Here is a 113,948-nt window from a genome sequence, read left to right as displayed (position 1 = left end):
AACGGGCAATCATCCCGATTTCACGCAACTGGTCTCTCATACAATCCTCCTGATTGTTGTATTTACAATATGTTACGTTTAGTATAATCCATTTAGTTGCATTTGCAACAAAAAGTATTTTAGATATGAGCTTAGATTATGTGAGAAAATAAAGGTATCATTCCACGAAACGAGGGGATCTCATGGCACACCGCATCTACACGACGAGCTTCGCGAGCGTCTATCCGCTCTATGTCGCGAAAGCCGAACGGAAAGGCCGGACGAAAGACGAAGTCGATACGATCATCCGCTGGTTGACCGGTTATGACGAGGCCGGGCTTGAAAGTCAACTTGAAGCCGAGGTCGACTTCGACACATTCTTCGCCACCGCACCCAAGATGAACGAGGACCGCGCCTTGATTAAAGGTGTCGTCTGTGGCGTCCGCGTCGAGAACGTCGAGGAGCCGCTCATGCGCGAAATCCGTTACTTGGACAAACTCGTCGATGAACTCGCCAAAGGCAAGGCGATGGCGAAAATCTTACGGGGAGGCGATGTCTGATGGATTATACGACGCTCGTCGACGACAAACGGCTCGACGCCTTCATCCGTTTGATTGATGTCATCGATACGAACTTACCGGCCGGGTTCGAGAAGACGACCGACGGGAACGGCATCCATTATGTCGTCCCGCTGTCGACGTATCCATCCGGGTATCACGTCACGCCGGGCACTCCGCTCCCGTTCTTGAGCGTCATCGCCCAGAAGAACCATGTCGCCGTGTATCATAGGGGCGTCTATAGCGACCCGGAACTGCTCCGCTGGTTCGAGGAATCCTACGCCGCCCAAGTGCCGACGAAATTGAACATGGGCAAGAGCTGTATCCGCTTCGGCAACGTCAAGCATATCCCGTACGACTTGATCGGCGAGCTCGTCTCGAAGATGACGCCGGAGCAATGGATTACGGCTTACGAATCACGCTAAAAAAGGCAGGTCGAATTGTTTCGACCTGCCTTTCGTCTGTCAGACGATAAATTTATTTGTCATTTGACGCATCTCGTCTGCCATGTTCGACAGTTCTTGGGCCGAAGCCGTGATCTCTTCCATCGACGCCATCTGTTCTTCCGTCGCCGCCGAGGTGTTCTCGGTTTCGGTCGCGGTCGTCTCCGTGATGCCTTGGATCTCGTTCACGGACGTCAAAATCTCGGTTGCCCCGGCTGCCATCTCTTGAACGGCGCCCGACACTTCCTCGACTTTTTGTCCGACCTCTTCGATCGCCCGCTTGATATCCTCGAATGCGTCGCCCGCTTGTTGGACGTTCGTGACGCTATGGCCCATCTCGCTCTCGACGATGTGCATCGTTTGGACGGCTTGTTTCGTCTCCGTCTGCGTATCCCCAATCAAACCGGAGATGCGTTTCGTCGCGACGGCCGACTCTTCGGCAAGTTTCCGCACTTCTGACGCTACGACGGCGAATCCGCGTCCTTGGTCACCGGCCCGCGCCGCTTCGATGGCCGCGTTCAAGGCGAGCAAGTTCGTCTGTTCGGCGATACCGGAAATCGTGCCGGTGATGCTGCCGATTTCTTGCGAGCGGACGTCGAGTTGACCGACGACCGTCTGCAACGCCTTCACTTTCTCGTTCATCGCCTCGAGCTGGGACTCGAGCGTCTCAATCAATTCATTGCCGGTCCCGACTTTTTGGAGTGCCCCGTCTGACAACTCGGTCATATGTTGGGCGCTATTCGAGACGTGATGAATCCCGTTCGTCAGTTCGGTCAATGTGCTGTTCGATTCCTTCACCCGCGTCAATTGACGGAGCGATCCCGACGCAATCTCTTCCATCGTGACGGCGACCATCTCCGTCGCTTTCGTTGTCTCTTCGACGTTCGATTTCAAATCGTCCGATGACGTGGCGACCCGTCCCGCCGTCGACGTGACGTTACTAATCAAGTCACGCAAGTTGTCTTTCATCTGATTGAACGACACGACGAGCGACCCGATCTCGTCACGTGACGTGTAGGTGCTGTCGACCGTCAAGTCTCCTTCACCGGCTCGGCTCATGAGCCCATTCAACTCACGAACCGGTCGCACGATGAGACGCGTAATGTAGATTCCGAGCCCGATTGATACGAGCGCCCCGATGGCGACGAGCACCCAGAAGACGAGCACTGACTGGGCACGATTTTCCTGCATCGTCTGACTGGCCGTCTCGGCTTCTTGATTGATTCCATCCATGACGACCGTGGCTGTTTCGACGAGCGCGAGGCGGATTGGGCGTAGCTCGCTGACATATTGGCGATAGGCTGCCGTATTCTCGTTTCTGATTGCCGGTTGCAAGACGATATCAACCCGTTCCAAATACGTCGTAATCAACGTATTCAAATCTGCGACCTGTTGTTGCATGTCAACATTTGTCGAAGCGAAGTTCTCATTGAACAACCTTAAATTCTCGACCATGCTGTCTCGTCGCTCCGTAATATTTTCTTGGAGTTCCGCGTTACGACTTTCTTCGGTTGCCAACATCAACTCGAGTACATAACCTTCAAGCGCACGGTTGTCCGTCCGTATCTGACCGAGCGCCCGAATCGGCAGCAACCGCTCTTCGTATAATTCTTCCCCCGCGTCGGCCATCCGTCCCATTAGGACATGACTGAGCGCCGCGATGATGACGAGCGTTGCAATGAACACGGTGATAAGTACCGTAAATTTTTTAGACATATTTAAATTCTTCATGATCATCCCCCCTATCTGCTTTATCGTAGGAAAGCAGGTTCACGTGAAGCGTGATCGCACATGCGTTGACCTAAGTTTCCATTTTCAGCGCCGTTACCTGCTTATCAGCACATTCAGCACCCATTTGTAAGCTGGCTCACCTTCATTCAGACGAAAAATGCGCTACGATAAATAAAAGAATGATCGATACGAAAGGAATGATTCCCGTGCCACGCTGGCTCAAACTCAGTCTCATGCTCGCCGTGTTCGGGAGCATCTTCTATATCACGCACTTCCATTATGAGCTTCGCCCGTCTGACGTCCGTGACGTCGTCTTGTCGTTCGGCTGGTGGGGTCCGGTCGTCTTCTTCCTCATCTATGCGATTGGCCCAATCATCTTCTTGCCGACATCCGTGCTGTCACTCGGGGCCGGTCTCGCCTTCGGGGTGTGGCCCGGTGTCCTCTATATCTTGTTCGGGGCGACGGCGGCGGCCGTGACCGGGTACGTCATGGCCCGACTGTTCGGCCGTTCCGTGCTCAAGGTCGAGAGCTATCCGTGGTCGGAGAAGCTGTTCACGCAGATGGAGCAACGTGGCTTCCTATACGTGTTCGTCTTGCGGCTCATCCCGCTCGTCAGCTTCGATTTACTCAGTTACGCCGGCGGCATTGCCAAAGTCAAATTCAAGTCGTTTATCCTGGCGACCGTGCTCGGCATGATTCCAGGGACGCTCGCCTACAGTTTTCTCGGGGCGAGTCTAGCCTCGGGAAGCATCACCTTGATCGTCATCGCCGCCCTCGTCTTCGTCACGTTGATCGGCGTCACCTACTATTTCCGCGAACCCGTCAAACGGTGGCTCGGGCTCACGTCAGACTAGAGAAGCGCATCCGCTTCTCTTTTTTTGTGTCGGCGTGTAAAAACGATAAACATTCGTGCCAATCGGACGATACTCTAGTAGCAATATCGACCTATTATCAGGAGGAATCTGCATGAGTTCTGAAAAACGCAATCAATTGATGCTCGTCACCACGTTCGTCATCGTCTTGACGTCTGTTATCGTCCATCTGCTCCACCGCTTCACGGATTTTGCCTATACGTACACCGTGCTCCGAAACGGTGCCGTCGGCTACGCATATCCCATCGCGACATGGGTCCTGTTTGCAGTCCCAATCGTACTATTGATCGCCATGGTCGTCAGCCAGCGCGTAAAACCACATCTTTTCCCGTACTTGATGATGCTGACGCTCACGTTTTCGAGCATCTCGACCGTCGCCGGCGGGCAAGGGCTCGTCGAGTATCACTTCTCGATTTTCGTCGTCTTGGCGATTCTGTCGTTCATGCGTCGCATCGACTTAATCGTCTACAGTACCGTCATCTTCGCCGTGCAGCATCTGGCCGGCTATTTCTTGGTCCCCGAGATCATCTGTGGGACGGCCGACTATCCGTTCAGCTTGTTGCTCGTCCATGCGGTCTATCTCATCTTACTGAGTGCCGTGCTCATCGCGCAGATTCACTTCCGTAACCTTGAGTCGTCGCGTGTCAAAGCACAGGAAGACGAGACCCGTCGTTTGCTGAAGCAAGCCGTCACCGATGCGAGTCAACTCGTCATGACACTCAAAAACCATGCGACCGAGCTCGAGACGGCCGCCAACCAGTCGCTCGAGTCTGGAGAACAAATCGCCGTCACCGTCGATCCGATCGTCGCCCACGCGACCGAGCAAGAGACGTCGATGAACCACGGGGCCGAGGAGATTCAATCGATTCGCTCCCTCACGGCGCTCATCCAAGAACGGATGGCCCAAACAGCTGCCGCTTCGTCACGGATTGCGGCCGACGCCATCGCTGGGAACAGTGACATGCGACGGATGGAGGCGAAAGTCGAAGAAATCATCAGTGAATCGGAACGACTCGAACGCGTTGTCACGACGATGTCGAACCGATCGACCGAAATTCAAGCCATCCTGCAGCACGTCGAGACAATCAGCGACCAGACGAACATGCTCGCCTTGAACGCCTCGATTGAAGCCGCACGGGCGGGTGACGCCGGTCGTGGTTTCGCCGTCGTCGCTTCTGAGGTCGGCAAGCTCGCCGTCCAGTCCCGAGATTATGCAGCCGAGATGACCCGCGTTCTCGGTGGACTGATGGACGATACGATCGTCGTCCGCGATTCGGCACAGTTATTCAAACGCGCGACCGAGAACTGTCAAACCGTCTCGGCCGATGTGACGGCCGTGTTCCATCGTTTGACCGAAGACGTCTCTGAAATCGACGGTCAAATCAGTTCGATTCAAGAGACACGTCAACGCGTGACGTCGCAGATGGAGACGCTCGAGGCGCGCCTTGCGACGACGAAACGAGCGGCGAGCGAACTGCAGCAACAAATTCAGCACGTCGCCGCCGCGACCGAGGAACAAGTCGCCATCCAAAAAGAGTTGAGCCACATGTCGGACCGCCTCGCCTCGACCGCGAGCACGTTAGAAGACGTGACCGGTCAGCTCGAAGCCCGAGCGAACTAAAAAACAGACCGTGAATGTGGATTCGCGGTCTGTTTTTATGAATGGCTGAAGAATGAAATTTTTGCAGTCGACCGAATGACGAGTACCGATACGAGCATAAGGATGGCCGCGATTCTAAAGCCCATATCCCCGATGACATTGAATTCATATCTCAACCCGAAAAGTATTGCTAATCCGAGGACAACGGCCATTAGAAACATCATGTTTTTCATGTGATTGATCCTTCCTATGTACATCTATGATTATCCATTTATTGTTAGTATACCGGATGGGGATGACGTGTGCACAAATATGTGAAGACAAATCACTAATATTCATCAAAAAACGTCACGTTCTCGATGTTCGAAAACGTGACGTCACTATTATCGTTTATAACGTTGATACGAGCTTTTGAAGCGCCTCTTTGAGCGGCGTCACCGGACGACCGAGCACCAACTCGAAATCGTTCGACTCGACCTCGAGCGAGCCGTTGCGGATGCTGTCTTGAATGCCGACGACGATCGGAATCGCTCCTTCCGGCACCCCGGCGCCGCGCATGACGCCAGCGTAAGCGTCAGTACTCACTTCTTGGAGGGCCACTTCACGCCCGAGCACTTCACTGAGCGCCTCGACGAGTTCGGCTTGCGTATGGAGCGGACCTGACAATTCAAAGATGTCTTGTTCGAAATCGTCTGCCATCAGGACGTTCGCGATCGCTTCAGCGTAATCTTCTTGTAGCACCCAACCAACCTTCCCGTCACGGGCAGCCGTCACCCAAGGTGCACCGGCGAGCACGCCTTGGATGCTGCCAAGTTCGTTTTCTAAGTACCAGTTGTTGCGCAAAAACGCATGCGGGATCCCCGTCCGCTCGATTGCGCCTTCCGTCTCGACATGTGGCGGTGCCATCAAGTTTTGGCTCTCTGTCGCGTCGGCGAGACTCGTATAGGCGATGAACGATACGCCTGCGCGCTCGGCCGCTTCGACAGCGTTCGCATGTTGACGGATGCGCGTGTCGTTGTCCCCGTCCGCCGAGATGATGAGCAGTCGTTCGACACCTTTGAACGCTTCATCGAGCGTCTCGGGCTTGTCGAAGTCCCCATGTCGCACATCGACACCTTTCGCTTTCAGTGCTTCCGCTTTCTCCGGATTGCGGACGCTGACCGCGAGTTCACTTGCGGGTACCGACTTGAGTAACACATCGACAATTTTCGAACCGAGTTTCCCGGTTGCACCTGTGACTAAGTATTTCATAAATCATTTCCTCCTTTTAACCTGTAATTAAATCAGTTACATGTAATCATCATAGTTACAGCATCTTCGTTTGTCAATTGTTTGTTCCCTGTTATACTGAAGATGTAACCAATTCACTTACATGACTTGTGCAGAAAGGTGGTAGCCTATGTCCATCAGTAGCCGTTTCGCGGTCGGCATTCATATCTTGACGTTGATCGAGGTCAATCAGGACGGCGTCACCTCGTCTGACTTTTTGGCCGGCAGTGTGAACACGAACCCGGCTTTGATCCGAAAAATCATGGCCATGTTGAAGAAGGCCGACTTGATTGAAGTGAAGCCTGGCGTCGCCGGAGCCAAACTGACGAAAGACTTGACCGAGATTTCGCTCTATGACGTCTATCGCGCCGTCAGTGTCGTCGAGGAGAACGAACTGTTCAGTATCCATGACAACCCGAACCCTGCGTGCCCCGTCGGCCAACATATCCAAGCGACGATCGAACCGATTTTCATCCACGCCCAATCGGCGATGGAGTCTGTGTTGAAGCATGTGACCCTCGCCGATGTCGTGAACGATGTCGCCACGAAAAGCCAAGCCACCTGAAGAGAGGTTGCTTGGCTTTTTTTCAGATGAGTCGATATTTTTTGAAGCTATTCGCGAGCCCGTCTTGATCACACGCATCCGTCACGTCGTCCGCGACACGCTTGACCTCGGGTTTGGCGTTGCCCATGGCGACACCGACCTCGACGTATTCGAGCATCTCGATGTCGTTCAACCCGTCTCCGTAGGCGAACGTCTGCGCTCGCTCCAACCCTAGATGTTCGAGCAACGTCGCAATCGCCGTCGCTTTATTGACGCCCGGGATGGACAGCTCCCCACTGTTGGCCCCGAATACGGCGACCGTGCTCGGGATGACGGTGAAGCGGGATGCGAACTCTTGCTCGATGACGTCGAGCGGGACGGATGAGCCGAGGAACGAGATTTTGTTCACATCGGGACGGACGAGGTCGACCCCTTCCATCATCGCGTCATGAAACGGCTTTAAACCGCGCTCGATCGTCGCGCTTGCCTCCGGATTGTTCGCCATCAACTCGTCAATCATCGTCGCCACCCGTGCCTTGGCGTTGCCGCCGGCGAACAGGCCGTCGTTCGACTCGAGATAGAAGTCGATGCCGTGTTCCGTGAAGAAGGAGATCAGGTGACTCAAATCATCGACGGAGACTTGTTGATGATACAACACTTCTTCCTCGAGCTCGATGTAGCCCCCGGCTGCCCCGATGATGCCGTCAAAGCCGACGTCGAGAATATCCGAGAACAGTTCCGCCTTCGAGCGCCCGGTCGACAAGAAGACGAGATGGCCGTTCTGTCGCGCCTGTCGGACGGCCTCCTTGGCCGATGCCGGGATGTTGCCGTGGTCATCGACGAGCGTGCCGTCGACGTCTAGAAAGATGATGTGTTGCATAATGTCCTCCTTTTTGTCCTGAACACAAGAAAAACCTAAACCAGACGCAACGTGTGCGCCCAGTTTAGGTTTTGCCTGGTCATCCAGTAACAATCCTGATGTATGTCGTTTTCCCCTCAAGCATACCGCTCGCACATTTCCTTTGTCAAAGCTGTCGTTGTTGCCGCACGTCGGCCCGTGGCGACAGCCCGAACAACCGGGCATACTCGCGGCTGAACTGCGATTGACTCTCGTAGCCGACCTGGAACGCCGCCTCGCCCACGTCCGTCGCCTGCATGAGCAACAGCCGTCTCGCCTCTTGGAGCCGTAACTGTTTTTGGAATTGGAGCGGGCTCATCGCCGTCACTTCCTTGAAATGACGGTGGAGCGTCGAGACGCTCATATTGGCGACGCGGGCCAACTCTTCACTCCGAATCGTCTCGTTGAAGTTCGCGATGATGTGGTCGATGACGCGCTTGATCCGGAACGCCTGACTCCCCTCGAACGCCAACTGCCGCAGCATCTCCCCGTTCGACCCTTGCGCCACCCAATACAGGAGCTCGCGCTTATAGAGCGGTGCGAGTGCCACATGATCCGGTGTGTCGACGAGACGGGCGAGACGGAGCGCGACATCGAACAACGCCTCGTCGGCATCGGCGATATACATGCCCCGCCTCACGTCACGCGGTTCGGTCAGCTCGACGTGCCCGACGGCATCGATCAAGTCGTCAATCGTCAACTCGAGTTTCAGCGCCACGTATGGGACGTCTGCGCTCGCTTTCGTCACTTGGCCCGTCACAGGCAAGTCGACCGAGGCGACGAGGTAATGCCCGCCTTCGTAGACGAGCCGCTCGTCGCCGAACAACATCTCTTTCCCACCCTGCAGGATTAGGCAAAATGACGGTTCATTGACGCGAGTGATCGGCTCGGTCACCATCGATTCATGGATGAACGTCATCGCCGGGACAATCGTCGGATGCACCCCGTCCCCCGGTATGTGTCGTGTGATGACGTCAATCAGTTGCAGTCGTGTCTCGATGTCGTTCACCCTCCCTCTGGATTCTCCCCTTCAGTATACGGTAGATCATTTTATTGGACGAGGCCTATCCAACCTGTTGAGAGGATTAGGCAAAAACACGACATGAACGCGCTAACGCTCGCCCCAAATCTCGCGTCATACTGGTGGCAAAGGAGGGGGAATCGACATGGAAAAGACGTATCACGTGACGGTCGAACGCGGCTTCGCGACATTGCTCACCCGTTGCGCGTATTTCGCACTTGCCCATAACGTGGTGATTCGGCTCGATTCATTCCGACTCGAACCGACGCCGGAGGCACTTGTCGAGGCGCTAGCGCTTCCGATCGGCACCCATACCGAATTACGATTGACCGTCAACGACGACAGCGCCGTGGATGAGTTCGAACGATTCCTCTCCACGTATCAACTTTGAAGGAGGCATTTTCATGGAATACGTAAAAATTGGCAATACGGGACTCGATGTCTCAAGGCTCTGTCTTGGTTGTATGGGCTTTGGCGACGCGAACCGATGGATTCACGACTGGGTACTCGATGAGGCGGCGACTCGCCCAATCATCAAACAAGCGCTCGACCTCGGTATCAACTTTTTTGACACGGCGAACATCTACTCGAAAGGCACGAGCGAGGAATACGTCGGACGTGCGCTTCGGGATTATGCGAACCGGGACGAGATCGTACTCGCAACAAAAGTTCACGGTCGAATGCACGACGGTCCGAACGGCGGCGGCTTGTCGAGGAAGGCGATTCTGTCGGAAATCGACCATAGCCTGAAACGGCTCGGCACCGATTACGTCGATCTGTATATCATCCACCGCTGGGACTATGACACACCGATCGAAGAGACGATGGAGGCGCTCCATGACGTCGTCAAATCCGGGAAGGCCCGCTATATCGGTGCATCGGCGATGTACGCCTGGCAGTTCCAAAAAGCGCTCCACGTGGCGGAACGGAACAACTGGACCCGGTTCGTGTCGATGCAAAATCACTTGAACTTGATTTATCGGGAAGAAGAACGTGAAATGTTGCCGCTTTGTCGGGAAGAGAAAATTGGGGTCACACCGTACAGTCCGCTCGCCTCAGGACGTCTGACCCGCGACCTATCGACCGTGACCCACCGCTCCGAGACGGACGTGATTCAACGTTCGAAGTATGACGCGACGATGGACGCCGACCGGCTCATCATCGAGCGGGTCGCCGCCATCGCTGAGACGCGGGGGATCACTCGTACCCAAGTCGCCCTCGCCTGGCTCCTTCAAAAAGACACGGTCACGTCTCCAATCATCGGCGCCACGAAGGCACATCATTTGGACGAAGCCGTCGGTGCATTGACCGTCACGCTAACGGCGGACGAGATTGCTTCACTCGAAGAACCGTACGTGCCGCATGCGGTCGTCGGTGCGTTATGATCAATATCACTTTGATTTTTTCCGAGCTAACAATATGTGAAAATAAGTTCTTTCGACCTTGAAAGTTTATCCTTCTTGAAAATTGGTTAACCCTTTACTAAAGACCTGTTACGAGGAGGAATTAGACTTATGTCTGATCACAAACAAAACGGTAAGTATGACCACATCATTGACCACGTTGCAGCCAAGGCGAAAGAAATAACCGGGAAAATGAATGATGACAAATCGACTCATCAACGCAACGACGGCCATTCCGACTCTTTAGCGGACAAAGTCAAAGGCGTTCTGAATCAATTCCAAAAGCCTAAAAAGTGAGGAATCGGGACTGGAACAAAGCGATCCGTTTTCAAGAGCACTAATTATGGACAGACGAGACCACCTTGAGCGAATCGCTAAGGAGACGCGCTAACCTCTCAGGTGAATCACATCTCGAATGTAGATGAACCGGTCGTCTAGCCAACAAACTAAACCGAGGCGCTCGCCTCGGTTTTTTTCTTATGTATACTGGAGGAAAATGCTTTAGGAAGACTCATGGAATATTCCACACTTGAATTAACCGAAGCGAAACGTCAAATCGATTCAATCCTCCACAAACTGAACGAGACGGTAAAAACGCTCGAAGCAAAAGACGAACCCGCCCGTTACAAGGCGCAACTGACGCTCGCCAAACGTCGCATTCAGGCGTTGACGATTGCCGTCGACTTGATTGAGACACAACTCCCTACCGACACATGACAAAAGCGGCCGATCATTCGGCCGCTGTTGTTTGCGCTTCGGCTTCTTCAGCCGCCTTCGCTTCCTCTTCTTCTTGTTCTAGCTCTTCGATCAATCGCTTCATCTCGGCGATTTCTCGTTCTTGCGCTTTGATGATCTCTTCTGACAACTGTTTCACGCGCGGGTCTTCGATTTCCGCTCGTTCGCTCGTCAAAATGGCGATGGAGTGGTGCGGAATCATCGCTCGCATCCAACTGACGTCATCGACCGTCGTCTGGCTCCGGACGAGCCATAACGACAAGCCGAAGACGAGCGCGCTCACGCCTAAGATGACGGCGTTCAACTTCTTGTTCTTGTACATGCCCCACATGAACAGCAACATGACGAACGCCATGACCGAGCCCATGATGAGCGCCATGTACAGACGCGTCTGACTGAAGAAGATGTGGTCGAGTTGGAACACGTTCAAATACATGAGCCAGTACATGAGGAACGTCGACACAAGAATCATCACTCCGAATTTCGCATAAGGTTTCATTGTTCTCTCCTGCCTTTCTATTTATTTGCTTCTACGTATTCCTTTGCCTATTCTTTTTTCGTTAAAACCCCATGATTCATCTAGTCGAGCGAGCGTTCCTACCATTTCACTTCTTTTTCACAAACAGGGGCTATACTGTCAAAATGGACTTTGCCGACAAAGGAGACATCAAGACGTGTTAAAAAACCTGCAAGACCTGTTGACAGAGCTGAAACAGCTTGTGACATGGACGTATTTAGACAATCCTGCCGAAACGATGATTGAAGGCATTTCCTTCTCCTCCAAAGAAATTAAACAAAATTTTTTATTCGTCTGTATATCAGGGTATCGACGTGACGGTCATGACTACGTGAACGAGGCAATCCACAACGGGGCCGTGGCCATCATCGCCGAACGTCCGATCGAGGCCCGGGTGCCTGTCATCTACTGTAAAGATACGAAACATGCATTAGCTGAACTCGCCAGTGCGTTCTATGACCATCCATCGACGCGACTCCGTCTTCATGGCGTCACCGGGATGAACGGAAAAACGACGACGACCGCCCTGGCACATCAACTGTTCGACCAACTCGGCATATCCGCCGGCTTGATTGGCACACTCGGTATCACCTATTCCGGTCAGACGTTCGAGACACCGAACACGACACCCGATTCGCTAACCATCCACCGCCACCTCCACACCATGATCGAGGCCGGCGTGACGGATTGTCTGATCGAGGTATCTTCCCAATCCATCGCGGAGAGACGTATCGCGAACTTGTCATTCGAGACGACCTCGTTTCTCAATCTGTCGCACGACCATTTGGATTACCACGGCACGATGGAGACGTATGCGTACACGAAAGCCCAATTGTTCGCGCAATTATCGGATGTGGGTTGCGGCATCGTCAATGGTGACGACCCGTATCATGAGCTCATGCGGTCCGTCGCACCACCTCACGCGAGGCGGTTCAGGTTCAGCCGTCATTCGTCTGTAGCCGATTTAACCGGTCAGACGGAAGCTGACCGTTTTATCGTTCGTATGGACGGAGAGACGGCGTTGTCTGCGCCCCCGTTCCTAGAAGACTATAACCTCGACAACACGTTATGTGCGATCAGTATCGTCCTTCAAACGGGTGTCTCTTTAAAAGAGATTGTCCCTCACCTCTCGAACTTGAGCTTGCCGAGCGGGCGACTCGAGAAAGTGTCGGGCATCACGACACCCGTCTATATCGACTACGGACATACTCCGGATGCCATTGAAAAAGTCGTGACATCGCTAACGGCCCGTCATTCTCGTGTGCTCGTGTTACTCAGCGCCGCCGGTGAGCGAGACCGGATGAAACGTCGGATGATGACCGACGTGGTCGCTGTTTCAGGCGCCGACTTCATCTTGACCGTCCATGACCCGCGCCATGAAAATCCCCAGCAAATCCTCGACGATTTAGCGGATGGACAGTCTGCCGAACTCGCCCATTTCGACAAGCGCGAAGAAGCCATCCGTTTCTTCTGTGAGCGGATGGTAGACTATGACTGTGGGGTCCTGTTCGGGAAAGGACATGACCACGTCGAGCGCATCGAAGACCTCCTCGTGCCGTTCGACGAATCGGAGCTTGTCCGACAGTTCTTTACAAGGAGAACGTAGCACGACTCTCGAAATTGGTAGGAACGATGGACGAAAACAAAAGGAGGACAACAGATGAACATCTTGATTGTCGATGACGAAGTAAAAATGAGACGGCTCCTTCGCTTATTCCTCGAAGGGGACGGCTACACTTGCATCGAGGCCGCGGACGGACGAGAAGCCATGGAGCTGCTATCTGAACGTCCGGACTTGGTCATGTTGGATATCATGATGCCCGGTGTCGACGGGATCACGTTGTGTCGCCAAATCAAAGCACTCGACGCCGAACTACCTGTCGTCTTATTGACGGCCCGCTCGGATAGCGAGACGACGATCCGCGGATTGGACGCCGGGGCTGACGACTATGTCACGAAACCGTTCGAAGGCAACGTGTTGTTGGCCCGGATTCGCGCAGTGTTACGACGGAGCCGCGTCACGAATGTGAATTATGGACAATTGCGCTATGAAGAAGCGAGCGGACGCATCCTGTATCAAGAACAAGAAGTCGTCATGACGCCGAAAGCGACGGCCATCTTAAAGTTGTTTCTGCAACATCCGAACCGGTTGTACAACCGGATGGATTTATATGACTTGGTATGGCCTTATTCGTCCGAATCGGACCCGCGCACGGTCGACGCCCATATCCGTATGATTCGCGACAAACTCGGCGAGGCCGGCTTCCCGATTGACGATTATTTGAAGACGGTGTGGGGACGCGGCTATCGCTGGACCGAGGAGCGGTCGGACTCATGACATTCCGACGCAATAGCCTCCCGTTCCGAATCAGTCTGATTTTTTTATTGACGACGTTATTGATTGAAGGTGTCTTGTTCTTATTGCTCTACCATACGCTCCTCGGTGAACGTGTTGTCGAAGAAATCGACCGGCTCGAATCGAGAGCGGAAAGCCATGCGAGCGTACTGGCGATGAGTTTTGATGAAGAGACGATTGGCCACGTCGCGACGATGGAGAGCGAGACCGATACGAAAGTCGCCATCACCGCTCCCGACCACTCGATTCTACAGACATCCAACCGCTTCCCCGACCCGCTCTCGGTGCTCGTCCAAACGGAAGCGGACCGAGGGGATGCCGATGTGACGACCATCCTCGAAGACGATTGGGAGAACGAACCGTATCTCGCAGTACGGACCCCGATTGATGCGATGGAAAATGCCACCCGTTACGGGTATGTGTATATGTTTCTACCGACCGAGATCATTCATGGCATCAGCCATCGGCTCCAACTCCGGTTTCTTTATATCACCGGCATCGCCCTCGTCATCACCATCATGACGTTCGTCTTGCTGAGCCGGTTGATTTCAAACCCGATTCAGCTGTTGCGCCGAGCGACCGAGGATGTCTTGACGAATCCCGAAACGTTGACCCTGCCGACGTCTCGAGAAGATGAGATCGGCGAGTTGGCCCGTTCAATTGAAGCGATGTCGCTTGAACTGGATCGTCTCCGGAAAGAACGAAATCAGTTCTTGTCGGACCTCGCCCACGAGATTAAAACGCCGCTCACGTATCTGCAAGGATATGCCGAAATCGCATCCAAACCGCAGACGCCAGAGTCGTTAAAAGAACAGTCGATTCAGACGATTCTCGAAGAGAGCCAAGCGTTGACCGAGCTCGTCGAGAACGCGTTCCAGCTCGCCCAGTTGGACGAGAACACGTTCACGTTGCATCGCGAACCCGTGGCCGTCGATGCGCTCTGCGACGATTTGCAACGCGTGCTCACCACGATGTTCCGAGTGACACCGATCGCGTTTGCTAGTAGCACCGATTGCTCCTCCAAGGACGTCGTCTTACAGTTAGATCGACATCGCATCTTACAAGTGTTCCGCTCCATCGCCCACAACGCGATTCAACATAGCGAGGCACGCCACGTCCGATTCGATATGCAACTTACGGATGAAGCACTTCACTTCACGATTCAAGACGATGGGAAAGGTATCCCTCAAGAAGATCTGCCTCACATCTTCGATCGCCTGTACCGGGTCGAAAAATCACGTTCCCGTCGTACGGGTGGCAGTGGACTCGGGCTTGCCATCGCCCATCAAATCATCCGGTTGCATGATGGTACGTTGACCGTCGCCTCTGATTCATCTGGGACGATGTTCACCATCACTCTTCCGCCCCACTAAAAAAATCCGGCACCTGAGCTCAGGCGCCGGATTTTTTTCATTTCACTTTCCCTGCTTGCAACAGTTGCGTCCATTCCTCGTCTTCAAAGACGTACACACTGTTATCCGATGTCGCTAGCAACAATCGTTCTGCTTCCATCACGAGTTCAATCGGGACGTTGTCACCGTTCATCGACGGCAAGTCGACGGACGTCTCCGTCTCGTCGGTCAAATCAGAGACGACCAATTCAAACGAAGCGTCCTGTTCAGTGATGTACGCCAGTCGTCCTTTTGCCGTGGCCATGGTGACGATATTCCCTTGATCATTGAACGGTTCGAACGTATCTCCCCCGTCGTCTGAAACGAGGATGCCATCCGGTCCATAGACGAAGACACGTTTCGCTTCGCTCGCATCGGCCGTGATACCGGCGATGCCACGACCTTCGATCCCGTCCATCTTCATCGGCTCAAACGAGACACCGCCGTCGAGCGAACGATAAAAACCTGGCGCGAGCTCTTTTGTCGCTTGTTCTAAATACACGTAAAGGCTCTCGGATTCGAAGCCCGCACTCATATAGTGAAAATCGGCCTCGCCCTCTAGCGAACGAATTTCGAGCGTCTCGCCTTTCTCGGTTCCACGGACGACGCCGAGCGGATTCTTATACGGCGAATCCTGCGCCGGGTGACCGCTCGCGTAAAAGCCGTCCGCGACGAGCTCAAAGCCCATATAGTCATGCCGGTTCGACGACAACTCGTACCAGCCGTCTTCCCTGAATTCCATCAGTCCCGTATGCGTCGCGATGACCGGGCGTCCGTCTTGCCAAAAACCGGCACCGTGAATATGGGAGACTTCGGTGCCTGCTGCTGTCGCTTCCCAGCGGTCTGTCGTCTGTTCCGTTGTCGATTTCTCTTTCTCAACAACCGGTGCAGTGGTCTGATCCTCTGTCGGATCCGCACCGCACGAGGCAAGTAATACGGTCGTCACGAACATCGGTACGAATAGCTTTCGTTTCATTCTAGTTCCCTCCATCTTTAGCATCCTACTCATTATAGAGACTAAAGATGAAAGAATTGTTAAAACTTGAGCTTCCGGGCATTGAGCGCGACGATGACCGTACTGAGGCTCATGAGCACCGCACCGACGGCCGGTGACAAGATGAGGCCGAGCGGTGCCAACACGCCCGCTGCGAGCGGGATGGCGACGATGTTATAGCCGGCGGCCCACCACAGATTCTGAATCATCTTGTTGTACGTGTTGCGAGACAAGTCGAGAATCGATAGCACGTCTTTCGGGTTGCTCCGGACAAGGACGATATCGGCCGTCTCGACAGCGACGTCGGTCCCGCTCCCGATGGCGATCCCGACATCCGCTTGGGCCAAGGCCGGTGCGTCGTTGATGCCGTCCCCGACCATCGCCACTTTGCTGCCATCGGCTTGGACGGTTTGGACTTGCCGTGATTTATCATCCGGTAGCACTTCTGCGTACACTTCATCGATGTGAAGTTGCGAGGCGACCCAGTTCGCCACTTTCCGGTTATCCCCGGTGAGCATAATCGAGCGGACACCGCGCTCTCTCAACGCTCGGACCGTCTCTTTCGCCTCATCGCGAACCATGTCCGCCAAGGCGATCATGCCGACCAATTCCCCGTCGCGAATCGTGAAGACGACGGTCTTCCCGGCGGCCGATAACTGATCAAATGCCGTTTCATCGATCGATAGCTCGTGCTCGCGAATAAAACGAGGACTGACGACTTGAACGTGTGCCCCATTCACGCGACCTTCTAGACCGACGCCCGTGATGGAGGCGAAATCGACGACCTCAGGTAACGTCAAACCTCGCTCTTCCGCTTCACGAAGAATCCCTCGTGCGAGCGGATGTTGCGAGGCCGTCTCGACGGCGGCAGCCAGACGCAACACTTCATCGTTCGTATACGAGGATGCGGCTTCAATGTCCGTCACCCCAAAATCACCTTGCGTCAGTGTGCCCGTCTTATCGAAGATGACCGCATCGAGATGACGTGCCTCCTCGAACTGGGTCCGGTTCCGAATCAACAGCCCTCGTTTCGCGGATAGCGACGTCGAGACCGCCACGACAAGCGGGGACGCAAGGCCGAGCGCATGCGGACATGAGATGACCATGACGGTGACCATTCGCTCGACGGCCATACTGACCGAGTAGCCGAGAGCGAGCCAAATGACGAACGTCAGCACCCCCGCCCCGACGGCGACATAGAACAAAAGCTTGGCGGCCCGATTGGCCAGATTTTGCGTTTTCGATTTGGACTCCTGTGCTTCTTTGACCAAGTCGATGACTTTCGACAAGTATGTGCTCTCTCCCGTGCTCGTCGTTGAAATCGTCATACTTCCTTCTTGGTTGATTGACCCGGCGATGACGACATCTCCCGTTTCTTTCTCAACGGGCATCGACTCCCCGGTCAACATCGACTCATCGACCGTCGTCCGCCCTTTCAGCAGTTCCCCGTCGACAGGGATCTGCTCGCCCGGTTTGACGAGAATCAAATCCCCCGCAGCGAGCGCCGAGACGGGAACGTCTTCGATATCACTCCCGTTGATGCGGTGCGCCACACTCGGTAATAGACGAACGAGCTGTTGCAACGCGTTCGAGGCACCCATGATGGAGCGCATCTCAATCCAATGCCCGAGCAACATGATCACGATCAACGTCGCCAACTCCCAAAAGAAGTCATGTCCATGCCCATACCCGAACACGATAGCGACACTATAGAAGTACGCGACGCTGATGGCCAGTCCAATCAGCATCATCATCCCCGGGTTTCGTTGACGCAATTCGTCGATGCTCCCTTTCAAAAACGGCCACCCTCCATAGACGTACACGATCGTCGCCAACACGAATAGCGTCTGCTTTTCATAAGTAAACGTAAGTTCGAAACCGGCCCACTCTTGAATCATGTCCGACAAGATGAGGATTGGAATCGTCAGTCCTAACGAGACGAAAAATCGACGCTTATACTCTTCAATCATCCCTTCATGTCCGCCGGCGTGCGAGTCATGCGCTTCTCCGTGTTCATGATGAGATGACGCGTGGTGTGAATGTTCCACGTTGACCACCTCCTATGTATACCATATACCCCTATGCAGTATATAAAAACTAAATTTCCCGTTTAACAAAAATTTCATAAGTTGTTGGTATAACTAAATAGGTTCTCGCTTTAACTAGAAAGGATGATGCCTTATGAACCGCGTCATGAAATGGATTATCGGGATGGTTATCGTAAGTATCGTGATTGGACTGCTCCTCCTGTTGTTCACGTTCGCTCCTGGAGGCTGGATGATGGGAAACGGATCATTCATGGGAGATCGGGACAATGGCGGCATGATGCACGGCAATGGTGGGATGGGACGTGGGAACACGATTGACCTCATCACCTCCGACGAACCAGCTCAACCGCTTCCGATTCCGAAACGGCTACAACCTGACCGCGTCACAGACGAGGCGCTTTATTATACGGTCCGCACTGAACGTGGCGAGCATCGCTTCTTCGACGAAGGCGTCAACACCGAGACGCTTGGCTATAACGGGACTTTACTCGGCCCAATGATTGAGTTGCCAGCTGGGAAGACCGTGTATATCGACACGATCAATCAGCTCGCCGAACCGACCTCTTTCCATTGGCACGGTCTCGTCATCCCTGGAGAAGAAGACGGCGGACCGCACCAACTGATTGGCCCCGGTGAGCAAAAACAAGTTCGTCTCGAGATTGACCAAGAACCGGGCACGCTTTGGTTCCATCCGCATCCGATGGGCGCAACGGCCGAACAAGTATACCTTGGTCTGGCCGGACTCTTGTACGTAACGGACCAAGCGGAGAACGGGTTGCCAAACGAGTACGGTGTCGATGACATTCCGCTCATCGTCCAAGACCGTCTCTTCACAGACGACGGACAACTCGATTACGATCGCCAGATGAACGTCGATGGGACGGTCGGCGATACGTTGATTGCGAACGGTGCCATCAATACGACGTTCGACGTGACCACGAACACGTTACGCGTCCGTCTCGTTAACGGCTCTAACGCTCGGAACATCGACTTCTCATTATCGAACGGATCGTCATTCACTCAAATCGCGACCGACGGCGGGTTGCTCGACAAACCCGTACCACTCAAAACGTTGACGCTCACACCTAGCGAACGTGCCGAGATATTAATCGACTTCTCAGACTTGTCGCTCGGAGACGATCTCGCTCTTCAAGCGGATGGGATTCCGTTCACGACGTTCACGGTGCGTGACGAGGTCGATCAAGACGGCGAATGGAGCGATGCCTTTGACGGAACGTCTGCGTCTAACGAATCAAGCGTTGCCGACCGACGCCTCACGTTGTTCGGGATGGGCAACATGGTGTCGATTGACGGCAAACAATTCGATCCCGATCGAATCGACATCAATGTCCAACAAGGTTCGACCGAGATATGGGAAATTTATAATCGAGAAGACATGATGGGCGGGATGACCCACCCGTTCCACGTCCACGGCGTCCAATTCCGGATACTTGAACGGGACGGCCAACCCCCGCCTGACAACGAACGCGGTTGGAAAGATACGGTCGCTGTCGCACCGGGCGAAAAAGTAAAAATTGAAATGACGTTTCGGGAGACAGGGACGTTCATGTATCACTGCCACATCCTGGAACATGAAGAAAACGGGATGATGGGACAGTTGAAAGTAAACTAATCACACGTTAATTGGAGGGAATAGGAATGAAGATAAACAAAAAACTTGGAATGATGACGATGGCACTCTCACTGAGCGGTTTGCTCGTTGCTTGCGGCGAAGATGAAACGACGAACAATGACACGAACATGAATGACCAGATGGAAGAGACGATGGACGGAAACGACCATTCAGGAATGGATATGTCCGGGTCTGGTGACGTCCCCGAAGGCTTGAAGTCAGCGGAGAACCCGACGTTCGCGGTCGGTGACACGGCCATCATCACAGAAGCCCATATGCCAGGTATGGAAGGAGCCGAAGCGACGATTGTCGGTGCTTACGACACGGTCGTATACAGCATCTCGTATGATCCGACGCATGGGGGTGAACGTATCGAAGACCATAAATGGATTATCCATGAAGAAGTCAAAAACGCCACGACCGAACCATATGAGGTCGGCGATGAGATCGATGTCGAGGCTGAACATATGGAAGGAATGGGCGGCACGACGGCAACCGTCGATTCGGCTGAAAAGACGACCGTCTATATGGTCGACTTCACGTTAGAATCAGGTGAAGAAGTGACCAATCATAAATGGGTCACCGAGGAAGAACTGTCGGCACCATAATCGAAATATTCATCTGAACGTGATCACGCCTTCTCCGTAAGGGCAGACACGCTAAACCGGGGCGCATGCCTCGGTTTTTCTTATGTATAGAGGAAGCACTTCAAGGAAAGGACTGACAAAAGCGGCTGATTCTCATCGGTCTTTTTTATTTAGGCCAAACTAATTAAAATTACCCTGTTTTTCAAAAGCTAAACTATGAGAAATCGGAGTTTTTTTGAATATTAGGCATATATTCTTTTACCAACAAAACGTTGTATGTCTCAATTACGTTGGTACAACTCGACTTTTCCCACTACACTGTCGTTTTCATAACGATTATACTTTTTTGAAATATAAATGACATATTAGAATCTATTTTTTGATGGTAAAATTTTTTTGTAAGGTAATTATCATTGTTCTGTCGCATTGTTACATAATTGAAAGGATTTACCATACTATGAAAAAACAACTGATGACGATTACATTAGGCGCCCTTCTTGTTTCCGGCTTGACACTTCCCGCTTCGACACCGGTAGAGGCAGCTACATCGTATAAAGTCAAAGTCACGACGAATGTCCTGAACGTGCGGAGCGGCCCATCGACGTCTTACCAAAAAGTCGGCAGTGCCAAACTCGGCCAAACGTTCACCTATCTCGGCGCGACCGGTTCATGGACGAAAATCAATTATAACGGCAGTACAAAATACGTCTCGAGTACATATGTAAAAAAATATAGCAGCACATCACTCCAAACGGCGACAGCGGGCAAGCTCCTCATGCCGACAAAAGGTACGTTGACGCAAGGGTACGGCCCGGCGAGCGGAAAATATGGCTACACGTTCCATAACGGCATCGATTTGGCGGCCGCCAAAGGCACGACGGTTCAGTCGGCAGCATACGGCCAAGTCATCGTCGCCCGGAACTACGGCGCCTACGGCAACCACGTCATGGTTTCACACACGATCAACGGTCAAGCCTATACGACCGTCTACGCCCACTTGGACCGCTTGAACGTCGTCAAAGGACAGAAGGTCGCCAAGGGTGGGAAAATCGGTACGGTCGGCAACACCGGCAACTCGTTCGGGAACCATCTCCACTTCGAGGTCCATAAAAACAAATACGTCTATAGCAGCTCAACGGCTGCCAATAGCGTCAACCCATACACGTTCTTCTAAGCCTGACGCCTTCCTCGCATCCTCGAGGGAGGCGTTTTTTCCTAGAATCGAGACCGAATCGTCCAAGTGTCCCGATCATGACCGGTTTTTAGCTAGGCCCATGGGTGGTATAGGGAATTAAGCCGGAATATCGTATAATGAATGGGAATGCTACGCACTTACTTACTTTCATAATATAACCTTTGATGGAAAGGAGGTTCTCTCATGAATCGAAAGTCATTTTATCCGGCACGGCGAAATCATGGACGGTCCGCGAGCAGTCGATCCGTCGTGACGAAGCGCGCCCGCTCCCCTCACGCCTTCCCGATCGCCTCGCTCGTCGAAGAGGTGCAGGACGCCGTCTGCTATATCGACTTCACACGGAACCATCTGTATTCGAATGAACAGCTCCGCGTCATCTGTCCATCGATGGAGACCCGTCGCTTTCCAAGCATGGACGATATGACCCGTTTCTTTTATGAGACGTTCGAGCGGAACGGGGCCGACATGACCGATGTGACGTTGTTTTGGGACGAGCTGTTGACGAACCGGTTCGGCTGCTGCCCAAGCATGGAGGCGAAGTCGCTCCGGATCGGCGAGCGGACGATGCAACTCATTTCGAACTTCACGCACACCCCGCGTGGCGTGTTCATCATGTGGCGGGACGTCACCGACGCCATTCGGTTCGAGGAGCAGAAGGATGCTTTCCTCGCCGAGCTGTCCCACGAGTTCCGCTCGCCGCTCACAGCCATTAACGGCTATGCCGAACTGCTCATGTACCAGCATAGCGATAACGACAAGACGCATGGGATGTTGACGCTCGTCAAACGAGAAGCCGAACGGCTCGAGCGACTCGTCGACAACTTCCTCGACTATCAGCGGGTGAACTATTCCGAAGAGCTGTTATCGATGTCGACGTTCGCCTTGCGACCGGTGCTCGAGGACGTCGTCGCCCACTACAAGGCGACGTCTCCCCAGCACGACGTCATCTTGTCAGCCGACGACGTGACGATCGAGGCCGACGAGGAAAAACTGTTGCAGTTGCTTCACAACTTGATTGGCAACGCCATCAAGTACTCTCCGGACGGCGGCACGGTCTATGTCGAGATGACGACCGAGGGCGACACGTACGTCCTGTCGGTTCGGGATACGGGTATCGGCATCCCGAGCGACGCCATCCCGTACGTGTTCGACGAATACTACCGAGTCGACTCGGACGCCCACCGTCCGATCAAAGGGACCGGGCTCGGTCTCCGCATCTGCAAACGGATCGCCGAGGCACACGGTTGGGGCATTCACGCCGACTCGGTGTACGGAGAAGGGACGACGTTCTCCCTCTATCTGTATTCCCACAGCACAACGAGTACGACGCTACTCACGGAACAAGAGACAACCGACTAAAAAGGGTTTGGCCGAGGCCAAACCCTTTCGTCATGCTGCTTGATCGCTTGACATGTCGCACTCGAGCCCTTGTTCGCGCATCGCTTTCGCGTGGCGGAAGAACAAGCCGAACAGTGTGACCGTGCCGATTGTGGCCAAAATATACGGGAGCACCCCGTCCATCTTGAAGCCGATCGGAGCCGTCAAAATGTAGAACCAGACGACATACAACATGAACGTCCCGGGCAACAAGGCGATCCAGTAGTTCCGTCCTTTGATATACAAGTACGTCGCACCGACGAACAAAGCGATGACCGCCGTCGTCTGGTTGGCCCAGTTGAAGTATTGCCACAACAGACGGAAGTCGACTTTCGTCAAGATGAACGACAGGACGAAGAGCGGGAGCGCGATCCACAACCGTGACGTGAACTTCTTCTGGACGATGTTCAAGTAGTCGGCGATGATCATGCGGGCACTCCGGAACGCCGTGTCGCCCGACGTGATCGGCAAGACGATGACGCCGAGGATGGCGAGCGTGCCGCCGATGCTACCGAGCATGAGCGTCGCCACTTCTTGGACGACGAGCGCCGGCGTACCGGCATTGATCATGGCGAGCAGTTCACCCGGTTCGAAGATGGCCATGGCGGCAGCCGCCCAGATCATGGCGATGACCGCTTCGACGATCATCATGCCGTAAAAAATACTGCGACCGTTGCTCTCTTTCATCGTCGTCCGCGAGATGATCGGTGACTGCGTAGCATGGAAGCCTGACAGTGCCCCGCACGAGATCGTGAAGAAGATGAGCGGCCAGAGCGGCAAGCCGTCCGGATGCATGTTCGTCAACGTCATCTCCGGGATTTGATAGCCTTGCGTGAATAGACTGACGGCGATGCCGACGGCGCTCAACAACAGAAGCGCCCCGAAGAACGGGTAGATGCGGCCGATGATTTTATCGACCGGGAGCAGTGTCGCCAAGATGTAGTAGGCAAAGATGCCGAACGTGACGATGGCGAGCGTCGAGCCGGTGCCGTCGAACAAGTTGTTGATCATATTGGCCGGTGACGTGACGAACACGGTCCCAACTAAGAGCAGCAAGAGCAACGCGAAGCCGTTGACGACGTGGCGGAGCGACCGGCCGAGGAACTTCTCGGCGAGCTGCGGCAAGTGCGCCCCGTTGTTGCGAAGCGAGATCATCCCGGTCAAATAGTCATGCACCGCGCCGGCGAAAATCGAACCGAGCACGATCCAAAGGAACGCGACAGGGCCATACAAGGCACCCATGATCGGACCGAAGATCGGACCGACACCGGCGATGTTCAACAGCTGAATCATCGAGTTTCGCTTCGTCCCCATCGGCACGTAGTCGACGCCGTCCTGTGACGCATAGGCGGGCGTCGTCCGCTCTTCTTTGATACCGAACGTCTTCTCGACGTAACGGCCGTAGATGATATAACCGAGCAATAACAGTCCTAACGCTAAGAAAAATGTAACCATGGGATGGTCCTCCTATATATAAGTGATTTACGATTTCTTCATGTGAAATATATCACATGATTAATATAGCAGGGTCCTCGGCTGTTGAATAGATGATTTTGCTCACAATTTCACATGAAAATATAACTGTTCATCTTTTAGACAAACGTTGGCGTTGAGCCGTTTTTATGAAAACGCTTGCTTTTAGAATGAAATGATTCGAAACCGGGAACAGTCGAACAGAGAGAAGCAGAAAGGATGATTTTTGTGAAACGTCAACGTGGATTTTTAGCACTCCCGGTCGCCGTCGCCTTTGTCCTCATCTTCGGTCTGTTGTTCGATAACTGGTGGCTCGGACTCGGGGTCGGCATCGCGATGTTCTTCGCGTTCCAAGGGACGAAGAAGAAGGCTTGAAACTTTTTGAGGCGGCGCCCGTAGTTATTGGACAAAGGAGGCATTCTCCATGTCCAACAAACAGACGACCGGCAGCTACGCTTTTCCGCTCGCACTCGCAATCGGTATCTCGTTAGCCATCGCCCTCGACAACTACTTGATCGGGCTCGCGATTGGCGTCGGGATATATTTTGCTTTTAGTGATTCGCCGAAGAAAACATAACAAAGCCCGCTTCATCGAGCGGGCTTTGTCATGTATACCCGCGCCTCGTGCGGCAACAGTTGATTAGTGTCATTGATGAGGTTATGCAACACGAGGTCGTATCCCTCTGTCGTAATCGGAAGTGCATGGGAATCATCCGAATGATTCAGGACGATAACGAACCGTTCGTCCCCTAATGTACGTTCATACAGATGCAACGACTCGTCTTGCGGGAGCAAGTCTGTAAAGTCGCCATACACGAGTGCCTCATGCGATTTTCGCAGTTGAATCAGCTGTTGATAGTAACGGAAGACGGAATCTTCTCGCGCTAAGTCCGCCTCGACGTTCAGTTCGACATAGTTCGGGTTAACCGTCATCCATGGGGTGCCGTCTGTGAAACCGGATTCGGACTGGGCGTTCCACTGCATCGGTGTCCGGGAGTTATCACGGCTGAGCAGTTGCAGGCTCGCCAACACCTCTTTTGCCTCTCTTCCTTTACTTACTTCTTCCACATAACGATTCTTCATGGCGATATCTTGGTAATCGTCAATCGATTCGAACGTGACGCCGGTCATCCCGATCTCTTCCCCTTGATAAATGTACGGCATGCCCGGGAGTGTATGCGTGAGCGTGGCAAGTAGCTTGGCCGAGGCGACACGATGCTCCCCGTCATTCCCGTAACGCGTTACTTGCCGCGTGTGATCGTGGTTGTTCAAGAACTGCGAGTTCCAGCCCCGCCCTTTCAACCCTTCATACCAATCGCGTTGAATCGCTTTGAACCGCAACATATCCCATGTCGGCATTTCGTCGGCGATTTGGAAATGGAACAGTGTATCGAGTTCATGGCGAGCCTCGTCGACATAGAGTGCTCCTTCTGCTGGCGTCACGAATGGAATTTCACCAACTGTCATGCAGTCATAGTGCCGCAACACTTCCTCATGCATCTCTTGAAGGTACTCGTGGATGCCCGGATTATTCGCCAAGTAACTCAAGTCATATGGATTAGCGACATCCGACAAATCTTTCCGTTTCGCGAGCAAGTTGATGACGTCCATCCGGAACCCATCGATGCCTTGATCGAGCCAAAAGCGCATCATCTTATAAATCTCGTGTCGCAACTCCGCGTTTTCCCAGTTCAAATCCGGTTGTTCGACGGCGAATGAATGGTAATAATATTGCCCGCTCTCCGCATGATACTCCCAGCACGACGGCGCAAAGTACGAGCGCCAGTTGTTTGGTGCTTTTCCGTCTACAGGGTCATGCCAGATGTAATAGTCTCGTTTTGGTGAGTCGACCGATGCTTTCGCCTCTAAAAACCATGCATGCTGATCAGATGTATGATTGACGACGAGATCTAGAATGACCTTGAGCCCGATGGCGTGTGCTTCCTGAAGCAAAAGCTCGAAGTCCTTCATCGTGCCCGCCTTGTTCATGACTTGGTAGTAGTCGGCGATATCATAGCCGTTGTCTTTATCCGGTGAGACATAGAATGGGTTCAGCCACACGACGTCTGCCCCGAGTTCTTTGATGTACGGCAACTTTCGGCGCACCCCTTCTAAATCACCGTATCCATCCCCGTTCGTGTCGAGGAAACTACGCCAGTACACTTGATACACGACGGCCTCTTTCCACCATGTTCGCTTCATTCGATCTCCTCCTCATCAAAAATGCCTCGAGCATCACCACTCGAGGCTTTGTTTTTTTAAATCCGTGTCAAGACGTTGTCGAGCGTGAGACCGGTCGTGTCTGTGAAAACGAGATCGGCCTCGGTCAACACGGCCGGATCTCCGATGCCGACGGCAAACATCCCAGCCGCATGGATCGCTTCAACCCCCGCGACCGCATCTTCCACACCGACACAGTCCTTCGGCTCGACAGCTAGCGCTTCGGCTGCTTTCAAGAACACTTCTGGATGTGGTTTCGAGTCCACGACGGTTGCCGCATCGACGATATGATCAAACGCATGGAGCAAACCGAGTTGGCGTGTCACCATGTGAGCGTTCTTTGACGCCGACGCCATCCCAATCTTATAGCCTGCCTCTTTTAGTTCGCTTAAAAACGCCTCGACTCCTGGCAGAATATCATCGCTCGTAATCTTCGAGATGAGCGAGACATAATGTTCATTCTTTTTCGTAGCGAGTCGCTCCTTCTCTTCGGGTGAAAAATCGTTCTCTCGGCCTCCATGGCGAAGGATCCGTTCGAGCGATTCGGTCCGGCTGACGCCTTTGAGCGTCTCATTGAACTCACGGTCAAATGGGATGCCGAGGTCTTCGCCGAGTGCCTTCCAAGCCAAATAATGATATTCGGCACTATCGGTGATCACACCGTCTAAATCAAAAATAAAAGCTTTCATTGTAACTCTCCTTATTTGTCCCCACCGATTCGCAACCCTTGCATGAAGTACTTATTCAGTAGGATATACAAAATGATGATTGGAATGATACTGACGACTGAAGCCGCCATGATGTAGTTCCACTGTGTCGCGTTTTGACTTTGGAACGACTGTAGTCCGAGCGTAAGCGTGTATTTCTCGGGCGACGTGATGTAGAGGAGCGGTTTTAAGAACTCGTTCCAGAAGCCAAGGAATACGAAGACGGCTTGCGTCGCGACCGAGGCTTTCGCCATCGGGAAAACGATGCGCCAAAACGTCTGAAACCGGTTAAGGCCATCGACTTGTGCCGCTTCTTCGACTTCGCGCGGGAAGTTGATGAAGAACTGTCGCATCAAGAAGATGTACGCGAAGTTGATTGCCCCGGGAATAATCAAGGCAGAATACGTATCGAGAATCCCGAGCGAGCGCATAATCAAATAGTTCGGGATGAGCAAAATCTGTCCCGGTACCATCATGACTGCGAGAATCAAGAGGAATAAGTAGTTCCGTCCCGGGAACCGAAGCCGCGCGAGTGAATAACCCGCCATCGTGTTGAAGATGACGTTCACGATTGTCCCGACCGTCGCAATTAAAAACGAGTTTAGGATCCATCGCGGGAACAGTGGATCTTTCGTAAAGATATGTTCAAAATTGGCGAGTGTCGGGTTTTCCGGCCAAAGCGTCAGTCCCCCGGCCACAATCTCACTATACGGTTTGAACGATGCGAGCACTGCCCATAGGAATGGATACAGTGTGACGAGCGCGTAGGAAATGAGAATGACGTACATCACGATACGCGGCCATTTTTTCTTTTTCATATCCATTCCTCCTTAATAGTTGGATTCTTCCTTGTTCAACTTACGGGCAAGCATCGACACTGTGAAGATGATGACCGTCAAGATGATTGCGAGCGCTGACGCATAGCCCATCGTCCCAATCGTCTTGAACGCATATTGATAGATGATGAGCGAGAAGGTGAGCGTCGCATTGTTCGGTCCCCCGGTCCCTCCGGAGATGATATATGCCTGGTCGAACAACTGGAAGCAACCGATAATCCCCATCAATAAGACGTAGTTTGTGACCGGCGTCAAGTTCGGCACCGTGATCTTCATCAATTTCTGCCATGCGTTCGCCCCGTCAAGTGACGCCGCTTCATAGAGTGACGATGGAATATCTTGCAGTCCCGCCAAATAAATGGTCATGAAGAATGGGACCGTCGACCAGATGTTCATGACCATGATGGTCGTGAGCGCAAAGTCGGTCTCGTTGATGAAGTTGACGGGTGCCTCGAGAAACCCAAGGCTGACGAGGACGTTGTTGATTGGACCGTTCAAACTGAATAAGAACATAAAAATCATCGTGAGCGCCGAACTCGATGTGAGTGTCGGCAAAAAGTAAATCGTCCGGAACGTGTTTTGGAACCGAATCCCTGAATTAAGGACGGCAGCCATCAACAGGGCAATCGCCGTTTGAATCGGGACGACGAACAACGCATATCGGAACGTGTTCTTTAACGCTGTCCAGACCCGGTCATCGTTCCACGCGTTGACGTAGTTATCAAAGCCGACCCATTGGAAATCGATGCCGCCAAATAAATTGACGCGCGTAAACGACAAGAACAGCGAGTACGCAATCGGAAGTAACGTGAATGTCACTAAGATGATCAGCGTCGGCAACATGAACGTGATGCCCTGCATCGATTCACGACGGTTGCGCTCACTACCTTTTTTCTTTTTAGGCGGTGGTGCTTGCGATGCCGCATCCGTACGCCGATTGATTTCGAGCTGTGTGCCCATATGATCCTCCCTCTCCGAACACAACGAGGCTCGCGCGGTTACGCGAGCCCAATTGTTTCTTTATTGCAATTGCGTCTCGATGTCTTTATTCGCTGTCTCTTCTGCTTTTTTCATCGCTTCTTCAAGCGTCATGTCGCCTTTTAGAGCTGCCGGCAACAAGTTGTTGTATTCACGGGCAACGATTGAGAGGGAGTCCCCTTTTTGCCAAGGAGTCGCATACGCTCCAGCTGCAACGAACGGTGCTTTCAACTCATCGTCTTGAAGGTTAAGCTCTTCTGCAATTGATTTGAGTGACGGAAGGACGCCTGCCCCTTCAGACCAGATTTTCATACCATCTTTCGATGTTGCGTAATCAATGAACTCCCAACCCGCGGCTTTCTCTTCCGAATCGCTATTGAGTGAGTACGATACAGTGAACATCATTGAACCGCTATCGCCACCGATTGTCGGGACTTCTTTCGTTCCCATTTCGACATCCGGGAAGTTTTGCTGGATATGTGAAATCGCCCAGTTCCCTTCAATCATGATGGCAGCTTTTTCAGCCCCGAACGAGTCACCGGCCCAACCTTGACCAAGGTCAGCTGGACGTTGAACAAGTTTATCTTGGTAGGCATCCACAAGTGGCTGCAAGGCAGCAATTTGATCTTGTTGCGACAAGACCGCTTTCCCATCTCCATCGACGATATCTGTGCCACCTGACTGAAGTACGAACATATGACGCGCTAACTCAGATGATGTGATGGCTGGCGTCACACCAGATGGGAGCTCCCCCTGTAACTCTTTCAAGAACCCAGGAAGTTCTTCCATCTCCGTCGGAATATCGTCCGCTGTGAATCCGGCATCCTCAATCATCTTCTTGTTATAATAGAGACCGAGCGTTGAATAGTCTTTCGGTAGCCCGAACAACTGATCTTCTGATTTAAAAGCATTGATGGCCGGCTCATAAAAGTCGCCCAAATCTTTTTCAGTTTGGTCTACATATTGATCGAGTGGCTCGAGCACGCCTTGCTTCGAAAGTTCAGGGGCAAGAAAAGCATCGACATAAAAGACATCTGGTGCCGTTCCCCCGACAAGGTCAGTTTGAAGTTGTGTTTGATAATCGTTATACACTTTCTTCTTCACTTTGATGCCTGTCTCGTCCGTGAAAGCCGCTAGCAATTCATCGAACGCTTTGACTTCAGCGTCTGTCCCTTTCCACGTCCCGACCGTGATTTCTTTCCCTTCAAGCTCAGACGGGTCTGAAGCAACTTGCGCCTCCTCTTCTCCGCCGCACGCGGCAGTGAACACAAGACCTGATAGCATGAAAACAGATAATGGCTTTGATACTTTTTTATTCATGTGTAATTTCCTCCTTATGGATGATCAAACTCGAATTAAAGTAACCGCTTTCAACTCACAACCTGATTTTATACCCGAAACGTTTCGGAAATCAAGTGTTATTTTTAAACAGGCTTAAAACCCTTATTTTTAGAGGTTTACAGACATTACACTCTCCGTCTAGACTATAGATATCAAATCATAAATCGAACATTACCCATAACGTTTTCATAGAGAAGGAGTTTACCACCATGGCCACTTTGAAAGATGTCTCCAAAGCGTCAGGTTTTTCCGTCACGACCGTGTCCCGGGCGTTGAACGGGTATGACGATGTGAACAAAGAGACGCGGGACAAAATTATGAGCGTCGCGAAAGAGCTCGGCTACAGCCCAAACATCCTGGCCCGTAGCTTAGTTAAGAAACAATCGAAGACGATCGGTTTTCTCGTCACCGACTTAAAACGAGAGAGTGTGAAAGATAATTTTCTGTTCGAGACGCTCTGTGGCGTATCGGACGAGCTGTCCATGCTCGATTACGAGTTCGTCCTCCTCTCGACGACGACTTCTAAACAAAAAAATAAGACATACGGTCAGATGTGCGCCGAACGCCAGCTTGACGGTGTCGTCATCCAAGGGTTGAAACGCGATGATCCGTACTTGCTTGAAGCCATCGAGAGCACAGTTCCTTGCGTATTAGTCGACATTCCCGTCGAAGGTGTGAACACCGGATACGTGACTTCAAACCAACTCGAAAGCGCCAAGCAGGCCGTCCGCTATTTGATTCGACTCGGACACCGTCACATCGCCTTCATGAACGGTGCGGCCCACGCGTATGTCTCGACGGTCCGATATGACGCATATCGTCAAGTGCTTCAAGAGAACGGGATCGAGTTTCGTGACGATTACGTATTGAACGGTGATTTCGAAGAACTCGCCTCAAAAAGCGCGGCCTTGCCGTTTTTGCTGAACCATCCCGAGGTGACCGCGTTCTTCTGCGCTTCCGACGTGATGGCGCTCGGTGTCCTTCAGGCCACACGCGAACTCGGCTTGAATGTGCCGGAAGACCTGTCGATTATCGGGTTCGATAACATCTTATTGTCTCAATATGTGTCCCCGCCCCTCACCACTGTGGGCCAACAGCCGTATGAGATGGGCCGTAAGGCAGCTTCGATGGTCGTCCATATCGTCGAGGGACAAGACGTGCCGCACGAGGCGTTCGTCAATAACGAGCTGATTCTAAGAGAATCGGTCGCGAAAAATCGGCGATGATCATTCATCGCCGATTTTTCGTATCGTCATAAACGCAAAGATGCCGACGGCCGCCCAATATAGAACAGCTAGCATCGGCACGGTGACCGGCAATAAAGCGATGACCGTTCGCACTAACAGAGGTGCTGTGATGCCATAAGCCGTAATCGTCCACGCCTCTTTATAGCGAATCGGCACGAAGCGACGGAATCCGAGTCCTGCGAGCGCGAGGAAGGAAATGACGACGAGATGAATCAATACGTCTACCACGATCGCCCCATAAATGTAGAGCGGATAGAACCATTCCAAATCGTCGAGAATCCGTGCGACATCTCGTTCCGTTAATTCCGTCTCGCCTAAAAATTCGAGTAAGCTACTGTATTCCTTCAACTCAGTCGAGACACCGCTACGTTTGAATACCCAGCCCGAATCATCCAACAAGAGCGTCTGCAACGCATCCGTTTCACGTTCCTCTCCTACCATCACTGCCAAATCCAGCACTTCCATGTTGAATAGGAATGGCTCTTCGTATTGAATTCCGTCCTCTGTGACTGTAAACGCCGGCAAATTCGTTGGCGTTTCGTTTGATTGGTTCACCCACTTTAAACCAAATACGAACGCATTCGCCAACATCACCGCGATGATCACATAGAAGATTGACTTCCAGATTGATTGTTTTCTCCACGCTTGTACCTTTTCGAATTGAAACCCCAGACTAGCAATCACCTGCTCCATGTCAAACCTCTTTTCTAAAACGTTTCTGACCCCATTTAATCACGTTTTCGAAGCTAAGGAAAGAAATTAAAGGAAAATTGGTATTGAATATCCGAAACGTTTCGGATAGAATGGGGTCGAATCAAGAAAGCGCTTTATTATACAGGAGGTTACAAGGTGACGAATACACTGATGAACTATACGACTGGTACTGGAGAGTTAGAACATTGGCTCGTCTCAGAGGACGGGTTCCGCACAAAATGGCTCGGTAAAGGAGAAGCCGTCTTTTCACTTGGAAACGGCTATATGGGACTTCGTTCGGTTACGGAGGAACACTATGCCAACGAGCAACGAAATTTATTCGTCGCTGGAACATTCAATAAATTTGCTAATAACGAAGTGACGGAACTTCCGAACGCGGCGGATGTGTTGTGGATGGAGTTTACATTGAACGGGATTCGGTTTGACCTCACCCAAGGTACAATTCTCACGTATCGGCGTACACTCAACTTGAAACAGGCTGAACTGGTACGTGAAGTGACGTGGCAAAGTCCTGACGGTGACGTCTATGACCTCGTCTTCCGTCGTTTCGTGTCGATGGCCAACTTGCATGTCATTGCCCAACGCGTCACTGTCACACCAAAGCAAGAGAGCGTGTTGACGATGACATCCGGCATTAATGGACAAATGACCAACAGTGGCGTTCAACACTTTTTAGAAGGCGACAAACGTCTCTATGACGGCCGTTTCATGCAACAGCTCCAAACGACGACAGAATCCGGCATCGACTTTGCTTTCCATAGCGTCCACCGATTCAGTCAACATGAATTATTCGAACCGAAATCCATCATCAAGATGGACCGTCGCCAAATTTTCTTCGACTATTCAAACATCGTCATCCCGGCTAACGAGACGCTGACAATCGAGAAATACTCGACTGTTTTCACTTCTCGTGATCAAGAATTGCCAGTGGACACAACAGCAGAACTTGCAAACTATGCGTTGAGCGTGACGCGCGAAGTCGAAGCACGTGGCTATGACCGTTTGTTTATCGATCACGTCAATGCTTGGGACAATCTCGTCTGGTCGCACGCACCGATCACCATCGAATCAGAAGAAATGTTCGATCAGTTGGCCGTTCGGTTTGCCCAATATCATTTGGCAGTCATGACACCGAAACATGACAATCGGATGAACGTCGCGGCGAAAGGTTTATCAGGTGAAGGTTATAAAGGGCATACATTCTGGGACACAGAAATCTTTATCTTGCCTTACTACACGTACACAAACCCAAAAATCGCACGTAGTTTGCTCGAATATCGTTATCTCTCGTTGCCAGGAGCGCACCGAAAAGCGAAAGAGAACGGATATGAAGGCGCGATGTTCCCTTGGGAATCGGCATGGCTCGACGACGGTGAAGTGACACCGGTCTGGGGTGCAGCCGACATCGTGACCGGGGAAGCCACAAAAATATGGTCTGGCTTTATCGAGCAACATATCACGTCCGACATCGCGTTCGCGGCTTGGCAATACTATCATGTCACGGGTGACCAAGACTTCATGGACAGTTACGGCTATGAATTGCTCATCGATACGGCCAAGTTCTGGGCGAGCCGACTTGAGTGGGATGAAGCAGAGGGTCGTTATGAAATCAATCAAGTCGTCGGTCCCGATGAATATAAGGAACATGTCGACAACAACGCGTTCACGAACTATACGGCGCACTGGAACATCCAAACAGCGATTGAATACGTGGAACTGCTCCGCAATGAGAAACCAGAACTATACGAGCGGTTGAACGAAAAACTAGATCTTAGGACAGCCGACGAACGGTTCCGCCACGTCCTCGATTTGATTTACTTGCCACAAGTCCGTGAAGACGGTGTCTTGCCACAAGATGATACGTATTTGCAGAAAGAAATCATCGATTTGACGAAATACAAAAATCAAGAAAACGTCGGCTCGATGTTCTACGACTACAACCTTGAGCAAGTGAACGAGATTCAAGTATCGAAACAAGCAGACGTCATGATTTTGATGTACCTGCTCGAAGACTTGTTCCCAGCAGACGTCAAACGTGCCAACTGGGAGTACTATGAGCCGAAGACACTACATGACTCGTCGCTCTCTCTCTCAACACATAGCGTCCTCGCCTCTGATCTCGGCGATCAAGAACTCGCCTACGACTTGTTCCGTCGCGCATCTGAAATCGATCTCGGGCCGAACATGAAGACATCCGACGCAGGCATCCACGCAGCGTCGCTCGGTGGGATTTGGCAAGCGGTCGTCAACGGTTTCGGCGGCGTCCGGATGACAGGCGGAAACTTGCGCATCTCGCCAATGCTCCCGAAAGCATGGAACGCCCTCGCGTATTCGATCGATTGGAAAGGTGAGACGCTTGACGTTCACGCGTCACAAGAGCAAGTCACCATCACGCGTCGAACACCATCGACCGAACCGCTCATCATCGAAGTATATGGCGAACAACGAGAAATCACGGATACGTTCACAAGTGAAGTGTTGTCCGTATGAGCTATCGTCCCTGTTACCATTTCGCTCCGCCCTTCGGTTGGATGAACGACCCGAACGGACTCTGTCAGTTCAACGGTGTCTATCATTTGTTTTATCAGTATCATCCGTTCGGTGTGGAGTGGGACGATATGCACTGGGGACACGCCACATCGACCGACCTCCTTCATTGGGAACATAAACCGATTGCACTTCGGCCAGATCATGACTATGACCGCGACGGCGTCTTCTCCGGAAGCGCCTTAGTGAAAGATGGGGTACTTCATCTCTACTACACGGGCAACACATGGCTCGACGAGAAACGGGAGACATTGCGTCAAGTCCAGTGTCTCGCCACTTCCGCCGATGGAGTGACATTCGTGAAGTCCGCACAGAATCCTATCATCTCTGAAATCCCGCAACAGGGAAACGCCCATGTCCGGGACCCAAAGGTAGGGGAAGCGGACGGCCGTTTCTACATGGTACTCGGCACGCGTGACGCGACGGACGGGAAAGTCGTCTTGTATGGATCGGACGACGCCATCCATTGGTCCGAGCGTGGCGTCATTGCCGGAGAAACCGGACGCCACGGTTGGATGTGGGAATGCCCGGACGTCTTCTCGCTTGACGGTCAAGACGTATTGCTCCTATCACCCCAAGGAATGGAGCCAGACGGTGACCGGTATCATAACCTACATCAATGTGGGTATTTCGTGGGTACACTCGATCTCGAACTCCCGCATTTTACGCATGGTGCCTTCACTGAACTCGATTATGGTCATGACTTTTACGCGGCTCAAACGTTCCTCGACGAGCGCGGCCGGCGTATTTTAATCGGATGGAATGCGATGTGGGAATGCGAGTGGCCTGAACAAGCCGAGGGATGGACGAACCAGATGACGATTCCACGTGAAGTGTCGCTTCGGGATAATCGTTTATACATGACACCGATTGAAGAGATAATTTCGCTTCGACAACAAAGTCATGTGTTGGCTGGTCCGAAGTTTGAAGGAGATGCGTTCGAATTGTCCTTCGAGACGCAAAACGATTTTCAATTCGACTGTTTCGGGAACGCCGCTACTTTCTCGAAAACAGGCGATTGGCTCGAATTGACACGAGGCACAGATGTCCGCCGGCTACAGGCAACAGGCACGACGTTCCGGGTTTTCGTCGACGCGTCTTCTATGGAGGTATTCGTGAACGATGGCGAGTTCGTCTTCTCGAGCCGCGTCTATCCAACGTCTTCACGCACCCATCAACTACGTGGTGACTTAGAAGCAATCTTACACCGTTTTTAACCGACAACACCCGAGACACTGGTCTCGGGTGTTGTTTAATGACGCGACATCGATTGAAACCGCTCGACCTCGTCCGTCATGATGGCGTCGACACCAGTCATGTCCGGCAACTCGCTCGGGTCATTGATCGTGTAGAGACGAAGTGACCGATTTTGTTCGCGGAGCGTCATCCAGTCTCTTGTCCCCATAAACTCCGGCTGGGCGTGGACGGCCTCGGCTCCGACTCGTTCCACAAATTCAACCAGATTCGGATGCCCATCAGTTGTCAGGACGGCAATCCTCGCCTCGCGGGCGATATCCCGCAACCGGACGAGCGTGTCCGGGTTGAACGAGGAGAAAACGACGCGCTCTTCTAACTTGAACTCGGTGACGGCGAGCCACGTCAGATACTCGATCCCGTCATAGTCGAACCGGTCCGTCTTCAGCTCGATGTTGAGCGTGACGTCGGTCGGTTCGAGCAAGACGAGCACTTCCTCGAGTGTCGGGATTCGTTCCCCGCTCTCGGTCCGGAGCAAGCGGAGCTGCCGGAGCGTCATATCTTTGACGAAACCGCTGCCGTTCGTCGTCCGGTCGACCGTCTCGTCATGGATGACGACGAGGCGGCCGTCGCGCGTCAATTGGACGTCGAGCTCAATGCCGTCGACGTGAGGCAACGCCGCCTTGAACGCGCTTATTGTGTTCTCTGGATACTTGGCGCTATAGCCGCGGTGTCCGTAAATCAACATATCACTGCCCCAAGGTGGAAGTCGTCTCATCGGCCGCGCGCTTCAACGCGTCCTCGACCGATACGCCTTGGTACAGGCTCTCCATGGCGTTGACGACGCTTTGACGGGACTGCGGGAACGTCGAGATGAGCGCGCCTTGTGTCGCTGGTGAGGCTGTCGTCTCGCTCAATTGATCGACCGTCACTTTCAGTTGTGGATACTCGGCCCACATCTCTTTGACGATCGGCTCGTCATACGCCTCCGGGTTGATGGCGAAGTAGCCCGTCTCGACGTGCCATTTGGCCTGTGCTTCTTTCGACGCCGCATATTTCATGAACTCCCATGCACCTTGCTTCGTCTCGTCGGCGATGCCGTCACCCATCCAGAGCGAGGCTCCACCGATGATGACGCCTTCCCGCTCCGCTTCGTTCGGCACCGGCAAGTACGACGCCCCGACCTCGAAGTCGGCGTTATCCGCGACGGTGCGAATCCCGGCCGACGAGTCGAGATACATGGCGACTTTCCCTGATTGGAAGGCGGCACGCATGTCGTCCCAGTTTTGGCCGACGTTCATGAACGTCTTCTCGTCATACATCTCTTTGATCAAGTTGAAGGCGTTCTGTCCTTCTTCCCCATCGAAGACCGCTTTCGTCGGCGCACCGCTGCGCCCGTTGTCGTTGTCGACGTATAACCCGCCTTGCGCGGCGACGAGCTGTTCGAAGAACCAGCCGTAGTTGAGCATCGTGAAGCCGGTCTGGCCGTCGGTCGTCAGCGCCTTCGCCGCCTGCTTCAGTTCGTCATACGTGCGTGGCGCTTTCTCCGGGTCGAGTCCCGCTTTTTCGAACGCATCCTTGTTGTAGATGAGCACCGGTGTCGACGAGTTGAACGGCATCGAGTACTGCTTGCCGTCGACTTGATAGTAGCTCAAGATGTTCTCTTCCCAGACGCCCGTGTCGAAGTCTTCTTTGTCGATGAACTCCTGGACCGGCGTGATTTTGTTCGTGTCGATCATATATTTCGTGCCGACCTCGAACGTCTGCATGATGGCCGGTGCGTCCGGTGACCCCGCGACGGCGTTGAACTTCGTGAGCGCCTCTTCATACGTGCCTTGGAACACCGGTTTCACTTCATACTCTTCTTGCGACTCGTTGAAGGCATCGACTTGGTTGTTGAGCGCGGTCTCTAAGTCCCCGCTCATCGCGTGCCAAAATACGACTTCCGTCTTCCCGTCCTCCGTCGCCGAAGCGGCCGGTTCCGCCTCTTCGCTACCACATGCCCCGAGCAACAATACCGAACTAGCCAACCCTGCGAATAACGCTTTCTTTTTCATCATGTATTCCCCCTATTATTTGATCGCACCTTGCGTCAGACCTTCTTGTAACTGCTTTTGTCCTGCGAATAACAACATCAGCGTCGGGATGATGATCAAGATGACCGCCGCCATGACGACACCCCAATCCGAGGCGACCTCGTTCGACTGCATCTGTTTAATCCCGATTTGCACCGTGCGTGCCTGCTCCGTGTTCGTGACGAGGAGCGGCCATAAGTACATGTTCCATGTCGTCAAGAAGCTATATACCGACAGTGTGACGAGCGGTGTCTTCGACACCGGCAAGACGACGTTCCAAAAGAAACGGAAGCGGCTGATGCCGGCGATTTGTGATGCCTCGTACATCTCGTACGGAATCGTCTTGAACTGTTGTCTTAGCAAAAACGTTCCGAACGCGAGCGCGAAGAACGGCACCGACAGCCCCCACACCGAGTTGAGCCAGCCGAGCGACTGGATCGTCAAGAAGTTCGGCACCATCGTCGCTTCCCACGGCACCATCATCGTCGCGAGGAAGAGCATGAAGATGAGCCCTTTCCCTTTGAAGTCGATGAAGACGAACGCGAAGGCGGCAAGACTCGACAAGACGACTTGTCCGACCATGACGAGGAGTGCGACGACGAGACTGTTCCATAAGTACGTCATGAGCGGGATCCGCTCAAAGGCCGCAATATAGTTGTCGAACGTGACGTCGCGCGGGATGAGGTTCCCTTTCAACACTTCGCTCCCGTCCATCAGGCTGATCGAGAACGCGTAGGCAATCGGGAACAGCATGACGACGGCGCTCAAGACGAGGAGCGTATACGTGACTACTTTCCGGAGCGTCATTGGTAATGCACCTTCCTTTCGACGAGCTTGAACTGGAGCCACGTCAACAGGAGGACCGTCAAGAACAAGAGCACGGCCTGCGCACTCGCCCCGCCGACGTTATAGTTGATGAACGCGTCCTTATAGATGGCGTAGACGATGACGTTGGTCGAGTTCGTCGGGCCGCCTTTCGTCAGCAAATCGATTTGCCCGAACGTCTGGAACGCATTGATGAGCGAGATGATGCCGACGAAGAAGAGCGTCGGGGACAGCATCGGGATTGTGATGGCCCGGAGCTGGGTCCAATATCCGGTTCCGGCGATGTCCGCACTCTCATACAGTGTCCGGTCGATGTTTTGCAGCCCGCCGAGGAGAATCAAGAACGTGAAGCCGATATTCATCCAGACGGTCGCGAGCGACACGGATAAGAGCGCGTACTGCGGGTCAAGGAGCCACTGCACCCCGCTTGCCCCAACCGCTTCCAAGAAGCGATTGAAGATACCGATGGACGGGTTGTACATGAACATCCAAATGACCGACGAGGCTGCGACGCTCATCCCCATCGTCGCCGAGAATGCCGTCCGGAAGATGCCAATCCCGCGCAGCTTCTCGTTGGCGAGGAGCGCGAGCCCGAGCGCGATGATGATTGTGAGCGGGACGGTCAACAGGACGAAGCCGACCGTCGCCTGGATGCTCTGCCAAAACGAGGCGCTCGTGAACAGTTTGGCGTAATGCTCGCCGCCGACGTAACTGAGCGGCGTCCCTTGCGTGTCCGTTTGAAAGAAGCTCAAGTAAATCGTCCGGAACAACGGATAGACGAGGAAGATCCCAAATAACGCGATCGACGGGGACAAGTAGAGGAGTCCGCTCGTCGCGTCTGATAATCGGGTCCGGACGCGTTGTCTCGGAAGGGCGACCGTCATTGGAACACCTCCAACGCCTCGAACAGTTTCGGTTGCCGCGGTTCGATGCGATTCCCCGTCGCGTCAAACAGTGACATCTGTTTCGGGTCGACGTAACAGGCAATCTTCTCCCCAATCGCGAGCGGCCATTGTCCGGGCCATTTGGCGAGCCACTCGACGCCGCCCATGTCAAAGGCGAGAATCGTCTCCGTGCCGAGCACTTCGATATTTTTCAGTTCGGCGTAGAACGTGATCTCGTCTTTCGCCGGCGTGATTTGTTCCGGCCGGATGCCGAGCGTCGCCGTATCTTCTCGCGTCAGCGTGTTCGGGTGGAATAGACGCCCGTCCGAGGCGACCCAGCCCTTGTCACTCCGTTGCACCGACGTCAAATTCATCGGCGGTGACCCGATGAACGAGGCGACGAACGTGTTCGCCGGCTTATTGTACAAATCGAGCGGTTGACCGACTTGTTGGACCTGGCCATCGTTCAACAGCATCATCCGGTCGGCCATCGTCATCGCCTCGACTTGGTCGTGCGTGACGTAAATCATCGTCAGTTTGAGCTTGCGTTGCAGCTGCCGGATCTCCGAGCGCATCTTGGCCCGAAGTTTCGCGTCCAAGTTCGAGAGCGGCTCGTCCATGAGGCAAATCGGCGACTCGGTCACGATGGCCCGGGCCAGTGCGACCCGTTGCCGTTGCCCGCCCGACAGTTCGCGCGGCTTCCGCTTCAAATAGTCCGTCAGTCCGAGCGTCTCGGCCGCTTCCAAGCAACGTTCGCGCTGCTCGAGCTTCGTCAGTCCTTTCGTATGTAACCCGAACGTGATGTTTTTCTCGACGGTCATGTGCGGATAGAGCGCATAGTTTTGGAATACCATCGATAGTTGCCGCTCGCTCGGTTTCAGTTCGTTCGCGGCGACGCCGTCGATGCGGAGCGTCCCGCTCGTGATCGATTCGAGCCCGGCGATCATCCGGAGCATCGTGCTCTTGCCACAGCCCGACGGTCCGACGAGGGCGAAGAACTCACCCGCCTCGATCGTCACGTCGATGCCACGGATGACTTCCGTCTCGTCGTATGACTTTTTGATATTCTGTAGTTGAATCGATTTCATATGATGTCCTCCTTCATTCCTTGCGACGCCCAAAGCCGCTCGTCCCCGGTCGAGACGGCGAACGCCCCGTGGGACAGGGCTTCATGCACGTGAATCGGTTTCCGGATCATCCCGCCTGTCACAATCGGCAACGAGACGTGTTCCGCGACGTGCTCGATGACACTCGGGATGAGACCCGGCATCAGTTCGAGCGCGTCCGGCTGTTGGTCTTTCGCCATCTTGATGCCTGACGAGATAGCGTCCGAGTCGACGAGGAACAGGCGCTGCACCGTCATCAGGCCGGCCCGTTTGGCGTGTTGGATGACAGACGCCTTCGTCGTCACAATCCCGTCGGCGCCGACCCGTTTCGCCAAATAGTCGATGCCGTCCCGGTCGAGGCTGATGCCGTTGATGCGTTCGGCGTGCAGGAACACGGTCCGATTCTCACGCTTCAAATGGGCGACGTAGCGGTCGAGCGTGCTGAGCGTCCCCATCATGAGGAACGTCGTCGTCACGTCCGACTGCAGGAACTTCTCGAGTTGTTTCGGTGATTTGATGGAGGCGATCATCTTCTCTTGTCCGATCGTGCGAAGTGTTTCATTCACTTGAATCATCCTTCCCTAGAAAAAAGGACCAACAGAAACAGGACGTCATCGACGTACGGGCTTCTGTTGGTCTCTCGAATGTTCTACCAGTTGCTATTCACTTGGCATGAGGGGTCTCACAAGTCATATCGTACCGGATGAATGTAAAGCGTCCGTGAAGCTCGTGCAAAAGTTTGTGAAGCCGACGTAAAAAAAACGACTCATAATGAGTCGGTGTCGTCGAGCGTCTGTCTCGCTTTCGCCAAGATGTCGGCTTTGACGGCATCATCCCGGCCTTGCCAGTTACGGACCATCATCTTCATGCGCTGATTCTTCGCGAACCGGTCCTCGTGCTTGTCGATGAAGTTCCAATACAAAGCGTTGAACGGACAGGCGTCGTCCTCGGTCGTATGTTTCGGGTTATACTTGCAGCCTTTGCAGTAGTCGCTCATCTTGTCGATATATTTCCCCGAGGCGATATACGGCTTCGTCGCCAATCTCCCGCCGTCGGCATGGAGCGCCATCCCGAGTACGTTCGGCAGGACGACCCAGTCGTAGGCGTCGATATACATCTCGTTGAACCAGTCGCTCGTCTGTTGCGGCGACACTTCGAACAGCGTCGCGAAGTTGCCGAGCACCATGAGCCGCTGGATGTGGTGGTTGTGCGCCCGCTCGATGACCGGCTTCACACTTTGATGGACACAGTGCAGGTCTGTCTTAGCGTCCCAGAAGTAGCTCGGCAAATCGCGCTCATGCTTGAACGTGTTGACCGATTCATAACCCGGCATCGACGCCACATAGACGGCGCGCATATATTCGCGCCAGCCGAGGAGTTGACGGACGAATCCTTCGACCGAGGCGAGCGGCGCGTCCGACGCCACCGCCGCCTGGACGACCTCGTCCGGTGTCAGGAGCCCGATGTTGATGGCCGCGGACAACAGGCTATGCGACATGTCTTGATTGTCCGACAGCATCGCGTCCTGATACGGACCGAACGTCTCGAGACGCGCTTCGACGAAACGAGCGAGCGCACGGCGTGCCTCACTGCGCGTCACCGGCCAGACGAACGGAGTGATGTCTCCGGGGTGGTCGGCGAAGCCCGTCTCGACTTTTTGGATGACCTCTTTCGTGATCGCGTCCGGTCGAAAATGGATTGGTGGCGGGAACGTGAGTCCTGCTTTCGGCGGCTGGCGGTTGTCCGCATCGAACGACCACTTGCCACCCCGTGGCTTCCCGTCCTCGAGCAACACATCGAACCGTTTCCGCATCTGGCGATAGAAGCGGTCCATCCGCCACGGCGTGCTGCCGATTGTGTCGACGGCTTCCTTCTTCGTTAAATAGAAGAGCGGCACGTCCGTATGTTCGACTAGCTTGTACTGCTGACCGAACTGTTGCAACTTCTTCTCCATCGCGGCATCGGTGACGGCCGTGTAATGGACCTCTTCCGGTTCATACCGTTGGAAGTGGTCGTCCCATGCGTCCTGGAACGAGTCGGACTCATGATAGTCGACGGTATAGCCCTTTTCCCTTAGCTCCTCAGCGAAGTGACGCATCGCCGAGAAGATGAGGACGAGTTTCTGTTTATGGTACGGCCGCCATGTCGCCCGTGATGTCGCCTCGATCATGACGATGACGTCATCCTCCTCGATGTGATTGAACAGCTCGAGCTCATGCGACAGTTGATTGCCGAAGATCCAAAAGGAACGCATCGATTCAACTCCCCTCCCAAAATGGTTATGCTACACTCAATCTACCTCGACTTTATTTGGAAAGGAATGGTTCGATGCGCTTCACGCGTCTCCAAACATGGATTGACAGTCAATACGAGAATCCACGCGGCATCGTCGGCACGTATATCGGTGAGAAGATGGTCAGGCAACACCGGGTCGAAGTCGATTGGACGATTGAGCAACTTCATATTCAGCCCGATAATCGCGTTCTCGACCTCGGTTGCGGGGCCGGCGACGCACTGGCGCAGATGCTACGTGGCTATAATCACGTGCATGTGACCGGACTCGATCGTTCCCCGACCATCGTCCGCTCGGCGCTTCGACGAAATCGAATGGACGTGCAAGCTGGGCGAGCCGAAGTCGTCCAAGGCGACCTCGGGACGCTCCCGTTTCCGGACGCGCGGTTTGACCGCGTCTTCAGCATCCACACACTCTACTTTTGGGAAGACGTGCCGGCGGTGCTTGCCGAGATTGATCGCGTTCTCGCACCAGGTGGGTCATTCGTCATCACGTACTGCGATGGGAAAGCTGACGTGACGTGGGATGGCATCGCGTCTATCGTGCGGGAACAGTTCATCCCCGCCGCTTCCGCTCTTAATTTGACCGATCTCGTTGAGACACGTGGACCTGACTCACGCGACTATCATACGGTCGCCGTGTCCGGACGAAAGCCCATCTAACGTCAACTCCGGCTCTTCCGTGTGACCGCTACCCCACCAAAGCCGCTGATGATGGCGATGTAGAAGCCCAAATCGTAGAACCAACCGGTGTTGTTCACTTCATAGACGCGATACGTGTCATTGAACAATCCTAAAACGAGTGACACTGGTGCGATCCAACCATGCCAGACGCCCCAAAAGAATCCAGCCGGGTCGGTCGTGTACGTCCCGTCGCCCGGCACACAGCCGCCGAGGACGACAATCAAACTGAGCATGATGGCCAATAATCCGATTCGTTTCATCATAAATCCCTCCTGCTATGAGTATTCCCGGTTTTACAGAAAACAGTACGTGCTAACGTGCGTTAGACGAACGAAAACAAGCAGCGACTCATTATGAGCCGCTGCTTGTTTTTCGTTACCGCCAAAGTTGGACCGTGTTCGCGAACTCGATATCGGTCGCGATTTCCCCGTCGAGGGCATGTAAATCGAAATCCTTGCCGTCGAGCCACTCCTGAAAATCGAAAATGACCGGGTCGCGGTCGCCACCGAGGGCGAACCACGTCTCGAGCGTCTCCGGGAAGTAAGCGGCCGTATGGATCGTGCCGGCCCAGCTCTTGTACAGCTCCGAGAAGACGCCCTTGTCCGAGTCGTTCATGAGCCGGAACGCGCTCTCGGCGTCCTGGACGATATGTTGATACATCTTGATTTCCATCATCCGGCGTGTTGAATCGTCGAGATGGTAACGGTTCTCGTGTTGTAGCAGCTCGAAATGGTTCGTACAGATATTCGACTCGCGGACACGAATATCGCGTGGTGTCGCTTCGATCACGCGTGTCTTCGACGACTTGTCGTGGACGACATACGTGAACGAGCCGCGGTGCGGAATCTCTTGAAGCAGATCGACCGCTTCCTCGACCGTGGCGCACGTCTCGAGAATCATTCGGCCGATCATCTGGCAGACGAACCCATCTCCAGGCCGCCGGCGGTTGATGAAGTTATAACCCATGGCGAGCCCTTTCTCGTTCATCCCATCCATCCGGCCGGTGACACGCGAGACGGGACCGATGACGGCGTAGCCCTCATCTGGCTGGAACACGTTATAGCGTCCATCGTACGTCATCGGGTGATAGTCATAGTTGCGGACGAGGAAGTTGTCCCCCGTCAAAATCGAACAGCCGCTGACCGGGTTATTGACCCGGAAATGACCGAAGTGAAGGAGCGTGTCGGCGAGCGTCAACTCGAGCTCGTCCTGCAGACCGAGCAGTTCTTCCCAAATCTTTGGGGCGAATCGATCGAACGCTTGCTTCGCCTCGCGCTCATCAATCTCAAAGCGCGGGACGCGGAGCTTCCATTGGTCGGTCCGATTCTCGAGCAGCTTGCTGCGCTTGATGTATTGTCCTTGAAAGCGGCCAAAGTCATAGTGACTGCCGCGGAATTGTGTGAGTTCACTTGAGACACGTTGCATGAAAAAACCTCCCTTGCGCCTAGTATAACGGACGCAACGGAGGTATGTCTGACTTGAGACTGTTCACAACTTGAACTGGCGGCTCATGCGTTGCATGTCCTCGGCCGTGTGCGACAAATCTTTGACGAGCCGGTTCATCGTCTCGCTCGTCGCCGACATCTGTTCGGTCGAGGCGGCCACTTCCTCGTTGCCGGCCGTACTCTCTTCAGAAATCGACGCGATGTCAGAGAGACCACGTTTGATGTCGTCTTGGTTCGTCTTGACGCGTCCGAGCTGCCCTTGCATCGAGTTCGTCAGGCGTTGCATCTCCCGCACGCTCTGTTCAATCTCATTGAAGGCGCGCTTCGTCTCCTCGAGCGTCCGCTTGCCGTCCTCGGCAGCGTGCATGCTGTCCGTGAACGTCTCACCGAGCGCAATCGAGTTTCGTTTGACGCTACCAACGATTTCCGAAATCTCACTGACCGACCGGGCGACGCTATCGGATAACTTGCGAATCTCGGAAGCGACGACGGCGAAGCCTTTTCCATGCTCCCCGGCACGAGCCGCCTCGATAGCCGCGTTCAAGGCGAGCAAGTTCGTCTGCTCCGAGATTTGACGGATCATCGTGACGAGCGCCGTCACTTCGTCCGCCTGTTGTTCGAAGTCCTTCACTTGGCCTTGCGACTCGCGCACTTGCAGATGGATGTTCGTCATCTTGCCGACGGCATCCTCCATCAGTTCGAGCCCTTCTGCCGTCACCCGACTGACGACTTCCGCTTGTTCGCTCACGCCGTTCCCGTCGTGCGCCGTCTGGTCGACGAGTCCCGAAAACTCATTCATGTGTCCGTACAGTTTCATCGTGAGCACGCTCTGATTCTCGACACCGCCCGCGATTTCTTCCATCGTGAACGCGATTTGACGCGAGGCATCGTTCACTTCTTCCGAGATACTCGCCACGTTGCCGCTCTCATCGCGCACCGTCTGAGCGGACGTCTGCAATCCCGAGATCAAGTCGCGGAGCATTTTCGTCATCTGATCCATCGAGGCGGTGAGCCGCTTGATCTCATCGTTCGCTTTCAACTGGATGTTGTCCATCTCCCTGGCCGCTGTCGCCAAGTCGCCGCTCGCGATATGGGTCGCGACACGTTCGAGCTCACGGAGCGGTCGGAGTTTCCAGCCAAGATAGCGCCAGATGATGACCGAGGCGATCCCAAGCAAGATGACGAGTCCGATGAGAATCGGCGGCAAGCTCTCTTGCAACACGTCTTCCGTCACCGCGGCGACGTCACTCGCCCCTTTATCGATTCCAAGGACACCGATGACGTCACCACCTTGTTTGATTGGGACGAGCACGGTCATATAGTCCCCGTACTCTGGATCCTCGACAATCGGTGTCGTGACGGTCCCACCTTCAAACGCCGCTCTCGCATCTGCAAACGACGTCGCTGTCGTCGGCGTTCCGATATCAACCGCGTCGGAAGCGCTCATCCCATCGACGATGATTTGAAGCTCTTCGCCGTCGGCTGCGAGTGTGTACACATACATGGCCCCGATTTGCGTCCGATACGTGTCGAGCTGTTCCCGAAACTGCTCGAACCGTTCATCTTTCGTCGGGTTCTGTAAAAAGGCCGCATACGCTTCCGTGTCGATTGCCTCGCTGATGCGGGCCCCATCCGCCAACAGGACCGCTTGCATCGAGCTCTGTACCGTATGCTTCGTGCTGACGTACTGCAGCACGCCGAACATGACGATGAGCAGCGTGATGAATGCCAACATCATCGCCAAAATCCGTGTCTGCAGTGACTGTGGTTTATTACGTTTCATGTGATTCCCTCCATTCGTCCTTACTCCTTATATCGGACGACTGTCGCGAAGAGTCCACAAAAAAACGGATGATTTTCGACAAAAATCATCCGTTCGTTCATTCATTTGTCGAATCTACAACCTCGAGCGGCATCGACACCTCGGCCTCGCCTTCTTCTCCGATATGGAAGAGCGGGAGGGTCTCGGTAACGAATAGGTCAGGGTTCAAATCCGCTTGATAGACGTACGTCCGGACGTCCCCTTCGCGTTCCGCGACGAGTTCACCGAACGGGATTGGGACACGGGTGCCATCGACTTCATAACTGATGATCGTCGTCGGATCGAGGCGACGGTCTTCGAGCATCCGAATCGTGAACAGCATCGTCGAGCTGTTCGTCCGCTCGAGCGAGACCGCAATCGATTCCGATTGACCGGCCCGTTTTTCAATCATCGCATCTTCGACGTCCTGCTCGAACACGACGTTCTCTTCGGCCGGATCATCTTGCACTTGTTGGCAACCGACGATGGTCGCCAATCCGAGAATCAAGGCAATCACCAATACGCGCATCTCGTTCTCTCCTCACTTCAAGGCGAAAGTGAGTTCCGCTTCACAAGCAACTTCTCCATCGACCGTCGCCACGGCGCGCCCTTTACCGATTGGTCCGCGCACTTTCAAAATCTCGACCTCGAGGCGCAATTGATCGCCCGGGACGACTTGACGTTTGAAGCGACATCCATCGATACCTGCGAAGAACGCGAGCTTGCCGCGGTTCGACTCCTGCTTGAGCATCGCGAACGCGCCGACTTGCGCAAGCGCCTCGACGATCAACACGCCAGGCATGACGTTATAGTCTGGGAAATGTCCATTGAAGAACTCTTCGTTCGCCGTCACATTCTTTAATCCAACGGCCCGTTTGCCTTCTTCGACCTCAAGAATCCGGTCGATGAGCAAAAACGGGTACCGATGCGGAATCACTTCTTTAATCTGTTCAATCGTGTACATGGTTCCACCACCCTTATGATGTTAGCCAAAAATCGGTGATATGGCGCCACGTGTCGATGTTGAACACGTCCTTCCACTCGCCTCCGCCAATCACGCTGTACCCGATGACGGCTCCAATCGCAAGCATCACGAAAGCCAACAACAGGACAACGATGACGCGTAACAAGATTGGGAAACGTCGATGGTTCGATAATCGTTTCCGCTGCGTCCGCTCTTTAGACTCGGTCTGTTCCGAGCCGTTTTGTTCTTCCTTCGCCACGTCCATACATCCTTTCAGCTGAATTAATTATAACATATTAGTACCAGGTAATAAAACTGTTGCATGAGTTCTATATAAGTGTAACGTATCTACCATACGTCGAACAAGCGCCCGGCCTAGGGCAAGGGCGACGCTTCTGTGAAAAATACTGCCCGCTTCCACCTATGCTGTGCTACCGTAAGAGTATTCATCATTTAGGAGGGTTTATTTTTATGTGGAAAGAATTCAAAGAGTTTGCAATCAAAGGCAATGTAATTGACCTCGCCGTCGCCTTCATCCTCGGGGCCGCCTTCACGGCCATCGTCACGTCGCTCGTCAATGACATCTTCATGCCGTTCCTCGGCATCCTTATCGGCGGGATCGACTTCTCGACGCTCGCGGTGTCGGTGCTCGGCGTGAACGTGACGTACGGCAACTTCTTACAAGAAATCGTCAAGTTTTTCCTCATCGCCTTCGCCTTGTTCATGATGGTCAAAGTGTTGAACCGTCTGAAACGTGAGAAAGCGGTCGAAGAGACACCAGAACCGGAACTGTCGCGTGAAGAGCAGCTCCTATCTGAAATCCGTGACTTGTTAAAAGAGCGTCCATAACGTAGTAACGCCTGAACCGAAGTCGGTTCAGGCGTTTTTGTCGAGAATCGACATCACTCGGCTGACGGCGTCCGTGAGAAGCGGTTCTGCCTGGTGCATCGCCTCGGCGAGCGTCATTACCCGGGAAATGATCGGGAAGACGGCCTGAATCCCGACGTCCGGGACGGCAATCAGTTCTGATTGTCCGGCGAAGACGAGCGTCGGTACGTCGTACGCATGGGCAAGACGTGCCAACCCGTACGGCGCTTTCCCGTGAAGCGACTGCTCATCGAAGCGACCTTCCCCCGTGATCAACCAGTCAGCCGTCCGTAACGTCTCCTCTAGATTCGACCAGCGCACGACTTCTTCAATGCCGCTCACGTACCGGGCACCGAGCTGATAGAGCGCGAAACCGATGCCTCCGGCTGCGCCCGCCCCAGGCCGCGTGGTCAAATCACGTTCGAAACAACGGGCGTACGTGGCAAGCAGTTCGTCATAGCGCACGACGTCCTCTGGCGCCACCCCTTTCTGCGGACCGAACACGGCGGCCGCTCCCATTGGTCCGAGCAACGGGTTCGTCACGTCCGAGGCGATCCGCCACTCGACTTGACGTGCTTCCAGGAGGAGCCCTGACCAGTCGATCCGACTGACGCGCTCGATGTGATGCGGGAACGGTCCAATGACATGTCCAAACTCATCGAAGAAGCGGACACCGATCGCCTCGAGCAAACCTTTTCCCCCGTCGACGGTCGCACTCCCGCCGAGGCCGACGGTGATGCGTGTCGCCCCGCGCTCGAGCGCATGCCGAATTTGCAGCCCCGTCCCATAGGAGCTGTAGCGCCACGGGTCGAGTGTATCGACGAGTGTGAGCCCAGACGCCTCGGCGACTTCGATGACCGCTTCTCGTCCCGCCTCGAGCCACCCGTAACGCGTTGTTCGTAACGTCCCGTCGAGCGACATGACGTCCTGCGTGACGATTTCGGCATCCGGATGTGTCAGCAACCACGCATCTAAAAAGCCTTCCCCGCCGTCTGAGATCGGTACCTCGACGACGTCGTGCCCAGCGAGCACCCGACCAACCGCTCGGTTCGCCTCCACACTCGTCATCGACCCTTTGAACGAATCCATCGCCACGACAATTCGCATGTCCATCCCTCCTCCTATTCAGTGTAACGCAAAAACCGCCCTTCCGAGGAAGAACGGTCTGTGATTAACGAAGTGACGTGACGAGTCCCATCATCTGGTCACTCATCGACAACGCCCGTGAGTTCATCTGATACGCGCGCTGTGTGATCGTCATATCGGTCATCTCTTTCGTCAAATCGACGTTCGACGATTCGAGCGTGCCTTCAATCAACAGATTGCCGAGCGGACGATCGACGTCCACCGCCAAGTCGGCCGCATAGACGTTGTCACCGAGTGGGCGGAGCGCCGACGTGTTACGCACCTCGACGATATCGAGACGGCCGAACTCTTGCTCGACCCCGTTCACGCTGGCGACGACCATCCCGTCTTGACGGACGCGGTGCGCCGTCGCCTCGTTCGGCATGACGATCGGATTGCCGTCCGCACCAAGGAGGGCATTCCCGTTCACGTCGACGAGCGTCGTCGTATCACCGACCGACAGCTGCATGTTCCCGCTCCGGGTCAATCCGACACCGTTCTCTGTCTCGACGGCGAAGAACTGGCGGCTCGCTTTCAAGAACACATCAAGGCCACGGTCCGTCTTCCGGATTTGGCCGATATTGAACTGTTGACTGATGTCAGCGACGTGGCCGCCAACGCCGATGCGAATCCCATTCGGGGTGTCACGTCCGACTTCAAGCTCGGCACGCGGTTGATTGTCATACGCCTGCGACAAGAGCGAGGCGAAGTGGGTCTGTTCCCGCTTATAGCCGGCCGTGTCGACGTTGGCGATGTTGTGACCGGTCACATCGAGCTGGCGCTGAAGCTGCGTGAGCGACGAGACCGAGTTATAGATCGATTGCATGGGCTTCCTCCTTAACGAATCCGAGCGATCTCAATGGCCCGCTCGGCACTCTTGTCATACGCTTGGACGACCTTTTGGTTCGCCTCGAACTGACGGTACGTCGTCATCAAATCGGCCATCGTCCGATCGAGGTCGACGTTCGCCTCTTCGATGAATCCTTGTTGGAACTGGACGTTCGCTGCTGGCGGTGCGTCTCCGTTGACCCGGTAATCGTTCCCGACCTGTTCGAGCGTCGCTAAGTCATTAACTTGGACGGCACCGAGTGTCGCCACATTCTCACCGAGCGACGTGATTTGACCATCGACCGACAACGTGAACTCACTTGACGGCAGCTGGATGCGCTCGCCTGCGTCAGAGAGGATATAACCGCCATCCGCCGAGCGTAAGAAACGCTCCTCATCGACCGCGAAGCGTCCGTTCGTCGTATAGAGCGTCTCGCCGTTCTGTTCGACGGCGAACATGGCCGCTCCGGTAAAGTCAGCCGGCACCTTCATATATACGTCGGTCGGGCTGCCCGTCTCCGAGATGCTCCCGCTCGAGAACCGAGGCATCGTCTCTTGAAGGTAGACACCTGTCGACAACGTGCCGACCTCGCCTCCGACGCGCGAACGCGCATTCCCAGGGTGGCTCACCTGGGCGAGCAACATTTCCGGGAACGAGCGGACGACGCCGTTCGACGCCTTGAATCCTGGTGTCCGGACGTTACCGAGGTTATTGCTCAAAATCTCTTGTTGGCGCTGGAGCGCGTTCATCGCGCCCGCCGCCGTATATAATCCGCGTAGCATGGTCGTCTTCCTTTCATCGTTCAAAGTCTTCACTCTGTATATCGTACCAAATGAATGTTTCATTCACCGTTTTTTGAAAAAAAGTAAAAAAACCACTTCACGATGATGAAGTGGTTTTACATCAAGCGACGATCGGGAGTTCGACCATCATCGTCGTCCCGTTCCCAAGTTCCGAACGGACACTGATTGTCCCGCCGTGCGATTCGATGATCTCTTTACAGATCGCGAGTCCGAGGCCGGTGCCTCCAATATTGCGACTCTGCTCGTTCTGGACACGGTAAAACTTCTCAAACAATCGTTCGGCATCTGCGGGTGCCACACCCATGCCTTCGTCTTCGATGGCGATCCGGATGACATCGTCCTCGCACGAGACATTAACGGCAATATTGCCGCCGTCGGGTGAATACTTAATGGCGTTATTCAAGATGTTCGAGAACACTTGGCGCAGTTGCGCCGGGTCCCCGGAGACGCGAATCGTTTCATCACAATCGAAATGGAACGCATGCAACTCGGTCGAACCGGCATGAATCTCAAGAATATCGGACAATAGTTCGAACAAACTCTCGACTTTGAAGTCTTGCTGTGCGTTACCGGACTCTATCTTCTGCACGTCGAGCAAATTGCTGACGAGCCGCTCGAGCCGGGTCGTCTCACTGTGTATCATGCTCAAGTAGCGTTTCCGCTTCTCTTCGTCGACGTGACGATGTTCAAGCAGTTCGGTAAAACCGAGAATCGATGTGAGCGGGGTCCGAAGTTCGTGAGACACCGTCGCGACGAGTTCCGTCTTCAAGCGGTCAATCTCAATCTCTTTCGTAATGTCCCGTGACACAAACATCACGCCGAAACGTTCGTCCTGCAGTTCAATCGGTTCGGCGTACATCCGTATGATACGTCTTCCCCCTTGCATCGAATACGTAAACGTTTCATCGAAGATTCCGCAATTTTTGGCCCGGTGCGTGAACCGGTTGAGACCGTCTTGATCATCGATTTGATCCATGAACGGCTTATAGAACGCATCAATCGGATACAGACTTTGGCGGTCCCCGAACGGAAACGGTTGGTCATATAAATCGAACAGCGCCTCATTGGCGAAGCGTTGATTCGTGCCCGTCTCGACGAAGACGATGGCGTCACGCATCGTGTGCAAGATCCGGGCTGTCTTCTCCCGCTCTTTTTCGAGTTCATCGTGCTGATGAATCAACGAGCTCGACATCTCCGTGAATGAATTCGACAGTTGACCGACCTCGTTTTGGAGCGGTTTGATTGGAATGAGCGTGGCGTGCGGGTCGACCGCGAGCCGTTCACTGTTCGTGATGAGCGCCTCGAGCTGTCTCGTTAAGCGTACGATATACGGTTGTAAGCTGATGAACAGAACAAACAAAGCTCCGAGTAGAATGAGCAGCCACATCCATTGGGCTTTCGCGAGCTGTTCGGATAGTTGCTCACGCAGGCCCGTCTCTTGATAATCGAGCTCAGACCGATAGTCCGTGAACACCGATTCCATATCGACGATGCTCGCGCTCATATCGGCCGCACTATTCGAATTAAATTTGAATCGCGTCTGATTCGATGATGCGTTGCTCGGCATGAGTTCACCGACGGTCGCCATCTGTAAGAACGGCTCATCGACTTCCCCGTTTGCTTTGGCGACAACGTAACGCTCAAGTCCGGGCATGACGCGAGATGTATAGATTGTGAACAATAGGCGTGCCTCTTCCGCGAACGTCGTCTCTTCGTTCGTCGCAGCGTTTTGTTCGAACCACATCGTCTGGTCGTCGATTCGGTCTTGGGCTTGCTTGACTTCCGCTAGCAACGCGTCTTCTCCAAGCAAGACGTGACCGCGCATCTCGTATTGCATCGACTGCCATGTCTCAAACAAATCGGTCGCCCGCGATCGTTGTTCACTGATCCGTTCGAGCTCGACTGTCGTTTCGCGGATCGCCTGTTGGGTATAAAAGTATGTGCCGAGTGACGTCAATGTGATTAAGGCGATTAATACGTAAAACACAGTGAGGACTTGGCGGCTAATTCGTTGTTCGATCCAGCGTTTCATATGTGGCCTTCTTTCATATCGGGGATTGATCGAATTGGATAGGTCAGTATGTTCGGCTATTCAAAAAAGTCAGTTTCGTGTACGATAAGAAAACATTCGTCACGTTAATATGTGAACGATTAGTGTCAGTATATCGTTCGTTTCTCACAAGAAACTCACAAACCACGAAGGGAATATGCAGATGACCCCTAAATCGATTGGGCTGGTCGTGTTGATGGTCTTCTTCGCGCTCGTTGGCGGCTTCGCCTTGACGCGCGGACAGACGATCGACGATTCAGTCACCGTCACACAAGGAACGGCCGATTTGACCGATTCTCGTGTGACCGAACAACTCATGCGTCTCGATGGGACGTGGCGCTTTCAATCGAGCCTGCTCGAGCGAGTCGACCGCGAGTCTTATCGACAACTCCCGCATGTGACACCACACAAGATGGCTACTTATGAAGCTGACATTTCACTACCTCCCGGACAATACGCTTTGCGTGTGCCGCGTAACCACCCACATGTCAACCTTCTCATTGATGGAGAAGCTGTTTCACCCGTCTACGCATCGACAGATGAAGACCTTCGGCATGCCTACCTCGTTCTTCTGGATACGCATACCCCGACGTTCCGTCTGACGATTCAAACGGCTGAGACGAATGAGCTCTCGACTGGAATTTCCGATAGCCTGCTCATCGGTCCAACGAGCAATATGATGACCTATCATAATCAATACTTCAGTTATGAGTTCGTGATTATCCTCATCTCGCTCCTCATTTTTTCATTCTACGCAATCGTTTGGCTGTTCCATCGTAAGGAATCGCTCTATTTATATGGGGCTGCTTTCTTTTTCCTCGTCAGCGTCTCGCTTATGACGAGTGATCAAATGATTGTATTCGAAATCGTCCCTATGATGTCTTACGTTTTGGCCCATAAATTAAATTTGATTACGGCATTACTGAGTGTCGCGATGTTAATCAACTTTGCGTTACGTCTCGAACGCGTCCCGTTTCGGCACTTTTTGAAATACGCGTCCTACCCGCTCTATGCGTTCAGCCTGATCGCCTTGGTGCTGCCAGAAGGTGCGCACGCGACGTTCGACCAATTCCCTTGGGTGTATGTCCTGTTCATCACGTTTTTCTGGACCGGGCTGAACATCAATTGGCTGTTCGAACGAAAAAACGACGGCTATCCGTTCGAATTTCTCGTGTTCACGATTTCACTCATCATCGGCTATGTCGGCCAGTTGATCAACGTTCTGATTGACCACCCGAACCAAGAACTGTATACGAGCGTCATGTCGCTCATTTACTTCCTGCTCATGTTCACGTTGCTCCCGATTCACTTGTCGACGGATAAACGGCAAAAGCGTGAAGTGCAGACGTTCGCCAACCAAAGTGAGATTTCGTTCTTCAACGCCCAAATCAAGCCACACTTCCTATACAACACGTTCGGGAACGTGATTGCGCTCTGTTACACGGCACCGACCGAGGCGGCACGTTTGCTCAGTCATTTGAGCACATATGTCCGCTTCATCTTCGAGAACGGGCGGACCGAGAACAATATCTCGCTCAAGCAAGAACTCGACGTCATCGACTCGTATTTGATGATCGAGCAGACTCGCTTCAATGATGCATTCACCATCACGAAAGATATCGACGAATCCGTCCTCAACGCCTCGATTCCACCGCTGTTATTGCAACCGCTCGTCGAGAACGCGGTCCAGCATGGGTTGATGAAACAACCAGGCATCAAACGGCTCATGCTGTCTGTGAAATCTTCAAACGATGCGATCGATATCCGGATTGCTGACAACGGCATCGGGTTCAATCCGACACCGCACTTGAGAAAATCGAATGGAATCGGTATCCCGAATGTCAAGAATCGGATCGACTTCATACCAGATGCCACGTTTAAATTAAATTCTGAACCAGGAGTCGGCACGCATGTGCATATCCGACTCCCAAAACGAGAGAGGATGAACGAGCAACATGCGCACGATTTTGATTGAAGATGAACACCATATTTTAAGGATGATGGAGCGCCTCATCCAAGCCGAACCGAATTTGAAATGGATGGGGTCGTTCCACGATCCGTTCCAAGCGCTTGAATTTTTAGCAAACCAGGAAGTCGACCTTGTCTTCCTCGATATCGAGATGCCGCAGATGAACGGTCTCGATTTCGCCAAGCGCTTGCCCGAGACGACACAAGTCGTCTTCACGACGGCGCACAGCCAATACGCGGTCGATGCGTTCAACCTGCAAGCGACGCACTATCTGCTCAAGCCGATTACCGAACAGATGATTCACGATTTGATTCCACGCGTCTCGAAGCGATACAAGGAGACAATGTCGACCGAGCATCACCGGACGTGTACGATTCAATGTCTCGACCACTTCTCGGTCAAGACGCAAGACGGCGACCTCGTCAAATGGCCGACACAAAAGACCGAGGAACTGTTCGCCTACTTGATTTTCCATCGTGATAAAGTCGTCAACAAGTGGCTGATCGCCGAGACGCTGTACCCGGACATCGACGAGCCGCAACGTGCGCTCCACAATGTCTATAACCTCGTCTATCGTTTGAAGAAGACGCTCGCCGAGTACGATTTGAGCATCTCGGTCCAGACGATCAATAACGGCTACTCGCTTCACTTGGACGACGTCTGTCTATGCGATTACCATGATTGGCTGGACGCGAAGCACAAACCGTTCCCACAAGCAGATTTGAACGCCCGTCTCTTCGTCGACAAAGACTATACGTGGCATTGAAAAAGAGCTTGTCCCGATTCAGGAGAAGCTCAGCTCGTTGACCACTATGAAACATCCTGCTCGTCTTTCGGCGCCCACGCTTTCCGCAGGCAATCCCGGAGCCGCATCGCGACTCGCGTCGCTGCTGGGTCTCCGTCGGATTGCTTTCCTGTCGGAGTCGGGGCGCCCTTGACGAGCAACGCAAACGGTCGCCTTCAGGCGGCCGTTTTTCATGTCTATCGCTCTTCATTCACATAACAATCATTGAACACAAGAGACGGCAACTATACACCGTCGCCCCCATTCAAAACGAACCAACTCGCTGTTTGGCGAATCGGTTCGTTCACAACCCGAGCTTGTTCCTATCTATGGGACAAGCTCTTTTTAACGGCCGACGAAGCCGCCGTCGACGTGAAGATGTTGCCCGTTGACCCACACCCCGTCCGGCCCCATGAGGAACGCGATATAGCGGGCCGTGTCCTCGGGTGTCCCGACACGCCCATGCGGGAACAGCGGTACGAGCTGCTCACGGAGCGCGTCATCAATCCAACCCGAATCGGTCGGACCCGGATCGAGCGCGTTCACAGAGATTCCGTACTGCCCTGCCCCGTTGGCGAGCGCCGGTGTGATGGCGATCAACATGCCCTTTGTGGCGATATAGGCCAGGTTGGACGCATCCGCGCCCCCGGACACCATGAACAAGATGCGTCCGTCCGTATGCGCCGCTCGTTTGTATCGCTCGATGAAGGCGAACGTCAGGCCGAGCGTCCCTTCGTTATTGACGAGATAATGGCGACGGAGCGTCTCGGTCGAGAACGTATCGACACTCACGTGCCGCTCATACGTCGCGTTGTTGATGAGACGGCTCGGAGTACCTAGCGCCGCTTCGACGCGGTCGAGCAGCCCTTCTGCGTCTCCAGACGACAAATCATACGCCTCGTGTGCGACACGGGCGCCTGAGGCTCGTAATTCGTCGACAAAGCCGTCGATGAAGTCGGGTTCCGCTCCGATGCCTTCCGTGCCGTCAAACGGGCTCCAGTGCGTCATATACAAATCGTGGCCTGCCATAGCAAGTTTTCGCGCGATGGCCGCCCCGATGCCTTGCGTCCGGCTGACACCGGTAATGAGTGTAAGTGGTCGTGTCATTCAATCATCCCCTTTACTCCTTAATTGGTGAGAAAATACGGTCCCCAGTCCGCTTCGTGCGGGATGACATACGTCCACGTATAAGCCGGGTCGACGATATAGATATCCGCGTAGTCCATGGGCTCGACAATCAAGTCTCTCCTAGTGAGTGGTTTTGCTTGCGTCAAATCGAGCTCGAGCACATCGTTCGAGTGTTGAAAAAAGAGGATCGCTTTCCACTTTCCGGCCCGTTCGAACGCGTGATCAGCAGCCGTTCCGACGAGACAGCTGTCAGTCCTTGCCACGATATCCTCCCACAAATAAGGAGAAAGCCGTATCGGCTGTTCTGGTCGTATGAAGTGTGCCACCCATGTCTGACGCGCTTCTTGGCCCCGTTCTTCAACCACTGTGACCTCGACCCCTTTCGCCGTCAATCGCTCAATCAATGGATTCATCTGCACCCCTCCCCCTTTAGTCTATCCATTTACAGGAAATTCGGACAGTCTTGAATGCAAAAAAAGGCACGACGCCTGCAGACGTCGTACCTCTATCTCGTATTACTTCAAACGATCTAAATGCTCGAGCATGATGCCCGTGCCGTGTGCGACGCTGAGCGTCGGCTCTTCGGCGATCATGACGGGCAACCCGACACGCTCGGCCACGAGCTGGTCGATGCCGTGGAGGAGCGAGCCGCCACCTGTCATGATGATGCCGCGGTCGATGATATCGGCCGCAAGTTCCGGAGGCGTCTGTTCGAGGACGCGCTTCGTCGCTTCGACGATTTCATTCGCCGATTCGGCCATCGCTTCACGGAGTTCTTCCGACGTAATCGTTACCGTACGCGGAAGCCCACGCACCATGTCACGACCGCGAATATCCATCGTCTCGTTACGTCCCCCTGGGAAGACCGTCGCAATCTCTTTCTTGATTTGCTCGGCCGTCCGCTCACCGATGACGAGCTTATGCTTGTCCTTGATGGCGCGGAGGATGTCCGTATCGAAACGGTCTCCGGCGATTTTGATCGTTTCACCGCAGACGATATCGCCCATCGAGAGGATGGCAACGTCTGTCGTCCCGCCACCGATGTCGACGATCATATGACCGACCGGCTTCCAGATGTCCATGCCCGAACCGACCGCTGCTGCCTTCGGTTCTACGGCGAGGAAGACCTCTTTCGCGCCGGCCTTCTCGGCCGCCTCACGGATCGCTTTCGCTTCAACCGGTGTCACGTTTGCCGGTGTACAGATGAGCATGCGGATGCCGCCAAAGAAACCGCGGACTTGGATCTTCTCGACGAAATGGCGAAGCATCTCTTCGGTTGTCGCGAAGTCAGCGATGACCCCATCACGGAGTGGACGGATGGCGACGATGTCACCTGGCGTACGTCCGACCATCTGATACGCTTCCGTTCCGACAGCGAGTACTTTCCCTGTCGAACGCTTGATGGCAACGACGGATGGCTCGTCGAGGACGATGCCTCGACCTTTGACGTGGATGACGACGTTTGCTGTTCCTAAATCAATCCCGATATCTTTTGAAAACATGGTGTGTAGGTTCCTCCGTTCGTTACTTCATTGAAAAGAGCGAGAAGAGTCTCTCCTCGCTCCTATGAGTCTATTAATTAGTTCTTGACCATTTCTTCGGCAACTTCGACGTTCCCTTGAATCCGCTCGATATCAGCACCAAGCGCTTGCAATTTCTTGTGGAAGTCGACGTAGCCACGGTCGATGTGGTAGAGATCGCCAACGCGTGTCTCTTCGTCCGCGATAAGTCCCGCGAGGACGAGGGCTGCTCCGGCACGAAGGTCAGTCGAGACGACTTCAGCACCTTGGAGGCGAACGCCGCCTTTGATGATTGCCGAACGTCCTTCGATTTTAATGTCTGCGTTCATGCGGCGGAATTCTTCGACGTGCATGAAGCGGTTCTCGAACACTGTTTCGGTGATGACCGATGTGCCGCCAGCTTTCAAGACGAGCGCCATCATTTGTGCTTGGATGTCAGTCGGGAAACCAGGGTGTGGCATCGTCTTCACGTCGACCGGCTTCAACACATCCGGTGCGATGACACGCATGCCTTCTGACGTATCCTCGAACTTGACGCCCATTTCTTCCATCTTCGAGATGAGTGGGCGAAGGTGCTCGCGCTCAGCGCCGATGACTTCGATGTCGCCACCTGTGATCGCTCCAGCAACGAGGAACGTACCAGCTTCGATGCGGTCAGGGATGATTGAATGCTCGGCACCATGGAGTTTCTCCACGCCTTCGATTCGAATCGTTTCTGTACCGGCACCGCGGACGTGTGCGCCCATACCGTTCAAGAAGTTGGCAAGGTCGACGATTTCAGGTTCTTTGGCGACGTTTTCGATGACCGTTGTTCCTTCAGCAAGGACTGCCGCCATCATGATGTTCTCTGTCGCGCCGACAGATGGGAAGTCCAAGTAGATCTTCGCACCTTTCAAGCGACCGTCGACCGAAGCTTCGACGAAACCGTTGCCGATGACCGTCTTCGCGCCCATTGCCTCGAAGCCTTTTAAGTGGAGGTCAATCGGACGTGACCCGATCGAGCAACCGCCTGGCATTGCGACACGCGCATGCCCAAGACGAGCAAGGAGAGGACCCATGACAAGGATCGAGGCACGCATCTTGCGGACGTACTCAAGCGGCGCCTCGTCTTTGATTGTGCCCGACGCATCGACAGTGACTTCGTTATTTGCTTCGTCAAACGCAACCTCTGCACCGAGGTGGCGAAGTACTTTGTTAATCGTGTACACATCAGCGAGGCGCGGCACGTTTTGAAGTACCGACTTTCCTTCGCTTGCTAAAAGAGTGGCAACCAATGTTTTGAGTACGGCGTTTTTAGCTCCTTCAACACGCACAGTACCTGACAATTTACGTCCTCCACGGACTACAATCAAATCCTTCATATCTCTCTTTGTCCTCCAACTTCGTTGTTTTTTTGTTTTATACGTCGATATCCGCTACCGGATGTGGTTATGTCGATTACTACGATGGTTTGTAACACGTGACGCTTCATCAGAGAGAAAAATAATAATAAAAGCACTCATGAAATTCTGATGAAAAATTCGTCATGTCAGACGAATTTATCCTACACGATAAACATATAAGAAACGTTACAGCAGGATTACAGTTTAGTAATCGTTTCCCTGCCTACTGTAATGGTGCGAGCGCCTGGGCCAATCGGATATACTCCAAAAAGAACTGGGCGATCAGTGAACCGAAGACGACGGCCACGAGGACACGCAAGACTGCTGCTTGCGGACTCCTCACTTGATTGAGCAAGCGGTCCCATTTGACCGGCATGAGTGCCCACCAAGCGACGTAGATCGCTACGACGTAAATGACGAGCGATAACACGGTGTTCAACATCGACGATTCCCCTCTTTTCAAAAATTCGTACCATTTTTAATCATAGCATGTCACGTCAGAGAAAAAAAGACTTAGCGTTTAAGTGAGTGGTGGAATGGGTTCATCCGATCAACTCGCTTTCTATCCATAAACCGCATACAAAAAGGAACGTCAATCGGCGCATGGCCTTAGTACAGTAATTGACGTCCCTTCAACATTTCAAACATTATTCACTTCGCCGTCATAGGTTTGGCTCCATCGAATCGCCTCGACATAGTAACGTGACAAGTCAGGCGCTGTCTCCTCGACAGGCACGGTCAACTGCTCGTAGGCGAGGACCGTGTCGAGTAAACCCCGCAACTCGTTGTCTTCTCCGAGGAGCGCTGCCTTGACGATTGGTTCGACCGGCAACTCCGAGACGAGCGTCTGCATCTCCTCATCCAAAATCACATCGAGCGACGAGAAAATCCCGGTGATGAACGCATCGAACGCCGTCACTTGCGGCAATGTCTCGGCAGCGATCAGCTCCATCATCTTGCCCCGGATCACACTCTGTTTAATTAATTCTTTCGATTCGGACGTCTGCAGCTCCCGAAGCAGCATCAAGTACGACCAGCGTCGCATCTCATCGAGACCGATTCGTGCGACGGCCTGCTCAATCGATTGAATCGTATGACGACCTTTCTGATAGACCGTGTTGACCGAACGCAACATCTTATACGACAAATCCACACTGCGTTCGATTTGGCTCGCGATGCGGCGGAAGTTCGGCTCTGGCTTGTCGAGCTCTTTCAACACTTCGACGAGCGTATGCCGGAGCGGATGAACCTCGGCACCGTGGACGACCGTCGGCCGGCTGAAGAAATAGCCTTGGAACATGTGATAGCCGAGTTTTTTGGCGATCTCATATTCAAACGGCGTCTCAATCTTTTCCGCTAAAAATTCGACGCGATGCCCGAGCGCATCGATCAACCGCTTCTGTTGGTCGATCGGCGTTGCTTGATAATCGATTTTAATGATATCGGCGAGCCCGATGAGCGGTCGATACTTCTCTTCGAACACGAAGTCGTCGAGGGCGATCGTATAACCTTTCCGGCGCAAGGAGCGCAAAGCGGCCAACACTTTCTCTGTCGGCTCGACGTGTTCGAGCACTTCGACGACGAGTGTCTGTCGTGGCAACAAAGCCGGCACTTCGCTCTCAATCAAATTTTGCGGAAAGTTGATGAACGCCCGCGTCCCTTCCGTCAACTCCCGAAAGTTGAAGACGAGATAGGCGTTATGAATCACGTCGGCGGTCGCGAGTGCGTCATCGACGTGTTCAAATATATTTTTCTCGCTGCGGCGATATAACAGTTCATAGCCACAGACGCGTAATTTCTGATCAAAGATCGGTTGGCGCGCAACATAAACTTTCATTCCCTTTAGCTCCTTTACCGTAGTTCCCACCTATATTATCGGATAAGGCGCCCCTCCCTTCCACTATTTGGGCGTGAAACTTCTGATGCTTTTGACCTATATATATAGAAGGAACGTAATCCATTCGGTCTAGACACAAAAAAATCTCCCCTGCGGCTGCAGGAGAGATGTTGGTTATTCTTTGATATCGCGAATGCTCAAGCGGTTGATCGCTTTTTTGAGCGCGAGCTCCGCGCGACGGAATTCGAGGTCCGAGAGCTTCGTGTCTTGGAGACGACGCTCGGCACGAACTTTCGCCGCAGAAGCGCGGTCGTAGTCGATTTTATCCGCCATTTCGGCTGTTTCAGCTAAGATCGTCACCGTGTCGGGACGAACTTCCATGAAACCGCCGCTGAGTGCGATCAGCGTGCGTCCACCATCTTCGTGGCGCAGTTTGAGAACTGAGATGTCGAGCGGTGTCACCATCGGGATGTGTTTCGGTAAGATACCGAGTTCACCAGTCACCGATTTTGCGACGACCATCCGTGCCTCGCCCTCATAGGCTGCACCATCCGGGGTGACGACGTTGACGTGAAGAGTATTCATCGTCTAGTTTCCCCCTTCCGTGTAGGTCTTAGACCAACGTCTTCGCTTTTTCGATGACGTCTTCGATTGGACCAACGAGACGGAATGCATCTTCTGGAAGATCATCGTGTTTACCATCGAGGATCTCTTTGAAGCCGCGGACTGTCTCTTTAACTGGTACGTACGAACCTTTTTGGCCTGTGAACTGCTCAGCCACGTGGAAGTTTTGTGACAAGAAGAACTGAATGCGACGTGCACGGTGAACCGTGAGCTTATCGTCTTCAGACAACTCGTCCATACCGAGGATTGCGATGATATCTTGAAGCTCTTTGTAACGTTGAAGCGTCTGCTGGACGTTACGGGCTACTTCGTAGTGCTCTGGTCCGACGATGTCAGGCGAGAGGGCACGTGAAGTCGATGCGAGCGGGTCAACGGCTGGGTAGATCCCCATCTCCGAAAGACGACGCTCCAAGTTAGTCGTTGCATCAAGGTGAGCGAACGTTGTCGCTGGAGCCGGGTCAGTATAGTCATCGGCTGGTACGTATACGGCTTGAATCGATGTAACCGATCCTTTAGCTGTTGACGTGATCCGCTCTTGAAGCATACCCATTTCCGTCGCGAGTGTCGGTTGGTAACCTACGGCAGATGGCATCCGACCGAGAAGGGCCGAAACTTCCGAACCTGCCTGTGTGAAACGGAAGATGTTATCGACGAAGAGAAGAACGTCTTGTCCTTGCTCATCGCGGAAGTATTCTGCCATTGTAAGACCCGTCAAGGCTACGCGAAGACGCGCGCCCGGCGGCTCGTTCATCTGACCGAAGACCATCGCCGTTTGCTTGATAACGCCTGAGTCCGTCATCTCGTGGAACAAGTCATTTCCTTCACGCGTACGCTCGCCGACTCCTGCGAATACAGAAATCCCGCTGTGCTCTTGCGCGATGTTGTTGATAAGTTCCTGGATGAGAACGGTTTTACCTACACCGGCACCACCGAAGAGGCCGATTTTACCACCTTTGATGTAAGGTGCGAGAAGGTCGACGACTTTGATCCCTGTTTCCAAGATCTCAACTTTTGTCGACAATTCATCGAACGTCGGTGCGAGACGGTGGATCGGTGACCGACGGACAGTCGGTGATACTTCTTTATCGTCAATCGGGTTACCGAGTACGTTGAAGACACGACCGAGCGTCTCTTCTCCGACCGGTACTGAAATCGGTGAACCTAAGTCAAGTACTTCCATGCCGCGGCGAACGCCGTCCGTTGAGTCCATCGCAATCGTACGGACCGTGTCATCCCCAAGGTGAATCGCCACCTCGAGCGTCAAGTCGACACTGACATCTTGCGCCGATTCAGCCACATGCGTGACTTTGAGGGCGTTGTAGATGTTCGGTAAGTGGTTGTCGAACTTAACGTCGATAACTGGGCCCATGACTGCGACTACGCGGCCTTTCATGCCGTATTCGTTCATCGTGTTAGCCTCCTACAATCTAGAGGGCGTGCGCTTATTCAAGCGCAGCCGCACCTCCGACAATCTCTGTGATTTCTTGTGTGATCGCCGCTTGACGCGCGCGGTTGAACTTGAGCTTGAGTCCACGGATGAGTTCATCCGCGTTGTCCGTCGCGTTCGACATCGCCGTCATCCGAGCCGCGTGCTCCGATACTTTCGCATCGAGGAGCGCGCCATAGATGAGTCCTTCCGCGTAACGCGGGAGGAGCGCTGCTAAGATCGTTTCTTCTTCTGGTTCGTATTCATACATCACATTAGATGCGGTCTGTTCGATATTCCCAAGCGGAAGCAATCGATCAATCTTCACTTCTTGGCTGATGACAGAGATGAATGAGTTGTAGCAAAGCTTCAATTCATCGATCTCGCCTTCACTGAACGCGCCGACCGTCTGTTTGACGATCTCTGCGACTTCAACGAATGATGGCTGGTCGTTGAGTCCTGTCATGGCACTGTACACCGGAATGTTACGGGCCTTGAAGAACTGAACGCCGACCTTCCCGATCACGTACAGACGGTATTCGTCTGTTGAACCGTGTTTGGCTTTCAACTCGCGATACACGTCACGAAGGACGCTGGCGTTGTATCCACCAGCAAGTCCGCGGTCTGACGTGATGACGATATAGCCGGTCCGTTTAACGGGACGGACTTGAAGCATCGGGTGTGTTGCGCCTGAAGTACCGCCGGCAATCGACGAGATGACTTCCTGCAACTTGGTCATGTACGGCTTGAAGTTGGCGTTGCTCCCTTGAGCGCGGTTCAATTTCGAGGCCGACACCATGTTCATCGCTTTCGTGATTTGCTTTGTGCTTTGGGTCGAGGTGATCCGCATCTGGATCTCACGTAATGATGCCATTTCGATTCACCACCTTAATAGACGCTCGTCACCGGATTAAACCGATGGCGAGAACGTCTTTTTGAATTCCGTAAGTGCATCGACCATCGCCTCGTCAGCAGGAAGGTTTCCTGTTTGACGGATTTCACGGCAGAGGTCCGCACGGTTTTGGTCGAGCCATGCGTTCATTTCTTTTTCGAAACGACGGATGTCTTCGACTGGGACGTCATCGAGATGACCTTTCGTGAGAGCGTAGATGATGATGACTTGCTTGTCGACCGAAAGCGGTGCGTTCAAGTCTTGTTTCAAGACTTCAACAGTCCGTTGTCCACGGTTGAGCTTCGCTTGTGTCGCTTTGTCGAGGTCCGACCCGAACTGGGCGAACGCTTCGAGCTCACGGTATGACGCGAGGTCAAGACGGAGCGTACCCGCAACTTTCTTCATCGCTTTCACTTGAGCCGAACCACCAACACGCGATACCGAGAGACCGGCGTTGATCGCTGGACGTACCCCTGAGAAGAAGAGGTCCGACTGAAGGAAGATTTGACCGTCTGTGATCGAGATTACGTTCGTTGGGATGTAAGCCGAGATATCCGACGCTTGTGTCTCGATGAACGGAAGTGCTGTCAATGAACCGCCGCCGAGTTCGTCGTTCAACTTCGCCGCACGCTCAAGAAGGCGTGAGTGGAGGTAGAAGACATCCCCTGGGTAGGCTTCGCGGCCTGGAGGACGACGGAGAAGAAGCGAGAGCTCACGATAAGCTGCCGCTTGTTTCGAGAGGTCATCATACACGACGAGGACGTGTTGTCCGCGGTCCATGAAGTACTCACCCATCGATACCCCAGCGAATGGTGCGAGGTAAAGAAGTGGGGCTGGCTGTGAAGCCGATGCCGAAACAACGATCGTGTAATCGAGGGCGCCGTTTTGACGGAGCGTCTCAACTACGCCACGGACAGTCGATTCTTTCTGACCGATTGCGACGTAGATACAGACCATGTTTTCTTCTTTTTGGTTGATGATCGCGTCGATTGCGATCGAAGTCTTACCAGTTTGACGGTCACCGATGATGAGCTCACGCTGACCGCGACCGATTGGTACGAGGGCGTCAATCGCCTTAATCCCAGTTTGGAGCGGTTCGTGAACTGACTTACGGGCCATAACGCCGTAAGCTTTACGCTCGATCGGGTTGTATGTGTCCGTCACGATCGGTCCGAGACCGTCGATTGGTTGTCCGAGCGGGTTGACGACGCGTCCGAGGAGCGCTTCACCGACTGGAACTTCCATGATGCGGCCCGTACGTTTTACCGAGTCGCCTTCTTTGATGCCTTTGTAGTCGCCAAGGATGATAATCCCGACGTTACCTTCTTCTAAGTTTTGCGCCAAGCCCATTACGCCGTTAGAGAACTCTACGAGTTCCCCCGCCATAACGTTATCGAGTCCGTATGCACGAGCGATACCGTCACCTACTTGAATGACTGTACCTGTCTCACTGACTTCGATTTCAGAACCGTACGAAGCGATCCGCTCTTTTAGCAGGGCGCTGATTTCTTCAGCTTTGATCGTCATTGAATTCACCCCTATTTCTTACGCATTCAACAATTCACGCTCGAGGCGTGTTAGTTTGTTTTCGATTGTGTCATCATACGTCGTGTAGCCGATCTGGACACGAAGTCCACCGATGACGTCTTCATCGACGACGTTCTTCAATTGAAGCGTCTTGTTCATCTTCTGACCGAAGACGAGTTCGACTTCTTTCAACTCTGTTGCCGACAACGGGTAAGCACTCGTGACGAACCCTTCGGCGATGCCACGGTAGTCGTTGATGTAATCAAGGACGTAGCGCGACAAGCCGCGAACCTCGCTCGCACGGTCGTTTTCGACCATGACGAGAAGTGTGTTGAGCACGATATCTGTCATGTCACCAAAGCTATGTGTTAAAAGCTGTGCAAGCTCGCTGTCACTGATCGCCGGATTCGTTAAGAGATCCGTGAGTTCAGGAGTCGCGTGGAGCACTTCATCGAGCAGACGCACTTCCGCTTCGACTTGGTCGAGCGTGCCTTGTTCCCGCGCTAAGTCGAAGAGCGCTTTGGCATAGCGTTTTGCTAACGATGTGTTCATCAGTTAGCACCTTTCGCTTTAGACAGGAAGTCTGTAACGAGGGCACGTTGTTTCACTTCGTCGCCTTTAAGGTCTGACTGAAGGACGTGGCGTGCGGCCGAGAGCGCCTGTGTGACGACTTCGGTCTGGAGCGATTGCTTCGCGAGCTCACGCTCACGTTCGATCGCTTTACCCGCCTCGATCTTGATTTGTTCGGCTTCCAAACGCGCCTGCTCCACCAAGCGTGCTTGTTCCGCTTCTGCTTGACGACGGCTTGAATCAAGCATTTCTTTCGATTCTGTACGTGCGGCGCTTAACGCGTCACGTTGTTCGACTACATATGTTTCCGCATCTTTGCGGCTCTTTTCAGCGAGCTCAATTTCGTTCGCTACATACTCTTCACGCTGTCTCATCATTCCAAGGAGTGGTCCCCAAGCAAATTTCTTCAACAGGGCCAAGAGTACGAGGAATGTGAAAAGTGTAAAGATCATATCCAGGATGCGGAGGCCTTCGCCGCCAGCACCAGCTGCAATCATCATCGTATCCATGCATACCCTCCTCTTGACTAAATAAGTGAGGGAGACACGCTCCCTCTTACGTTGTTCTCGTTAACTCGTAATCAAGAGTTGAGGAGAAGGAAACCGACAGCCACACCGATGATCGGGAGGGCTTCAACCAAACCGATACCGATGAACATTGTTTGACGAAGTTCGTTTTTGAGTTCTGGCTGACGTGCTTGTCCTTGTACTGTTCCGTATACGATGAGACCGTTACCGATACCAGCCGCGAGTGCTCCAAGACCGATAACAAGTGCTGTTGCGAGAAGATTCATTTGTTCCATTGTGTATATTCCTCCTAAAAGTTAAGTAAATAGTTTTTTTGTTCAACGCTTTGGCGAGACCTGCCCGAATTAATGCTCGGCAGAAGCTTTATGCCCGATATACACCATTGCAAGCGTCAGGAAAATGTAGGATTGGATAACCCCGATAAAGATTGAGAAACCTTGCCATAAAATCATTGGGAGAATTGCGAACACAGCACCGAGCGGGTTAAGTGCCCCTTCTGCGGTAATTGCGAGTCCCAAGATGATGGTAATCATGATTTCACCGGCAAAGATGTTACCGTAAAGACGCAGACCGAGCGTCAAGGTGTTCGCGAACTCCTCGATGAGCTTGATCGGCAATAAGAACCAGACCGGCTTCACGAATTCCGCCGAGTAGTGCTTCAAACCGTGTAGCTTCACGCCGTAATAGTGCGACATTGCAACGACGAGTGTCGACAATGCCAACGTGACGTAAGGATCGGCCGTCGGTGAGTTGAACCATAGATAGTGACCAGAAATGACGTTAAACGGTAGACCCATTAAGTTTGAGAAGAGAATGAACAAAATCAACGTCATTCCAAACCCGATAAAACGGCCACCTGTCTTCCAGTCCATCGCACTCGAGATAATCCCGCGTGTGAATTCTGCGAAGAATTCCATTAAGTTCTGCTTACCAGTCGGCTTCATAGCCAAGCGTCGCGTTCCCCAAACGGCAAACGTAAATACGAGTAGTGATGCGATCAGCACCGTAATGACGTTCGTCCAGCTCCCATATAACGTATAATCTCCGAGTTGTAGAGAATATGTGGGAAACTCATGACCCATTAGTATTCACCTCTTTTCCTGCTGAGCTGGGCAAGTGTGAACTCGCCAAATTGTATGATGTGGCCGGCGATTAGACCAGTTACCACCGCAATCAGCGATACTCGATCCTCATAAAAGAGACCGACTATCACGGCTAGTGCACCGACTGCCATCCTTGAAACAGTCCCGTGCGACTTCGGGCGTCGTCCATGTTCGATTACGTCAAACATCCGAATGACGCTTCGATTCTGCATATGTAGAATGATGAGACTGGCGACCCCGCCTAAGAACAAGCCGAGAAATACCGGTTTGTACATAGGGACGATGAGCGCTCCGATGAGGAGAATGGCGAACCATCCGATAAACCACTTCGTATAGCGTTTCATCAACTGCTGTTGTGCTTTTCTGTCTGCTTGCACTTGTTGTAAGTTCATTCGTCCTCTCCTGTCAGTAAACTTCGAAGGGTGAGAACTAGCGCCGTGATCCCGAAAGCCATTCCGAGAAGCACTGACACATTCCAACCAAACGTGCCCCAAATTTCACGTCTCGCCCCGTATTGGCCAACGAGATAACCGATGACGATCGGTCCAGCGAGCGCGGTCGAGATTTGAGAGGCGAGCGAGGCATAAGATAGGTAACGATTGTCTTTTTTCGTCATCCCCATCCCCCTTTCGAGCTGCCGAGCCATGCATCTTCTCCATCGGATTCACACTCGCGTGACCATCAAAAGTCACACAAGTTCAGAGTACTGGAAATGGCATAAGAAGTCAATTGATTTCACAATTATAAAAGCGCTTTAAATCAAGTCGTATCAAGGCTTTTACGCAGTTCACAAACTAAATTAAAATCATCAAATTTTAAGAAAGTATGAAGAAACGGTGAAATAAAAATGTTGACTTTATAACATTTCACATTACGAACCAGATGAAGAATAGTTCAGTTATACCTTCACGTTTTGGAAATTACAATGCAAAACGGCTTACGTTCACAAAAGGTTTTGAAACAAACGTTGACCCGATTTTGAAATCGTTTACATCGTCCTGTATCAGTATACCGATTATCTTTTTGTCATGTCGAGGGGTTCTGACGAATTTGTAGTGATGAATATCACACCGCCTTTTCCGAGCGGTCAATCGCCTGGAAAGCCCTTTCTATCAACCCGAAATGGGTGGACAATACCAGTTCGAATGGCTACGATTACGATGTAAGCGCTATCTAAAAATGTGTCGATTTTGTGACTTTCGAAACCGACGCCCGCATCGAATGCATGTTGATGCGTGTGAGGAGGAACTAGAATGGATTGGATGACCCAACTACGCGAGGAAATCGGTGCCGACATCGTCTTCACGGACTCGACGACCCGACTCGCCTATTCGTTTGACGCGACACCGAACTATCAAGCGATGCCGGACGCGATTGTCGCTCCCCGCTCGACCGAACATGTACAGGCCGTACTACGGCTGTGCCATACACATCGCATCCCGGTCGTCCCACGTGGGTCGGCGACGAACCTTGCCGGCGGCACGACGCCGCTTTCCGGTGGTGTCGTCATGGACTTCCGTCATATGGACAAGATTGTCGAGATCGACGAGAAGAATTTGACGGTGACGGTCGAACCGGGCTGTATCACCGCCCATTTGGCACAAGCCGTCGAGGCGAGAGGCCTGTTTTATCCGCCGGACCCGAGTTCGATGAAAATCTCGACGATCGGCGGCAACATTAGCGAGAACTCGGGCGGCTTGCGCGGGCTGAAATACGGGGTCACGGCCGATTACGTGCTCGCGCTCGAGGCGGTCCTACCGAACGGCGACGTGCTCCATACGGGCGGCAAGCTCGCCAAAGACGTGGCCGGGTATGATTTGACGCGTCTCCTCGTCGGCTCGGAAGGGACGCTCGCCGTCATCACGCAAGCGACGCTCAAGCTCATCCCGCTCCCCGAGACGAAACAGACGATGCTCGCCTATTTCGAGGACTTGGACAGCGCGGCCCGGACGGTGAGCCGCATCATCGAGAATCGCGTCATCCCGGCGACGCTCGAGTTCATGGACAAGAAGACGATCGAGGTCGTCGAGGCGTATGCGAACATCGGACTGCCGACCGACGTCGGTGCTCTCCTTCTATTAGAACAGGACGGACCGCGTGACTTCGTCCGGCGCGATATCGAAGCGATGCACGCCGTTTGTCTCGAGGAAGGTGCCTTGTCGGTCGAAGTGGCCCGGGACGAAGCGCACGCCGAGACGTTGCGCTATGCGCGGCGCATCGCCTTATCCGCCCTGGCCCGCCTTAGCCCGACGACGATTTTAGAGGATGCGACCGTGCCACGGAGCGAGATCGCCGAGATGGTCCGGCGCATCGAAGCGATCGGGCGGGCGTACGACATTCAAATCGCCACGTTCGGCCACGCCGGGGACGGCAACCTGCATCCGACGGTCGCGACCGATGCCCGGAACCACGAAGAGATGGAGCGCGTCGAGGCCGCGTTCGCCGATATTTTCGCCGCCGCGCTCGATCTCGGCGGGACAATCACCGGCGAGCATGGGGTCGGGGCGATGAAAGCCCCATATCTCGAATGGAAGCTCGGACCGGCCGGGATAGACGTCATGAAAGGCATCAAGCTCGCCTTCGACCCGCACGGTATCATGAACCCGCAGAAGATGTTCGCCAAAGCGGCGAAGAAACGCATCGTCCAAGGAGGGCTGTCATGAAGCAAAGAACCGAACTTGCCACCCGCATGACCGAACAACTCGACTATGAAGAGATGCTCGGCTGCATGCGTTGCGGCTTTTGCCTGCCGACGTGCCCGACGTATATCCGCTCGAAAGACGAGTCCGCCTCCCCGCGCGGCCGCATCGCCATCATGAAAGGAGTCGTCGACGGGTTGATTGAACCGGATGAGGGCGTCGAGAAGACGCTCAATGAATGCCTCGGTTGCCTCGCCTGTGAGCCGGCATGCCCGGCTGGGGTGCGCTATAGCGTTCTGCTCGAAGACGCACGCGCCGCCATCACCGAACATAAACGTGCGACGGGACAGATGCCCGTCCGCGAGCGGATCGTCCGGAAAGTCGTCTTTGACGGGCTGTTCTTGAATAAAGCGAAGATGGAGACGGCGACGGGCTTCCTTCGCTTTTATCAACAGTCCGGCGTCCAGACGCTCACCCATAAACTCCGCATCCTCGACTGGTTCCCAGACCAACTCCAAAAGATGGAGACGATCTTACCGACGGTCCCGGCGAAGACGGAGCGTAGACGTCGTCCCGAGCGGATTCGAGCGACGGGTGCGACGACGGCCCGGGTCGCCTTCTTCAGCGGTTGCTTGATGGATACGATGTTTTATGAGACGAACGCGAACACGATCAAACTGCTCCAGGCGGCAGGTTGTGATATCGTCATCCCGAAAGCGCAGCAGTGCTGCGGGGCACTTCACGGACATGCCGGTGAACAGGCGGGCGCCGTCACGCTCGCCAAACAGAACATCACGGCGTTCGAGGCCGAGGACGTCGACTACATCATCACGAACGCCGGTGGTTGCGGGGCGTTCCTCGTCGGCTATGATCATCTGTTGAAGCATGACCCGGAATGGGCCGAACGCGCCGAACGATTCACGGCCAAGATCAAAGACTTCGCCTCGATCTTACTCGAGGTCGGCTTCCTCGAGCGAGTGCCGCTCACGATGCCGGCGCAACTCATCACGTACCAAGACTCGTGTCACCTTCGCAACGTGCAAAAAGGGGCACTCGCCCCACGGGTACTGCTCCAGGCGATCGAAGGGGCCGTCTATATCGAGCAGAAGCACGCCGACCACTGCTGCGGCTCGGCCGGTGTCTACAACATTCTGCAGCCCCATATCGCCAACGACATCCTCGAGATGAAGATGGGGCACGTGAACGCCACGGCAGCACAAACGATCGTGACGTCAAATCCGGGTTGCCACATGCAGATGCAACTCGGGATTCAAGAGCATGGGACTGAATCGATGCGCGCCGTCCACTTGGCGGACCTGCTCGTCGAAGCGATGCCATCCTGACCAATCAAGAGGAACGGCCCGCTGATCCGGGTGCTGTTCCTCTTTTTTCTACTTTTATAAAAAAATAGAAGTAATAATCCCCGCTTTATTCGACCTTTAAACGCTTTTTTCAAAAATAATGTTTACAATCCTTCGACAACGGGCATATAAGGTTATGTGAAAATAATTATTGAAAAGGGTGAATGCATGATTGAATTTAAACAAGTGCAAAAAACATTCAAGAACACGACCGTCTTGAAAGAGATGAACCTCACCATCAACAAAGGTGAACTCGTCGTCTTTATCGGCCCGTCCGGCTGCGGGAAGACGACATCGCTCAAAATGATCAACCGTTTGATCGAGCCGACGGAAGGGACGATCATCGTCAACGGACAGGATACCCGGAAGATGGACCCGATTGAACTGCGTCGCCAGATGGGCTACGTCATTCAACAGACCGGGCTCTTTCCGCATATGACGATTCGCGAAAACATTCAATTGATTGCCGGTCTCGAAGGACACGCCGAACAAGACATGGATGCGCGCACCGAACACCTCCTCCGCATGGTCGGCCTCGACCCGGACCAATTCATCGATCGCTATCCGAGCGAATTGAGCGGCGGTCAGCAGCAGCGTATCGGTTTCGCCCGTGCCCTCATGAACGACCCGGAAGTCATTTTGATGGATGAACCGTTCAGCGCCCTTGACCCTGTCACTCGAAACGATCTCCAAGAAGAGCTGTTCAATCTTCAAGAAGAAGTGAAAAAGACGATTGTGTTCGTCACCCATGATATGGATGAGGCGATCAAGCTGGCCGATCGCATTTGTATCATGCGCGACGGGGAAATCGTCCAATTCGATACTCCGGAACAAATTCTCCGGAACCCGAAAGACGAATACGTCGAGTCGTTCATCGGGAAGAATCGGATTTGGAACAGCCCTGAATTCATTAAAGCGAAAGACATCATGATCACCGACCCGGTATCGATCAGCGGGAAGCGGACGGTGCTTCAAGCGATTGAAATCATGCGCTCCCGCAAGGTCGACAGCTTGTTGATCACAGACCGTGATCGTGTCCTTCAAGGACTTATCAAATTAAAAGATGTCCACGGTATCCAAGACAAGACGAAGCGGCTCGAGGAAGTCATGAACACGAATTACGCTTTCGTCTCAATCGAGGACTCGCTCCTCGACATTTTAGACGTCATGAACACGAGCGACCAAGGGTATCTCCCGGTCGTCGACGGTTCGATGCTTCACGGTTTGATCACACGCAGCAGTTTGCTTTCCGTCCTCAGTGAGCAATTCATGCAAGAGGAGGAAACTATATGAATGCCATTCAATCGTTTTTCAATTACTTCACGAGCAACACCGACCAAATCGGGACGCTCTTGCTCGAACACTTACAGCTGACGGTCTTCGCCGTCTCACTCGCGGTCTTACTCGGGGTACCACTCGGGATTCTCATCTTACGGATTCCACGTCTCGCCAAGCCGATTCTCGGTCTGACGAGCGTCGTCCAAGCCGTACCGAGTTTAGCACTCCTCGGATTTTTGATCCCATTCATCGGAATCGGATCGACCCCGGCCATCATCATGGTCGTCTTGTACTCGCTCCTCCCGATCGTGAAAAACACGTATACGGGACTATCGAGCATCCCGGGCGATACGCTTGAGTCGGCCAAAGGGATCGGGCTCACCGACCGCCAAATTTTGAGTAAAATCCAGCTTCCGCTCGCACTGCCGATCATCATGGCCGGGATTCGGATCTCGGCGGTCACGGCCGTCGGTCTCATGACGATCTCGGCGTTCGTCGGAGCAGGTGGTCTCGGTTACCTCGTCTTCGCCGGAATCCAGACCGTCGACAACAATCAAATCCTCGCCGGTGCCATCCCGGCCGGACTGCTCGCCTTGTTGATTGACTTCATCGTCAGTCGCATCGAGTATAAAGTAGCCCCGAACGGCATCGTCCTCGCGGATGGACGGATGAAGAAGAAAACACGTCGTTCTGCGAAGAAAGTGACGAAGCCGCTCATCGTCATCGCGACGGCGTTCACGCTTCTCCTCGCCGGTTCGATTTACGCCTTCACCCGTGAAGACGATACGATTGTCGTCGGTTCGAAAAACTTCACCGAGCAATTGATTCTCGGGAACATGGTCGCCGACTTGATTGAGGACAAGACCGACCTCGATGTGAAACGTCAACTGAACCTCGGTGGCACACAGGTCGCTTTCAGCGCCTTGCGCACCGGAGAGATTGACACGTATGTCGAATATACGGGCACATTGTTCGTCGACGTCTTGAAGCAAGAAGTCGAGAACGACCCCGACGTCGTTTACGACAAAGTCGTGAAGCAAGTGAACGAGCGGTTTAATATCCGGACGCTCGACCCGATTGGCTTCAATAACACGTATGCTATCGCCGTCAAACAAGAAGACGTCGACACGTACGACTTAAAGACCGTCTCTGACCTCGCCGCAGTAAGTGACGAGCTCGTCTTCGGTCCGACGATCGAGTTCTCGAACCGGGAAGACGGCTACCTCGGATTGAAAGAGGCGTACCCGTTCAACTTCCAAGACGTGAAACCGGTCGACGGCGGACTCCGCTACACGGCACTCATGAACAATGAGAGTAACGCCATCGACAGCTTCTCGACCGATGGATTGCTAAAGCGTTTCGACTTGACCGTCCTCGAAGACGACAAACAGTTCTTCCCACCGTACTATGCGGTCCCGATCGTCAGCGAAGAGACGCTCGCCGAGCATCCTGAGCTCGCGGACGTATTGAACTTGCTGAGCGGGAAAATCACGGATGAGACGATGCAAGAACTCAACTACCTTGCTGATGTCGAAAAACAACGTCCGGAGAAAGTCGCCCGCGACTTCCTCATCGAAGAAGGATTGATCGCAGAATAATCATGCAAAAGACGACCATCCCGTATCCATCGGAATGGTCGTCTTTTGGCGTTCCTTGATTCAAACGGCTTTCCCGACCGAGACGCGATTGCGCCCGCTCCGCTTCGCCTGATACAGTGCCCGGTCGGCCGCCTCAATCAAGTCACCTTTCTCGCTACCCGGCGCAGGCGCTTGTTCGGCGACACCGATACTGACACTTACTTTCCGAAGCGGATGATAACCTTCATGCGGGATGTTCAGTTTGAGCACCGCTTGTCGAATGCGTTCAGCAATCTCTTTCGGTTGTCGGGCGTGACGTGGCTTGAGCAGCACCGCGAACTCTTCTCCGCCATAGCGAGCGGTCATCCCGTCTCCCCCGACCGCCTTGTCGATCGCGTTCGCCACCCGTTCGAGACAAGCGTCTCCGGCCAAATGGCCGTACGTATCGTTGTACACCTTGAACGCATCGATGTCGAGCAAGAGGAGTGCGAGCACGTCTCCGGTCTCCGCAGCCTCATCCCACATCCGCTCGAATCGTTCATCGAAGGCGCGTCGATTCCAAATACCGGTCAACGCATCATGCAACGAGCGATGGATGAGCGCTTGTTTGCTGCGCTCGAGCCGGAACGTATGCATGAACGTCAGCAACAGTAACAACGCGATCCCGACGACGATCACGATCACCCACTTCGCCGAGCTCGAGGCGATATCACTCCGGATTGACGCCTGTTGAATAATGTTGTCGATATCCTCACGAATCGCCGCATCGACGTCCCGAAATCGATTGATGTAGCCGATGCCACTATAGCGTCGCGCGTTCGCCATTTCAATATCTCCGGCCTCGACGAGCTCAATTTGCGATTCGTGGAACGCTTCCATCTGTCGGATGAGCGGCAACGCCTCTTCTTGAATCAACTCCTGCATGATCGGGTGACGATGATCGAGTTCTCGGATGACGTGAATCGTCTCCGACAACGAGCGCTTCGTCGCTTCATACTGTTCGAATGACAGGGTATCTTGATTATATGTATAGCCTCGGACCGACAGCTCTTGATCGAGCAACAACCGGAGCAGCTCTGAGGCGGCGTTCGCAATCGGGATCGCCTCTTCGACGATACGACGGTTCTCTCGTTCGATATCTTGAAACGCGCTATAGCTCCAGATGCTCGTCAAAAACAGCGCCATCAAAGAAATGAGCAAATATCTTTGTAGTAGTGAGAATTTAGTCTTCACGGCGTCTCTTCCCTTTTTCATGATCAAACCGTCAAGCGGCCCTTCCTTTTCTACTATCGGTCGTGACTCGCTTCACCTCAACTATTTTGAATCGATCGCGGCACATTCCACAAAAAAGAGGATCACTCGGATCCTCTCTGTACGGGTTCGTGCTTATTTTGTTCCGAACAAACGGTCACCCGCGTCACCGAGTCCTGGGACGATGTAACCATGGTCGTTCAACTTCTCGTCAAGTGCGGCGAGATAGATTTCGACGTCTGGGTGTTCAGCTTGAACACGTTCCACACCTTCAGGGGCTGCGCAGAGGCAAGCGAGCTTGATCGACTTGGCACCGTGCTTTTTAAGCGCGGCAATCGCATCAGCGGCCGAACCACCAGTTGCGAGCATCGGGTCGACGACGATGAAGTCACGCTCTGTGACGTCCGTCGGCAACTTGAGATAGTATTCGTGCGGCTCGAGCGTCTCCGGGTCACGGTATAGACCGATGTGACCGACTTTGACGTTCGGCATCATTTTGAGGAAGCCATCCACCATGCCGAGGCCTGCCCGTAAAATTGGGACGATTCCCAATTTCTTGCCGGCGATCATCTTCTGTGTCGATACAGAGACCGGTGTCTCGATTTCTACATCAGTAAGCGGAAGGTCGCGTGTAATTTCGTATGCCATGAGTGACGAGACCTCGTCTACGAGTTCACGGAACTGCTTTGTCCCCGTCTCTACTTTGCGCATAATCGTCATCTTGTGCTGAATCAATGGGTGGTCATAAACGTGTACTTTGCCCATCATGCTTCACTCCTCTCTCAATCTCTCTTGAGCATTGTACCCTAACTTTTCTGAGAAAGGTAGGGTCAACTTCTGTTTTCTAAGAGGTCAGACGAAACCCGAAGGAACGGAATCGATCCCTCGGGCTTCAGGTGACACGTCGATCAGAATTTGAAGAAATTCAGAAAACCGGCCGTCTTGTGTTTCACTTTTCCACACATCTTGCCTTTGGCGGCCTGATGGTGTTTTGACGTTTCATGCTTGGCGGCATGTTTTTTAGCATGCTTCTTTGCAAGTTTTTTTGCCTTCTTCTTGTCTTTCTTCTCTTGCTTCAACTCGGCTTTTGTCTTTTGTGTCGACTTCTCTTTTGACGCAGTCTGGTCATTCGTCGACGGAGCCGGTTTCGTCGTTGTCGTCGGCTTAGCGACTGGCGTTGTTGACGTTCCTGTCGCAGGTTTGGTCGCGGCTGGCTTCGTTGTTGTAGCCGGCTTTGTCGTAGTTGTTTCAGCTGGCTTCGTTGTTGTCGTTGTAGCCGGCTTTGTCGTAGTCGTTTCAGCTGGCTTCGTTGTTGTCGTTGTAGCCGGCTTTGTTGTCGTCGTTGTAGCCGGCTTCGTCGTAGTCGTTTCAGCTGGCTTCGTTGTTGTAGCCGGCTTTGTCGTAGTCGTTTCAGCTGGCTTTGTTGTCGTCGTTGTAGCCGGCTTTGTCGTAGTCGTTTCAGCTGGCTTCGTTGTTGTCGTTGTAGCCGGCTTTGTCGCCGGTGCTACCGCGACTGGCGCTGGTGTCGGCGCCGTGTCTTTCGTACGTGTCACAAGTCCCGCGTTCCAGTTCACGTAAGCATCCGCTTCATGGAAGTGGATGAAGCCAGAATCTGTGGCGAGCTTGTGGCTGTCCGCGCTAAGACGTGTCGAAATCGTGAGCGTCTTGACCGAGTGCTTCGCGTCGACCGCTTGTAGTTTCTTGATCATGTTTTGTGACCAAGCGTCGCTCTTGATCGTATCGGCGTTGAAGCTCTCCCACATGATGCCGTCGACATATGGCGCCGTCGATGTTTCAAGTGTGTCGAAACCCCAGTTTTGGACCATGGCGATATCCCCATAGCGAGCCCGTGCTTGTTTCAAGAAGTTGACGAGGCCGTCACGTTGTTGCTTGAGCACCGTCGGGTTGTTCAAATGTTCGTTATCGATATCACCGACCGTGTCCATGAACACGCCATCGATGCCTTTGGCGACGACTTGGTTCTGGATTTCCGTAAGGAGTAACCCTTGGAAGTGCGGCGAAGCGATGTTCGTCAAGTACGAATCCCATTCCGAGTAATGGACACGTTGTCCGTTACGCGTAAAGAAGTCACCTGACTGAAGTTTTGACATGAGACCGGTGTTCCATGTCGCGACTTCCATGACGCTAATATAACCGAGCACTTTCGTCCCGCGTGCTTTGATTTGCTCCACTTGTGCTTTCGTGTAGTGGAGCGGCTCAATGATGACGAGATCGTAGTTCTGCATATCTTTTAGAATCGCTGCCGTTGGATGGCCATAATACACTTGATAGTTCTTCACACCGTCGAGTGGGTTCATGGTTTGTGCCCCCGTTTTAGACATGTTCAGACTAACAATTAACAACACTACCGTTAGAGACATAATTAACTTTTTCAATTTCACTACCTATTCCTCTCCTGATGACTGACAAAACGTGGTGACGGACGATGATGGTTGAATGGAGTTGTGTCTCGTTGCTCCCCCCTTTCTTTCTATTCAAATGACGAGAAGGTTAGTGCTGTGTGTTTTATGGATGTATCGGATTCGTGTATGTAATGTTGAACCTTCGCAAAAAAAATTATAGGATAGTTTTTCACGAAAACATAGTGTCAATTTGACAACAAAAAACCGCTTCACGACATGAAAGTGTCATGAAACGGGTAAAACAATAAGTTATTTGGTCATATGTAAGTATTCAGCGTTGACTCTAATTCGAGACGATCAATCAAATAGACTCGTTCCGTCTCGACGTCCATCAATTGAAGGGTGTCTTGCCCTTCCTCCATCCAGACGTCAAACCGTTGTTCGGTCAACTGCTCATAGAGCGCGAGCGTCCCGCATCGTTCCCCGGTCGGCTGTCCACTACTCGGCTTCACGTGGGATAACAATTCAAATAGGTCGCTCGTACTCGGTCCACCGAGATGGGCGATTTTCGTCTCCGTCTCATACGTCGCCAGACGCATCGTCTCTTTGGGCTCCGATACAATCGTCAATTCCCCGGCGCCAGGCCGTTTCACCGTGCCCCACACCTCGATTACGGTCCCGTAACGTTCCGACAACTCGACCGATGCCCGTTCAGTGAAATCATGGATGGGCACATCTGCTAGGACAACCCGCTTCAGCAGCCTGCGCTCATTCGCAATTGATGCAAAAACGGCTTCCGTTGAGTCGACGGCGACATATTCGCCCGTGAAGACGGCCGGGAGCACGGTACGTTCCCATGCTTCTTCCCTCCCCATCTGTAACGTGATTCGCTTGTCAGCCAATTGAGTCAAAAAGGCGACCCCATCGTTCTTCCCGCTCTCAAAGACGAACAATCCGGGCTCGATCATTTGCCCTTTCGCCGCCCCGTCCTGAAAGACTTGGTACGTGACGTGGAGCGCCCCCCGGTCCGGTGTCTCATACCGGAAGACGGATCCTGGGATGATCGTCTCGTGTACCTTATTGACCGAGAAGGACTGTACCACATTTTCGACGTTCGGTTCAGGAATGAACGACAGCGTATCTCCGACTTCGATTTCAACAGAATTCGCCGTAACGGCAGCCTCAAACGCTGCAATCTTGTCCGTGCGGAAGACCCGTGCGTTTTGCTCGTCACTGTTCAAGCACGAGACGTAGTGCGACTCCCCGCTCCGCCAATATTTGACGGTCTTGCTGCCTAATTCGTCGTAGAAAGGATGACGGAATGTAATGGAGGCCACTTCAGCCCGACGCATCGGCAACACGTCCGTCGGTTTTTGCTCACAGTAATTCAATAATCGCGACTTCAGCGCAGACGTCAACGGGATGTCTCGGTCTTGGTGAATCGCATACGTCGACAATGACCGCAAGTTGAGCGCGTTCGTCTCGTTTGCGCCACATCCGCTTAAAAAGATGATGCCAACGATCATCATCCATAAGACGTGTTTCATTCCGCCCCCTCCTTTCACATTTATTTGGGTACTATCACCTAAAATTTTCTTTTTCACTTTATCATACAATAATAATTACTTATATAGTTAGAAGAACAAACAAAAAATGCCACTTGCGTGGCACTTTTTTAGTCGTCATCTCGGTCGTCGTCTTGATTATCGTCCCGATCGTCATCTTGGTCGTCATCATTTTGATCGTCGTTTTGATCATCTTGATCGTCTTGGTCATCCCGGTCATCGTCACGTTCAATCTCTTTCACTTGCTGTTGAAGGTTCAACTCAAGTTTAACGCGGTCACCGGCTTTTGGCGCCTCATCGTCAAGCTCGTAGCGGCTCGCGAGTTTGAACGTCTCTGACTTGCCGTCACGCTCGATGGTCACGTCACGGTCCGACAGACTGACGAACGTGCCGTAGATGTCGAAGTCGTCACTCTCACGGTCGACTTCCTTCACTTCCTCGTTTTGATTGAACTCGAGTTTGACGCGGTCACCGGCTTTCGGTGTGTCGTCGTCAATCTCATGACGGGCCGCGAGCGGATACGTCGATTCTTTACCGCTGAAGCTGATCGTCACGTCCCGGTCTGATAGGTTGACGAGGGTACCATACAATTCATAATCATCGTCATCGACCGAGCGGACCGGCGTATCACTCGAGGCTGTTCCTTCTGTCGACGCGGCCGCTTCTTGGTTCGCCTCGTCTTGTGCGTCATCTGCAGCATCATCCGTTCCACTGTTCACACTGTCGACCGACCGCGGGACGATGACCGTGTCCGTGTTGTCATTCGCAACATACAACCCGATCCCTGCGACGGCGAGGACTGCCAAGCCGACGCCTAAAATCCATCCGATTAGTTTCATGATGTTTCCTCCTCGTTTCATGTGGTGAACTTGTTCTACATCTTCATCATAGAACGGTGACCTTAGAGCACCACGAGGATTCCATTAGAAAATGATGAGAATCTGCGAAAGTTTTGTCATTTTGCGACGAAGAAGACGCTGCCGTCCGGCGCGTTCGCGTAACTGCCGACCGACCAACCGTTCATGTCGGCCACTTCCTTGGCGATGGCGAGCCCGAGTCCGCTGCCGCTCCGGTCCCGCGCCTCATCGAGTCGATAAAAACGGTCGAACAGACGCGCCCTGCCGTCATCGCTCAGCGTCGTCCCATGGTCACGCACTTCAATCCGACTCGGTGTCATCGTCACGTGCGTGTCAGTCGCGTACTTCAAGCTGTTGTCGATGAAGATGACGACGAGCCTTTGCAGCGAATCACGGTGCCCGTACCACGTTCCTGTCGCCTCGATTGGAACCCGGACGCCATGCGAACGCTCGAACCGCTCGGTCAATTGTTCGGCGAGCTCGGTTAATTCAATCGCTTCAGCCTCGATTTCTTCAAGTGAGGAGAAGCGGCTCAGTTCAAGCATCGGTTCAATCAAGTCTTCGCGCATTTGCCGGGACTCGGTCAAAATATGGTCGATCGCCTCGTCACGGACGGCCGGGTCGCTTTGTCCCCAGCGCCGGAGCAGTTTGGCGTACCCTTCGATGACCGTGAGCGGCGTCTTCAGTTCATGTGAAACATCGGCGACGAAACGACGCTGTTGCTCCATCGACCCTTCGACCCGGCCAATCATTTGATTGAAGCCGGTCGCAAGTGTCGACACTTCGTCTTGGCTCGTCCCGACATCGATGGTCTCAAGGGTGCCCGATTCCGTGATTCGTTCCATCGTCGTCTCGAGCCGGCGGAGCGGGTCGAGCCCTTGCCTGACGATCCAAAGGCTGCCGATGAACGTCATCGCCACGGCGATCAAAAAGATGATGAGAAAGATCGTGGCGAGCGTCTGGAGTGTCTCACTCACGGCCGCGTCTTGAAACGCGTAGCCGAGCCCGTTCGACGTCGCGATGACGAACCAGTCGTCGACGAGGGCCGGCTCGCCGAAATTGACGGGAAACCGCAATCCTTCCTCGGCCTCTCCGCCGATGATGCCCCAGGCGCCGTTCGCTTGTCGCTCGAGCACGACACTGTCCTCGTGTAACGACAAGACGGCCTGGCGATTCCGCTCGTCCTCCTCGAGCAAGCTGAGTGCCTGGCGCAAGACGTCATAGCGGGCGTCGACGATCTGTTGACGCGAGACGAGCCAGGCGACACCGAACGAGGTGATCAGGAGGAACAACATGAACCCTGCCATCGCCAAGGCAATCTTCGTCCGTAGCTTCACCTTATTCACCACGCTTCAGCATATAGCCGACGCCTCGGACCGTCTGAATCCAAGAGCCTCCGAGTTTCTTGCGGACATAGCGGACGTACACATCGACGACGTTCGTGTCCCCGTAATAGTCAAAGCCCCAGACGTGTTCGACGAGTTGGTCGCGCGTGAGCACGCGTTCCGAATGTTCGAGCAGATAGACGAGCAAATCGAACTCTCTCCGGGTCAGGTCGACTTTTTGCCCCTCGCAGATTACTTCGTGACGATTGACGTCGACGGTCAGCCCTTCATAAGATAAGACCCGTTCACTCGTATCGACTTGGACGTGTTGCCGCATCCGTAAGAACGCCCGGATCCGTGCGAGCAACTCTTCCATCTCGAACGGTTTCGTGATGTAATCATCGGCCCCGAGGTCGAGCCCGCTCACTTTGTCGTAACGGTCCCCACGTGCCGTCACCATCAATACCGGGAGAAGCGGTTGCTCTTCTTTGACGCGGCGAACGACTTCAAGTCCGCTCATCTGTGGCAACATGACATCGAGCAACATGAGGTCAATCCCACCAGTGAGTGCTCGGTCGAGCCCGGTCCGCCCGTCATGAGCGACCTCGACTTGATAACCGGCATGCATAAGTTCAAGTTCGAGTAATCTGGCAATTTTAGCATCGTCTTCAACGACGAGAATCGTAGGCATTCCATTCATCCTTTCTCAAAAAAACGCCGAGCAGTCCGCCCGACGCATCATTCTAAGTGTTCCCGGATTCCTCAGTCAAAAAACGGACGAACTGCTTCTGGAATCGCTTGTTCGAGGCGCAATTCGAGTGAATCGCCCATCCGGTCAAACGTCGTTTCAATCCCTTCCGCCTGAAACGCTAAATCAGTCCCGACTTGAGCGATTTGGTCGAGCCAAGCGTTACCGGTCAAGGTGAATAATAAGAACCCGGCGACCCCTGCCGCCATGAGTGTCAATGCGAGCGCACCGACGGCCACTCTTCGAATCATTCTTCTGATCTTTCCTCTGCTAGTTGAGCGCATATGTCCCTCTCCCTTGTCTATTTTCTTTCTTTACTGTACGGGAGCGAGCTGAGAAAGAGCGGTGAAACAGATTAGAATTTGATGAGAAAAAGAGGCCACAGCACGCTGCGACCTCATTCTTCCTCGAGCACCGATTTGGCGATCGGCGCCCAATACGTTCCATCCATGGCAGCGACTTCTGCGAGCGTCGTCCGGTACATGTCGTCCCCGGCCTTCTTCTCGGCGATGCCTTTCATCCATAAGACGTCCGCTTTATACCCTGATTCGGGATACGTCTCGACGTAAGCGGCATAGTCTTCAATCTCCGCTTCACCGAGCTTGTTGTCGACGAGCAAGCGATAAAATCCGACCGCCTGTTCTTGACCGGCTTTCGCCTTGCCGACGAGGAGCGCATCGGCTTCCTCGTATCGTTTGTCCGAGACGAGTGTCTCGACTTTAGCGAGCGGGATGACGGCCGGTGCCTCAGGCGACTCGGTCGTCTCGTCCTCGGTTTGGAGCGCCTCGTTCGCTTCTTCAAGCCGGGCGACTTCTTTCTCGAGTTCTTCTAACCGTTTCGCGAGTGCCTCCTCTTCCGTCACCGTCACGACCCGCTCGTCGGAAGCGGACGGCGTCACTGGGGGTGGCGCCGGGTCCGGCCAAAACGCGAGTGCGACCAGCCCGAGTCCGACGACGAGCGGCAGGCCGAGCCATGTCTTGTCCCACTTGAACGCGTTCTTCCAATCCGACAAGTCCGCATGACCGATGACGGCCGGGGAGAACGAACGAAAGCGGCGCTTGGCCGCCTTCTTTCCGTTCGCCTTCACTTCGAGCGCGAGCCCGAGCCGATGAAACGCCGCCGGCACTTTCATCCCGAGAAGCGGTACGATCCGTTCACTTGCCTCGATATAATAGCCATGATCGAGCAGCGTCGTGACGACCTCGAACTCGTTCGCGACGAGGCGAAACGTCGGGTCGTGCTCCCCTTTTCGGACGAGCCATTCGGTCATATCGATGAGCGGTAGTTCCGCGAGTTCCCGATCTGCGAGTGTCCGTACGTCCATTCGTCAGCCTCGTTCAGGATAGAGCGGGAACTTCGCCGTCAACGCGCGCACGGATTCGTGCGCTTCCGCGAGCACTGCTTCATCTTCATGGTTCGTCAAGACGCGCCCGATCAAGCGAGCGACTTCACGCATATCGTCTTCTTTCAATCCGCGTGTCGTCATCGCTGCCGTCCCGAGTCGAATCCCGCTCGTCACGAACGGTGAGGCCGGATCGAATGGGATCGTGTTCTTGTTGACGGTGATGCCGGCCGCGTCGAGCGCATGCTCGGCCGCTTTCCCGGTGATATCGATGCCACGGAGGTCGACGAGGAGAAGGTGGTTATCCGTGCCGCCCGATACGATGCGGAGTCCCTCTTCTTCTAATCCTTGCGCGAGCACTTGTGCGTTCTTGATGACTTGTGCCTGATAATCTTTGAACTCAGGTTGAAGCGCTTCTCCGAACGCCACTGCCTTCGCAGCGATGACGTGCATGAGCGGACCGCCTTGAATCCCTGGGAAGATCGACTTGTCGATCGCCTTGGCGAACTCCTCTTTACAGAGGATCATGCCGCCGCGTGGACCGCGGAGCGTCTTGTGTGTCGTCGTCGTCACGAAGTGCGCGTGCTCGACCGGGTTCGGATGAAGCCCGGCCGCGACGAGACCGGCGATGTGCGCCATGTCGACCATGAGGTAAGCATCGACGCTATCGGCGATCTCACGGAACTTGGCGAAGTCGATTGTCCGCGGGTACGCCGAGGCACCAGCGACGATGAGTTTTGGTTTATGTTCTTTCGCGAGGGCTGCGACAACGTCATAATCGATGTGTTCTGTCTCTTTGTCCACACCGTATTCGACGAAATTGTATTGAACGCCTGAGAAGTTGACCGGACTTCCGTGCGTCAAATGGCCACCGTGCGACAAGTTCATGCCGAGCACCGTGTCACCGGCTTCAAGGACTGTAAAGTAAACGGCCATGTTCGCTTGGGCACCCGAATGCGGCTGCACGTTGGCATGTTCTGCACCGAACAGCTCTTTCGCGCGGTCGCGGGCCAAGTTCTCGGCCACGTCGACGAACTCACAACCACCGTAGTAGCGACGGCCTGGATAACCTTCCGCGTACTTGTTCGTGAGCACGCCACCTTGCGCTTCCATGACTGCTTCTGAGACAAAATTCTCCGAGGCAATGAGTTCGATGTTCTCGCGTTGGCGACCGAGCTCGTGTTGCATCGCTTCAAACAATTCCGCATCCTGTACTTTCAACTTCGTCGTGTTTACCATGTTGAAACCCCCTCTGAATGTCTAAAAATCAACACCCCCATCGTAACATATGCTTCTTTTTTTGGGTATCGTCTAATCAGAGGGCAAGTTGGGTATCATATGAAAGAAGACGATCAGAGGAGGATGTTTATGATTGAGACAAAACAGATCACGATTACCCCGTTTGAACGCGAGCGGACGGTTCGGATTTATACACCTGCGGATTACGACACGACGGACAAACGTTATCCCGTGCTCTATATGCATGACGGCCAGAACGTGTTCGCCGACGAGGACGCGAGCTATAAGATGAGTTGGCGCGCCGGCGAGTATGTGGACGCCTCGAAACGCGACTTGATCATCGTCGGCATCGACAGTGCCCCCGGCGAGATGCGACTCGACGAATACGGACCGTGGGAAAACCCATACATCGGTGAGAGCTTGCTCGGTCAAGACGTGACGCTCGGCGGCCAAGGGTCGGCTTACATTGAATACATCGCCCAAGAGTTAAAACCGATGATCGATGCGAACTATCGGACGAACCCGGACGAGACAGCGATGATGGGTAGTTCGATGGGCGGCTTGATCTCGATTTACGCCGCATGTGTCTATCCCGACATCTTCAAACGCGTCGCCTCGCTATCATCGGCGTTCTGGTTCAACCAGACCGAGCTTGAACAGTTAATCGAGTCGAGCGATTTGAGCGGTGTCGAACGTCTATATATGGACGTCGGTCGGAAAGAAGTCGAACAACCGTCAGCGGACGGTCCGACGAACGAGATGTATCTCGAGTCGAGCGAACGCGTCTATGCGCTCCTCCGCGACAAAGTCGACCATATCCGTTTCGAGGTCATCGAGGAAGGCGTGCATAACGAGCTCGCTTGGCGTGAACGGTTCCCGATGGTCCTTTCCTACTTGTTCAGTGAAGAGTTATAACGCAAAAAAAAGCCGGTCCTCGCGACCGGCTTTCGTTTATTTCGCTGGATAGTGGGCCCGGGGGCCGCCAATCAGTTTCGGCCGCGTGACGGCGAACGTGACATACGCCTCACCGAGCTGCTTCGCTGATAAACGGACCGGGATCGCGACCGGCTTCAAATGCATACCGATCAGCGTCGACCCGATATCGATCCCTGCATCCGCTTGAATCGATTCGACGACGCAAGGTGTATCGAAGCTTTCGTACGCTTTCTCCGCCATCGCCCCGCCCGCTGCGCGCACAGGGACGACCGTCACTTCTGTCAAACCGAACTGTTTCTGCGTCCGTCGTTCGACCGTGAGCGCCCGATTAATATGTTCACAGCCTTGAAAGGCGAGATGGACGCCGGTCTTGTCGCGAAACGTCAGAAACGCTTCGATGAAGTCCGACGCCACATCAATCGAGCCCGCTTTCCCAATCGTCTTACCGACGACCTCACTCGTCGAACAACCGATGACGAGAATCTTGTCCTCATCTAACGGAAACCGTTCGTGCAACTCCGTCAATAAGTTCAAAAGCTCCGCCTTCATCGTCGTCACTTCGTTTCGTAAGCGCTCATCTTATCGACACGGTTCGAGTGGCGTCCGCCCTCGAAATCTGTATCGAGCCATGTCGCCACTAAATCGAGTGCAAGACCCGGTCCGATGACGCGCTCGCCCATTGTCATGATGTTCGAGTCGTTGTGTTGACGTGTCGCTTTCGCGCTGAACGAGTCATGGACGAGTGCCGCCCGGATGCCTTTCACTTTGTTGGCGGCAATCCCGATGCCGATCCCTGTTCCGCAAATCAAGATGCCACGGTCGAACTCACCAGCCGCGACGGCTTCAGCGACCGGAATCGCCACGTCTGGATAATCGATTGACTCGGCCGAGTGTGTCCCGAAGTCCTTATACTCGTGACCAAGCTCTTCCAATAGTCCGATGATGTCTTTTTTCAAGTTAAATCCGCCATGATCGGCGCCAATTGCGATTTTCATTCGTTCATTCCCCCGTCTTCTTTGGTAGGCGTCTCGGTGGTTTTGTCACCTTTGACCCGTCATTCGTCAATTTTAGCACAAGTCGATTCACGAGTGGTTCGAGTTCGTTTCGGACTTGGCGGTAGACGTTCATCGACCCTCCGAACGGGTCATTGATGTCGCGCTCGAGTCCGGTGACGAACTCGTATAACGTGAACGTGCGGTCGGCCAAATCCGGGTACGTGTCCCGAATCTGTTCACGATGCGCCCGTGTCATCGTCAAGATGACGTCCGCCCAACGTCCGAGGACGTCGTCGAATGTCTGGGTCACGTGATCGAGCTCAATTCCTCGTTCACGCAACACTTGGAGTGCATTTTCTGAGGCGTCGAACCCTTGCATCGTCCGCAGCCCGGCCGAACGAATATCGAACTCGTCCCCCGTCACTTTCGAGCGGAGCAGGGCCATCGCCATCGGGCTTCGGCATGTGTTCCCACTACATATGAATAATACGCGTTTCATTGACATCGCGTGATCCTCCTCTATGTCCTTAAGCCTCTTCCTGTGGACGGATGACTTTACCGCCTGCCGCCTTGTAGAGGCGGTTATATACGGCAAGAGCGACTCCCGTCGGTTCAATCCGATTCACGTAAATCTCTTCTACATCCGTCTCATCAAACTTTCGCAACGCCTCATACAAACGCTGGGCCGCTGTCTCCATCGAAATACCGAGGGAGAGGGTGACGTCCGCCGGGGTCGTCGCTTCATCGAATACGAGTGCGCCAACTCGCTTGCCCGTCGCCTGTCGTGTCGTGATGACACGGACGAGGTCATCGCGTCCTCCTTCGACTAAATAAAGAGGGGCGCTCGGGGCGTAATGGGTGTACTTCATTCCTGGTGATCGTGGCGCAACTGCTTCATCGCTCAAGTTGGCATCGAGAATGACCGGGCCGATGACCGCCTCAATCGCTTCTTTCGTCACGCCGCCCGGACGTAAAATCGTCGCCGGCTCCGTCGTGCAGTCGATCACGGTCGATTCGACACCGATGCCTGTCGGTCCCCCATCCATAATACCCGCGATCCGGCCAGTCAAATCATCTGCCACGTGCCGGGCTGACGTCGGTGATGGACGTCCAGAACGGTTCGCGCTCGGTGCCGCCAGTCCAAGACCGGACGTACGGATCAATTCCAGCGCGGCCGGATGATTCGGCATTCTGAGTCCGATCGAATCAAGACCAGCCGTCACGAACGAAGACGCTCGGCCGTTCGACGGTAAGATGATGGTCAAGGCACCAGGCCAAAACGCTTCCATCAAGCGTCTGGCGACTGGCGGGATGGTTTGCGCGAAATGCTCGGCCTGTTCGACCGAGGCCACGTGGACGATGAGCGGGTTGTCCGACGGTCTTCCTTTCGCCTCGAAAATCTTTTTGATGGCGACGTCGTTCGTCGCGTCTCCGGCGAGTCCGTAGACGGTCTCCGTCGGCATGGCGATCACCTCGCCCGCCTGCAAGAGACGTACCCCTTCCTCAACTTCTGTCGGCTTGATCCATTTCGTTTCCATGCGCAATCCCTTCCCTCACGGCGTAGACGATTCGGTCTTTGCCGTTTATATCTTTTAAAATACCCGTTTCTGCTTCAGGATAACGTTCGGACAGGTACGATTTCACAACTTGTCCTTGATTATACCCGATTTCAAATGCAATCAATTGCCAATCGGCACACAAGACGCGCATCGAGTCGGCGATGATCTTCCGATAAAAATCGAGCCCATCCACTCCTCCGAACAAGGCGAGATGCGGCTCATAGCCTGCGACCGTCTCATCGAGCAGTTCGTCGGCCTCGATATAGGGCGGATTCGAGACGAGCACACGAATCGAGTCGTCGGCAATCGGGGCGAGGCAATCTCCTTCATGGAAGGACACGTCCGCCCCGAGCGCTGTTGCGTTCCGCTTGGCGACAGCAATCGCTTCCCGGGAAATATCGACCGTCTGGACGCGGACACCGAGTTCGAGACTTAGCGTGACGGCGATTGCCCCGCTGCCGGTCCCGATATCGACGATGTCATCATCGGCCACGTCGGTCACATGCTCAACGACCCATTCGATCAACTCTTCCGTTTCCGGGCGCGGAATCAAGACGTCCCGATTGACCTCGAACATCCGCCCGTAAAATGGGGCGTGCCCAATCAAATGCTGGACCGGCTCACCTGCGAGCAGGCGCTCGAATCCTGTTCGGAATTCAGATTCTTCATCATCTGTCAATTCGTCGGATAAACGGATGAGCAGTCCCGTCCGATCGACGTCAAGGACGTGCATGAGCCACCACTCCGCGGTCGAGGCATCGCGCCCCGCGTCAAGAAGTTCCCGCTCCGCTTGCTTCAATCTCGCGGCGATTCGCATCAGTCCACGTCCTCCATGAGACGGGCCTGTTCGTCCATGACGAGGGCGTCGATGATATCCTCGAGTTCCCCAGCGAGGACGCGGTCGAGCTTTTGAAGCGTGAGTCCGATGCGGTGATCGGTCACGCGGCTCTGTGGGAAGTTATACGTCCGAATCCGCTCCGAGCGGTCCCCTGTCCCGACGGCAGACTTGCGCTGCGCTGACAGTTCTTCGAGGTGTTCGCTCTGCATCTTGTCATAGAGCCGAGCCCGGAGCACTTTGAGTGCTTTGTCTTTATTCTTATGTTGCGACTTCTCATCCTGACATGAGACGACGAGTCCCGAGGGAATGTGCGTCAACCGCACGGCCGATTGGGTCGTGTTGACCGACTGGCCCCCTGGTCCGGACGACGTGAACGTGTCGACACGGACGTCTTTCATATCGATATGCACTTCGACGTCTTCGGCTTCCGGCAATACCGCGACGGTCGCCGTCGATGTATGGATGCGTCCGCCCGACTCGGTCGATGGGACGCGTTGAACCCGATGCGCCCCATTCTCGAACTTCAATTTCGAGTAGGCGCCGGTCCCGTTGATCAGGAACGTCACTTCTTTGAAGCCGCCGAGTTCTGTATAGTTGGCGTCGATCAATTCGGTCTTCCAGTTCTGCCGCTCGGCGAAACGCGTGTACATCTTGTACAAGTCGACTGCGAACAGTGCCGCTTCGTCCCCACCGGCCGCTCCGCGAATCTCGACGATGACGTTCTTGTCGTCGTTCGGGTCTTTCGGCAACAGCAAGACGCGAAGTTTCGCTTCGAGCGCCTTCACTTCCGGCTCGAGAAGCGCCATCTCTTCTTTGGCGAGCTCCCGCATGTCGGCATCGAGTGTGCGGTCTTCAAGCATGAGTTTCGCTTCTTTATACGCCGTGCTCGTCTCTTTATAGTGGCGATATGCCTGTACCGTCTCCTCGAGCTGAGACTGTTCTTTTGAATATTGTCGTAATTTATTCGCATCGCTGAGCACTTCAGGGTCAGCGAGCATCTCATTTAATTGCATATAGCGTTCTTCTAATACGCTCAAACGGTCAAACATGATGATCCGTCCTTTCTCCGTCAAATCGAACTGTCTTCATTATAGCAAAAAACGAACCGCCGAGGGCGGTCCGTGGACGTCAGTCGGCCACTGTATGGCGGACTGGGCGTGGTTTATTCGGGACGTCATGACAATGACGGCAACGCGGCTCATACGACTCCGAGGCACCGACCAAGATGACCGGATCCTCGAAACGGGCCGGTTCCCCGTCAATCAGTCGTTGCGTCCGGGAAGCCGGCGCCCCGCATGACAGACAGATCGCCTGCAGTTTCGTGACGAATTCGGCACGTGACAACAGTTCCGGCATCATCGTGAACGGCTCGCCTCGGAAGTCCATGTCGAGTCCAGCGCAGATGACACGTTTGTCTTCTGACGCCAATTGCTCAATCACATCGACGATCCCTTCGTCGAAGAACTGAACCTCGTCGATGGCGATGACTTGCGTCTCTTCGCGCACCGCATCGTACAAATCTTGACTCGATTGAATCGGTACGGCCACGACCGAATTGCCGCTGTGGGAAACGACGTTTTCCTCATGGTAACGGTCGTCAATCGCCGGTTTGAACACTTGGACAGGGATTTTCCCGTAATGCGCCCGACGGACACGGCGGATCAGTTCCTCCGATTTCCCAGAAAACATACTCCCACAAATCACTTCTATCCAACCGTAACGGTTCGTCACATGCATCATTCTACTTCGCCCTCTCCTTCGTTAATCGCTTTCCGATTATAACCATCTTTCGGTCACAGGAAAAGGGTTGACTTCTGACAAAAATCGGAACGGCATGCTCCCGTCCCGATTTCGCTTCATTCGTCTGCCGCTTCTTCTTTTTTATTATCAATCAAATGCAATTTTCGAGCGAGCGGTCGAATCGTCAGCCCGTGTAGTGTCACAGAAATAAAGACCAGTCCGATCGTGAGCGGTAGCATTTGCGACGCGTCGTCAATCCCGAGATGCGCCACTTCTTCTGCGAAAAAACCGGCGACTGTCATGGCGACGATTCCACGCGGGGCAATCCATCCGATGAAACCACGTTCGCTGAGCGGAAGCCCGACGCCGATTGTCGATCCATAAATCGCGAGCGGACGAACGAGAAACAAAATGCCGGCAATCGTCAAAAGAAGCGGCCATTGGAAGATGTTGAGCAGTTCATCGCGTGACAGCGACGCCGTCAGCAGGATGAACACCGACGAGATGAGCAAGATCGAGATGTCCTCTTTAAATGATTGCAACTCCTCGATGATCTCCTCATCCCGATGTTTCGTGTTCGCCATCGTCATTCCCATCGCCGTCACGGCGAGCAGACCGACTTCGTGCATCATGAATTCACTCAATGAGAACAAGATCAAGACGGCCGTCAACGTGACCGAGGCCCGGAGATAGCGAGGGATTTTCTCACCGACAAACCAGCCCATCAACACGTGCCCGAACAAGTAACCGAGACCGATGCCGACGAGGCAAGCGCCCGCGAACAAGAGTTGCATCCACAAGTCCATTCCTTCATAGACGATATAACCGATGCGGATGACGAACAAACCGAGCAGGGCGCCGACCGGGTCAACGATGATCCCTTCCCATTTCAAAATGGCACCGACCCGATCCTTTAAATGCGCTTGGCGCAATAACGGGATGACGACCGTCGGACCGGTGACGACGAAAAGTGCGCCCATCGTCCAAGCGACGACCCAATGGAGACCTCCGACGTATTGAATCAACAGTGAGGCCCCGACGAACGACAGCGTCACCCCGATCGTCACGATGCGGACGATGGAACGGCGAAATTGATTGATTTCACTGAAATGGAGGCCGAGGCTCCCTTCAAACAAGATGATAGCGACGGCAAAAGAAATGATCGGGCTATACAGTTCACCGAGCAGTTCTCGCGGGTCGAACAATCCGAGCATCGGCCCGGCCAGTACACCGGCGACCGTCATGACGATGATGGCCGGGATTTGATAGCGCCAGGCCAACCATTGTGACAGAATACCGACGCCAATCAATAAACTGATACTAATCAGTATGAATTCCATAAAAGCCCCCTCACGTCAGTCTTTCGTCTCTTTACCCATCAGAAGACAACAAAAAACCGCCAAGGGCAATCCCTAGGCGGTGTGCATACAAGTTGACGATTAACGTTGGTACTTCTTGTTGAAGCGCTCGATACGACCGTCTGCAGATGCGAATTTCTGGCGACCTGTGTAGAACGGGTGCGAGTCAGAAGATACATCGACACGGATGAGTGGGTATTCGTTACCATCTTCCATCGTGATCGTCTCGTTAGAGTAACGAGTCGAACCAGAGATGAATTTGAACTCAGTCGTCGAGTCCATGAATACGACTTTACGGTATTCTGGGTGGATTCCTTGTTTCATTGCTTTTCAACTCCTTCGGCCCTAAGTATTCTTTCAACCTAGAGAAAGTTCACTAGAATATAATAGCACCCGGCTCACGGATTTACAAGTCTGTTTTCGTTTTTTTCACCGGGCGTCGACTCTTTTTCTTATCGGCCTCAAGCGCCGCAAAAAAGTCGAGGTTCGTTTTCGTTTCGCGGACCCGCCGCAAGAACTGATCGACGAAATCTGGCGACTCGTTCATCGTCCGTCGAATCGTCCAAAGCGAGTCGAGCTCGCCTTTGCCGAGCAGTAATTCTTCCTTGCGCGTTCCCGAACGACGGATGTCGATGGCCGGGAAGATTCGGCGTTCCGCGAGCTTCCGGTCGAGATGGAGCTCCATGTTGCCCGTCCCTTTGAACTCTTCATAGATGACGTCGTCCATGCGTGACCCTGTGTCAACGAGCGCCGTACCGAGGATCGTCAAACTGCCGCCGTCCTCGATGTTACGGGCCGCCCCGAAGAACTTCTTCGGTTTATGGAACGCGGCCGGGTCGATTCCGCCGGAAAGCGTCCGTCCGCTCGGTGGGACAGACAAGTTATACGCTCGTGTCAGACGCGTGATCGAGTCGAGCAGAATGACGACATCCTTCTTGTGTTCCACGAGACGCATCGCCCGCTCTAAGACGAGCTCTGAAATCCGGGCGTGGTTCTCCGGTGTCTCATCAAACGTCGAGTAGGCGACATCTGCGCCCGGCACCGAGCGCTGGATGTCCGTCACTTCTTCTGGCCGCTCGTCAATCAAGAGAATGATCAACTCGACGTTCGGATGGTTCGTCGTGATCGAGTTGGCAATCTCTTTTAAAAGCGATGTCTTCCCGGCTTTCGGCGGGGCGACAATCAACCCACGCTGTCCAAATCCGACAGGCGCGATCATGTCCATGACGCGGACCGACAAGTGATTCGGCTCTGTCTCGAGCACCATCTGCTGTTCCGGATAAATCGGCGTGAGCGCCGGGAAGTAATCCCGATTCCGAGTCGAGTCAGTCGTCTCACCGTTGACCGCCTCGACACTGAGCAGCCCTTGGAACCGTTCATTCTCTTTCGGTTTCCGGACTTTCCCCGTCACGAGGTCCCCGTTGCGAAGATTAAAGCGCCGGATTTGCGAGGCGGCGATGTAGATGTCTTCAGACGATTGAGAGTAGTTGATCGGTCGGAGGAAACCGAAGCCTCCGTCGTTTTGGGACTGCGGGTTTGGCGGGATGATCTCAAGGATGCCTTCGAGGAAATAAAGATCTTTCGATTCAGCCTGTGATTTTAAAATCCGAAACATGAGCTCGCGCTTGCGCGCCTCTCGATATTGGGGCACGTTCACTTCTTTCGCGATCTCATATAATTCTTTCAACGTCTTCGTCTCAAGTTCCCGAAGCGTGTAATTTTTAGCCGGTTCTGTCGCTTGACTCATTCAAGTCACCTGTCTTTCATGATTCTATATTTCAAAAATAAACGTTCAATCCTCATTCATCTAATCACAATTTTGTCGAGCCGTCACTGTTTGAAAAACGGCTTCATGACAGTCTATTCCCCTGTTGTTGAAAACATAACAGTCTTTTCCCTTTCTATGTAACAAATAAGTCTCTATTCTCGCATATTGTTTCAAATATGTTACAAGAAAACCGTTTTTGTCTCGCGATTGAAAAATGCCATCGGTCTTGCGCATGATATAGTTTATTTGCACAGGAAACCGGGTATTATCCGCAACTTGTGCTCGACTATTGTTTACACACATCGATCATATACAGCCACTTAGGGTTTTATTTTAAAAAACGGAGGGAAATATATTATGTTAAAGCGTTTCGCATCTATCATTGTCGCTGCCACTCTCGCTTTCTCGGGTCTTGCTTTCACAACAGGTGAACAAGCAGAAGCCGCTACTGGAACATTCGCTTACTCGAAAGTTAACGGCTTGAACATCCGCACAGCACCGTCGCTCAAATCGAAAGTCACGACAACGATGAACAAAGGCCAACGCTATACATACCTCGGTAAAGTTGGTTCGTTCTACAAAATCAACTACAAAGGGTCTCACCGTTATATCTCAGCTTCATCGACATATACGTACTTGAAGCCAAACACGAAAACAGCGACTGCGAAGAAAGTAACAACGTCTTCTACATCAAGCGCTCGTACGAAACTCGTAGCCGAGTCGAAGAAGTACCTTGGTACACCTTACCGTTACGGCGGAACGACAACTTCTGGCTTTGACTGCTCAGGTTACACAGGTCACGTCTACAAGAAAGCCATCAACAAATCGATCCCACGTGATTCACGTTCGCAATACGCAAACTCGAAAAAAGTTTCGAAGTCAGCGATTCAAGCCGGCGACCTCGTGTTCTTCTCACACAACGGCCGCACGATCCAACACGTTGGAATGGCACTCAGCAAAACACAAATGATCAACTCTGAAACAGGCGGCGTTAAATACGCGAGCTTCACATCAGGTTACTGGGCACCACGTTATGTCGGTGCAGGCACGTACCTCTAATTCATACGATCAAACGACTCGGTTCATCGGAACCGAGTCGTTTTTTTCGTCTGGACGTTTCGCAACACCGTATCCGTGCTCGTCAACACCGAGAACGTCCCATCCGTCTCCAAGACGACAGCCTCGACTTGTTCGAAATCCATCCCGCTCGATCGAATCGCCTGCAACACTTCGATCTCGAGCACCCGTTCCCGGCGCATCGTTTCCTCTAAATATGTCCCGTCATAGTAAAGCAGTGCCGGCGTCGACTTGATCAGTTGATTCACACGTTTCGAGCGGGTCGCCAATTTGGCCATGACGTATTGCATGAACACGAGCGTCGCAAACGCAGTCAGTCCGTTCAGCAGCGGCGTCTGGCGACTCGTGAGTGTCGTCGCCAAAATTGATCCGAGCGCCACGGTGACGATAAAATCGAAGGCGTTCATTTTGGCGAGTGTCCGTTTGCCGGAGACTCGCAAGATGAGGATGATCGCCAAATAGGCCCCCACCCCGGTCAGTATGATTTGTAGCATCGTTCGCAGTTGGTCCATCGTCTCCCTCCTTCTCTACTGCTGTTCCACGAAGCGCATCGATTCAATCCCTGTTCATCTTCCGTTCATCTGGATTCGCTACGATGGAGCCATCACCTTGAAGGAGTTGTTCTACGCCATGGAAAAGATTTGGAGTCTTCGTTTGATTCGCCTCGCCGCGCTGTTCGGCGTCATCGGGACGGCGCTCGGTTCGCATATGTCGGGGGCCGGCAGTTACGCCTTCCGCCCGATTCACGCCCATATTCTGCTCGCCGGTTGGTTATCGGTCTTCGCCTGGGGCGTGTTCTATCGTGTCTATTCGATCCGAAACCAACTGCTCGTCACGATTCACGGATGGACGGCCGTGCTCGGATCGATTGGATTGACGAGCGGGATGTGGTTTTACACGATGAACCCGTTCCAATGGAATGAGACCGTCACCCTCGTCTATTTCATCATCGGGGGCACGATCTCATTAATCAGTTTCATTCTTTTTTTGATTGTCACGTTTATGATTGACCAGGACGAGCGGGGTTAAACCCTGCTCGTCATTTTTGTTTCAAGGCGCCGCGCGCATTCGTCGCTGCGAATACAACCATGATGACGCTCATCGCCCCGGCGACGGCAAGTCCAGCCGATAAGGCGCTCCAATCGATCGTTGGCTGCGTCAAGACGGCACGCATCCCTTCAAAAATATACGTCGTCGGATTGAACGTCGCCGCCACTTTGAGCCACTCGGCCTCGATCAACTCTTTCGGGACGAACGTCGTCGACAAGAAGATGAGCGGGAAGAAGAGTAACGTCCCCGCCTGTGCGGCCTGGGCATTCCGTGTCTTTAACGCGACACCGACCGAATACCCGGCAAAACCGAGGCCGAACCCGATGGCGAGCAACACCGTAAACAAGAAGCCAGGCAGACCGACCGGAATCGACAAACCGAGCAAGAACGCGACGCCGAAAATGAGAAGTGTCTGGACGAGCAGTTGCAACATCCCGGCAATCATCGGGCCGAGCACGATTGCCGTCCGTGTCGCTGGCGTGAGGAGCAAGCGGGCGAAGTAGCCGCTCTCGATATCACGGACGAGCGCTTGTCCCGTCCCACCGGCCCCACCGACCGCCCCTGAGACGATGGAGACGGGCAAGATGAAGTTCAAATAGGCGCTCCCATCAAACTGAGGAAGCGAAGCGACACTCGACAGTCCACTCGTGTAAACCAGTAAGAAGAAGACAGAGATAATCAAGTTCGGGATGAACGAGAACGGATTTCGAATCGTCGTGACGAGACTCCGTTTCGTGAAGAGCCATGTCTCAGTCCACATCGGGCACACCTCCTTCGTATGATTCCCCGGTCACTTTTAAAAAGACGTCATCGAGCGACGGCTGTTTCACGGTCAGACGTTCCGGTTGAAGCGAACGCTCATCGAGTTGGCGCACGACTTCCATCAACGTATGGTCGACGAGCTCGAACGCCACGTGTTGACCGGTCGCCGCATGACCGAACAGCGCAGCGGCTGCGGCCGCCTCTTGATCGCTGTGAAACGTCATCGCAATCGTCTCGCCGCCGACGAGTCGTTTCAACGCTTCGGCCGTCCCTTCACTGACGATTTTCCCATGATGGATGATGGCAATCCGGTCGGCCAGTTCGTCCGCCTCTTCTAAGTACTGGGTCGTCAAGAAAATCGTTGTGCCGAACTCCTCGTTGAGTCGTCGCACCTCATTCCAAATCTCGATACGGCTCGCCGGATCGAGCCCGGTCGTCGGTTCATCTAAAAACAAGACGGTCGGGCGATGGACGAGCGTGAGCGCCAAATCGAGACGGCGCCGCATCCCGCCCGAATACGTACCGCTTCTCCGGTCGGCCGCCTCGGTGAGCGAGACGACACGAAGCAATTCTTCGGCGCGCATCTCCGCCTCTTGTTTGGTCATTTTGAACAACCGCCCTTGCAGGACGAGCAGTTCCCGCCCGGTCAATACTTTATCGATCCCGGTCTCTTGCAGGGCGACACCGATGGACAACCGGACGTCTTTCTCTTGTTTGACGACATCGAATCCGTTCACCCGCGCCTTCCCTTCGGTCGGCCGGACGAGCGTCGTCAACATTTGCACGGTCGTCGACTTCCCGGCCCCGTTCGGTCCTAAAAATGCGAAGATTTCCCCTTCCTGGACCGAGAACGAGATGCCATCGACGGCAGGGACATCTCCGAACGTCTTGACGAGTGACTCCACTTCAATCATCCTCACACACCTCCTGCCCTTCCTTTCCCGTTCTGCGTGCATTGTAAATATGTAGGAACACATCAAAAAAGCCGCGGACATCACGTCCGCGACTCGAGAGAATTAAGGTTTCATGACCATTTTCGGTTTTTTCTTCAAGGAGTGGATGCCTTCGACGAAGCGGACCGTCCCCGACTTGGCACGCATGACGACCGAATGTGTCTGACCGCCCTGTCCGGTGAACTGAACGCCGCGGAGCAACTCCCCGTCCGTCACGCCAGTCGCCGCGAAGATGCAGTCTTCGCCTTTGACGAGGTCGTCTAGAAGCAAAATCCGGCCCGTGTCGGCGATGCCCATGTCTTGGCAACGCTTCTCTTGGGCTTCGTCTTCAGGAAGCAGACGGCCTTGGAAATCACCGCCGAGGCACTTCATCGCGACGGCCGCGATGACACCTTCCGGCGCTCCGCCCGAACCGAGCAATAAATCGACCCCCGTTTTCGGGAACGCCGTGTTGATGGCCGCGGCCACGTCACCGTCTGGAATCAACTTGATGCGAGCACCCGTCGCCCGGACGCGTTGAATCATCTCTTCGTGACGGTCACGATGTAAGATCGTCACGACGACGTCTTCGACGTTCTTGTTCTTCGCCTTGGCGACGATGGCGATATTCTCTTCAATCGAATTGTCGAGACTGATCAATCCGGCCGCTTCCGGACCTACGGCAATCTTGTCCATATACATGTCCGGCGCGTGGAGCAAATCACCGGCATCGGCGACAGCGAGGACGGCGAGCGCGCCCCACGTCCCCGTCGCGACGATGCTCGTCCCTTCGAGCGGATCGACGGCGACGTCGAGGCGTGAGCCGTATCCATTCCCGACTTTCTCACCGATGTAGAGCATCGGCGCCTCATCCATCTCACCTTCACCGATGACGACGACCCCTTTCATCGGGATCGTATCGAACACTTCACGCATCGCGGTCGTCGCCGCGTCGTCCGCTTCTTCTTTCAAGCCTTTACCCATCCAGCGAGCCGAAGATAGCGCTGCCGCTTCTGTGACTCGGACCAATTCCATTGATAAACTACGTTCCACCCGAATTCTCCCCTTTGTTACTCGGACACCTCATCGACCCAGGCGAGGGCGCCGAGTTGTTTTAGTTTGCCGACGAAATCGACATAAGAATCGTTCAATTTTTCCGCATGGATCACCGTGGATTCACCACTCGCCTGAAGTCCTGCCAAGACGAGTGCCGCCCCGCTCCTCGCGTCCGCACATTCCATCTCCGCATTGGCGAGCGTCGACCCACCACGGATGACGGCCGAAGCGTCCTCGAGCGTGATCTGTGCGTTCATCCGTCGCATTTCCGCGATATGGCGGAAGCGTTGGGCGTACAGTTTATCCGTGACGACACTCGTTCCGTTCGCCTTTAGGAGCGCGGCCGACATGATCGGTTGCAGGTCGGTCGGATATCCCGAATAGTGGAAGACGCGAATATCGATCGGACGGAAGGCGTTCGCCCGCACCGTGATCGATTCCTCGTCCACTTCGACTTCAGCCCCGTAATCCATCAACTTTTGAATGACACCTTCTAAGTGGGTCGGGATGACGTTTCGAACCGTCACTTCCCCTGCTACAGCACCAAAAATCATAAATGTCCCGGCCTCTAAGCGGTCAGGAATGAGCGTGTGCGTGCAGCCGTGTAATTTGTCGACCCCTTTAATGCGAATCTCGTCGGTCCCTGCCCCGATGACATGTGCCCCCATCGAAGTGAGCATCGTCGCGACGTCGACAATTTCCGGGTCGATGGCAGCGTTCTCGATGACGGTCGTCCCGTCTGCGAGTACGGCCGCGAGCATGGCGCTCACCGTCGCCCCGAACGAGCGAAGGTCGAGATAGATCCGATTCCCTTCCAACTTTTCGGCGTTCACATGATAGAGTCCCGATTCGTTCTCGACTTTAATCCCGAGACGTTCGAGTGCTTTCAAATGTAAATCGATCGGTCGTGGACCAATCGCATATCCACCGGGAAGCCCGACGGCCCCTTTCCCAAAACGAGCCGCAAACACCCCGAGCAAATAGACAGCGGCTCGGACTTTACGCGTTTCTGAGCCGAGTAGCGGCATGGCGACAGCGTCTTTCGCATGAAGCGTCATCCGCTCCCCGTCCCGTTCAATCGCGACCCCGAGTTCTTGTAATAGACTGAGCATCACTTCGACGTCCTCGATCACGGGGACGTTTTCAATCGTCACCGGTTCTTCCGTCAACAGTGCTGCGACGAGACAAGGCAAGGCGCTCTGTTTGGCACCGCTAATGTCGACTGTTCCTTCAAGCTTTTGCTGTCCTACGATATGGAGAATTTCCACGATGATCAAACCTTTCTGCGACAAACTTATTTGGATTGAGCGTTGTTCCAATCCGCTAAGAATTGCTCGATCCCTTTGTCAGTGAGCGGATGTTTCATCATCTGTTCGATGACTTTATATGGTACCGTGGCGATGTCAGCGCCAAGAAGGGCTGCTTTCGTCGCGTGAACCGGATGGCGAACGGAAGCCGCGATGATTTCCGTCTCGATCCCATGAATGGCAAAGATATTGGCAATCGTCTCGACAAGGTCGAGGCCATCTTGACCGATATCATCCAAACGACCGATGAATGGCGAGACGTATGACGCGCCGGCCCGAGCCGCAAGTAAGGCTTGGTTGGCGTTAAAGATGAGTGTCACGTTCGTCTTGATGCCGAGCTGTGAAAACGTATTGACCGCTTCCATGCCTGCTGGCGTCATCGGTACCTTGACAGTAATATTCGGCGCGATGGCCGCAAGTTCCTTTCCTTCTTCCACCATACCCGCTGCGTCGAGCGCAATAACTTCCGCGCTGACTGAGAGATCCCCGACGATCTCACAGATTTCGCGTAGCCGTGTATGGAAATCGACGCCTTCTTTGGCGACGAGCGATGGATTCGTCGTCACGCCCCCGATGACGCCCATCTGATGAGCTTTCTTGATGTCTTCCACGTTTGCCGTATCAATGAAAAAACGCATGTACAATTCCTCCTCGAATGGTGTTGTGATCGCTTACACTTCTTATTATGAGGAAATTGTCATGGAATTGCTACACCCTTTACGTCAATGCGGCGATGGCGAACATCGATCCGATGAGCAGCATTCCATAAAAAAAGCCGGTTCTCACAGGGAGAACCGACTGATGTGACAGGATTATGCTTGGTTGCTTGAACCGAACTCACGCATTTTGCCAGTAACGACGTTGTAGATCGCTTCGACACCAGGGCCGATGACTTTACGTGGGTCATATACTTTCGAGTCCGTGTTGAGCTTCTCACGTACGGCACGAGTCCATTCTTGTTGGCACTCTGTGTTAACGTTGATTTTGCTGTGACCGAGCTCGATTGCTTTTTTGATTTGGTGCTCAGGAATACCTGAACCGCCGTGAAGAACGAGTGGAGTTTTAGTCGCTTCTGCGATTTCTTCCATCTCTTTGAAGCCGAGTTTTGGCTCGCCTTGGTATTCTCCGTGTACAGAACCGAGTGCTGCCGCAAGAGCGTCAACTTTCGCTTCTTTAACGACACGTACACACTCGTCGAGGTCAGCGTATTGTACGCCGCCGACAACGCCGTCTTCTTCGCCGCCGACTGTGCCGACTTCCGCTTCAACTGAAGCGCCTTTAGCGTGTGCATATTCAACGACTTGTTTCGTCATTTCGATGTTCTCTTCGATCGGGTGGTGTGAACCGTCGATCATAACAGACGTGAAACCAGCGTCGATCGCTGCTTTACACTTGTCGAAAGATGAACCGTGGTCGAGGTGGATTGCAACTGGAACAGTGATGTTGTAGTCGTGCATGAGACCTTCAGTCATTTTAACAACTGTTGTGAAGCCACCCATGTACTTCGCTGCACCTTCTGATACACCGAGGATAACTGGTGATTTCTCGTCTTCCGCAGCGCGAAGAATCGCTTGCGTCCACTCGAGGTTGTTGATGTTGAATTGGCCGACTGCATACTTGCCTTCGAATGCTTTGTTAAGCATTTCTGTCATTGATACTAATGGCATAATGACATCCTCCTGTCTGTTCGCTATTGTGCACTATGGGAAAAGTGCTCCCGTGCAATTCGTTCCCATTATAACACACGTCGAAACGTGTGCCTATGCTATTCGGGCATAGAAATGGCTCTGCGCAAGCGTTTACATATGTCATCTTCGTGACGAATCACTAGATTTTTAGGACTTCTTTCACTTTTTCAATCATGCCATAAATATCGAACGGCTTTTCGAATTGCGCGGTGATGCCCAGGCGTTGCACTTCTTCGAGTGTCGATTTCTCGCCGAACGCGGTCATGATCATGACCGGGGTATCAATGTCTCGTTGACGCATGTTTCGAAGCACCTCGTGGCCGAACATGCGCGGCATGTTCATATCGAGCAATACTAAATCATATCCGTTCTGTTCAAGCTTTTCCCAAGCGCTCAGTCCGTCATTCGCCGTGTCGACCTCAATGCCGAGGTTTTGGAACACCTGCGCCAACATCAACCGAATCCCGTCTTGGTCGTCTGCGATCAACATCCGTGACATCCATCTACCTTCTCTCCATATTTTGCAATACTCTAACCATACCAAATCCAATTTCATTTGGCGACGCGACTATTTTGAAATCAAGGCAACGGTATCGCTACCGGTTCATCGGTCTGTTCGTCCTTCAGCTGGGCCGGCACTTCCGACTCGGCTACCGGTTCGTACGCGGTCACGCGTCCCTCATCTTTGACATATACTTTCAAAAAATCACCTTCAGCCAAGCGCGTCGGGTCCTGGAACGTAATCGGGCGTTTTTTCCCATCTTCGTCATAGCCGATCATCTCATACGTGTATATCGTTCCTCGGTCGATCACTTCCGCACTCGGTACTTTCGCGTAGTAGACGTCGGCAAAGAGCCGATTCGTGTCGACGAATTGCCAGCCGAGAAATAAGATGAGGACGATGCCACTAATCGTAAGTCCTCGTTTCATCGCATATCCCCCCACTCTCCTCGTTTCCATCTTGTTCAATACCATCGTGTTCCCATTTCTAAACACCCGGTACGCTGATATACTGAACACATGAAACGAATGGGAGTTACATGATGAAGCAATATTTGTTATACGTGTTGTTCGTCTTGGCGCTTGGAAGCATGGTCGCACTTGTGGTGAACGTCTTCGGGGAAGACCAAGAAGAGACACTGCTCGCCGCGGCCATCGAGACCGATCTCGAGGAATTGCCGGAGACGTTCGCCGTCTTGTCCGAGACGTTCGATGAGCCAATCGCAGACAGTGACATCGCCCGCATCAAAAAGCTGGCTTCTAACCCGGACCTCGACGAAGCGGACGTGCACGCGCTCGGCACAATCGATGTGATCTTCGAAGGACGACCGACCACGCTGACACTCGAAACAGAAGTGTACCGTGAGGACGGTATATATCTTTATCTTTATTTGCTCGGCGAACCGGACGTCGTCGAGGCGCTCGACGAACGCATCATGGCGTACTATGAAGAACTGGGCATATGAAAAGGAACCTCGCCGCGGCGAGGTTCCTTTTGGTTCATTTCATTATTCAACGGTCACTGGGACAACGGCGAGATCAATCTCTTTCTCGACTTCGGCCCGTTCTTCGGCGAGACGAGCGTCCGACCATTTGAAGACATCAGCCATGCAACGGAGCACGCCGTCTTTATAGTCGCGGACGAAATCGATGTCGAAGAACATCGCCCCGGTCCGGCGTACGAGGAAGTCGATGGCCCGAACGACCGACTCTTCTTCAATGCCGTACATGAGTTGTGCATAGACGTACTCTGGAAGGTCGTACGCGTTCGAGTCCATCCGCTCGATGACACGATCGATGTTCGATCCGTATAGACGGACGAGCTGCTCGGCTTTGACGTCATCGAGACCAAGGTTTTTCAGTTCAGCCTTCTTCTTCGTCAAGAAGTCATCGAACCCTTTCGAGCCGCCGACATGGCCGCCCGACATCGGCATATGCTTCGTACGCGAGGCGAGGAAGACGATACCTTCTTCTTGTTTGAGCAGTTTCGCCACCAAATCGACGACCGTCTCTGACATCTTCCGGTAACCGGTCAACTTCCCGCCGGCGATCGTAATCAATCCGCTCTCTGACTGCCAGACCTCATCTTTCCGTGAAATCTCAGACGGGTCTTTGCCTTCTTCGTAGATGAGCGGACGAATCCCGGCCCAGCTCGACTCGACGTCGTCTGCCGTCACGTTGACGTCGGGGAACATATAGTGGATCGCCTCTAAAATATAGTCGCGATCCTCGGTCGTCATACGTGGGTGAGCCTTATCCTTATCGAAGAACGTGTCCGTCGTCCCGACGTACGCCTTGCCGTCACGTGGAATCGCGAATACCATCCGTCCGTCCGGTGTATCGAAGTAAATCGCTTGCTTGAGCGGGAATTTCGATTGGTCGATGACGAGGTGAATCCCTTTCGTCAAGCGGAGCATCTTCCCTTTGTTCGAGCCATCCTGCTCGCGGAGCACGTCGACCCAAGGACCGGTCGCATTGATGACTTTCTTCGCATAGACCTCATACGTCTTGCCATCGATTTGGTCCTCGACGTGCACGCCGACGACTTTCCCTTGCTCATAGATGAGACCGGTCACTTTCGAGTAGTTCATTAAGAGGGCACCGTGATTGGCCGCCTCTTTCGCAACTTCAATCGTCATCCGAGCGTCATCCGTCCGATATTCGACGTAATATCCGCCACCGACAAGACCGTCTTTTTTGACGAGCGGTGCTTTTTGAATGACTTCATCCGGTTTCAACATCAACCGGCGCTCTGCGCGTTTGACGCCGGCCAAGAAGTCGTACACCATCAAGCCGACCGCGGTCGAAAGTGGTCCGAACGTGCCGCCTTTATGCATCGGCAACAGCATGCGCTCCGGTGTCGTGACGTGTGGCCCGTTCTCATAGACAATCGCCCGCTCTTTACCGACTTCAGCAACGAGTGCGACTTCGAACTGTTTCAAATAACGTAAACCTCCGTGGACGAGTTTCGTCGAACGGCTCGACGTTCCGGCCGCGAAGTCTTGCATCTCGAGTACGGCCGTCTTCATCCCACGGGATGCGGCATCGAGCGCAATCCCGGCACCAGTGATGCCTCCGCCGACGACGAGAATATCATGGCGTTCCCCCGTCAATTGTTCGTATCGTTTGGCACGTTCTTTCGCTGAGAAATTTCTGATTTCCATCTTGTCCCCTCCTATAATGAATCCGGTCAGATGTATATGAAAAGAGACCACAACAAAACAAGGCTTCGCCCCCCATGTCGTGGTCTCTCTGTAGTCTCCAACCGGTTATCAACTTTTCTCCTGTATTATACCCTATTCTCACGTCTTCAACCATCGACCCGCTCACCGAGTGTGCAACCTGCCCCTCAGAAAGCGTCCTGCTCGCAATTTCGAAAAGAGACGACTAGACTTCAAGGTATCACCAACAAGGAGGAGTTTTTATGAAACGCATGTTACAACCTTTCCAATTTAAAAACGGCGTCGAGCTCCACAACCGGCTCGTACTCGCGCCGATGACGCACTATTCGTCTGAACCGACGGGTGAAGTGTCAGAGCACGAACTCGCCTACTACCGGAAGCGGGCCAAGAACGTCGGACTCGCCATCACGGCATGTGCTTACGTGACCGAGGACGGCAAAGGGTTCCCGAACGCTTTCGGTGTGAACGACGACAAGTTCATTCCAGGGCTGCGCCAGCTCGCCGAAAGTCTAAAAGCGGAAGGCGCGAAAGCGATTCTCCAAATCTTCCATGCGGGACGCATGTCTCCTCCGGAACTCGTACCGAACGAACAACCGGTAAGCGCAAGTGCCGTCGCACCGGTCCGTGAAGGGGCCGCCACTCCACGTGCCCTCGAGACCGAGGAAGTCGAAGCCATCATCGAGGCGTTCGGCGATGCGACACGTCGTGCCATCGAGGCCGGCTTTGACGGCGTCGAGATTCATGGGGCGAACACATACTTGATTCAGCAGTTCTTCTCACCCCACTCGAACCGACGCGACGACCGCTTCGGCGGCGACGTGAACGCACGTCTTACGTTCCCGCGTGAAGTCATCCGCTCGGTGAAACGTGCGGCCGAAGGCACAGACGACTTCTTGATCGGTTACCGCTTCTCACCGGAAGAAGTCGAAAAGCCGGGTATCACACTCGACGATACGGACGTATTGATCGATATGTTGCTCGAAGAAAACCTCGATTACCTCCACGCCTCGCTCTGGAACTTCAACATCGGTTCAATGCGGAACGAGAACGTGACGGAGCGGTCGATTGATCGCATCGCCAAACGCATCAACGGTGCCATCCCGCTCATCGGAGTCGGACAGCTCCAGCGCCCAGGTCAAGTCGAAGACGCACTGAACGTCATCGACCTCGCCGCGCTAGGCCGCGAACTCATCATCGACCCGGATTGGCTCGAGAAAGTGAAAGACGACCGAGAAGACGAGATCGAGACCGAACTCGACTTGAACAAGCAAGCCGAACTCGCCGTACCGGCTCCGCTCTGGAACGCCATCACGACACGCGCCGGCTGGTTCCCAATCAAAGACCAAGCCGTCAAATAAACCACGATCCGCAGACTTCACGTCTGCGGATTTTTTTGTTTCCACCCAATCCATCGAGCGGTGTGAGAAATAAGATGTGCCACGGACACAATTCCGTCACATTTTTCATCTTTTTCACCACTCCTTTCGTGTTGACCTAACTTTGCAAGCCTTGTCCCCCTTCGTAAGCTAAGGACAGGAACCGTTTCCTCCATGAGACTGCTGGACAAGCCACGCTTGCGCCACGCCTGTCTGTTTGACCGTCTTTTGAAAGGGGCATATGATGTATGACAAAAAAGCCAATCGATCTCGATGCGTACAACAAACAGCTCAATCAACACCAACAGCGGACGAAACAAATCGCTGAAACGTATCGACAAAAAAGCAAGGAACTCGAACACCACCTCGAATCATCCACTCGTTCCCGTGAAGAAACGCTCGCACGAGAAATCGCCGAGTTGAAACAAGCGACCAAGCGGAACGTTCCACGCGATAAATAAACAGTTCCGAACTGTACGACGAAAGAAGTGAATCATCCGGTGGAAAACAAAATCAAGCGCCAATTTCTGAATCACCTGCATCGTGACAAAAATTTGTTCGATGACTTTCAGCATGTGGATAACTTTTATACGCTCGACCAACAGATCGTGAGTGCGCTCCGCAGCGCCCACCCGATTCGGGCCGAGCAACTGCTCGAGACGCTAACGCTTGACCTACTGAAACTCCCGGTCGCGGATGAATATATGAGTGTCCGTTTCTATTACCGCGGTCTCGTCTATCACGTCATCCGCTTGATCCCGGTAGACAATCCGAACGTCCAAACCGCACTCAATTACACGAGCGCACTTCTCACCTTAATCGATGAACTGACGACGACGCTCGATTTTCTCTACGCCATTCCCGTCATTGTCGACCATTTGACGAAAATGATGGCGTTTCTCTCCCCTCCCGTCTCGACCAATCCGAATGTCACGACGGCCATCCATTTGATTGAAGACCACTTGAAAGAACCGACGTTGTCACTCCCGTGGATCGCCCAGCAAACCGGGTTGTCGAACAATTACTTGTCGGCTCTGTTCAAACAGGAAGTAGGCGAGAGTGTGCCCGAACGGATTCGACGACGACGCATCGACGCGTCCATCGCCGACTTGCTCGGGACGAACTTACCGATTTGTGCCATCGGCGAGAAATATTGTTTCGCCTCGTGCACGGCCTATATCAATACGTTCAAGACATATAAACACATGACCCCGCTCCAATACCGCCAACTGTTCCACATATGAAAAGCGCTAAGCCTCTACCGAGACTTAGCGCTTTCTGTCATCCATTCTTCTCGCAACATGCCCATGCGAATCGAGTCGTAACGCACGTCGTCGACGACGCGCACCTGACGAATCCGACCTTCGAGTCGCATGCCGATTTTCTCGGCCACTTTCATCATCCGCTCATTGCCCGACCACGTCGTCAATCCGACCCGGACCGTCGGCAACGTCTCGAACAAGTGCGTGACCCATAGCTTGAGCGCCCGCGTCCCGATGCCCCGATTCCAGCGATCGGCTTGATGGAGGATGATCCCGACCTCGAGCCAGTTCTGACCCGCATCTTCATAATAGAAGGAAACCGTCCCGTAGACAGTCCCATTGACCTCGATGACCCACATGTCGTCACGCCCGACGTGCTCGTCGGCGCTCTCGCGATACACCTCATACGTCTGCGCCCGATGTTCAAAATACGGCGCGTCCCACTTCTTGAATTCTGGTGCCTCATCCTTATACATCAATTCCCATAACCGATCCAAGTCGCGTACCTCGATCGGTCGAATCACTAACGCTTCATCACGAATCATACCCTCGTCCTCTCTATCAGTGCTGCTATACTCTTTCAAGGAATCAGTTCGAATTCCCTTTTTTCCGCTTTCGCCAGACGAGCGCCAAGATGACGAGCAAGAGACTCGCCGTCACCGAGACGATGGCGAACGGACTCGCACCGGTGATGAACAATTCGCCGAGCGAGACCGAATAGGCGAGACCGAACGACGTGACGAGCTTCGCCCCAATCGCAATCAACGCGAATCGAGGGAACGGTACTCGGCTGAACCCGGCCGCGAGACAAATGATCTCGTCAGGCAAGATTGGAATGATGAACAAGACAAGTAAGACACCGAGACCATATTTGTCCACATACCGGTCATACGTCGCGAGCTTGTCAGCATCGATGAGACGCATGATTCGTTCTCGTCCGAACCGGGCAAGTCCGTACATGACGAGAATACCGAGCGTCGTCGCGACGCTTCCGATCAAGGCCGCTCGGAGCGGCCCAAGGGCGACACTGCCGATCGGGACACTGACCGCCTCCGGGACCGGGAGCGCGATCGGTTGCAGGAAGCTGAAGGCGGCGAACAACCACATCGCCTGGTCCTCGTACTGTTCGAGCAGCCGCTCGAGCCCGTAAGAATCGTATAAAACAAGACCGAACGAGACGTAATACACGAAGACGAACAATAGGAACAACGTGAACGTGACTTTGAGCATCTGTTTCAAGTACGTATTCGACCCTTCACGAATCGATCGCAACAGACCGATCGACAGTGCGAGCAACACGATCCCGGTCCATCCAAGTTGATAAGGGAGCAATAGCGTCGGCAAGACGACGAACGGCAACAGGCTGAGCGCGACGAGCGCGCCTCCGTATCCGATATACACCATCATTCGTTTCTGCATGTCGCATCGCCCTCTCCCCGTTCTACTCTTAGTGTACCCGGATTCCTGCCTCGATGTATCCATCTGGGGCTACGGAATGTATCAGCCTTTTGCCCGAGAAAAAAGGCCACAGTCTGATGAGACTGTGACCTGACACTCACTCGCCGAGTGAAGCTTGGATGAAATCGTGGAACAAGCGTTGTGGACGCTCCGGACGCGAAATGAGTTCTGGATGGAACTGCGACGCGACGAACCACTTGTGCTCTGGAATCTCGATGATTTCGACGAGACGGCCGTCCGGGCTCGTTCCTGAGAACTTGAACCCTTCCGCCTCGAACGCCTCACGGTACTCGTTGTTGAACTCGTAACGGTGACGATGGCGCTCGTAGACGAGCTCTTGATTGTACGCCGCATGTGCTTTCGTACCTGGCTCGAGCTTACATGGATAAAGGCCGAGACGGAGCGTGCCGCCGAGGTCCTCGATATCTTTTTGCTCTGGGAGAAGGTCGATGATCGGGTAGTCCGTCGTCGGATCGATCTCCGCCGAATGGGCGCCATCGAGCTTCAAGACGTTGCGGGCGAACTCGACCGTCGCAAGCTGCATGCCGAGACAAATCCCGAAGAATGGGACGTTGTTCTCACGGGCATAACGTGTCGCTTCGATTTTCCCTTCGATTCCGCGTTCTCCGAATCCGCCTGGGACGAGAATCCCATCAGCATCCCCGAGAATCGTCTCGACGTTTTCCGCCGTCACATCTTCTGCGTTGACCCAATCGATATCGATGTCCGCGTTGAAGGCGTAACCGGCGTGTTTGAGCGATTCCGCGACCGAGATGTACGCGTCACGAAGTTCAACGTATTTCCCGACGAGGGCGATTTTCACTTTCTTCTCGAGGTGCGTGACCGTGTGCACGAGCTCTTTCCAAGCCGTCATATCCGCAGCTGGCGTGTTGAAGCCGAAGTAGTCGTTGACGAGTTGGTCCATCCCTTGTTTTTGAAGGTTGAGCGGTACTTCATAAAGGGTTGATGCGTCTTGTGCTTCGATGACCGCTTCTTTGCGCGTGTCACAGAACAAGGCGATCTTTTCACGCATATCTTCCGGAATGTCGTGCTCGGTACGGAGGACGATGATATCCGGTTGAATCCCGTAACTACGAAGCTCTTTGACGCTGTGCTGCGTCGGTTTCGTCTTCATCTCACCGGCAGCGCGAAGGTAAGGGACGAGCGTACAGTGGACGTACATGACGTTCTCTTTGCCGATGTCGTTCTTCACTTGACGAATGGCCTCAATGAACGGAAGCGACTCGATGTCCCCGACTGTTCCACCAATCTCTGTGATGACGACATCTGCGTTCGTCTCGCGACCGGCGCGGAAGACGCGGTCTTTAATCTCGTTCGTGATGTGCGGGATGACTTGGACCGTACCCCCGTTATAATCGCCACGGCGTTCTTTTTTCAAGACCGTCGAGTAGATGCGACCTGACGTCACGTTGGCGTTTTGCGACAAGTTGATGTCGATGAAGCGCTCGTAGTGACCGAGGTCAAGGTCCGTCTCGGCGCCGTCATCTGTAACGAACACCTCGCCGTGCTGGTACGGGCTCATCGTCCCTGGGTCGATATTAATATATGGGTCAAACTTTTGAATCGTCACGTTCAAACCTCGGTTTTTGAGTAGACGTGCGAGCGAAGCGGCTGTGATCCCTTTACCGAGTGAAGATACTACCCCACCTGTTACGAAAATATACTTTGTCATCATCATTCTCCTCTCTTGAATGCCACAACGGGAAACAAAAAAACAAAAAAAGCAAAAGTGCCCCCACTGAAATGGAGGACACTTTTGCTGCATCGTTACGTGCTAAACTAGCCCATGACTAATTTACGTCAGAGACGATGCAGTCGTCAAGTCATTATTTTTTCTTTTTTTCAACTATCAAAAAAGAAAAAGAGACACGCCTAGCCGGGACAAATGCCCGGCTTTTTGCGGTCTCTTATAAATCATCCTCGTCTTCAAGGTCGAGGTCGTCGTCCAAGTCTTCGTCCTCGAACTCGTCAAGGCCTTCTACTTTTTCGGCTTCATCCTCGGCATCGAACTCAGATGCGTCAAAATCTTCACCTTTTGCAAAGACGTCAAGGTCGTCTTCAATGTCGACGATGCCTTCATCTGTCTCATCGATCTCTTCTTCGAACTCATCGAGCTCACCGCGTTGGCGTGCTTCGATAACGAGATCTTCGTCTGACTTATCGAACGGATACCAAACACGAAGCGCCCAACGGTTAGCTCCCAAGTTGACGAATAGTCCGTCGATGTTCATGTCCGTGTAGAGTTGCGCGATTTTCTCGAGCTCTTCCTCTTCACTTGCGAACGTATAGTTTTGTCTGATCAGCTCACGGATCTCATCAAATGACACTGGTTGCTCGCCAGTCTTTTGAAGAATTTCGTAAACGAAATCGATCAACGATTTATTCATTAAAGGACACTCCTTTTCCGTCACTAGTTAAACATCACTCCTCATTATAAACAAAACCGATATGAAAAAGCTAGAGGAAATTATTTTGAAGTTTCAACGGTTTTTTTGGATGCTTAACCAATAGAGCGTAATCAATCCAACGTTGAAGATCCACGTCAAACCGAGCACCCCGAGCATCCAACCACGTGGGACTTTGAAGGACAAC

At 53.6% G+C, this 113,948-nt stretch carries 119 protein-coding genes (2 of these 119 running past the window's edge); 36 read left to right on the top strand and 83 right to left on the bottom strand.

Going from position 1 to position 113,948, the window contains the following annotated elements; all coding sequences use genetic code 11:
• Window positions 1–40, bottom strand: the beginning of a protein-coding gene (locus KNP75_RS01865; RefSeq protein WP_214798729.1) for a MarR family winged helix-turn-helix transcriptional regulator. It extends 413 nt beyond the left edge of the window; the window shows 40 of its 453 coding nt (coding positions 1–40); its start codon is at window positions 38–40; the stop codon falls past the left edge of the window.
• 142 nt (window positions 41–182) lie between these two features.
• On the opposite strand from KNP75_RS01865, the gene KNP75_RS01860 reads away from it, so the two are divergent.
• Window positions 183–539: a DUF2200 domain-containing protein gene (locus tag KNP75_RS01860; RefSeq protein ID WP_215189518.1), complete on the top strand. Its 357-nt coding sequence runs from the start codon at window positions 183–185 to the stop codon at window positions 537–539.
• On the top strand, window positions 539–961 hold the full coding sequence (locus KNP75_RS01855) for a DUF1801 domain-containing protein (RefSeq protein ID WP_215189516.1): 423 nt from the start codon (window positions 539–541) through the stop codon (window positions 959–961). The genes KNP75_RS01860 and KNP75_RS01855 overlap by 1 nt, the downstream gene beginning before the upstream one ends.
• A gap of 39 nt (window positions 962–1,000) precedes the next feature.
• Here the strand turns inward: KNP75_RS01855 and KNP75_RS01850 are convergent, their stop codons facing one another.
• Window positions 1,001–2,710, bottom strand: a complete 1,710-nt coding sequence (locus tag KNP75_RS01850; RefSeq protein ID WP_215189514.1) for a methyl-accepting chemotaxis protein — start codon at window positions 2,708–2,710, stop codon at window positions 1,001–1,003.
• Between the two features lie 206 nt (window positions 2,711–2,916).
• Between KNP75_RS01850 and KNP75_RS01845 the strand changes: the two genes are divergently transcribed.
• The gene (locus KNP75_RS01845; RefSeq protein WP_215189512.1) at window positions 2,917–3,564 is read left to right on the top strand and encodes a TVP38/TMEM64 family protein; all 648 of its coding nucleotides are present in this window, start codon (window positions 2,917–2,919) and stop codon (window positions 3,562–3,564) included.
• Window positions 3,565–3,676: 112 nt separating this feature from the next.
• Complete coding sequence (locus tag KNP75_RS01840; RefSeq protein ID WP_215189510.1) at window positions 3,677–5,203, top strand: methyl-accepting chemotaxis protein; 1,527 nt, start codon at window positions 3,677–3,679, stop codon at window positions 5,201–5,203.
• A gap of 369 nt (window positions 5,204–5,572) precedes the next feature.
• On the opposite strand, the gene KNP75_RS01835 is transcribed toward KNP75_RS01840, so the two are convergent.
• On the bottom strand, window positions 5,573–6,433 hold the full coding sequence (locus KNP75_RS01835; RefSeq protein WP_215189508.1) for an SDR family oxidoreductase: 861 nt from the start codon (window positions 6,431–6,433) through the stop codon (window positions 5,573–5,575).
• 148 nt (window positions 6,434–6,581) lie between these two features.
• Here KNP75_RS01835 and KNP75_RS01830 point away from each other — a divergent pair, with 148 nt between their 5' ends.
• The gene (locus tag KNP75_RS01830) at window positions 6,582–7,016 is read left to right on the top strand and encodes an Rrf2 family transcriptional regulator (protein ID WP_058764740.1); all 435 of its coding nucleotides are present in this window, start codon (window positions 6,582–6,584) and stop codon (window positions 7,014–7,016) included.
• A gap of 22 nt (window positions 7,017–7,038) precedes the next feature.
• Here the strand turns inward: KNP75_RS01830 and KNP75_RS01825 are convergent, their stop codons facing one another.
• Both KNP75_RS01825 and KNP75_RS01820 read right to left on the bottom strand, forming a co-directional pair.
• Window positions 7,039–7,875, bottom strand: coding sequence for a Cof-type HAD-IIB family hydrolase (locus KNP75_RS01825; RefSeq protein ID WP_215189506.1), 837 nt, complete (start codon window positions 7,873–7,875; stop codon window positions 7,039–7,041).
• Between the two features lie 145 nt (window positions 7,876–8,020).
• Window positions 8,021–8,902 carry an AraC family transcriptional regulator gene (locus KNP75_RS01820; protein ID WP_034779142.1) on the bottom strand — a complete coding sequence of 294 codons (882 nt, stop codon included), beginning with the start codon at window positions 8,900–8,902 and terminating at the stop codon, window positions 8,021–8,023.
• Window positions 8,903–9,059: 157 nt separating this feature from the next.
• Here KNP75_RS01820 and KNP75_RS01815 point away from each other — a divergent pair, with 157 nt between their 5' ends.
• The 4 genes from KNP75_RS01815 (at window position 9,060) to KNP75_RS01800 (ending at window position 11,034) form a co-directional block, all read left to right on the top strand.
• A complete protein-coding gene (locus tag KNP75_RS01815; RefSeq protein WP_034779144.1) occupies window positions 9,060–9,305 on the top strand; it encodes a hypothetical protein in 246 nt (81 codons plus the stop codon).
• 13 nt (window positions 9,306–9,318) lie between these two features.
• On the top strand, window positions 9,319–10,299 hold the full coding sequence (locus KNP75_RS01810) for an aldo/keto reductase (protein ID WP_215189505.1): 981 nt from the start codon (window positions 9,319–9,321) through the stop codon (window positions 10,297–10,299).
• 129 nt (window positions 10,300–10,428) lie between these two features.
• The gene (locus KNP75_RS01805; protein ID WP_215189502.1) at window positions 10,429–10,614 is read left to right on the top strand and encodes a hypothetical protein; all 186 of its coding nucleotides are present in this window, start codon (window positions 10,429–10,431) and stop codon (window positions 10,612–10,614) included.
• Between the two features lie 216 nt (window positions 10,615–10,830).
• Entirely contained in the window at window positions 10,831–11,034 is a 204-nt protein-coding gene (locus KNP75_RS01800) for a hypothetical protein (protein WP_215189500.1), read from the top strand.
• Between the two features lie 13 nt (window positions 11,035–11,047).
• Here the strand turns inward: KNP75_RS01800 and KNP75_RS01795 are convergent, their stop codons facing one another.
• Window positions 11,048–11,551 (bottom strand): DUF305 domain-containing protein, encoded by a 504-nt coding sequence (locus tag KNP75_RS01795; RefSeq protein WP_215189498.1) that lies wholly within the window; start codon window positions 11,549–11,551, stop codon window positions 11,048–11,050.
• Between the two features lie 175 nt (window positions 11,552–11,726).
• On the opposite strand from KNP75_RS01795, the gene KNP75_RS01790 reads away from it, so the two are divergent.
• The 3 genes from KNP75_RS01790 to KNP75_RS01780 are packed head-to-tail and all read left to right on the top strand — an operon-like array spanning window position 11,727 to window position 15,298.
• Complete coding sequence (locus KNP75_RS01790) at window positions 11,727–13,175, top strand: UDP-N-acetylmuramoyl-L-alanyl-D-glutamate--2,6-diaminopimelate ligase (RefSeq protein ID WP_215189496.1); 1,449 nt, start codon at window positions 11,727–11,729, stop codon at window positions 13,173–13,175.
• 54 nt (window positions 13,176–13,229) lie between these two features.
• Window positions 13,230–13,907, top strand: coding sequence for a response regulator transcription factor (locus KNP75_RS01785; RefSeq protein WP_138858806.1), 678 nt, complete (start codon window positions 13,230–13,232; stop codon window positions 13,905–13,907).
• On the top strand, window positions 13,904–15,298 hold the full coding sequence (locus KNP75_RS01780) for a sensor histidine kinase (RefSeq protein WP_215189494.1): 1,395 nt from the start codon (window positions 13,904–13,906) through the stop codon (window positions 15,296–15,298). The genes KNP75_RS01785 and KNP75_RS01780 overlap by 4 nt, the downstream gene beginning before the upstream one ends.
• Before the next feature lie 37 nt (window positions 15,299–15,335).
• Here KNP75_RS01780 and KNP75_RS01775 read toward each other — a convergent pair whose 3' ends face one another.
• Both KNP75_RS01775 and KNP75_RS01770 read right to left on the bottom strand, forming a co-directional pair.
• Complete coding sequence (locus KNP75_RS01775) at window positions 15,336–16,292, bottom strand: F510_1955 family glycosylhydrolase (RefSeq protein ID WP_215189492.1); 957 nt, start codon at window positions 16,290–16,292, stop codon at window positions 15,336–15,338.
• A gap of 59 nt (window positions 16,293–16,351) precedes the next feature.
• Window positions 16,352–18,208, bottom strand: a complete 1,857-nt coding sequence (locus KNP75_RS01770; protein ID WP_483299393.1) for a heavy metal translocating P-type ATPase — start codon at window positions 18,206–18,208, stop codon at window positions 16,352–16,354.
• 283 nt (window positions 18,209–18,491) lie between these two features.
• Here KNP75_RS01770 and KNP75_RS01765 point away from each other — a divergent pair, with 283 nt between their 5' ends.
• From KNP75_RS01765 to KNP75_RS01750, 4 genes are all read left to right on the top strand, one after another.
• Window positions 18,492–19,991 carry a multicopper oxidase family protein gene (locus tag KNP75_RS01765; protein WP_084592870.1) on the top strand — a complete coding sequence of 500 codons (1,500 nt, stop codon included), beginning with the start codon at window positions 18,492–18,494 and terminating at the stop codon, window positions 19,989–19,991.
• A 26-nt stretch (window positions 19,992–20,017) separates the two neighbouring features.
• A complete protein-coding gene (locus tag KNP75_RS01760; protein ID WP_029594721.1) occupies window positions 20,018–20,599 on the top strand; it encodes a YdhK family protein in 582 nt (193 codons plus the stop codon).
• Between the two features lie 436 nt (window positions 20,600–21,035).
• Window positions 21,036–21,752, top strand: coding sequence for a peptidoglycan DD-metalloendopeptidase family protein (locus KNP75_RS01755; protein WP_029594720.1), 717 nt, complete (start codon window positions 21,036–21,038; stop codon window positions 21,750–21,752).
• Window positions 21,753–21,956: 204 nt separating this feature from the next.
• On the top strand, window positions 21,957–23,132 hold the full coding sequence (locus KNP75_RS01750) for a sensor histidine kinase (RefSeq protein WP_215189490.1): 1,176 nt from the start codon (window positions 21,957–21,959) through the stop codon (window positions 23,130–23,132).
• A 30-nt stretch (window positions 23,133–23,162) separates the two neighbouring features.
• Here KNP75_RS01750 and KNP75_RS01745 read toward each other — a convergent pair whose 3' ends face one another.
• On the bottom strand, window positions 23,163–24,605 hold the full coding sequence (locus tag KNP75_RS01745) for a carbon starvation CstA family protein (protein WP_215189488.1): 1,443 nt from the start codon (window positions 24,603–24,605) through the stop codon (window positions 23,163–23,165).
• 246 nt (window positions 24,606–24,851) lie between these two features.
• On the opposite strand from KNP75_RS01745, the gene KNP75_RS01740 reads away from it, so the two are divergent.
• Window positions 24,852–24,998 (top strand): hypothetical protein, encoded by a 147-nt coding sequence (locus KNP75_RS01740; RefSeq protein WP_200881506.1) that lies wholly within the window; start codon window positions 24,852–24,854, stop codon window positions 24,996–24,998.
• Window positions 24,999–25,047: 49 nt separating this feature from the next.
• Window positions 25,048–25,200, top strand: coding sequence for a hypothetical protein (locus KNP75_RS01735; RefSeq protein ID WP_198662218.1), 153 nt, complete (start codon window positions 25,048–25,050; stop codon window positions 25,198–25,200).
• An 11-nt stretch (window positions 25,201–25,211) separates the two neighbouring features.
• Here the strand turns inward: KNP75_RS01735 and KNP75_RS01730 are convergent, their stop codons facing one another.
• From KNP75_RS01730 to KNP75_RS01710, 5 genes are read right to left on the bottom strand one after another with little or no spacing between them, the layout of a single operon-like run.
• Window positions 25,212–26,825, bottom strand: a complete 1,614-nt coding sequence (locus KNP75_RS01730) for an alpha,alpha-phosphotrehalase (RefSeq protein WP_215189486.1) — start codon at window positions 26,823–26,825, stop codon at window positions 25,212–25,214.
• A 56-nt stretch (window positions 26,826–26,881) separates the two neighbouring features.
• On the bottom strand, window positions 26,882–27,532 hold the full coding sequence (pgmB, locus tag KNP75_RS01725; RefSeq protein WP_034779166.1) for a beta-phosphoglucomutase: 651 nt from the start codon (window positions 27,530–27,532) through the stop codon (window positions 26,882–26,884).
• An 11-nt stretch (window positions 27,533–27,543) separates the two neighbouring features.
• Window positions 27,544–28,368, bottom strand: coding sequence for a carbohydrate ABC transporter permease (locus tag KNP75_RS01720; RefSeq protein WP_084592872.1), 825 nt, complete (start codon window positions 28,366–28,368; stop codon window positions 27,544–27,546).
• Between the two features lie 12 nt (window positions 28,369–28,380).
• Window positions 28,381–29,346, bottom strand: a complete 966-nt coding sequence (locus tag KNP75_RS01715; RefSeq protein ID WP_034779170.1) for a carbohydrate ABC transporter permease — start codon at window positions 29,344–29,346, stop codon at window positions 28,381–28,383.
• Window positions 29,347–29,406: 60 nt separating this feature from the next.
• Window positions 29,407–30,684: an ABC transporter substrate-binding protein gene (locus KNP75_RS01710; RefSeq protein ID WP_034779172.1), complete on the bottom strand. Its 1,278-nt coding sequence runs from the start codon at window positions 30,682–30,684 to the stop codon at window positions 29,407–29,409.
• 230 nt (window positions 30,685–30,914) lie between these two features.
• On the opposite strand from KNP75_RS01710, the gene KNP75_RS01705 reads away from it, so the two are divergent.
• Window positions 30,915–31,931 (top strand): LacI family DNA-binding transcriptional regulator, encoded by a 1,017-nt coding sequence (locus KNP75_RS01705; RefSeq protein WP_034779173.1) that lies wholly within the window; start codon window positions 30,915–30,917, stop codon window positions 31,929–31,931.
• Here the strand turns inward: KNP75_RS01705 and KNP75_RS01700 are convergent, their stop codons facing one another.
• A complete protein-coding gene (locus KNP75_RS01700; protein ID WP_215189484.1) occupies window positions 31,932–32,645 on the bottom strand; it encodes a DUF1189 domain-containing protein in 714 nt (237 codons plus the stop codon).
• Between the two features lie 171 nt (window positions 32,646–32,816).
• On the opposite strand from KNP75_RS01700, the gene KNP75_RS01695 reads away from it, so the two are divergent.
• On the top strand, window positions 32,817–35,156 hold the full coding sequence (locus KNP75_RS01695) for a glycoside hydrolase family 65 protein (RefSeq protein WP_215190376.1): 2,340 nt from the start codon (window positions 32,817–32,819) through the stop codon (window positions 35,154–35,156).
• Entirely contained in the window at window positions 35,153–36,430 is a 1,278-nt protein-coding gene (locus KNP75_RS01690; protein WP_215189482.1) for a glycoside hydrolase family 32 protein, read from the top strand. The genes KNP75_RS01695 and KNP75_RS01690 overlap by 4 nt, the downstream gene beginning before the upstream one ends.
• Window positions 36,431–36,465: 35 nt before the next feature.
• Here KNP75_RS01690 and KNP75_RS01685 read toward each other — a convergent pair whose 3' ends face one another.
• From KNP75_RS01685 to KNP75_RS01655, 7 genes are all read right to left on the bottom strand, one after another.
• Window positions 36,466–37,155: a glycerophosphodiester phosphodiesterase gene (locus KNP75_RS01685; protein WP_034779180.1), complete on the bottom strand. Its 690-nt coding sequence runs from the start codon at window positions 37,153–37,155 to the stop codon at window positions 36,466–36,468.
• A 1-nt stretch (window position 37,156) separates the two neighbouring features.
• Window positions 37,157–38,467 carry an ABC transporter substrate-binding protein gene (locus tag KNP75_RS01680; RefSeq protein ID WP_483299391.1) on the bottom strand — a complete coding sequence of 437 codons (1,311 nt, stop codon included), beginning with the start codon at window positions 38,465–38,467 and terminating at the stop codon, window positions 37,157–37,159.
• A 12-nt stretch (window positions 38,468–38,479) separates the two neighbouring features.
• Window positions 38,480–39,289, bottom strand: coding sequence for a carbohydrate ABC transporter permease (locus KNP75_RS01675; protein WP_214751122.1), 810 nt, complete (start codon window positions 39,287–39,289; stop codon window positions 38,480–38,482).
• The gene (locus KNP75_RS01670; RefSeq protein ID WP_034779185.1) at window positions 39,286–40,191 is read right to left on the bottom strand and encodes a carbohydrate ABC transporter permease; all 906 of its coding nucleotides are present in this window, start codon (window positions 40,189–40,191) and stop codon (window positions 39,286–39,288) included. The genes KNP75_RS01675 and KNP75_RS01670 overlap by 4 nt, the downstream gene beginning before the upstream one ends.
• Window positions 40,188–41,279, bottom strand: coding sequence for an ABC transporter ATP-binding protein (locus KNP75_RS01665; RefSeq protein ID WP_214711122.1), 1,092 nt, complete (start codon window positions 41,277–41,279; stop codon window positions 40,188–40,190). Before KNP75_RS01665 ends, KNP75_RS01670 begins: the two co-directional genes overlap by 4 nt.
• Complete coding sequence (locus KNP75_RS01660; RefSeq protein WP_370448784.1) at window positions 41,276–41,863, bottom strand: glycerol-3-phosphate responsive antiterminator; 588 nt, start codon at window positions 41,861–41,863, stop codon at window positions 41,276–41,278. The genes KNP75_RS01665 and KNP75_RS01660 overlap by 4 nt, the downstream gene beginning before the upstream one ends.
• Window positions 41,864–42,063: 200 nt before the next feature.
• On the bottom strand, window positions 42,064–43,551 hold the full coding sequence (locus KNP75_RS01655) for a cryptochrome/photolyase family protein (protein ID WP_215189478.1): 1,488 nt from the start codon (window positions 43,549–43,551) through the stop codon (window positions 42,064–42,066).
• 74 nt (window positions 43,552–43,625) lie between these two features.
• Here KNP75_RS01655 and KNP75_RS01650 point away from each other — a divergent pair, with 74 nt between their 5' ends.
• Entirely contained in the window at window positions 43,626–44,252 is a 627-nt protein-coding gene (locus KNP75_RS01650; RefSeq protein ID WP_052090178.1) for a class I SAM-dependent methyltransferase, read from the top strand.
• Window positions 44,253–44,254: 2 nt separating this feature from the next.
• Here the strand turns inward: KNP75_RS01650 and KNP75_RS01645 are convergent, their stop codons facing one another.
• The 6 genes from KNP75_RS01645 to KNP75_RS01620 form a co-directional block, all read right to left on the bottom strand.
• Window positions 44,255–44,533, bottom strand: a complete 279-nt coding sequence (locus KNP75_RS01645; protein ID WP_200881495.1) for a hypothetical protein — start codon at window positions 44,531–44,533, stop codon at window positions 44,255–44,257.
• Window positions 44,534–44,648: 115 nt separating this feature from the next.
• Complete coding sequence (locus KNP75_RS01640) at window positions 44,649–45,698, bottom strand: C45 family autoproteolytic acyltransferase/hydrolase (RefSeq protein ID WP_034779192.1); 1,050 nt, start codon at window positions 45,696–45,698, stop codon at window positions 44,649–44,651.
• A gap of 63 nt (window positions 45,699–45,761) precedes the next feature.
• Window positions 45,762–47,501 carry a methyl-accepting chemotaxis protein gene (locus tag KNP75_RS01635; RefSeq protein ID WP_215189476.1) on the bottom strand — a complete coding sequence of 580 codons (1,740 nt, stop codon included), beginning with the start codon at window positions 47,499–47,501 and terminating at the stop codon, window positions 45,762–45,764.
• Window positions 47,502–47,598: 97 nt separating this feature from the next.
• Window positions 47,599–48,048: a hypothetical protein gene (locus tag KNP75_RS01630; protein WP_034779196.1), complete on the bottom strand. Its 450-nt coding sequence runs from the start codon at window positions 48,046–48,048 to the stop codon at window positions 47,599–47,601.
• 12 nt (window positions 48,049–48,060) lie between these two features.
• A complete protein-coding gene (fabZ, locus tag KNP75_RS01625) occupies window positions 48,061–48,483 on the bottom strand; it encodes a 3-hydroxyacyl-ACP dehydratase FabZ (RefSeq protein ID WP_021066156.1) in 423 nt (140 codons plus the stop codon).
• 13 nt (window positions 48,484–48,496) lie between these two features.
• Entirely contained in the window at window positions 48,497–48,748 is a 252-nt protein-coding gene (locus KNP75_RS01620; RefSeq protein ID WP_215189474.1) for a DNA-directed RNA polymerase subunit beta, read from the bottom strand.
• A 206-nt stretch (window positions 48,749–48,954) separates the two neighbouring features.
• On the opposite strand from KNP75_RS01620, the gene mscL reads away from it, so the two are divergent.
• On the top strand, window positions 48,955–49,332 hold the full coding sequence (gene mscL / locus KNP75_RS01615) for a large-conductance mechanosensitive channel protein MscL (RefSeq protein WP_034779201.1): 378 nt from the start codon (window positions 48,955–48,957) through the stop codon (window positions 49,330–49,332).
• 27 nt (window positions 49,333–49,359) lie between these two features.
• On the opposite strand, the gene KNP75_RS01610 is transcribed toward mscL, so the two are convergent.
• From KNP75_RS01610 to KNP75_RS01595, 4 genes are all read right to left on the bottom strand, one after another.
• A complete protein-coding gene (locus KNP75_RS01610) occupies window positions 49,360–50,457 on the bottom strand; it encodes a glycerate kinase (protein ID WP_251128170.1) in 1,098 nt (365 codons plus the stop codon).
• 64 nt (window positions 50,458–50,521) lie between these two features.
• The gene (locus KNP75_RS01605) at window positions 50,522–51,301 is read right to left on the bottom strand and encodes a flagellar hook-basal body protein (protein ID WP_215189472.1); all 780 of its coding nucleotides are present in this window, start codon (window positions 51,299–51,301) and stop codon (window positions 50,522–50,524) included.
• Between the two features lie 11 nt (window positions 51,302–51,312).
• Entirely contained in the window at window positions 51,313–52,086 is a 774-nt protein-coding gene (locus tag KNP75_RS01600; protein WP_215189470.1) for a flagellar hook-basal body protein, read from the bottom strand.
• A 121-nt stretch (window positions 52,087–52,207) separates the two neighbouring features.
• The gene (locus KNP75_RS01595; protein WP_215189468.1) at window positions 52,208–54,139 is read right to left on the bottom strand and encodes a sensor histidine kinase; all 1,932 of its coding nucleotides are present in this window, start codon (window positions 54,137–54,139) and stop codon (window positions 52,208–52,210) included.
• A 181-nt stretch (window positions 54,140–54,320) separates the two neighbouring features.
• Between KNP75_RS01595 and KNP75_RS01590 the strand changes: the two genes are divergently transcribed.
• On the top strand, window positions 54,321–56,132 hold the full coding sequence (locus tag KNP75_RS01590) for a sensor histidine kinase (protein WP_215189466.1): 1,812 nt from the start codon (window positions 54,321–54,323) through the stop codon (window positions 56,130–56,132).
• A complete protein-coding gene (locus KNP75_RS01585; RefSeq protein WP_214753712.1) occupies window positions 56,113–56,892 on the top strand; it encodes a response regulator in 780 nt (259 codons plus the stop codon). Before KNP75_RS01590 ends, KNP75_RS01585 begins: the two co-directional genes overlap by 20 nt.
• A 363-nt stretch (window positions 56,893–57,255) precedes the next feature.
• On the opposite strand, the gene KNP75_RS01580 is transcribed toward KNP75_RS01585, so the two are convergent.
• From KNP75_RS01580 to KNP75_RS01505, 16 genes are all read right to left on the bottom strand, one after another.
• Window positions 57,256–58,017 carry an SDR family oxidoreductase gene (locus tag KNP75_RS01580; protein WP_214753710.1) on the bottom strand — a complete coding sequence of 254 codons (762 nt, stop codon included), beginning with the start codon at window positions 58,015–58,017 and terminating at the stop codon, window positions 57,256–57,258.
• A gap of 20 nt (window positions 58,018–58,037) precedes the next feature.
• Entirely contained in the window at window positions 58,038–58,451 is a 414-nt protein-coding gene (locus KNP75_RS01575; protein ID WP_215189464.1) for a DUF4275 family protein, read from the bottom strand.
• 102 nt (window positions 58,452–58,553) lie between these two features.
• The gene (gene mreB / locus KNP75_RS01570) at window positions 58,554–59,540 is read right to left on the bottom strand and encodes a rod shape-determining protein (RefSeq protein WP_021066145.1); all 987 of its coding nucleotides are present in this window, start codon (window positions 59,538–59,540) and stop codon (window positions 58,554–58,556) included.
• Window positions 59,541–59,617: 77 nt separating this feature from the next.
• Window positions 59,618–60,919, bottom strand: coding sequence for a UDP-N-acetylglucosamine 1-carboxyvinyltransferase (gene murA / locus KNP75_RS01565; RefSeq protein WP_029594691.1), 1,302 nt, complete (start codon window positions 60,917–60,919; stop codon window positions 59,618–59,620).
• 244 nt (window positions 60,920–61,163) lie between these two features.
• Window positions 61,164–61,382 (bottom strand): DUF1146 family protein, encoded by a 219-nt coding sequence (locus tag KNP75_RS01560; protein ID WP_021066143.1) that lies wholly within the window; start codon window positions 61,380–61,382, stop codon window positions 61,164–61,166.
• 198 nt (window positions 61,383–61,580) lie between these two features.
• Window positions 61,581–62,777: an EAL and HDOD domain-containing protein gene (locus tag KNP75_RS01555; protein ID WP_214792219.1), complete on the bottom strand. Its 1,197-nt coding sequence runs from the start codon at window positions 62,775–62,777 to the stop codon at window positions 61,581–61,583.
• A 174-nt stretch (window positions 62,778–62,951) separates the two neighbouring features.
• Window positions 62,952–63,362: a F0F1 ATP synthase subunit epsilon gene (locus KNP75_RS01550; protein ID WP_021066141.1), complete on the bottom strand. Its 411-nt coding sequence runs from the start codon at window positions 63,360–63,362 to the stop codon at window positions 62,952–62,954.
• 28 nt (window positions 63,363–63,390) lie between these two features.
• Window positions 63,391–64,809 carry a F0F1 ATP synthase subunit beta gene (atpD, locus tag KNP75_RS01545; protein WP_021066140.1) on the bottom strand — a complete coding sequence of 473 codons (1,419 nt, stop codon included), beginning with the start codon at window positions 64,807–64,809 and terminating at the stop codon, window positions 63,391–63,393.
• Between the two features lie 34 nt (window positions 64,810–64,843).
• Complete coding sequence (gene atpG / locus KNP75_RS01540; RefSeq protein WP_021066139.1) at window positions 64,844–65,701, bottom strand: ATP synthase F1 subunit gamma; 858 nt, start codon at window positions 65,699–65,701, stop codon at window positions 64,844–64,846.
• A 36-nt stretch (window positions 65,702–65,737) separates the two neighbouring features.
• Window positions 65,738–67,246 (bottom strand): F0F1 ATP synthase subunit alpha, encoded by a 1,509-nt coding sequence (gene atpA / locus KNP75_RS01535; RefSeq protein ID WP_029594689.1) that lies wholly within the window; start codon window positions 67,244–67,246, stop codon window positions 65,738–65,740.
• An 18-nt stretch (window positions 67,247–67,264) separates the two neighbouring features.
• Window positions 67,265–67,798 carry a F0F1 ATP synthase subunit delta gene (locus KNP75_RS01530; protein ID WP_021066137.1) on the bottom strand — a complete coding sequence of 178 codons (534 nt, stop codon included), beginning with the start codon at window positions 67,796–67,798 and terminating at the stop codon, window positions 67,265–67,267.
• Window positions 67,798–68,325, bottom strand: a complete 528-nt coding sequence (atpF, locus tag KNP75_RS01525; RefSeq protein WP_021066136.1) for a F0F1 ATP synthase subunit B — start codon at window positions 68,323–68,325, stop codon at window positions 67,798–67,800. The genes KNP75_RS01530 and atpF overlap by 1 nt, the downstream gene beginning before the upstream one ends.
• A gap of 71 nt (window positions 68,326–68,396) precedes the next feature.
• Window positions 68,397–68,609 carry a F0F1 ATP synthase subunit C gene (gene atpE / locus KNP75_RS01520; protein WP_024370837.1) on the bottom strand — a complete coding sequence of 71 codons (213 nt, stop codon included), beginning with the start codon at window positions 68,607–68,609 and terminating at the stop codon, window positions 68,397–68,399.
• A gap of 78 nt (window positions 68,610–68,687) precedes the next feature.
• The gene (atpB, locus tag KNP75_RS01515) at window positions 68,688–69,425 is read right to left on the bottom strand and encodes a F0F1 ATP synthase subunit A (RefSeq protein ID WP_021066134.1); all 738 of its coding nucleotides are present in this window, start codon (window positions 69,423–69,425) and stop codon (window positions 68,688–68,690) included.
• Window positions 69,425–69,838, bottom strand: a complete 414-nt coding sequence (locus tag KNP75_RS01510) for an ATP synthase subunit I (protein ID WP_029594687.1) — start codon at window positions 69,836–69,838, stop codon at window positions 69,425–69,427. Before KNP75_RS01510 ends, atpB begins: the two co-directional genes overlap by 1 nt.
• Window positions 69,835–70,062 (bottom strand): hypothetical protein, encoded by a 228-nt coding sequence (locus KNP75_RS01505; RefSeq protein WP_029594686.1) that lies wholly within the window; start codon window positions 70,060–70,062, stop codon window positions 69,835–69,837. The genes KNP75_RS01510 and KNP75_RS01505 overlap by 4 nt, the downstream gene beginning before the upstream one ends.
• Window positions 70,063–70,708: 646 nt before the next feature.
• Between KNP75_RS01505 and KNP75_RS01500 the strand changes: the two genes are divergently transcribed.
• The 4 genes from KNP75_RS01500 (at window position 70,709) to KNP75_RS01485 (ending at window position 76,322) form a co-directional block, all read left to right on the top strand.
• Window positions 70,709–72,109, top strand: a complete 1,401-nt coding sequence (locus KNP75_RS01500) for an FAD-binding oxidoreductase (protein ID WP_251128256.1) — start codon at window positions 70,709–70,711, stop codon at window positions 72,107–72,109.
• Entirely contained in the window at window positions 72,106–73,428 is a 1,323-nt protein-coding gene (locus tag KNP75_RS01495; RefSeq protein ID WP_251128169.1) for a (Fe-S)-binding protein, read from the top strand. Before KNP75_RS01500 ends, KNP75_RS01495 begins: the two co-directional genes overlap by 4 nt.
• A gap of 186 nt (window positions 73,429–73,614) precedes the next feature.
• Window positions 73,615–74,739: an ABC transporter ATP-binding protein gene (locus KNP75_RS01490; RefSeq protein ID WP_029594683.1), complete on the top strand. Its 1,125-nt coding sequence runs from the start codon at window positions 73,615–73,617 to the stop codon at window positions 74,737–74,739.
• Entirely contained in the window at window positions 74,736–76,322 is a 1,587-nt protein-coding gene (locus KNP75_RS01485) for an ABC transporter permease/substrate-binding protein (RefSeq protein WP_215189460.1), read from the top strand. Before KNP75_RS01490 ends, KNP75_RS01485 begins: the two co-directional genes overlap by 4 nt.
• Window positions 76,323–76,382: 60 nt before the next feature.
• On the opposite strand, the gene KNP75_RS01480 is transcribed toward KNP75_RS01485, so the two are convergent.
• From KNP75_RS01480 to glyA, 10 genes are all read right to left on the bottom strand, one after another.
• Window positions 76,383–77,534: a GGDEF domain-containing protein gene (locus KNP75_RS01480; protein WP_353049013.1), complete on the bottom strand. Its 1,152-nt coding sequence runs from the start codon at window positions 77,532–77,534 to the stop codon at window positions 76,383–76,385.
• Window positions 77,535–77,687: 153 nt separating this feature from the next.
• Window positions 77,688–78,317, bottom strand: coding sequence for a uracil phosphoribosyltransferase (upp, locus tag KNP75_RS01475; RefSeq protein ID WP_021066126.1), 630 nt, complete (start codon window positions 78,315–78,317; stop codon window positions 77,688–77,690).
• Between the two features lie 143 nt (window positions 78,318–78,460).
• Window positions 78,461–79,870, bottom strand: coding sequence for a glycoside hydrolase family 191 protein (locus tag KNP75_RS01470; protein WP_215189456.1), 1,410 nt, complete (start codon window positions 79,868–79,870; stop codon window positions 78,461–78,463).
• A 362-nt stretch (window positions 79,871–80,232) separates the two neighbouring features.
• A complete protein-coding gene (locus KNP75_RS01465; RefSeq protein WP_034779224.1) occupies window positions 80,233–81,462 on the bottom strand; it encodes a hypothetical protein in 1,230 nt (409 codons plus the stop codon).
• Window positions 81,463–81,590: 128 nt separating this feature from the next.
• Window positions 81,591–82,319 (bottom strand): hypothetical protein, encoded by a 729-nt coding sequence (locus tag KNP75_RS01460; protein WP_251128168.1) that lies wholly within the window; start codon window positions 82,317–82,319, stop codon window positions 81,591–81,593.
• A gap of 116 nt (window positions 82,320–82,435) precedes the next feature.
• Entirely contained in the window at window positions 82,436–83,674 is a 1,239-nt protein-coding gene (locus tag KNP75_RS01455; RefSeq protein ID WP_214753693.1) for a sensor histidine kinase, read from the bottom strand.
• 1 nt (window position 83,675) lies between these two features.
• The gene (locus tag KNP75_RS01450) at window positions 83,676–84,353 is read right to left on the bottom strand and encodes a response regulator transcription factor (protein ID WP_214753691.1); all 678 of its coding nucleotides are present in this window, start codon (window positions 84,351–84,353) and stop codon (window positions 83,676–83,678) included.
• A gap of 71 nt (window positions 84,354–84,424) precedes the next feature.
• Complete coding sequence (locus tag KNP75_RS01445) at window positions 84,425–84,661, bottom strand: hypothetical protein (RefSeq protein ID WP_215189452.1); 237 nt, start codon at window positions 84,659–84,661, stop codon at window positions 84,425–84,427.
• 146 nt (window positions 84,662–84,807) lie between these two features.
• Window positions 84,808–85,734 carry a hypothetical protein gene (locus tag KNP75_RS01440; RefSeq protein WP_215189451.1) on the bottom strand — a complete coding sequence of 309 codons (927 nt, stop codon included), beginning with the start codon at window positions 85,732–85,734 and terminating at the stop codon, window positions 84,808–84,810.
• Between the two features lie 3 nt (window positions 85,735–85,737).
• Window positions 85,738–86,991, bottom strand: coding sequence for a serine hydroxymethyltransferase (gene glyA / locus KNP75_RS01435; protein ID WP_215189449.1), 1,254 nt, complete (start codon window positions 86,989–86,991; stop codon window positions 85,738–85,740).
• 129 nt (window positions 86,992–87,120) lie between these two features.
• On the opposite strand from glyA, the gene KNP75_RS01430 reads away from it, so the two are divergent.
• Window positions 87,121–87,906: an alpha/beta hydrolase gene (locus KNP75_RS01430; protein ID WP_214708450.1), complete on the top strand. Its 786-nt coding sequence runs from the start codon at window positions 87,121–87,123 to the stop codon at window positions 87,904–87,906.
• A gap of 36 nt (window positions 87,907–87,942) precedes the next feature.
• Here KNP75_RS01430 and KNP75_RS01425 read toward each other — a convergent pair whose 3' ends face one another.
• The 10 genes from KNP75_RS01425 to rho form a co-directional block, all read right to left on the bottom strand.
• Window positions 87,943–88,485: a TIGR01440 family protein gene (locus tag KNP75_RS01425; protein WP_152567762.1), complete on the bottom strand. Its 543-nt coding sequence runs from the start codon at window positions 88,483–88,485 to the stop codon at window positions 87,943–87,945.
• Complete coding sequence (gene rpiB, locus KNP75_RS01420; RefSeq protein WP_021066115.1) at window positions 88,482–88,922, bottom strand: ribose 5-phosphate isomerase B; 441 nt, start codon at window positions 88,920–88,922, stop codon at window positions 88,482–88,484. The genes KNP75_RS01425 and rpiB overlap by 4 nt, the downstream gene beginning before the upstream one ends.
• A gap of 4 nt (window positions 88,923–88,926) precedes the next feature.
• The gene (locus KNP75_RS01415; RefSeq protein ID WP_034779240.1) at window positions 88,927–89,427 is read right to left on the bottom strand and encodes a low molecular weight protein arginine phosphatase; all 501 of its coding nucleotides are present in this window, start codon (window positions 89,425–89,427) and stop codon (window positions 88,927–88,929) included.
• Between the two features lie 22 nt (window positions 89,428–89,449).
• Window positions 89,450–90,460 carry an L-threonylcarbamoyladenylate synthase gene (locus tag KNP75_RS01410; RefSeq protein ID WP_215189447.1) on the bottom strand — a complete coding sequence of 337 codons (1,011 nt, stop codon included), beginning with the start codon at window positions 90,458–90,460 and terminating at the stop codon, window positions 89,450–89,452.
• On the bottom strand, window positions 90,426–91,298 hold the full coding sequence (gene prmC, locus KNP75_RS01405; protein ID WP_215189445.1) for a peptide chain release factor N(5)-glutamine methyltransferase: 873 nt from the start codon (window positions 91,296–91,298) through the stop codon (window positions 90,426–90,428). The genes KNP75_RS01410 and prmC overlap by 35 nt, the downstream gene beginning before the upstream one ends.
• Window positions 91,298–92,368, bottom strand: coding sequence for a peptide chain release factor 1 (prfA, locus tag KNP75_RS01400; RefSeq protein WP_034780138.1), 1,071 nt, complete (start codon window positions 92,366–92,368; stop codon window positions 91,298–91,300). Before prfA ends, prmC begins: the two co-directional genes overlap by 1 nt.
• A gap of 79 nt (window positions 92,369–92,447) precedes the next feature.
• Window positions 92,448–93,059, bottom strand: a complete 612-nt coding sequence (locus KNP75_RS01395; RefSeq protein ID WP_021066110.1) for a thymidine kinase — start codon at window positions 93,057–93,059, stop codon at window positions 92,448–92,450.
• 116 nt (window positions 93,060–93,175) lie between these two features.
• A complete protein-coding gene (locus KNP75_RS01390; RefSeq protein ID WP_034779247.1) occupies window positions 93,176–94,399 on the bottom strand; it encodes a cation:proton antiporter in 1,224 nt (407 codons plus the stop codon).
• Window positions 94,400–94,498: 99 nt separating this feature from the next.
• A complete protein-coding gene (locus tag KNP75_RS01385; RefSeq protein ID WP_021066109.1) occupies window positions 94,499–94,741 on the bottom strand; it encodes a type B 50S ribosomal protein L31 in 243 nt (80 codons plus the stop codon).
• Between the two features lie 82 nt (window positions 94,742–94,823).
• Window positions 94,824–96,164: a transcription termination factor Rho gene (rho, locus tag KNP75_RS01380; protein ID WP_214753683.1), complete on the bottom strand. Its 1,341-nt coding sequence runs from the start codon at window positions 96,162–96,164 to the stop codon at window positions 94,824–94,826.
• A gap of 378 nt (window positions 96,165–96,542) precedes the next feature.
• On the opposite strand from rho, the gene KNP75_RS01375 reads away from it, so the two are divergent.
• Window positions 96,543–97,244, top strand: a complete 702-nt coding sequence (locus KNP75_RS01375; protein ID WP_034779250.1) for a C40 family peptidase — start codon at window positions 96,543–96,545, stop codon at window positions 97,242–97,244.
• A 23-nt stretch (window positions 97,245–97,267) separates the two neighbouring features.
• Here KNP75_RS01375 and KNP75_RS01370 read toward each other — a convergent pair whose 3' ends face one another.
• A complete protein-coding gene (locus tag KNP75_RS01370; protein WP_215189443.1) occupies window positions 97,268–97,774 on the bottom strand; it encodes a DUF421 domain-containing protein in 507 nt (168 codons plus the stop codon).
• 118 nt (window positions 97,775–97,892) lie between these two features.
• Between KNP75_RS01370 and KNP75_RS01365 the strand changes: the two genes are divergently transcribed.
• Window positions 97,893–98,291, top strand: a complete 399-nt coding sequence (locus KNP75_RS01365) for a hypothetical protein (protein ID WP_215189441.1) — start codon at window positions 97,893–97,895, stop codon at window positions 98,289–98,291.
• Window positions 98,292–98,301: 10 nt separating this feature from the next.
• Here the strand turns inward: KNP75_RS01365 and KNP75_RS01360 are convergent, their stop codons facing one another.
• The 8 genes from KNP75_RS01360 to KNP75_RS01325 all read right to left on the bottom strand — a co-directional run bounded on the left by KNP75_RS01360 (window position 98,302) and on the right by KNP75_RS01325 (window position 104,987).
• Entirely contained in the window at window positions 98,302–99,072 is a 771-nt protein-coding gene (locus tag KNP75_RS01360; protein WP_138858765.1) for an ABC transporter permease, read from the bottom strand.
• Window positions 99,062–99,988: a daunorubicin resistance protein DrrA family ABC transporter ATP-binding protein gene (locus KNP75_RS01355; RefSeq protein WP_034779257.1), complete on the bottom strand. Its 927-nt coding sequence runs from the start codon at window positions 99,986–99,988 to the stop codon at window positions 99,062–99,064. Before KNP75_RS01355 ends, KNP75_RS01360 begins: the two co-directional genes overlap by 11 nt.
• A 102-nt stretch (window positions 99,989–100,090) precedes the next feature.
• The gene (glpX, locus tag KNP75_RS01350; RefSeq protein WP_029594665.1) at window positions 100,091–101,059 is read right to left on the bottom strand and encodes a class II fructose-bisphosphatase; all 969 of its coding nucleotides are present in this window, start codon (window positions 101,057–101,059) and stop codon (window positions 100,091–100,093) included.
• A 17-nt stretch (window positions 101,060–101,076) separates the two neighbouring features.
• The gene (gene murA / locus KNP75_RS01345; protein WP_214753674.1) at window positions 101,077–102,330 is read right to left on the bottom strand and encodes a UDP-N-acetylglucosamine 1-carboxyvinyltransferase; all 1,254 of its coding nucleotides are present in this window, start codon (window positions 102,328–102,330) and stop codon (window positions 101,077–101,079) included.
• Between the two features lie 26 nt (window positions 102,331–102,356).
• Window positions 102,357–103,007: a fructose-6-phosphate aldolase gene (gene fsa, locus KNP75_RS01340; protein WP_034779261.1), complete on the bottom strand. Its 651-nt coding sequence runs from the start codon at window positions 103,005–103,007 to the stop codon at window positions 102,357–102,359.
• 174 nt (window positions 103,008–103,181) lie between these two features.
• The gene (fba, locus tag KNP75_RS01335; RefSeq protein WP_021066099.1) at window positions 103,182–104,036 is read right to left on the bottom strand and encodes a class II fructose-1,6-bisphosphate aldolase; all 855 of its coding nucleotides are present in this window, start codon (window positions 104,034–104,036) and stop codon (window positions 103,182–103,184) included.
• A 160-nt stretch (window positions 104,037–104,196) separates the two neighbouring features.
• Window positions 104,197–104,556 (bottom strand): response regulator, encoded by a 360-nt coding sequence (locus tag KNP75_RS01330; RefSeq protein WP_034779266.1) that lies wholly within the window; start codon window positions 104,554–104,556, stop codon window positions 104,197–104,199.
• Window positions 104,557–104,636: 80 nt separating this feature from the next.
• The gene (locus tag KNP75_RS01325) at window positions 104,637–104,987 is read right to left on the bottom strand and encodes a YxeA family protein (RefSeq protein WP_215189439.1); all 351 of its coding nucleotides are present in this window, start codon (window positions 104,985–104,987) and stop codon (window positions 104,637–104,639) included.
• A gap of 113 nt (window positions 104,988–105,100) precedes the next feature.
• On the opposite strand from KNP75_RS01325, the gene KNP75_RS01320 reads away from it, so the two are divergent.
• On the top strand, window positions 105,101–105,523 hold the full coding sequence (locus KNP75_RS01320) for a hypothetical protein (protein WP_215189437.1): 423 nt from the start codon (window positions 105,101–105,103) through the stop codon (window positions 105,521–105,523).
• A 42-nt stretch (window positions 105,524–105,565) separates the two neighbouring features.
• Here KNP75_RS01320 and KNP75_RS01315 read toward each other — a convergent pair whose 3' ends face one another.
• Window positions 105,566–107,221, bottom strand: a complete 1,656-nt coding sequence (locus KNP75_RS01315; protein ID WP_034779272.1) for a glycerol-3-phosphate dehydrogenase/oxidase — start codon at window positions 107,219–107,221, stop codon at window positions 105,566–105,568.
• 260 nt (window positions 107,222–107,481) lie between these two features.
• Between KNP75_RS01315 and KNP75_RS01310 the strand changes: the two genes are divergently transcribed.
• From KNP75_RS01310 to KNP75_RS15785, 3 genes are all read left to right on the top strand, one after another.
• Window positions 107,482–108,597, top strand: a complete 1,116-nt coding sequence (locus tag KNP75_RS01310; RefSeq protein WP_034779275.1) for an NADH-dependent flavin oxidoreductase — start codon at window positions 107,482–107,484, stop codon at window positions 108,595–108,597.
• 266 nt (window positions 108,598–108,863) lie between these two features.
• Window positions 108,864–109,076 carry a hypothetical protein gene (locus KNP75_RS01305; RefSeq protein ID WP_034779277.1) on the top strand — a complete coding sequence of 71 codons (213 nt, stop codon included), beginning with the start codon at window positions 108,864–108,866 and terminating at the stop codon, window positions 109,074–109,076.
• Window positions 109,077–109,115: 39 nt separating this feature from the next.
• Window positions 109,116–109,859, top strand: a complete 744-nt coding sequence (locus KNP75_RS15785) for a helix-turn-helix transcriptional regulator (protein ID WP_215189435.1) — start codon at window positions 109,116–109,118, stop codon at window positions 109,857–109,859.
• Window positions 109,860–109,873: 14 nt separating this feature from the next.
• Here KNP75_RS15785 and KNP75_RS01295 read toward each other — a convergent pair whose 3' ends face one another.
• The 5 genes from KNP75_RS01295 to KNP75_RS01275 form a co-directional block, all read right to left on the bottom strand.
• Window positions 109,874–110,422, bottom strand: a complete 549-nt coding sequence (locus KNP75_RS01295; RefSeq protein ID WP_215189433.1) for a GNAT family N-acetyltransferase — start codon at window positions 110,420–110,422, stop codon at window positions 109,874–109,876.
• A 43-nt stretch (window positions 110,423–110,465) separates the two neighbouring features.
• Window positions 110,466–111,296 carry a TVP38/TMEM64 family protein gene (locus KNP75_RS01290; protein WP_034779281.1) on the bottom strand — a complete coding sequence of 277 codons (831 nt, stop codon included), beginning with the start codon at window positions 111,294–111,296 and terminating at the stop codon, window positions 110,466–110,468.
• A 136-nt stretch (window positions 111,297–111,432) separates the two neighbouring features.
• Window positions 111,433–113,028, bottom strand: coding sequence for a CTP synthase (locus KNP75_RS01285; protein WP_034779284.1), 1,596 nt, complete (start codon window positions 113,026–113,028; stop codon window positions 111,433–111,435).
• Window positions 113,029–113,263: 235 nt separating this feature from the next.
• Window positions 113,264–113,743 (bottom strand): DNA-directed RNA polymerase subunit delta, encoded by a 480-nt coding sequence (gene rpoE / locus KNP75_RS01280; RefSeq protein ID WP_021066088.1) that lies wholly within the window; start codon window positions 113,741–113,743, stop codon window positions 113,264–113,266.
• A 93-nt stretch (window positions 113,744–113,836) separates the two neighbouring features.
• Window positions 113,837–113,948, bottom strand: the 3' end of a protein-coding gene (locus KNP75_RS01275; protein WP_353049012.1) for a hypothetical protein. It continues 1,205 nt past the right edge of the window; the window shows 112 of its 1,317 coding nt (coding positions 1,206–1,317); the start codon falls outside the window, past its right edge; its stop codon occupies window positions 113,837–113,839.

The sequence above is a fragment of the Exiguobacterium sp. s6 genome, assembly GCF_018618155.1.
Classification (GTDB): domain Bacteria; phylum Bacillota; class Bacilli; order Exiguobacteriales; family Exiguobacteriaceae; genus Exiguobacterium; species Exiguobacterium mexicanum_A.
The sequence above is the reverse complement of the archived record's forward strand: the minus strand, read 5'-3'. Positions and strand labels throughout refer to the sequence as shown.

Excerpts from the sequence above, each read along its gene's own strand:
- KNP75_RS01860 (WP_215189518.1), top strand. The coding sequence starts at position 183 with ATGGCACACCGCATCTACACGACGAGCTTCGCGAGCGTCTATCCGCTC.
- KNP75_RS01855 (WP_215189516.1), top strand. The coding sequence starts at position 539 with ATGGATTATACGACGCTCGTCGACGACAAACGGCTCGACGCCTTCATC.
- KNP75_RS01850 (WP_215189514.1), bottom strand. The coding sequence starts at position 2,710 with ATGAAGAATTTAAATATGTCTAAAAAATTTACGGTACTTATCACCGTG.
- KNP75_RS01840 (WP_215189510.1), top strand. The coding sequence starts at position 3,677 with ATGAGTTCTGAAAAACGCAATCAATTGATGCTCGTCACCACGTTCGTC.
- KNP75_RS01835 (WP_215189508.1), bottom strand. The coding sequence starts at position 6,433 with ATGAAATACTTAGTCACAGGTGCAACCGGGAAACTCGGTTCGAAAATT.
- KNP75_RS01830 (WP_058764740.1), top strand. The coding sequence starts at position 6,582 with ATGTCCATCAGTAGCCGTTTCGCGGTCGGCATTCATATCTTGACGTTG.
- KNP75_RS01825 (WP_215189506.1), bottom strand. The coding sequence starts at position 7,875 with ATGCAACACATCATCTTTCTAGACGTCGACGGCACGCTCGTCGATGAC.
- KNP75_RS01815 (WP_034779144.1), top strand. The coding sequence starts at position 9,060 with ATGGAAAAGACGTATCACGTGACGGTCGAACGCGGCTTCGCGACATTG.
- KNP75_RS01810 (WP_215189505.1), top strand. The coding sequence starts at position 9,319 with ATGGAATACGTAAAAATTGGCAATACGGGACTCGATGTCTCAAGGCTC.
- KNP75_RS01805 (WP_215189502.1), top strand. The coding sequence starts at position 10,429 with ATGTCTGATCACAAACAAAACGGTAAGTATGACCACATCATTGACCAC.
- KNP75_RS01800 (WP_215189500.1), top strand. The coding sequence starts at position 10,831 with ATGGAATATTCCACACTTGAATTAACCGAAGCGAAACGTCAAATCGAT.
- KNP75_RS01795 (WP_215189498.1), bottom strand. The coding sequence starts at position 11,551 with ATGAAACCTTATGCGAAATTCGGAGTGATGATTCTTGTGTCGACGTTC.
- KNP75_RS01785 (WP_138858806.1), top strand. The coding sequence starts at position 13,230 with ATGAACATCTTGATTGTCGATGACGAAGTAAAAATGAGACGGCTCCTT.
- KNP75_RS01780 (WP_215189494.1), top strand. The coding sequence starts at position 13,904 with ATGACATTCCGACGCAATAGCCTCCCGTTCCGAATCAGTCTGATTTTT.
- KNP75_RS01775 (WP_215189492.1), bottom strand. The coding sequence starts at position 16,292 with ATGAAACGAAAGCTATTCGTACCGATGTTCGTGACGACCGTATTACTT.
- KNP75_RS01770 (WP_483299393.1), bottom strand. The coding sequence starts at position 18,208 with ATGATTCAAGAGTGGGCCGGTTTCGAACTTACGTTTACTTATGAAAAG.
- KNP75_RS01765 (WP_084592870.1), top strand. The coding sequence starts at position 18,492 with ATGAACCGCGTCATGAAATGGATTATCGGGATGGTTATCGTAAGTATC.
- KNP75_RS01760 (WP_029594721.1), top strand. The coding sequence starts at position 20,018 with ATGAAGATAAACAAAAAACTTGGAATGATGACGATGGCACTCTCACTG.
- KNP75_RS01755 (WP_029594720.1), top strand. The coding sequence starts at position 21,036 with ATGAAAAAACAACTGATGACGATTACATTAGGCGCCCTTCTTGTTTCC.
- KNP75_RS01750 (WP_215189490.1), top strand. The coding sequence starts at position 21,957 with ATGAATCGAAAGTCATTTTATCCGGCACGGCGAAATCATGGACGGTCC.
- KNP75_RS01745 (WP_215189488.1), bottom strand. The coding sequence starts at position 24,605 with ATGGTTACATTTTTCTTAGCGTTAGGACTGTTATTGCTCGGTTATATC.
- KNP75_RS01735 (WP_198662218.1), top strand. The coding sequence starts at position 25,048 with ATGTCCAACAAACAGACGACCGGCAGCTACGCTTTTCCGCTCGCACTC.
- KNP75_RS01730 (WP_215189486.1), bottom strand. The coding sequence starts at position 26,825 with ATGAAGCGAACATGGTGGAAAGAGGCCGTCGTGTATCAAGTGTACTGG.
- pgmB (WP_034779166.1), bottom strand. The coding sequence starts at position 27,532 with ATGAAAGCTTTTATTTTTGATTTAGACGGTGTGATCACCGATAGTGCC.
- KNP75_RS01720 (WP_084592872.1), bottom strand. The coding sequence starts at position 28,368 with ATGAAAAAGAAAAAATGGCCGCGTATCGTGATGTACGTCATTCTCATT.
- KNP75_RS01715 (WP_034779170.1), bottom strand. The coding sequence starts at position 29,346 with ATGGGCACACAGCTCGAAATCAATCGGCGTACGGATGCGGCATCGCAA.
- KNP75_RS01710 (WP_034779172.1), bottom strand. The coding sequence starts at position 30,684 with ATGAATAAAAAAGTATCAAAGCCATTATCTGTTTTCATGCTATCAGGT.
- KNP75_RS01705 (WP_034779173.1), top strand. The coding sequence starts at position 30,915 with ATGGCCACTTTGAAAGATGTCTCCAAAGCGTCAGGTTTTTCCGTCACG.
- KNP75_RS01700 (WP_215189484.1), bottom strand. The coding sequence starts at position 32,645 with ATGGAGCAGGTGATTGCTAGTCTGGGGTTTCAATTCGAAAAGGTACAA.
- KNP75_RS01695 (WP_215190376.1), top strand. The coding sequence starts at position 32,817 with ATGAACTATACGACTGGTACTGGAGAGTTAGAACATTGGCTCGTCTCA.
- KNP75_RS01690 (WP_215189482.1), top strand. The coding sequence starts at position 35,153 with ATGAGCTATCGTCCCTGTTACCATTTCGCTCCGCCCTTCGGTTGGATG.
- KNP75_RS01685 (WP_034779180.1), bottom strand. The coding sequence starts at position 37,155 with ATGTTGATTTACGGACACCGCGGCTATAGCGCCAAGTATCCAGAGAAC.
- KNP75_RS01680 (WP_483299391.1), bottom strand. The coding sequence starts at position 38,467 with ATGATGAAAAAGAAAGCGTTATTCGCAGGGTTGGCTAGTTCGGTATTG.
- KNP75_RS01675 (WP_214751122.1), bottom strand. The coding sequence starts at position 39,289 with ATGACGCTCCGGAAAGTAGTCACGTATACGCTCCTCGTCTTGAGCGCC.
- KNP75_RS01670 (WP_034779185.1), bottom strand. The coding sequence starts at position 40,191 with ATGACGGTCGCCCTTCCGAGACAACGCGTCCGGACCCGATTATCAGAC.
- KNP75_RS01665 (WP_214711122.1), bottom strand. The coding sequence starts at position 41,279 with ATGAAATCGATTCAACTACAGAATATCAAAAAGTCATACGACGAGACG.
- KNP75_RS01655 (WP_215189478.1), bottom strand. The coding sequence starts at position 43,551 with ATGCGTTCCTTTTGGATCTTCGGCAATCAACTGTCGCATGAGCTCGAG.
- KNP75_RS01650 (WP_052090178.1), top strand. The coding sequence starts at position 43,626 with ATGCGCTTCACGCGTCTCCAAACATGGATTGACAGTCAATACGAGAAT.
- KNP75_RS01645 (WP_200881495.1), bottom strand. The coding sequence starts at position 44,533 with ATGAAACGAATCGGATTATTGGCCATCATGCTCAGTTTGATTGTCGTC.
- KNP75_RS01640 (WP_034779192.1), bottom strand. The coding sequence starts at position 45,698 with ATGCAACGTGTCTCAAGTGAACTCACACAATTCCGCGGCAGTCACTAT.
- KNP75_RS01635 (WP_215189476.1), bottom strand. The coding sequence starts at position 47,501 with ATGAAACGTAATAAACCACAGTCACTGCAGACACGGATTTTGGCGATG.
- KNP75_RS01630 (WP_034779196.1), bottom strand. The coding sequence starts at position 48,048 with ATGCGCGTATTGGTGATTGCCTTGATTCTCGGATTGGCGACCATCGTC.
- fabZ (WP_021066156.1), bottom strand. The coding sequence starts at position 48,483 with ATGTACACGATTGAACAGATTAAAGAAGTGATTCCGCATCGGTACCCG.
- KNP75_RS01620 (WP_215189474.1), bottom strand. The coding sequence starts at position 48,748 with ATGGACGTGGCGAAGGAAGAACAAAACGGCTCGGAACAGACCGAGTCT.
- mscL (WP_034779201.1), top strand. The coding sequence starts at position 48,955 with ATGTGGAAAGAATTCAAAGAGTTTGCAATCAAAGGCAATGTAATTGAC.
- KNP75_RS01610 (WP_251128170.1), bottom strand. The coding sequence starts at position 50,457 with ATGCGAATTGTCGTGGCGATGGATTCGTTCAAAGGGTCGATGACGAGT.
- KNP75_RS01605 (WP_215189472.1), bottom strand. The coding sequence starts at position 51,301 with ATGCAATCGATCTATAACTCGGTCTCGTCGCTCACGCAGCTTCAGCGC.
- KNP75_RS01600 (WP_215189470.1), bottom strand. The coding sequence starts at position 52,086 with ATGCTACGCGGATTATATACGGCGGCGGGCGCGATGAACGCGCTCCAG.
- KNP75_RS01595 (WP_215189468.1), bottom strand. The coding sequence starts at position 54,139 with ATGAAACGCTGGATCGAACAACGAATTAGCCGCCAAGTCCTCACTGTG.
- KNP75_RS01590 (WP_215189466.1), top strand. The coding sequence starts at position 54,321 with ATGACCCCTAAATCGATTGGGCTGGTCGTGTTGATGGTCTTCTTCGCG.
- KNP75_RS01585 (WP_214753712.1), top strand. The coding sequence starts at position 56,113 with ATGCGCACGATTTTGATTGAAGATGAACACCATATTTTAAGGATGATG.
- KNP75_RS01580 (WP_214753710.1), bottom strand. The coding sequence starts at position 58,017 with ATGACACGACCACTTACACTCATTACCGGTGTCAGCCGGACGCAAGGC.
- KNP75_RS01575 (WP_215189464.1), bottom strand. The coding sequence starts at position 58,451 with ATGAATCCATTGATTGAGCGATTGACGGCGAAAGGGGTCGAGGTCACA.
- mreB (WP_021066145.1), bottom strand. The coding sequence starts at position 59,540 with ATGTTTTCAAAAGATATCGGGATTGATTTAGGAACAGCAAACGTCGTC.
- murA (WP_029594691.1), bottom strand. The coding sequence starts at position 60,919 with ATGAAGGATTTGATTGTAGTCCGTGGAGGACGTAAATTGTCAGGTACT.
- KNP75_RS01560 (WP_021066143.1), bottom strand. The coding sequence starts at position 61,382 with ATGTTGAACACCGTGTTATCGCTCGTCATTTACGTCGTAGCGATCTAC.
- KNP75_RS01555 (WP_214792219.1), bottom strand. The coding sequence starts at position 62,777 with ATGAAAGTTTATGTTGCGCGCCAACCGATCTTTGATCAGAAATTACGC.
- KNP75_RS01550 (WP_021066141.1), bottom strand. The coding sequence starts at position 63,362 with ATGAATACTCTTCACGTCAACGTCGTCACCCCGGATGGTGCAGCCTAT.
- atpD (WP_021066140.1), bottom strand. The coding sequence starts at position 64,809 with ATGAACGAATACGGCATGAAAGGCCGCGTAGTCGCAGTCATGGGCCCA.
- atpG (WP_021066139.1), bottom strand. The coding sequence starts at position 65,701 with ATGGCATCATTACGTGAGATCCAGATGCGGATCACCTCGACCCAAAGC.
- atpA (WP_029594689.1), bottom strand. The coding sequence starts at position 67,246 with ATGACGATCAAAGCTGAAGAAATCAGCGCCCTGCTAAAAGAGCGGATC.
- KNP75_RS01530 (WP_021066137.1), bottom strand. The coding sequence starts at position 67,798 with ATGAACACATCGTTAGCAAAACGCTATGCCAAAGCGCTCTTCGACTTA.
- atpF (WP_021066136.1), bottom strand. The coding sequence starts at position 68,325 with ATGGATACGATGATGATTGCAGCTGGTGCTGGCGGCGAAGGCCTCCGC.
- atpE (WP_024370837.1), bottom strand. The coding sequence starts at position 68,609 with ATGAATCTTCTCGCAACAGCACTTGTTATCGGTCTTGGAGCACTCGCG.
- atpB (WP_021066134.1), bottom strand. The coding sequence starts at position 69,425 with ATGGGTCATGAGTTTCCCACATATTCTCTACAACTCGGAGATTATACG.
- KNP75_RS01510 (WP_029594687.1), bottom strand. The coding sequence starts at position 69,838 with ATGAACTTACAACAAGTGCAAGCAGACAGAAAAGCACAACAGCAGTTG.
- KNP75_RS01505 (WP_029594686.1), bottom strand. The coding sequence starts at position 70,062 with ATGACGAAAAAAGACAATCGTTACCTATCTTATGCCTCGCTCGCCTCT.
- KNP75_RS01500 (WP_251128256.1), top strand. The coding sequence starts at position 70,709 with ATGACCCAACTACGCGAGGAAATCGGTGCCGACATCGTCTTCACGGAC.
- KNP75_RS01495 (WP_251128169.1), top strand. The coding sequence starts at position 72,106 with ATGAAGCAAAGAACCGAACTTGCCACCCGCATGACCGAACAACTCGAC.
- KNP75_RS01490 (WP_029594683.1), top strand. The coding sequence starts at position 73,615 with ATGATTGAATTTAAACAAGTGCAAAAAACATTCAAGAACACGACCGTC.
- KNP75_RS01485 (WP_215189460.1), top strand. The coding sequence starts at position 74,736 with ATGAATGCCATTCAATCGTTTTTCAATTACTTCACGAGCAACACCGAC.
- upp (WP_021066126.1), bottom strand. The coding sequence starts at position 78,317 with ATGGGCAAAGTACACGTTTATGACCACCCATTGATTCAGCACAAGATG.
- KNP75_RS01470 (WP_215189456.1), bottom strand. The coding sequence starts at position 79,870 with ATGAACCCACTCGACGGTGTGAAGAACTATCAAGTGTATTATGGCCAT.
- KNP75_RS01465 (WP_034779224.1), bottom strand. The coding sequence starts at position 81,462 with ATGAAACACGTCTTATGGATGATGATCGTTGGCATCATCTTTTTAAGC.
- KNP75_RS01460 (WP_251128168.1), bottom strand. The coding sequence starts at position 82,319 with ATGAAACTAATCGGATGGATTTTAGGCGTCGGCTTGGCAGTCCTCGCC.
- KNP75_RS01450 (WP_214753691.1), bottom strand. The coding sequence starts at position 84,353 with ATGCCTACGATTCTCGTCGTTGAAGACGATGCTAAAATTGCCAGATTA.
- KNP75_RS01445 (WP_215189452.1), bottom strand. The coding sequence starts at position 84,661 with ATGATTCGAAGAGTGGCCGTCGGTGCGCTCGCATTGACACTCATGGCG.
- KNP75_RS01440 (WP_215189451.1), bottom strand. The coding sequence starts at position 85,734 with ATGGACGTACGGACACTCGCAGATCGGGAACTCGCGGAACTACCGCTC.
- glyA (WP_215189449.1), bottom strand. The coding sequence starts at position 86,991 with ATGGTAAACACGACGAAGTTGAAAGTACAGGATGCGGAATTGTTTGAA.
- KNP75_RS01430 (WP_214708450.1), top strand. The coding sequence starts at position 87,121 with ATGATTGAGACAAAACAGATCACGATTACCCCGTTTGAACGCGAGCGG.
- rpiB (WP_021066115.1), bottom strand. The coding sequence starts at position 88,922 with ATGAAAATCGCAATTGGCGCCGATCATGGCGGATTTAACTTGAAAAAA.
- KNP75_RS01415 (WP_034779240.1), bottom strand. The coding sequence starts at position 89,427 with ATGTCAATGAAACGCGTATTATTCATATGTAGTGGGAACACATGCCGA.
- KNP75_RS01410 (WP_215189447.1), bottom strand. The coding sequence starts at position 90,460 with ATGGAAACGAAATGGATCAAGCCGACAGAAGTTGAGGAAGGGGTACGT.
- prmC (WP_215189445.1), bottom strand. The coding sequence starts at position 91,298 with ATGCGAATCGCCGCGAGATTGAAGCAAGCGGAGCGGGAACTTCTTGAC.
- prfA (WP_034780138.1), bottom strand. The coding sequence starts at position 92,368 with ATGTTTGACCGTTTGAGCGTATTAGAAGAACGCTATATGCAATTAAAT.
- KNP75_RS01395 (WP_021066110.1), bottom strand. The coding sequence starts at position 93,059 with ATGATGCATGTGACGAACCGTTACGGTTGGATAGAAGTGATTTGTGGG.
- KNP75_RS01390 (WP_034779247.1), bottom strand. The coding sequence starts at position 94,399 with ATGGAATTCATACTGATTAGTATCAGTTTATTGATTGGCGTCGGTATT.
- KNP75_RS01385 (WP_021066109.1), bottom strand. The coding sequence starts at position 94,741 with ATGAAACAAGGAATCCACCCAGAATACCGTAAAGTCGTATTCATGGAC.
- rho (WP_214753683.1), bottom strand. The coding sequence starts at position 96,164 with ATGAGTCAAGCGACAGAACCGGCTAAAAATTACACGCTTCGGGAACTT.
- KNP75_RS01375 (WP_034779250.1), top strand. The coding sequence starts at position 96,543 with ATGTTAAAGCGTTTCGCATCTATCATTGTCGCTGCCACTCTCGCTTTC.
- KNP75_RS01370 (WP_215189443.1), bottom strand. The coding sequence starts at position 97,774 with ATGGACCAACTGCGAACGATGCTACAAATCATACTGACCGGGGTGGGG.
- KNP75_RS01365 (WP_215189441.1), top strand. The coding sequence starts at position 97,893 with ATGGAAAAGATTTGGAGTCTTCGTTTGATTCGCCTCGCCGCGCTGTTC.
- KNP75_RS01360 (WP_138858765.1), bottom strand. The coding sequence starts at position 99,072 with ATGTGGACTGAGACATGGCTCTTCACGAAACGGAGTCTCGTCACGACG.
- KNP75_RS01355 (WP_034779257.1), bottom strand. The coding sequence starts at position 99,988 with ATGATTGAAGTGGAGTCACTCGTCAAGACGTTCGGAGATGTCCCTGCC.
- fsa (WP_034779261.1), bottom strand. The coding sequence starts at position 103,007 with ATGCGTTTTTTCATTGATACGGCAAACGTGGAAGACATCAAGAAAGCT.
- fba (WP_021066099.1), bottom strand. The coding sequence starts at position 104,036 with ATGCCATTAGTATCAATGACAGAAATGCTTAACAAAGCATTCGAAGGC.
- KNP75_RS01330 (WP_034779266.1), bottom strand. The coding sequence starts at position 104,556 with ATGTCACGGATGTTGATCGCAGACGACCAAGACGGGATTCGGTTGATG.
- KNP75_RS01325 (WP_215189439.1), bottom strand. The coding sequence starts at position 104,987 with ATGAAACGAGGACTTACGATTAGTGGCATCGTCCTCATCTTATTTCTC.
- KNP75_RS01320 (WP_215189437.1), top strand. The coding sequence starts at position 105,101 with ATGAAGCAATATTTGTTATACGTGTTGTTCGTCTTGGCGCTTGGAAGC.
- KNP75_RS01315 (WP_034779272.1), bottom strand. The coding sequence starts at position 107,221 with ATGGAAATCAGAAATTTCTCAGCGAAAGAACGTGCCAAACGATACGAA.
- KNP75_RS01310 (WP_034779275.1), top strand. The coding sequence starts at position 107,482 with ATGAAACGCATGTTACAACCTTTCCAATTTAAAAACGGCGTCGAGCTC.
- KNP75_RS01305 (WP_034779277.1), top strand. The coding sequence starts at position 108,864 with ATGACAAAAAAGCCAATCGATCTCGATGCGTACAACAAACAGCTCAAT.
- KNP75_RS01295 (WP_215189433.1), bottom strand. The coding sequence starts at position 110,422 with ATGATTCGTGATGAAGCGTTAGTGATTCGACCGATCGAGGTACGCGAC.
- KNP75_RS01290 (WP_034779281.1), bottom strand. The coding sequence starts at position 111,296 with ATGCAGAAACGAATGATGGTGTATATCGGATACGGAGGCGCGCTCGTC.
- KNP75_RS01285 (WP_034779284.1), bottom strand. The coding sequence starts at position 113,028 with ATGACAAAGTATATTTTCGTAACAGGTGGGGTAGTATCTTCACTCGGT.
- rpoE (WP_021066088.1), bottom strand. The coding sequence starts at position 113,743 with ATGAATAAATCGTTGATCGATTTCGTTTACGAAATTCTTCAAAAGACT.